Raw genomic sequence first — 115,343 nt, 5'->3', positions numbered from 1 at the left:
GGACACCCCGATGTAGACGTTCGCATCGCGTAGCGCATCGCCCAGGGTGCCGCGCACACCGCGTGGGTTGGTCGACATCGCCAGCCGCGGCTTGTGGTCCTTCAGGTCGGTCCGGTAGGGCTCGACGACCCCCGGGTGTCACACACGACGACATCGGGGATGCCCGAACGGCGCAGGATGTCGGTGATCGCCACGCCCGCTGCGCCGGCGCCACCGACCACGACCCGCAGCTTTTTCAGCTCCTGGCCGGTCACCTTGGCTGCGTTGATCAGCGCGGCCAGCGCCACGACGGCGGTGCCGTGCTGATCATCGTGGAAGACCGGGATGTTGAGCCGCTCCTGCAGCTTGCGCTCGATCTCGAAGCAGCGCGGCGCCGAGATGTCCTCCAGGTTGATGCCGCCGTACGTCGGGGCGATCCGGGCGATCGCATCGACCAGTTCCTCGACGGTGCCGCTGTTCATACAGACGGGGACGGCGTCGACGTCGGCGAAGTGTTTGAACAGCACCGCCTTGCCCTCCATGACCGGCATCGCTGCCTCCGGACCGATGTTGCCCAGGCCGAGCACCGCCGTGCCGTCGCTGACCACGGCCACGGTGTTGCTGCGGCTGGTGTAGCGCATCGACAACGTCGCGTCGGCCGCGATCGCCCGGCAGACCTGGGCCACCCCGGGGGTGTAGATGACCGAAAGATCGGCGCTGTCGCGCAGTTGCGTGCGCGCGACGACGCCGAGTTTGCCGCCTTCGTGGGCCACGAAGACCGGGTCGGCCGGGTCGAAATCGAAGGCGGACGCGGGGTCAGCAGGCACCGAAGCCATGACGGGGTAGACCTTCCAACAGAGGGAACTAAACGCAGCGTGGTTCGAGGGTAGGGCCCGGATGGGATCGACTGGGCAGCTACGAGGAAGACAGAGGTGCGGGTGGCCTCCGAGGGCCATACTCAACCACAGCTACCGCTCGGAGGGCACGGCGGGACCGCGATCCGGTCCGGTCTCGAAAGTGACCGACGGCCGGAAGTTGGCCTTGCGAGCCGCCCGGCGCAGCGCAGCCAGCACGGGCACACCGGTCAGCAGGATCAGGGTCACGGTCGTGATGGCCCGGCCCAGGTCCCAGCCGAACGAGGTTGCGAGGTTGAACGCGACGAACCGGGTGAGGTTGTCGGCCAGCGGTGCGCCGGCGACGAAACTGACCGAGGTGTCGCCCCCGGTCGCGAACGGCCAGAACCACATGTTCAGCGCCCACCCGTAGAACAAACTCGACACCACGCCGTACGCCGAGAGCAACGCCAGCTCCAGCCACCCGCGGCACCGCGGCAGCAGGGCGGCCCCCAGGCCGACCCAGCCGGCTCCGAGCATCTGGAAGGGCAGCCACGGGCCGACCCCGGCGGTCAGCAACGCGGAGGCGAACATGCTCGTGGCCCCCAACACGAAGCCGAAGCCCGCACCGAACACCCGACCGGCGAGGATCAGCAGGAAGAACATCACCTCGATGCCCGCCGTACCCGCGCCCAGCGGGCGGATCGCGGCGTCCAGGGCGCTGAGTACGCCGAGCATCGCAATCGCTTTGGCATCGATACCGCCTTCGGAGACCTCCGCGAGGACCACCGCAAGCAGCAACGGCAGGAGCAGCCCGAAAAGGAACGGCGCGTCCCGGGCATGCTGCGCCAGCGCCGAGCCGGGGGCGACGAACAACGGCCACAGGAAGCCGAACGCGCCGACGGCACTGACCAACCCGATCGCAGCCAGGGAGCGTGGCTTGAGTGAGATCGCGGCGGTCATCGCGCATCCTGCACGATGGGCGCGACCTGGTCGAGTGTGAGGACCGGCACCGGCGCCATGATCTTGGCGATCTGCGGCGCGTAGGCCGCCGACGCGAGTACGACCTGCGGGGTGGAACCGTCGGCGATCACCTCACCCTGCGCCATCAGCACCACGCGGTCGGTCGCCGCAGCGACGAACTCCACGTCGTGGCTGGCGATCAGCACGGCCGCGCCCTCGTCGGCGAGCCGCCGGACCGTGCACCGCAGCGCCGCCTTCGCGTCGTAGTCCAGACCTCGGGTGGGTTCATCCAGGAGTACGACAAGTGGCCGGGCCGCGAGTTGAATGGCCAGAACCAGCGAAAGTCGTTGTCCCTCGGACAGATCCCGCGGGTGACGGTCATCGGGAACGCCGGGGGCGAACTGGTCGAGCAATCCGCGCGCAGTGCCATCGGGAGCACCGGCCGTGCTGTCGGCAGCGTGTAGCTCGGCGCCGACGCTGGCCAGGTAGAGCAGGTCCGAGGCGGTCTGCGGGACCAGGCCGATCAGTTCGCGGCGCTCTCCCGCCGACATCGCCCGCGGATCCTCGCCGCCGACCCGCACCGTGCCGTGATCCATCGGACCGCTACCCTGCAACGCCCACAGCAGCGAGGACTTGCCTGATCCGTTGCGGCCCATCAACGCCGTGACGGATCCGGGGAACAACTGCAGGTCTACGCCGCGGACCGCCGGAACGCGACCATGGGTCACTCCGACGCTCAGGGCGATCAGCGACGCGACAGGGCCCGCGGGGCTGGGCCGGCGCGCTGCGACATCCGCGGCGGCCTCCCGCAACTGCGCGGCCCGCCGTCGTGCATCGCGCACGGACAGCGGCAGCGGGGACCACTTCGCGAGCCGGCCGAGTTCGACCAACGGCGGTGCCACATCCGAAACCGCCATGATCGCAGCGGGTTCGCCGATCCGCACCCGACCGTCCGTGCCGACGTGAATGACCCGATCGGCGTACGGGATGACCCGCTCGATGCGGTGCTCGGCGACGACGACGGTCACGGCCAGGTCGTGCACGAGGCGGGTGATCGTGGCCAGCACGTCCTCGGCGGCGTTCGGGTCAAGGGCCGAGGTCGGTTCGTCCAGCAGCAGCACCTGAGGTTGCATCGTCAGGGCTGCACCGATGGCCACCCGTTGTTGTTGGCCGCCGGACAGGTCCGACAGGGGCCGGTCGCGCAACTCCGCGATGCCCAGCACGTCCAGGGTCTCCTCGACCCGTTTGCGCATCACGTCGGGAGCCAGCCCGCGCTGCTCCATCCCGTAGGCCAGCTCCTCCTCGACCGTGTCGGTGATGAAGCTGGCCGCCGGATCCTGACCGACGTAGCCGATGACATCGGCCAGGTCGCGTGGGCGGTGATCGGCGGTGCTGCGGTCGGCCACCGTGATGGTGCCGGCGACGGTGCCGCCGGTGAAGTGCGGCATCAAGCCGTTGATCGCGGTCAGCAAGGTGGACTTGCCCGAGCCCGTACGCCCCACGATCAGAACCAGCTCGGCCGTTTCGACGGCCAGGTTGACGTCAACGAGCGTCGGGGCGTCCGCGCCTTCGTAGGTCAGACTCACCCGATCGAACTGCACAATCTCATTCACGTCGTCACCACCTCACGTCGGGCCGCCATGGGGTCCGGGGTGAAGATCCCCGGCAGCGCCGCGATCAAGAACCCGATCAGCGCCAACAACGGCACCGCGGGCACGCCGAGCGGCTCGGTCGGCATGCTCGCCGCCTCCGGGTGCAGGCTCAGCGCGGCGTACACCAGACCCACGGTCCACAGTCCGCACTCCAGGGTCAACGCTTCAGGCACCCCCACGGGTCGGGCCGGTAGATCGTCACCGGGCTACGACGTCCTGCCAGCGCGATTCCGGCCACGCCAAGGGCCAGGCCGGCGATCAGCAGGCCGAGACTGAGACGAAGGGGAATGTCACCCTGGTCCAACAGACCGAACAGGCCCACGCACACCCCGATCAGGCCGAAGAACGTGACGCCTCCGGTGACCAGCCGGCTGGACCGGGACTGCTCACGCAATGCACCGTAACCGCGCGAATCCATGGCTGCCGCAAGGGCTAACGATCGTTCCAGCGTTTCCTCCATCAGGGGCAGCCCGATCCGCCGGATGCGATGGATGCCGCCTCGCAGATCACCGCGCAACTGTTGGGCACGCGTGACCCGCCCGACTCCGAGCACCAACGTGGGCACCACGCTGACGGCGACGACAACCGCCGTGCCGACGTCCCGGAGCGCTGACGGCAGCAGCCGCAGCAGCCGGCGCGGATTGGCCAGGGCGTTCGCCGCACCGAAGCACAGGAACATGGCCGCCAGCCGCAAACCCTCGCAGGCGGCGACGACCAGCCCCTCGAGACTGATGGGGCCCAGCAACTGGATCCCGGCGGCCCAGCTGGGCATGTCGACGGTCGGCAGGCGCAGCAGGACCGTGTCACCGGTCTTGGCACCGACCAGCACGTAGAGCACGACACGGGTCACGATGACGAACGCGCCCAGGTAGAAGTACCACCGGAAGGCGCGGGCCCACGGCGCGTCGGTCCGGCGGGACAACACCACGAAAACCACCGCGGCCATGGCGATGGCCAGCAGCAACGGGTTGGTGACCTGGCTGACTGCCGCGGCCACGCAGATTGCCCACACCCACCACGCACCAGGATGCAGGGCACGCGAGACGGAGACCGCGTGGAAGGACCGCGCCACCCGATCAGCCGCGACGACGGCGCGCCGCCAGCAGCCCGGCTCCGCCCAGACCCGCGACCGCGACGACACCGGCTCCGACGGCCACGGCCGTGTTGCCCGACCCGGCAGCAGAGTCGGCGGGCTGCCCGGCGGCCACCGCGTCACCGTTGCCAGCCGGCCCGGAGCTGCTTGCTCCGGCGGACGCGGCGGCACTGCTGGTACCCGTGCTGCTCGCGGCGCTGCGCGATGCCGCAGCGGAACTCGTGGCCGACGCTGCCGTGGTGGCTGATCCGGAAGTCGCCGACATGGAACCGGGACTGCTCGTTGCCCCGGCGCTCGGCGCACCCGACGGGACTGAACCCGGCTGCGCTGCGGAGGAGTCCGGGGCTGGCGCAGGTCCAGCCGGAGCCTTGGCCGACGTCGACGGCATCGTGGTCGACGTCGGCTTGGGTGGCGTCGGCTTGGGCGTCGACGGCTTGGGCGCAGGTGTCGAGCTCGTCGGCTTCGGTGTCGGCTTGGACGTGCTGCCGCCGGAGGAGATGGCCGGCGGTTTGATAGCCGGTTGAGCACCGGCCCCGAAACTGAAGCCGACTGCGGTACCGGGCTGTGGACGGTAGCTCGCGACGCCGAGACTGCCGTACCGCCACGATCCACCTGCGGGCCCCACCCAGAACGACCAGTACGCCTTGCTCGACGGTGTCGACTGACACGACCCGGATGGAGCGCCGTTCAGCTGGCACAGAAAACCAGGCTGCGTGACGACCGTCGTGGGTCCGAACCCGGTCGCTGCCAGCGCTGCCCATGCCGACGACGGGGTTCCGGCGGCGCACTTCGTCGTCACTCCGGTACGGCCGTCCACTCCGTTCCAGGAGACGACCACCGTCACGCCGCTGCTCGTCGTGCACCCTGTCGCAGCGGCCGCCGGCGACAGCGTTCCGGCCCCGCCGGCCGCGAGGACGGCGAGCGGGGCCAGTACGAGGGCAGCCGAGCGCGAGAACCGGGTCACCGGTTAGTGCTTCCCGCGGCGACGGGAGACGCGGCGCAGCCCCGCGGCGCCGGTCGCCAGGGCGCCGCCGGCGACAACGGCTCCCACGAGGAGGCCACCGCCCGAACTGTCTTGCGGTCCGTCGGTGATGACCGGTGGGCCGGTCACCGTCGAGGTCGCGGTGGCGGTCGGGGTAACCGTGCCGGTCGGGGTCGCGGTGCCGGTCGGGGTCGCTATGCAGGCGTCGGCCGGAGTAGCCGCGGCCGACCCGGATGCGCTCACCGTGACGTAGCTGGAGCCGACGAGGCCCACGATCCCCTGCGCCGTGGCCGTGTCGTCCGACTGGTCGGGCGCAGCCTTGCTACCCAACTTCTTCTTGTCGGCCAGGCTCTGCGCATTCGCCGCCAGGCCGCCGCGTAGGGCGGCCGGGAAACCGCAGTCGTACTGCAGCGTCTTCAGGTAGGAGCGGGCCTTGGTCGCTCGCACTGTGTCCCCGGCCGCGGTGAACGCCATCGCTGCCAAGCCGGTCGAGTTGGCGACACCCACGGTTCCGACCGCGCCGGCGGAGTTCTGCTGACCGGCCAGATACGTCACGGCCTTGCTCAGCGCATCGCGCTGGCCGCCAACGGCCACCAGCGCCTGGATCACGAAACCGGTCGCGTCGGGGTCACTCACGCACGTTGTGTCGTCCAAGGTGAAGTCGAACCCGCCGTTGCTGCACTGTTGCTTCAGCAGGTAGGAGACGGCGCTCGGCGACACCGTCTGACCAACCCGCTGCAGGCTCAACAAGGCAAGGGACTGACTGATGCTGCTGGAGTAGTCCTGTGCATCCTTCACGCTGGGATCCAGCTTGTCCTGGAACCGCCCCGATGCCGCCAATCGGTCCTGTAGTTGATCGATCAGGTCGACGCCCCCGAAGGTGCGCGGGTTCTGTTCCTCCACGACCGCCAGCAACAGGGCCTTGGCGGTCGCCCCAGCGGAAATGGCCGGACCGCTTCCGGTGTAGGCCGTCACGTTCTTGGCAAACCAGGCGGTGGACTTCGCCGCCTGCGCTTTGCTGGTTCCGGAGGCGGCCAGGCCCATGATGGCGTCGGCCGTGCCGCCGGTGTTGGCATACCGCGGGCCGCCCATGAAGGAGTCGTAGAGCAGGTGATCGTCGCCGGCGGCCAGTTGCTGGGACAGATAGCGGGCGGCAGACGCGCCCGGATCGGTGATCGTCGCGGCCGATGCGGGGGTGCTGATCGCGACGCTGGCGGCGATGACTCCCGCCGGAATCGTAAGAAAGACCGCGCGACGCGCGGCAGTGCTGGATTGCATGAGGCCTTCCTGAAGGTCCTCTGCACGACCTGATCCTGGGCGGAAAGCCTGGAACTCGGCCCGCAGATCTCGACGGGTGTGAGTTACTGCGCGATGGCTGGTATCCCGGCTCGTGATCGTGACGATCACCTACGGTTGCGGACCAGCGCCGGATTCTGACCGGCTTCCCCTTCCACCGTGCCTGCCCCGATCGTCGACCTGGGCAGGTGGCCAGGGTATCGCAACCGTCCGGCCGATCCGGCCCGCGGCCTGCTTGCGCGCTACTCTCGTCACCGTGACCACGACCCTCGTCCTCGCCGGGGTGCACACCCCTGTGAGCCGGTACGCCGAGTCACTGCTCACCGGCGACGGCACCCGGGTGCTGCGCCCGTTGGCAGACGAGGCAGATCCGGCTCTTTCCGACACGATCAGCACCGTCACGGAACCCGCTTTCGCCTCGCCGCCCGAGGGCTGGGTGACCGAAGAATCGAACGACCTGGTGCGCTCGATCCTCTACGCCCGCGGCGCCGTTCTGGTCGACAACCTGGCCGCGTGGGTGGCCGGAAAGATCACCGCGGCGAATGCCTGGGACGCTCCCGAGAAAGCCAACGCCGCCGTCACCGACGCCACGCTCGAACTCGCCGCTCTGCTGTCGGCTCTGCCGTACGACGCGGTGGTCATCAGCCGCGAGCTGGGTCTGATGGTCGCTGCCGGTGCACCGGTCGACCGCACGCTGCAAGACGCCCTGGGCCTGGCGAACACGGTCCTGTCCAACCACCTGAGTCGGGCCGTCCTGCTGATGGGCGGCCGGGCGGTCGACCTTTCCGCGTTCCCGGCACTGCCCTACTGACCTCGCGTCGTCGTCCTCCGTCCTATCCCCGGCGGACCCGGCGGCGGTCGTCGGGCAGCCGCACCGTGGCGCCGGTCGCGTCCAGGTGGGCCAGCAGCGCCAGGACGACGCGCCGGCTCGTTCCGAGCGCCTGCCGGGCCGTGCTCACCGTGAACGGCTGGTCGAGGTCGGCCAAAAGGTCCACGGCGCGCCGGTCGGCACCCGGCAGGAGCACGATGCCGTCGGCGACGCGCAACAGCAGACCGTCGCGGTGCAACCGGCCGATCCGCGACCGGTCAAGGCCCAGCTCGGCCAAGCGCTGCGCCGTCGGTGCCGCGAACGGTGCCGATGCCAACTCCTCCTGCAACTCCTGCACCGCCGGATCCATCTCGACGCGGCGGGCCGTGCCCACCCGGCCCGCCGCCACCGGTAGCCACCCCTCGGCGAGCGCCGCCACGATGACAGGGTCGGGCAGATCGAGCGCCTGCGCTGCCTCCGGGATCGCCAACTGCCCCCGGCCGCGTCGACCGCCGTCCGCAGCCGGTCACGTAGTTCGCTTGCCCGATCGGCTCCGATCAGCCAATCCCCGACCGCCACCGCACCGTCCGGTACCGGGTCCACGGGGGCGCCGATCCGGGCCAGGTCCGATCGGCGTACGACGCCCCGGCGACGCAGCTCGGCCGCCGGGGTCGCGCCGTACTCCCCCAAGGACGTCGCCCGCTCGGCGGCCGAGCCCCGACGCTCCAGCGCCGGCGGGAGCGGGTCGAGGACCTCGAGGCCCCACAGGCGCCGGCTGCCGGGGTCTCGCAGTACCCCGCGGTCCGCTACCCGCAGCGGAAGCGCCGCATCGAGCCGCAGCCGGTAGAAACCGCCTCCCAACCGCCGGGTCCGCACTCCCACCGCAGCCGAACCCAGATGCAGCATCGGCCGCTCGGGAACCCGCTCCGGGCCGATCAGTCGAACGTCGGCCTCCCGGGTCGGCAGGAACGCACCCAGCGTCGTCAGCGCAGTCCCCCGGGTCAGCGAATCCGGCACCGGCGCAGCCAGATTCAGGGCTACCCGGGCAACGCCGGTCGCACTCGGACACGGTCGGCCCAGCGATTCCACGCCGCGCACCCGCACCTGCTGCGAACCGGCCGCGAGTTGCTCCCCTGCCCGGATCGTGCCGGCCGGCAGGGTGCCGGTGACCACGGTTCCTGCCCCCTTGATGTGGAACCGGCGGTCGACCCACAACCGCACGTCCGCCGACGGGTCAGGACCGGGTACGCCGCCCAGCACCCCACCGAGAACCTCGCGGAGCCGGTCCAGGCCGGCACCGGTGTGTCCGCTGGCCACGACGGCCGGCATGTGCGCCAGCCCGGTACCCGCCAGGGCTTCTCGCGCTTGCCCGAGGGCCGGTGCGGGATCGGCCAGGTCGGCCCTGGTGATGACCAGCAGGCCGTGCCGGACGCCGAGAGCCTCCAGCACAGCGAGGTGTTCGCCGGTCTGCGGCATCCAGCCGTCGTCGGCGGCCACCACCAACATCGCGACCGGGACCGGGCCCAGTCCGGCCAGCGCGGTGGCGATGAACCGCTCGTGCCCGGGAACGTCGACGAAAGCGACCTGGCCGACCGGTGGCAGATCGGTCCAGGCGTACCCCAGCTCGATGGTCAGCCCGCGCCGACGCTCCTCGGTCAACCGGTCGGGGTCGGTACCGGTCAGCGCCCGCACGAGCGTGGACTTGCCGTGATCGACGTGACCGGCGGTGGCGACGACCTGCATCAGCCGGCCGCCACGACCCGCACCACCGCCTGCGCCAGCGCCTCGTCGTCCGCCTCGGGCACCGTGAGCAGGTCCAGCTCCAGACGGTCGTCATGTACTCGCCCGACGACCGGTGGCTCACCCAGCCGCAGCGCCCGGGCGTACTGCGGCGGCACCGTGAGCGTCCAACTGGGCAACGGCACCCCCGGTGCGCCTCCCCCGCCGACCCTGCCGGCCGACTTCCGGACGTCGACGTCGCAACCCGGGACCTGCTCGCGCAACCGGGCCGCCAGGGTTTCGGCCCGCTGCCTGAGCTCTTCCGGGCGCCGGGCCAACGCTTGCGCGACCGGGGTGGGCGGACCGCACAGCGTGGCTTCCAGCGCCGCCAGCGTCAGCTTGTCCACCCGCACCGCGCGCGCCATGGGGTGCCGGCGCAACCGGTGCACGAGAGCGGCATCACCCAGCAGGAGCCCGCACTGCGGCCCGCCGAGCAGTTTGTCCCCGGAGGCGGTGACCAGGTCCGCGCCCGCGCGCAGGGTGCTGGCCGCGTCCGGCTCCTCGGGCAGGCGGGGATGCGGTGCGAGCAGGCCGGAACCGATGTCCATGACGACCGGCACCCCGAGCCCGGTGAGGGCGGAGACCGCCACGCTAGAGGTGAAGCCCTCCACGCGGAAGTTGGACGGGTGCACCTTCAGCACGAATCCGGTCCGGTCGTTGACCGCGCTCGCATAGTCCTCCCGCCGGACCCGGTTGGTGGTCCCGACCTCGCGCAGCCGGACGCCGACGGACTCCAACAACTCCGGGATCCGGAACCCGTCGCCGATCTCGACCATCTCGCCGCGCGCGACCACGATCTCACCGTCCGCGGCCAGTGCCCGCGCCGCCAGGACCAGGGCCGCAGCACCGTTGTTGACCACGTGCACGTCGCCCGCCTCCGGTACGGCCGCGCGCAGCGCATCCATCGCCGCGCGTCCACGCGGTCCCCGGCGGGCCGACTCGAGGTCCATCTCGACGTCCGTCGCCCCCGCCGCCACCGCGACCGCTTCGCGCGCGGCGTGCGACAGCGGCGCCCGGCCCAGATTGGTATGCACGATCACTCCGGTCGCGTTGATGACCCGGCGCATCGACGTACCACTGGCCGGCAGGGCGTCCAGTGCCGCGTCCACGACCGACTCAGGGGCGAGTTCGCCACGCCGGCAACGGTCTTGCGCCGCGACGATCGACGCCTTGACCCGGTCCCGGCCGAGCCGGTCGATGGACCGCGCCAGCCGGGGATCGGCCAGCAACGCATCCGTCCGGGGCACCCGGCGGCGAGGGTCCTGCACGGGTCCTCCTGCGGTGACGGGACGAAGTGGCGGAGGCGGACGGGAATCGAACCCGCCTGGCCGGGATACCCGGCCACAACGGTTTTGAAGACCGCGCCCGTCACCAGACGAGGAACGCCTCCGCCGGAAGCCTAACGGGCGAGAACCTCCGAACGGGGTACGGCGTGAACTAGCGTGAGTTCCGACACCGCGAGAAGGAGTTCCGATGGTTGGCACACCGCTGGAATGGCCGGTGCTGCGGCAGTTGCGCAGCGGCGACCGGCTGGGTCGCGGCGCGGCAGTCCAGTCCGCGCGCAGCCGGGATCTGATCGCCCGCACCGAGCAGGCCGACGCCGTCGTCCCGTCCGTGTGCCCGTTCTGCGCGGTGGGCTGCGGGCAGCGGGTCTTCGTCTCGGACGGCAAGGTGACGCAGATCGAGGGTGACCCGGCGAGCCCCATCTCGCGAGGCCGCCTGTGTCCCAAGGGAAGTGCGAGCAAGCAGTTGGTCACCTCGGCCAGCCGCGTCACGAAGGTGCGGTACCGCCGACCGGGCGGCTCGCAATGGGAGGATCTCGATCTCGACACCGCGATGGACATGATCGCCGACCGGGTCATCGCCACCCGCCGGCAGATGTGGCAGTGGCAGGACGAGCAGGGCAAGCGGACCCGGCGCACGCTGGGTATCGCCAGCCTCGGAGGAGCGACCCTCGACAACGAGGAGAACTACCTCATGAAGAAGCTCTACACGGCGCTGGGCGCGATCCAGATCGAGAACCAAGCCCGCATTTGACACTCCTCCACCGTTCCCGGTCTGGGAGCGAGCTTCGGCCGGGGAGGAGCCACATCCTTCCAGCAGGACCTGGCCAACGCCGACTGCATCCTGATCGAGGGCTCCAACATGGCCGAGTGTCACCCGGTGGGTTTCCAGTGGGTGATGGAGGCCAAGAAGCGGGGCGCGATGATCATCCACGTCGACCCGCGATTCACCCGTACTTCTGCGGTCGCTGACCTGCACGTGCCGCTGCGCGCCGGCACCGATGTGATGTTCCTCGGCGCCCTGGTGAACTACGTCCTGCAGAACGAACTGGACTTCCGCGAGTACGTCGTGAACTTCACCAACGCTGCGTCGATCGTCAGCGAGGATTTCGTCGACACCGAGGATCTGGACGGCCTGTTCTCCGGCTGGGATGAGGAGAAGCGGCACTACGACCCCAGCACCTGGCAGTACGAAGGAGCGACCGAGTCCGCGGCCGCCGGTCAGCGCGACCCCGGTCAGCCGGCGGGACCCGACGAATCGAGCGACGCCGAGCAGTCGCACGAGGCCGGTCAGTCCGAGACAGCGGGTTCCGGCGGGCCGTCGGTAGGTGCCAAGCCGGAACGCGACGAGACCCTGCAACACCCGCGCTGCGTCTACCAGATCCTCAAGCGGCACTTCGCCCGCTACACCCCCGAGCTGGTGGAGCAGGTCTGCGGGGTGCCGCCGGAGCAGTTCGAGCAGGTGGCGCGCGCCCTCACCGACAACTCCGGGCGCGAACGCACCAGCGCCTTCTGTTATGCCGTCGGCTGGACGCACCACTCCACCGGTGTGCAGAACATCCGCACCGCATCCATCCTGCAGCTGCTGCTGGGCAACATCGGCCGGCCCGGCGGCGGGATCATGGCGTTGCGCGGCCACGCGAGCATCCAGGGCTCGACCGACATCCCGACGCTCTACAACCTGCTGCCCGGGTACATCCCGATGCCGCATGCGCAGCAGCACGAGGACCTCGACTCGTTCGTCGCGGAGGACGCCGGGAAGACCGGGTACTGGGGCAACATGCGCGATTACGCGGTCAGTCTGCTCAAAGCGTGGTGGGGTGAATCGGCCACTGCTGACAACGATTTCCGGTTCGACTACCTCCCCAGACTGACGGGTCACCACGGCACGTACGACACCGTGGTCAACCAGATCGAGGGGCGCTGCAAGGGTTACTTCGTGATCGGCGAGAACCCGGCGATCGGCTCCGCCAACGGCAAGATGCAGCGCCTGGGTCTGGCCAACCTGGATTGGCTGGTCGTGCGGGACATGGCGATGATCGAGACGGCGACCTTCTGGAAGGACGGCCCCGAGATCGACACCGGGGAGTTGGTCACCGCCGAGATCGGCACCGAGGTCTTCTTCCTGCCGGCTGCCTCCCACGTGGAGAAGAAGGGCACCTTCACCAACACCCAGCGCCTGCTGCAGTGGCGCCACCAGGCGGTGCAACCGCCGGGCGATGCCCGCAGCGACCTGCAGTTCTACTACGAGCTGGGGCAGCGCATCCGGGCCAAGCTGGCCGGATCGACCGACGAGATGGACGCGCCGCTGCTGGACCTCACGTGGGACTACCCGACCGAGGGTCCGTTGCAGGAGCCGGATGCCGAGGCCGTCCTGGCCGAGATCAACGGCTACGACACCTCCGGCGACCACCCAAGCCCGGTGTCGTCGTACACCCAGCTCAAGAGCGACGGGTCGACGTCCTGTGGCTGCTGGATCTACGCCGGGGTCTACGCGGACGGGGTCAACCAGGCGGCCCGTCGCAAGCCGCGCTGGGAGCAGGACGAGGTGGCGCTGGAATGGGGTTGGGCCTGGCCGGCCAATCGCCGCATCCTCTACAACCGGGCGGCGGCCGACCCGCAGGGGCAACCCTGGAGCGAGCGCAAGAAGTACGTCTGGTGGGACGAGCAGGCGGGCACGTGGACGGGCGCGGACGTGCCCGACTTCGTCGCCGATCGTCCGCCGGACTACGTCCCGCCCGAGGGCGCCACCGGCCCGGACGCGATCGGCGGCGGCGATCCGTTCATCATGCAGACCGACGGCAAGGCCTGGCTCTATGCACCCGTGGGACTGGCCGATGGCCCGCTGCCGGCGTTCTACGAGCCGCCCGAGTCACCGGTGAGCAACGCCGTGTACCGCCAGCAGAGCAACCCGGCCCTGGAACCGATCACAACCGGTTCCAACCCGATGAACCCGTCGCTGACGCACGTGTTCCCGTACGTGTTCACCAGCTATCGGTTGACCGAGCATCACACCGCGGGCGGGATGAGCCGGACCCTGCCCTACCTGTCGGAGTTGCAACCGGAGATGTTCTGTGAGGTCTCACCCCGCCTGGCCGCGCAGCGCGGCCTGGAGCACGGCGGGTGGGCCACCATCGTCACCTCCCGCTCGGCGATCGAGGCCCGCGTCGTGGTCACCGAGCGACTGCGCTCGTTGCGCCTTGGCGATCAGTTCGTCGAACAGGTCGGCTTGCCCTACCACTGGGGTGGCAACGGTCTGGTCACCGGCGACGCGGCCAACGACCTGGTGGGCGTGGCCCTCGACCCGAACGTGCATATCCAGGACAAGGTCGGCACCTGCGACATCCGGGCCGGTCGTCGACCCCGTGGTGCCGCGCTACTGGATTTCGTCCAGCAATACCGTGACCGTGCCGCCGATTCGCAGGAGTAGCCGTGAACCATTCGCTGTCCGGACCCCTCGACGACCCGGCGGGTGACGCGGGGTACGACGGGCATCCGCCGCGCAAGGGCTTCTTCACCGATACCTCGATCTGCATCGGGTGCAAGGCGTGTGAGGTGGCGTGCAAGGAGTGGAACGCCGTCCCCGAGGACGGGCTGGCGATGACCGGCATGTCCTACGACAACACCGTGGCACTCGGCGCATCGACCTGGCGGCACGTGGCGTTCGTCGAGCAGACCGAGCCCCCATCGCCGCCTGCAGTGGATCTCGGAATGCCGGTCGTGGGTCCGCCTGAGCCGCAAGGCGATCCGGGCGAAGTGCGCTGGTTGATGTCCTCGGACGTGTGTAAGCACTGCACGCACGCCGCCTGTCTTGACGTGTGCCCGACCGGCGCGCTCTTTCGCACCGAGTTCGGCACCGTGGTGGTTCAGCCGGATGTGTGCAACGGGTGCGGGTACTGCGTTCCGGCGTGCCCCTACGGCGTGATCGACATCCGCCCGGGCGACGGGCGAGCATTCAAATGCACGCTGTGCTACGACCGGCTCAAGGCCGACCGGACGCCGGCCTGCGCCCAGGCCTGCCCCACCCAGTCCATCCAGTTCGGCGATCTGTCCGAACTGCGCGAACGGGCGGCAACGCGGGTGGCGGACCTGCACGCCGAGGGAGTCACGCAGGCGCGTCTGTACGGCGCCGATCCCACCGACGGGGTGGGCGGAGATGGGGCGTTCTTCCTGCTGCTGGACGAACCTGAGGTTTACGGCCTGCCGCCGGACCCGGTCGTGACAACGCGCGATCTGGGCTCCATCTGGCGGCACGTGGGTGCCGCGGCGGCCACCCTGGTCGGCGTCGGCGTCGCCTCCTTCGTGGGGCGCCGATGAAGGAACAAGCAATGGTCCCGGGAGCCGAATTCGACTCCTACTACGGCCGCCCCATCATCAAGCAACCCACGTGGAAGACACCCGACGTACCGCTCTACCTGTTCGTCGGCGGGCTCGCCGGTGCCTCCGCCGTCCTGGCCGAAGGGGCGGCGCTGACCGGGCGCCCTGCCCTCGCCCGAGTCGCGCGGCTGGCGGCCGCCTCGGGCGCCGGGGTGGGCACCATCGCGCTGATCCACGACCTGGGCCGGCCGGAGCGCTTCCTGAACATGTTGCGGGTCTTCAAGCCCACCTCGCCGCTATCGGTGGGCTCGTTCATCCTCGCGCCGTTCGCGACGCTGTCCTCGGCCGCTGCAGCCTGCCAGGTGACGGGATGGCTGCCGGGTGTCGAACGCCTGAGCGGCGTGGGCGCAGCGGTCTTCGGTCCCGCGCTGGCTACCTACACCGGCGCCCTGATCTGCAACACGGCAGTACCGGCGTGGCACGAGGCCTACCGCGAGATGCCCTTCATCTTCGGCGGCTCGGGGGCAACCGCGGCCGGTGGCCTGGCGATGGTCTTCACCCCGGTCGCGCAGGCCGCACCGGCCCGACGCATGTTGATCGCCGGAGCTGCCGTGGAGATCGCCGCCGCCGAGAGCCTGGTCCGCCGGCTCGGCATGGTGGCCGAGCCCTACCAACAGGGGCGACCCGGGTTCTTCATGAAGACGGCGCGGGCCACCACCGCTGTCGCTGCCGGTGCCACGTTGTTGCTGGGGCGTCGTTCCCGGGTCGCCTCGGCGATCGCCGGCGGCGCATGCGTGGCGGCGTCACTGCTGACCCGGTTCGGCATCTTCGAAGCGGGCATGGCCTCGGCGAACGACCCCAAGTACACCGTGGTGCCGCAACGCGAACGGGTGCGCGCACGGCAAGCGGCCCAGGCCGCCGTCGCACAATAAGCCGGTGACCACTACCGACCCTTCACGATTGACCCAGTACGCCGCCGGCGGCGGTTGCGCCTGCAAGGTCCCGCCCGGAGAACTCGAGCGGGTGCTCGGCGCCCTCGTCCCGCCGGCCGGAGACGATCTCCTGGTGGGGGTCGAGCATGGTGACGACGCTGCGGTGGTGCGGCTGGACGACCGGCGGGCGCTGGTGGTGACGACCGACTTCTTCACCCCGGTGGTCGACGATCCGTACGACTGGGGCCGGATCGCGGCGGCGAACGCGCTGTCGGATGTCTACGCGATGGGCGGCGAACCGCTGGCAGCGGTCAACCTGCTGGCCTGGCCGCGCGACAAGATCCCCTTCGACCTGGCTGCCGATGTGCTGCGCGGTGGCGCCGACGTGGCGCGGGAGGCGGGCTGCTACCTGGCCGGCGGGCACAGCATCGACGACCCCGAACCCAAGTACGGTCTGGCCGTGACCGGTATCGCCGACCCGGAACGCCTGTTGCGCAACGATTCCGGCGCTGCCGGTTTGCCGCTGACGCTCACCAAGCCGCTCGGACTCGGTGTCCTCAACAACCGGCACAAAGCCACGGGCGAGGTGTTCCCGGAGGCGATCGAAGTGATGACGACGCTGAACCGGGACGCTTCCCGGGCGGCGCTCGACGCCGGCGCGGTGTGCGCGACCGACGTCACCGGTTTCGGCCTGCTGGGTCACCTGTTCAAACTGTGCCGGGCCAGCGGGGTTTCGGCGGTGATCGAGTCGGACGCCGTGCCCTATCTCGACCCGGTCCGCTCGTCGTACGCCGCCGGCTTCGTCCCCGGGGGCAGCCGGCGCAACCTGGACTGGGTGCGCCCGCACCTTGACTCGCAGGTGGACGAGGACGAGCTGGTGCTGCTGGCCGATGCCCAGACCTCGGGCGGGCTGCTGGTGGCCGGCGAGCTGCCCGGCTACCCGGTGATCGGCCAGCTCGTCCCGGCCGGATCGGCGACGGTCAGCGTGCGCTGAGCGGCGTGGGTGCAGTCCGCGGCTGGACGACTCAACTGATGTGGGTCTGCACGAACGGCGGCTTCACGACCTTCGCCGGCAACGACCTTCCGCGTACGTCGATGCTCACCTCATCGCCCTCGGCCACCCCGCGGTCGAGCAGGGCCAGGGCGATCCCCTGCTTCAGCGTCGGCGACATCGTGCCCGAGGTGACCTCGCCGATCTGCTGGCCGTCGGCGCCCAGCACCGCACAGTGCGCTCGCGGGATACCCCGCCCGGTCGCCAGCAGCCCCCAGGTCAGCCGGTAGTCCTTACGGGCCTTCTGCGCCTCGAGCGCTTCCTTGCCCCAGAAGGCGTCCTTCTTCCAGCCCACGGCCCAGCCGGCGCGCGCCATGTTCGGAGTGATGTCCATCGACAAGTCGTTGCCGTGCAGCGGGTAGCCCATCTCGGTGCGCAACGTGTCCCGGGCGCCGAGCCCGCAGGGAAGCCCGTCGAACGGTGCCATCGCCTCGACGAGCGCATCCCACAGCGCGGGGGTGTCGTCCCAGCGCGGCACCAGCTCGAAGCCCTTCTCCCCGTGTAACCCGACCGCAACACGATGACCTCGCGCCCATCCCATTCGGCACGGGCGAAGGACATGTAGTCCAGGTCGGTCGGCAGCCCGAGCGCGGCAACCACCTCGGCGCTCTTTGGTCCCTGGACCGCGATGATGCCGTAGTCGGTGTGCAGGTTGGTGATCGAAATACCCTCCGGCGCAGCAGCTTTCAGCCGAGAGACCACTTCTGCGGTATTGGCGGCGTTGGGCACCAGGAAGATGTCGTCCTCGGCCTCGAAGTACTGGATCAGGTCGTCCACCACACCGCCACTCGCGTCGTCGCAGCACATCGTGTACTGCGCCTTGGGCGGCGCGACCTTCCGCAGGTCGTTGGTGAAGCACTCGTTCACGAAGTCGGCGGCGCCCTGTCCTGCGACCCGGGCCTTGCCCAGGTGACTGACGTCGAACAGACCGACCCTCTCGCGGACCGCCTGGTGCTCACGCAGGACGCCGCCACCGGGGTACTCGATGGGCATCTCCCACCCGCCGAAGTCGGCCATCTTGGCGCCCAGAGCGACGTGGCGGTCATGCAGGGGAGAAGTCGCGAGAGTCATGCCCGAACGGTATCGAAGCCCGCGGCGTATCTTTACCGGGAGTGCCGCAAACCCGCGCGGCGACCCGAAGCAACCGACGACGCGAAGGAATCGCTTCATGACCTCGATCAGCCTGTCCGATCGCATCCCCGCCCGACCGGCCGTCGCGACCCTGGCAGTCCTGTCCCACAAGCAGGACACGGGTGCGCGCGTCATTCCCGTCGAATGGCTCTCCGCGGATGCCGTGACGTACGTCGATGAGTACCTCAGTGCCGTCGGCGCCTCCGGCGCTGCCGACGAGGTCATCAAGGTCACCGGCGTCCCCGGCACCGACGCCCTCGTGCTGGTGGTCGGTAGCGGACTGAGCTCTGCTCCCGGGGACGAGGACGCCGAATCAGTGCGTCGCGCGGCGGGTTCCGCCTCGCGCGCGCTGGCCGGTACGTCGAACGCTGCCCTGCTCTTCCCGACCGCCACGCCCGCGTTGCTGGCTGCCACCACCGAAGGCGCACTGTTCGGCGCTTACTCGTTCACGACGTACAAGAGCAAGGACGCCAAGGCGCCTGTCGGACGGCTCACGGTGGTCACCGCGGACGCCAAGAGTGCTGCTGCGCGCAAGGTGTTGGCACGGGCCACGGCAGTGGCCGAGCAGGTGAGCTGGGCACGGGATCTGGTCAACACTCCCCCGCTGGACCTCTACCCGGCCTCGTTCGCCGCGGAGGCACGCAAGCACTTCACCGGGACCAAGGTCGCCGTCCGGGTGGCCGACGAGAAGGCGCTGGAGCGGCAGCAGTGCGGTGGCCTGATCGGGGTCGGTCGGGGTTCGGCCCGCCCGCCGCGTCTGGTCACGTTGACCTACAAACCGGCCCGCGCCAAGGCGAGCATCGTCCTGGTCGGGAAGGGGATCACGTTCGACTCCGGCGGTCTGTGCTTGAAGCCGGCCGACGGGATGCTGACGATGAAGAGTGACATGGCCGGTGCGGCCGCGGTCGCCGCCGCGACGGGCGCGATCGCCGCGCTCGGGCTTCCGATCGCCGTGACCACCTACCTGTGTCTCGCCGAGAACATGACCGGCGCCGATGCGCAGCGTCCGAGCGACGTGGTCACGATGCCGAACGGCAAGACCGTCGAAATCATCAACACCGACGCCGAAGGGCGCCTGGTCATGGCCGACGGTCTCGCCATCGGATCTACCGTGAAGCCGGACCTGATGCTGGACGTGGCCACCCTCACCGGTGCGGCGATGGTGGCACTCGGCGGCCGCACCACGGCGGTCATCGGCAACACCGAGGAAATCGTCGACCAGGTCATCGAAGCCGCCAAGACCACCGGCGAGGACATGTGGCCGATGCCGTTGCTGCAGGAGCTGCGGCCGTCGCTGGACTCCCAGATCGCCGACGTCAAGCACACCGGCGAGCGCTGGGGCGGGGCGATCACCGCTGCATTGTTCCTGCAGGAATTCGTCGGCGAGGTGAGCGGTACCCAGATCCCCTGGGCGCACCTGGACATCGCCGGGCCGTCGTTCAACGACAAGTCGCCCTACGGCTACACCCCGGCCGGCGGCACCGGCCACGGCGTACGCACCGTGGTGGCGCTCGCGGAATCACTGGCCCGCTGAGCGGAGGCGCGAAGGCCGGCGAGGTCGAACGCCTCGCCGGCCCGGTGCGCCCGCACCAACGCAACACTCTCGCGCCAGGAGATCTCGATCGCGCCGTACTGCACGGCGTGCTCCCGCCGCGGTTCGGGCAGGTCGAAATGCTCGCCGGGCTCACCGCGGCGTTGCAGCCACCGTTGATCGATGCCCAACCGCTCGGCGAACTGCAGCAACTCCTCGCTGCTGTCCGCGACCAGATGGCACCAGCGTGAGCGGAACCGACGATCGGCGCTGCCCACGGTGGCATCGATGAAGGCGTCGTCGATGTAGACGCTCACCGCGTCGCCGTTCCTTGCACCCCGCGGACGCTGCGGTCAGCCGCCGGACTTCCGGCGGAACATCTGCTGCGCACCGCTGGTCTCTGCGCGGTGCGACCCGTGCACCTTGCTGTCCGAGCCGCCCGCGCTGACGTCACGGCCGCCGTGCGCGTGCTTGCGGTCCAGGGCTTCGCGAAACTTGCGCTTCGCCTCGTCTGCCGGAGACTGCGCAGACTGGTCCGCGTCCTGTGGGGCTTGATCGTCATCGTGCGCGTGAGGGGTCTTTGCCACCTCGATCACCTCCCGGTGGATGGATGCCTTCGGGCCACTCTCGCATGCTCCCTCATGGCCGGACCAGCCATTTGCGCGCCGCCAGTGACACAATCGCGGGAAGCGGACAGCGACGCGACGAGGCGTTCGGACGTACCCGGTCCCGACCCGTACTCGTCGCCAACTGACCACGTCACGGACCCCGCGTGCGCGGGCTGGGAGAGATCGGAGAGACTGGGAAGCATGGCTGAACGCGTGACAATGCCCGCATTGGGAGAGTCGGTCACCGAGGGCACGGTGACCCGTTGGTTGAAGCAGGTGGGCGATCACGTGGCGGTGGACGAACCGCTACTGGAAGTCTCCACCGACAAGGTCGACACCGAGATCCCGTCTCCGGTCGAAGGCACCTTGCAACAGATCCTCGCCGAGGAGGACGAGACCGTACCCGTCGGCGCCGACCTCGCCGTCGTCGGTGACGGCGATGCCGCACCCGCGGACGCTGCACCCGACGAAACCGCCTCGCAGTCAACGGAGTCCGCGCAGGAGCCAGCCGCGGAACCGCAGGCCGAGGCCGAGCCCACCGCCCCGTCGACGGAGCAGGCCGCACCGGCTGAGGCGTCCTCGAGCGGAGAGGTGTCCGGCGGTGAGACGATCACGATGCCGGCTCTCGGCGAGTCGGTCACCGAAGGCACGATCACCCGTTGGCTGAAGGCCGAGGGTGACGACGTCGCGGTGGACGAGCCGCTGCTGGAAGTCTCCACCGACAAGGTCGACACCGAGATCCCCTCGCCCGTCGCGGGCAAGTTGACCAAGATCCTGGTGAGCGAGGACGAGACGGTGCCGGTCGGTGCCGACCTCGCGATCGTCGGAGGCAGCGCCGCCGCGCCCGCCGCGGAGGCACCCGCTCAGGAGACGCCGGAGCCGGCCAAGGAAGCCGAGCCCGCGAAGGAACCGGAGCAAGCCAAGGAGCCCGAGCCCGCGAAGGAACCCGAGCCCGCGAAGGAACCCGAGCCGGCACAGGAGCCCGAGCCCGTCAAGCAGCCGCAGCCTGCGGCCGCCGAACCGGCCAAGGAGCCCGAACCCGTCGGTACGGCCGCCGGCTCGCAGCCCGAGAAGGCCTCCGCTGACGACGCGGCGAGCTACGTGACACCACTGGTGCGCAAGCTGGCCGCCGAGAACGACGTCGATCTGTCGACCATCACCGGATCGGGTGTCGGCGGGCGGATCCGGAAGCAGGACGTCCTGGCCGCGGCGGAAGCCGCGAAGCAGGCTGCTGCCCAACCTGCTGCCCCGGAGCCGGCCCCCGCGGCCGCGCCTGCTGCGCCGGCGGCCCCGAGGATCGCTCCGGTATCGGCCAAGCGCGGCACCACCGAGAAGATGAGCCGGATGCGCAAGCTGATCGCCACGCGCATGGTGGAGTCGCTGCAGACGTCGGCGCAGCTGACTACGGTGGTCGAGGTCGACGTGACCAAGATCGCCCGGTTGCGTGACCGCAGCAAGGCCGAGTTCGAGCGCCGGGAAGGAATCAAACTCAGCTTCCTGCCCTTCTTCGCGCTGGCCACGATCGAGGCGCTGAAGGCCTACCCGGTGCTCAACGCCAGCGTTGAAGACGACTCGATCGTCTACCACGCCAGCGAGAACCTCGGGATCGCGGTCGACACGCCCAAGGGCCTGTTCGTCCCTGTCATCCAGAGCGCCGGCGACCTCAATATCGCCGGCCTGGCCCGACGCATCGCCGATCTGGCCAGCCGGACCCGCGATAACAAGGTCACTCCGGATGAGTTGGGCGGCGGCACATTCACGCTGACCAACACCGGCAGCCGGGGCGCGTTGTTCGACACTCCGATCATCAATCAGCCGCAGGTCGGCATCCTGGGTACCGGCGCGGTGGTCAAGCGTCCGGTCGTGGAAAGCGACGCCGACGGTGGCGAGACCATCGCCATCCGCTCGATGGTCTACCTGGCGCTGTCCTACGACCACCGGATCGTCGACGGAGCGGACGCCGCCCGCTTCCTGACCACGATCAAGGCGCGCCTCGAGGAGGGTGCCTTCGAGGTCTGATCCCCTAGGTTGAGTGCATGACCCAGCGCGTTGCCGTCACCGGATCCTCCGGCCTGATCGGCAGCGCGCTGTGTCATGCGCTGCGCGACCGTGGCGACGAGGTGATCCGGCTGGTACGCCGCCCGGTCCAGCAACCCGATGAAGTCACCTGGGATCCCGGTGCGGGGGACGTGAATTTGGAGGCGCTGCAGGGCATTTCGGCAGTCGTGAATCTCGCGGGTGCGGGTATCGGCGACAAGCGCTGGACCCCGGAGTACAAACAGGTCATTCGTTCATCACGGGTCGACGCCACGAGGACCATTGCGACGGCGGTCGCCGCTCTCGACGGACCGCGCTTTCTGTCCGGATCGGCAAGCGGTTTCTACGGCGATCGCGGCGAACAGCAACTGACCGAGCGCAGCGACTCCGGTGAAGGATTCCTGGCCGGTGTGGTCCGCGACTGGGAGCATGCCGCTGAGCCGGCGGTGGTGGCCGGCGCCCCTACGGCTTTTCTGCGCACGGGCATCGTGCTGTCCCCGGAGGGTGGCGCCGCCAGCCGAATGCTGCCCCTGGCCAAATGGGGCCTCGGGGGCCGCTGGGCTCGGGCCGTCAATGGTTCCCCTGGATCGCCCTGCCCGACCAGGTCGCGGCCCTGCTCTTCCTGCTGGACAACCCGCAGATCACCGGCCCGGTCAACCTGGTCGCTCCGGCACCGGTCCGGCAGAAGGAGTTGGCGCATGCTCTGGGCTCGGCCTACCACCGCCCCGCAGTTTTGCCCGCACCGTCCTTCGCGTTGCACGCCGTCCTCGGTGAGTTCGCCAGCGACGTGCTCACCAGTGCCAAGATCGTGCCGGAAGTGCTGCAGGACAACGGCTTCCAATGGGAGTTCAGCACTATTGATACGGTCGCCCGGTGGTTGGCCCGATCCTCGTAGCAACCGGTACGGCGCCGGTGCTAGATTGCTAGCATGTCGGCTGAATCCCCCGCGGTGATGATCCGCGCCCACGACCTGCACAAGTCGTTCGGCGACTTCGAAGCGGTACGCGGCATCGACGTCGACGTCGTCCGCGGAGAATCGTTCGGTTTCCTCGGACCCAACGGCGCCGGCAAGTCCTCGACGATGCGGATGATCGCCGCGGTCTCGCCCGTGACCAGCGGTGACCTGCGCATCCTCGACATGGACCCGGCCACTCACGGGTCGCAGATACGTGCCCGGCTCGGCGTGTGCCCGCAGGACGACACCCTTGACAACGAACTCACCGTGCGCGAGAACCTGATCGTCTACGGCCGCTACTTCGGGATCGGCCGCAAACAGGTGCGCGCCAAGGCCGATGAGCTGCTGGACTTCGCCCAGTTGACCGAGAAGGCGGACGCCAAGGTCGACGACTTGTCCGGCGGGATGAAGCGGCGGCTGACCATCGCACGATCCTTGGTCAACGATCCTGAACTGCTGCTCCTCGACGAGCCGACGACCGGCCTGGATCCGCAAGCCCGACACGTCCTATGGGACAAGCTGTTTCGACTGAAGCAGCAAGGCGTGACGCTGGTCATCACGACCCACTACATGGACGAGGCGGAGCAGTTGTGCGACCGCTTGGTCGTGATGGATCAGGGTCGCATCGCCGCCGAGGGCACCCCGGCAGCCCTGATCGCGCAGTACGCCAGTCGGGAGGTCGCGGAGGTGCGGTTCGGAGTAGTCGACCACGCGGCGTACGCCGAGCAGGTGGACGGACTCGCCGACCGCATCGAGGTGCTCCCCGACCGGTTGCTGCTCTACACCGACAACGGCGAGAAGGTACTGGCCGCGGTCGCCGAGCGCGGCCTCCTCCCGACGGCCGCACTGGTGCGGCGGGCCTCCCTCGAAGACGTCTTCCTGCGGTTGACCGGCCGCAGCCTCGTGGACTGACCCGCGATGAGCACCGTTCCCGCCCCATCGCATTGGGCGCTGACCACCCGGCTGACCGACTATTGGCTAACCGTGCTGCGGCGCACCTGGCGCGGCAGCATCGTCACCTCGTTCCTCAACCCGCTGCTCTACGTCGCGGCCATGGGCGTGTTCCTCGGCGGATTCATCAAGAGCGATCCGGCCACCCTGGACGGCGCGACCAGTTACCTGAACTTCGTCGTGCCCGGGCTCCTTGCGGCCCAGTCCATGCAGTTGGCGATCGGTGATGCGACCTACCCGGTCATGGGCGCGATCAAGTGGGACAAGACGTACTTCTCGATGCTCGCCTCCCCCGTCGGCATCGGCGAGATCGTCGCGGCGCACTTCGGTTTCATCATGCTGCGGATCGCCATCAGTTCGGCGGTGTTCGTGCTGGTGATGACGCCGTTCGGGGTGATCAGCAGCGTGGTCGGCGGGTTCGCAGCGTTCGCGATCCAGCTGCTGATCGGCTGGGCGTTCGTCGCCCCGATGTACGCCGTGTCCTGCCTGCTGAAGAACGAGAGCGGCTTTTCGCTGATCTTCCGGCTGGTCGTCATGCCGTTGGTGTTGTTCTCCGGCGCCTTCTTCCCGATCCACAACCTGCCCAGTGTGCTGGAACACCTGGCCAGGATCTCGCCGCTGTGGCAGGGGGTCGAACTGACCCGGATGGCCACTCTGGGCACGTGGAACCCGGCCGCTTGGTGGCATGTGCTGTATCTGGCCGTGATCGGCCTGGTGTTCACCGCTTTGTCGGTGCGGTTCCTGCGACGACGGTTGGTGCGCTGATGTCCGTGATCGCTCCTACAGCGGCCCGGGTCACCGGCCGCAAACTGTCCGCGCTCGAAGCAACCGGCACCATCGTCTATCGCAACTTGCTGGTCTACCGGCGCAGCTGGCTGGTGTTCGTCAGCGGGTTCCTCGAGCCGGTCCTCTACCTGTTCTCCATCGGTATCGGCGTCGGCAAACTGATCCCGGGGTTCGAGGTCGACGGTCACCTCATCCGGTACGCCGCCTTCGTGGCTCCCGGCATGCTTGCGGCCTCGGCCATGAACGGCGCCCTTTTCGACGCGACGTTCAACGTGTTCTTCCGGCTGCGCTACGCCAAGCTCTACGACCAGATCCTGGCCACGCCCCGTACCCCCGCCGACATTGCGCGCGGTGAGATCAGTTGGGCGCTGTTGCGCGGCGGAATCTACTCCGCGGCGTTCCTGCTGGTCATGCTGGCGATGGGCCTGATCGACTCGTGGCTGGCGATCCTGGCGCTGCCGGCAGCGTTGCTGATCGGCTTCGCGTTCGCGGCAATCGCGATGGGCCTGACCACGTGGATGCGCTCCTGGCAGGATTTTGAATACATCACCCTCGCCACCTTGCCGATGTTCCTGTTTTCGGCGACCTTCTTCCCCTTGTCGGCGTTCCCCGCTTGGCTGCAATGGATCGTGCAATGCACCCCGCTGTACCGCGGGGTCGTGCTGTGCCGGGAGCTCACGACCGGACACGTCACCTGGGCCAGCGGGGTCTCCGTGGTCTACCTGATGGCGTTGGGCTTGCTCGGTACGGCGATCGTGCGGCGCCGCCTGGCGGCTCTGCTGCTGAAGTAGGCCAGCGGGTCGACTGGTTCCTGGTATCTACGCCTGCGTGCGGGCCGTCGTCACCGGGTCGGACTATTCCTGGTGCCAGGCGCTGACCCGCCAGCCGTCCGGGGTCCTCGTCAGGTCGAAATCCACCGTGTTGGTCTGCGCTGGTATTGCGCGCTCAATGCCCGCCACCAGCAACCGGCAGGCCGACCGGGTGATTACCGAACTCAACCGGGCCGAGGTGGCCGAGCGGTGCGTCACTACCGCACTGCGAACCTCGAACCGGACGTCCTGGTACGACGCCCTGCGCGCTCTCACCGTCGACAGGTCCCTCGAATCCTGTTGCCACGCAGTCGAACCCACAACAAAGGCTCCTGCGAGGCGGGTCGTGTCCAGTGCGTTCCAGGACTCTGCGCGGTTGGCGAGCAGCGACCGCAGAAGCGCAGCCGGGTCCGCGAGGGCGGTTTCGCCGTTAGTCGGCGCAGGCGCCGGCTGCGACGAGGACGTCGGTCCGACGGGTTCCACCGCAGGTTCCGGGGCCGCGACGACGATCCGCGTGCTGGCAGCGACGGCGGGCTGCTGGACGGAGCGGGTCACTGCCGGCACAGCCCGCTGATCCGGGGCTATCAGCCACCACCCGGTCACGACAACCAGGGCGGTCAGGCACCCGGCGATCACGACCCGACGCCGCGATCGCGCCGGTTCCGTCGCGGCATGCCTGCCCCGCCGGGTCGGTGCGCGATTGCGCACATCTGCGGTGCTGCGGTCGGCTGATGCCGCAACCACACCGACGCGGCTGTCGTTCTCCGCGTCGCTGCCGACGTGTCGCGAGAACCACCCGCGCCGGCGCAGCGGTTCCGGCGCGGGCAGCGCCTCGGCGACTGCCCGGGCCCGGATCCGGCGGGTCAGGTCCGCGGCCGGGTCACCGGGCGGGGGCGCAGTACGAGCACCCGCCGACAAGCCCACCGGCGCCGGTTCGGCATCAGCTGCGGCCCAGATCAGTTCGGCCAGCTGGGCGGCACCGGGCCGGGCCGAAGGAGTGTGCGACAGGCAGGAGGTGATGACGTCGCACAACCGCTCGTCGAGCTGGCTCGCGACGTCGACCAGGCGGGGTCGCATGGCCGCCGGCGGCGGCGCCTCGCCGGTCGCGCACGCCCAGGCGATCGCACCCAGCCCATAGCAATCGCTGGCGGCATCTGCCGGGGCCCCACCGAGGACCTCCGGCGCGGACCACAGCTCGGTGGCCCACCTCTCGACACCGTCGGTCTGCGCGGTGAGGTGGGCCGCACCGAGATCGGCGAGCATCGGCCGGCCGTTGGCCGTGAGCAACACGTTGGACGGTTTCACGTCGCCGTGCACCAGCCCGAGCGAGTGCAGCCGATGCACCGCCCGCGCGACGGGGACCAGCACGGTGACCAGTTCGCCGGCGGTGAAGTGACCGCGGGCGCCGATCACGTCGGCCAACGATCCGCCTTCCGCCAGCGGCATCACCAGGGCGGTGACCTCCTGCCCGTCCTGGGACCCGCGGACCACCTCAAGGACCGGCAGCAGATGGTCGTCCGTGACGGTCCGGGCCCACGTCGCCTCGTCGGCCCGGTCCTGCGGCAGGAGCTTGGCCGCCAGGCGCATCCCGTCGTCTCGGCGTACGGCCCACACCGTCCCCGAGCCTCCGGCACCGATCGGCCGCAACACGTCGTACCCGGGAATGGTCGGTGGCGATGTCTCCTGCACGCCTACAGGCTGGCGTGGATCGGTTCCGGTCCGCAGAAGTTATCCACAGGGGGTGGTCAGAAGTGGTTGCGCGCCGTGACCGCGTGCAGGTCAGCGCGCGCCGCGTCCGCAGCCTGGGCTTTACGCATCAGCGGCTCGGTGACCGTGCGGGTGAAGTACTGGATCAACGGTCCGGTGAAGAACGCGGTCACCACGGTGCCGGGCCCGATCTGGCCGTGGAAGATCGCGGCGAGGAGGAGGAAGAACACGTCCTGCGTGCCGCGGACGGCCCGGTACGGCGCCTTCGAATGGTCGACGATCATCGGCGCGACGGCGTCGTACGGCGCGGTCCCCAGCCCCGGCTGCATGTACATCGCGGCGCCGAGGCAGAAGACGGCGATGCCGATCGCGAACAGCAGCGTCTTCAACCACGGCTGCGGAGCGTCCGGGACCAGCGGGTCCAGCAGGGCGGTGAACCACTGCACCATGAACCCGGTCAGCACCATGTTCAGGATCGAACCGATCCCGATGTACTTACGGCCCCAGATGAGCATCGGGATGAACAGCACGATGTTGCTGATCAGTTGGTAGGCACCCAGATCCAGGCCGAGCTTGTGGCTGATACCGATGTTGGCTGCGGTGTAGGGATCGACACCCACCTGTGCGACACGTAACGTCGCCGACCCCAGGCCGATCAGGGCGATGCCGACGAGCACCCAGAAGATCCGGCTGACGAGTGCCCGATCGATAGTCATGTCTCATCAAACCAGAGGTGCGGCGTACGCTGGCGCGATGCACTTCGAGTACCTCCCCGGGTTGGTCCCCTATGAGCAGGGTTGGGCACTACAACGGCAGATCCACGAGCACGTCGCCGACGGGACTCGCGAGGACACCGTCCTGCTGCTGCAGCACGAAGCGGTCTACACCGCGGGCAAGCGCACCGAGGCGCACGAGCGGCCGTTCGACGGCACTCCGGTCATCGACGTGGACCGCGGCGGCAAGATCACCTGGCACGGGCCGGGGCAGCTGGTCGGGTACCCGATCCTGCGGCTGGCCGAACCGCTGGACGTGGTCGGTTACGTCCGGCGGGTCGAGGAAGTGTTGATCAGCAGTTGCCGCGACGTCGGCCTGGACGTCGAGCGCGTTGAAGGGCGCAGCGGTGTGTGGCTTCCGGCGGACGACGGCAAACCGGCACGCAAGCTGGGTCAGATCGGGATCCGGGTCTCCCGTGGCGTGACGATGCACGGGTTCGCTCTCAACTGCGACTGCGACCTGTCGTGGTCGCAGGTGATCGTGCCGTGCGGGATCGCCGACGCCGGGGTCACCTCGATCAGCCAGGAGTTGGGCCGGGACGTCAGCGTCGAGGAGATTCTCCCGTACGTCGAGAAGCACCTGACCGAGATCCTCACCCCTGAGTGGCCCGACGGGAGCACTGGCGACCCGGCGTACAGTATCGGGGTGACCATCGCCCCCGAAGGACGCAAACTGCTTCGTGTCGAGGCGCGCAACGCGCAGAGCCCGATCGAACGCAAACCGGAATGGATCCGGACCACCGCGAAGATGGGTCCGGAATACACCTCGCTGCATTCCCTGGTGAAACGCGAGGGGCTGCACACGGTGTGCCAGGAAGCCGGTTGCCCCAACATTTTCGAATGCTGGGAGGACCGCGAGGCCACGTTCCTCATCGGCGGTGAACAATGCACGCGGCGGTGCGACTTCTGCCAGATCGACACGGGCAAACCGGCGGATCTGGACCGCGATGAGCCGCGCCGGGTAGCCGAATCCGTGCAACAGATGGGTCTGCGCTACGCCACCATCACCGGTGTTGCGCGCGATGACCTGGAGGACGGCGGCGCGTGGCTCTACGCAGAGACGATCCGACAAGTGCACGATCTCAACCCCGGCACCGGTGTCGAGATCCTCATTCCGGATTTCAACGCCGTCCCCGAGCAGGTGGGTGCCGTCATCGACGCCGCGCCGGAGGTCTTCGCGCACAACGTCGAAACCGTGCCGCGGATCTTCAAGCGGATCCGTCCGGCCTTCCGCTACGAACGCTCGCTCGCGGTCATCACGATGGGTCGCGATGCCGGGCTGGTCACCAAGTCCAACCTGATCCTGGGCATGGGCGAGGAGGATCACGAGATCGAGCAGGCGCTGCGCGATCTGCAGGACGCGGGGACCGACCTGATCACCATCACGCAGTACCTTCGGCCGTCCCTTCGTCACCACCCGGTCGACCGGTGGGTCAAGCCGGAAGAATTCGTGCACTGGATGGACGTCGCCAACGATCTGGGCTTCAAGGGCGTGATGAGCGGTCCGCTGGTGCGCTCGTCGTACCGGGCAGGTCGTCTCTACGCGCAAGCGATGGAAGCCTCGGGTCGCGAACTGCCCCCGCAGTTGGCCCACCTCGCTGCTGCGGCTGCCTCCCCTGCTCGCCAGGAAGCGGCATCCGTGGTGTCCCGCAGCCGCGTATCCTGAACTCCATGCCGTCACCGTCGTCGCAGGCCGCCTCGGCCACCGAGAAGAAGTCGCGCTTCTCACGCAAGAAGAAGAACACCTCCGGGGAACCCGGCGCGTCGCGCAGATGAAGCAGCTGTTCACGATGTCGCGGGCGCAGAACCCGTCGATCCCGTGGTGGATGGCGCTGGCGTTCGTGCTCGGATTCGGTGTCTTGCTGATCATCGGCCTTCTGCTGCACCACCCGATCATCTTCGGGTTCTTCGGTGTGCTCATCGGGATCCTGCTAGCCATGATCGTCTTCGGCCGGTTGGCGGAGAAGGCGGCCTATGGCCAACTCGAGGGACAGCCCGGAGCGTCCGCTGCTGCCCTGTCGGCGTTGCGGCGCGGCTGGTACTTCGACAAGGAACCCGTTGCGGCAGAAGCGAACCGGGCCCGTTCAGTAAACGACCTCGCGTCGGCTGCCATGGTGTTCCGCGCGGTCGGCCGCCCCGGGGTGGTGCTGGTGGGCGAAGGACCGGCCACCTCGACCCGCAAGTTGCTGGAGTCGGAGAAGAAGCGGGTCGCGCGAGTCGCCGGGCCTGAGGTGCCGGTCTATCTGCTGCGTGTGGGCCAGGGCACCGACACCGTGCCGGTCGCGGACCTGACCAAGCGGTTGAACAAGATGGACAAGAAGCTGACCGACGCGGAGGTGGCCGCGGTCAACAAGCGACTGCGGGCACTCGGGGCTGCGAAGCCGCCGATCCCCAAGGGGATGGACCCGCGCAACGCGCCGCGGGTGGACCGCCGCGCGGCCCGCGGTCGCTGACGTCGGACATCAGGTAAGCGGTAATCGGCAATCCAGCGGTTGTTTCCAGAGCAAAACAACCGCTGGATCGCTGATCACCGCTGATGTGCAGGGCGATTCCAGACCGCTAGGTGCAGCCCCTGCGCCATTGCTCGCATGACCTGCGCCTGCACGGCGGGCCACTCTTCGATGACCTGCACGTAGCTGACCCGCATGACGTGGTATCCGAGCAACGTCAGTGCTCGGTCGTGTTCGATGTCTTCATCGCGCTGTTTGCCCACGTGGTGGCCACCATCCACTTGGAGTACCAGACGGTCACCGATGAGGAAGTCCACGTGATGGCCCTCGATCCAAATCTGCGCCGCCACGTCGATTCGTAGCTTGTGAAACCGCAGCCGCACGATCGTCTCGAGCCCCGAATCCGCGAACGGCGCCATTGCCGCCAGCACGGTCCGAGCCCGCGGTCGTAGCTTCAACCTGCTCATCGCACTCCGGGCGATCAGGCCCTTGTTCACCGCGGACTCCCAGGCGGCGACCGCATCCTCGAATGGTTGACATTCTGCGATCAGCGCCAGAACGTTCTCGATCGAATCCGTGAGCTGATCTGGCGCCCTTGCGACAACCGGCGCAGTCCAGTGCACGACCGCACCGCCGGCGTTGCGGCTGCCGGAACCGACGTGCGCCGCGACATGCGGTGTCTGGTCGCACCTGGTCCATAGTTCGAGCCGCCGTGCCTGGGTCACGCAGGTCAGCACGACCGACCGCCGTGCTGCCTCAACCATCATCGGGTCAGCCTCGGGCAGGGCAACCCAGCCTTTCCGGACCCTGATGAGTTCGCCGGCTCCGACCGCGGCAGTGATGGCGTGCCGGCTCACTCCCGCCGCAATCAACACGCGCACCGGCAGAACGGAACCGGCCCTATGGGCCACGCGCAGTATCACCCTGTTGTCGGTTGGCATCTGGGCAGTGTGCTCGGCTTCCACCGACTCGTGCCCTACGAAACCCCAACGCCTGTGGAAACGAGTTGTGCAGATCAGCGGCAGACGACGATCCAGCGGTCGTTTTTCGAGCAAAACAACCGCTGGATTGCAGATGACCGCCGGCCGGCCGCGATCAGCGGCTGCGAACGATCACCGTGCCGGCGGCCTTGTCGTGCATGCCTCGGCCGTCGCTGTCCCAGATGACCGCGGGAATCACCAGCGCCAACAGCAGGCTGCGGATGGTGCCGCCGGCGACACCGGGCACCGAGCCGTCCATCCGCTGCACGTGCAGTCCGAGCAAACGGTGACCGACCGTCGTACCTAACAGGCTCACCAGCAGCACGTTCTCCGCGACGAACACCAGCAACGGCGCGAAGGAGGCGGAGTGCCCGCCCCACCGATAGCCGAAGAATGCGGCGGCGATCAGTGAGCAGAGCACCCAGTCGAGGAACAGCGCGCCGACCCGGCGTCCGAGCGGTGCCATGGCACCGGCCCCCGACTGCGGTAGGCCCAGTCGCTGACCGGGCCAATCAGGGCTGTCGGTCTCCGGGACGGTGCCACCCAGCCACGATCCGAGATCTTTGCGGTCCACCACGCACACGAGGGTACGTCGTGGGGGCAGGATGGTCGCGGACGTTCCACCCGCCGTACGCCCCCTGGGGAGCCCGTGACCTGCCGGTTTGTCAGTCCCCCGGGTCGCCCAGCGGGACGTAACACGGGTGAAACGTGCGAGTGATTGCCGAGTAATCGCCCCCGCGTAAGGTCGGGGCACGGTGCGGATGGACTTGTTCGCGCCACATCCAGCCAATGGAGGTTCCATGTTCAAATCAGGCGATGAGGTCCTGAAGTACCTGAAGGACGAAGATGTCGAGTTCGTCGACATCCGCTTCTGCGACCTGCCTGGTCAGATGCAGCACTTCAACGTGCCGGCTGCGGCGTTCACCGAGGATGCCTTCACGGTCGGCAACATGTTCGACGGTTCGTCGGTGCGCGGTTTCCAGGCCATCAACGAGTCGGACATGAAGCTGCTGCCGGATCCCGCGACCGCGTACATCGACCCGTTCCGCGACCGCAAGACGCTGGTCATGAACTTTTCGGTCGTCGACCCGTTCACCGACGAGGCCTACAGCCGCGACCCACGTAACGTGGCGGCGAAAGCGGAGGCGTACCTGACCTCGACCGGGATCGCCGACACTGCCTACTTCGCCCCCGAGGCGGAGTTCTACATCTTCGACGACGTGCGGTTCGAGACCAATCAGCGCTCCGGTTACTACTACATCGACTCCGTCGAGGGCGCATGGAACACCGGTCGTGTCGAGGAAGGCGGTAACCGCGGATACAAGACCCGCTATAAGGGCGGATACTTCCCGGTCCCGCCGTCCGACCATTTCGTGGACCTGCGCGACGAGATGGTCGCAGTCCTGGGCCAGGTCGGCCTCGAGGTCGAGCGCGCGCACCACGAAGTGGGCACCGCGGGCCAGCAGGAGATCAACTACAAGTTCACGACCCTGCAGCACTCCGGCGATGACATCCAGAAGTTCAAGTACATCATCAAGAATGTCGCCTGGGCGGCTGGCAAGACCGTGACCTTCATGCCGAAGCCGATCTTCGGCGACAACGGTTCGGGCATGCACACCCACCAGTCGCTGTGGAAGGGCGGCGAGCCGCTGTTCTACGACGAGAAGGGCTACGGCGGCCTGTCGGACATCGCCCGCTGGTACATCGGCGGTCTGCTCAAGCACGCGCCGTCCTTGCTGGCTTTCACCAACCCGACAGTCAACTCCTACCACCGCCTGGTCCCGGGTTACGAGGCGCCGGTCAACCTGGTCTACTCGGCCCGCAACCGTTCGGCCTGTGTGCGTATCCCGATTGCGGGTACGTCGCCCAAGGCCAAGCGCATCGAGTTCCGGATCCCGGACCCGTCGGCGAACCCCTACCTGTGCTTTGCGGCGCAGTTGATGGCCGGCATCGACGGCATCAAGAACCGCATCGAGCCCCCGGAGCCGGTGGATAAGGACCTGTACGAGTTGCCGCCGGAGGAGCACGCGAACATCGCGCAGGTCCCCGGTTCGCTGCCGGCAGTCCTGGACGCGCTGGAGGACGACCACGAGTTCCTCACCGAGGGCGACGTGTTCACCCCCGACCTGATTGAGACCTGGATCGACCTGAAGCGCACCACCGAGGTCGACCCCATCCGGTTCCGCCCGCACCCGCACGAATTCGAGATGTACTACGACTGCTGAGGAGTGAGGCTGGAGTCGTCGACGAGGCGCTAGCCGAGTCGGCGGCGAAGGCCGAGCCCCGCACAGCAGTCGTCAACGGGTACGACTGCTGAGGAGTGAGGCTGGAGTCGTCGACGAGGCGCTAGCCGAGTCGGCGGCGAAGGCCGAGCCCCGCACAGCAGTCGTCAACGGGCGTCAGATAGTCGGACATCTGCACTGTCTCGGTCGTTTCATCGCGAAACGACCGAGACAGTGTTGTTTTGCCGAGTCAGCGTTTGCGCAACGTGTTGAGTACGCCGATCAACCGGTCGAGCGTGGCCAGGCTGAGTTTGCCGTCGGAGACCGCTGCGATCCGCGCAGCGGCAACTCCTTGATCATGGCAGCCATCATTCCCGAGTTCGGGTCGTCTGCCGGAGCCATCTTGTTGATGGCCTGACCGATCAGCGCACCGTGGATCTTCCGGCCCAGCCAGGTCTGCTGTAGATCGCCGACGGTCGAGTCTTCGTCGAACGGCACCAACGGTCGTGCAGCGGGCACCGGCCTGCCGAGCAGTACCGCGAACTCCTGGTCGTCGGCCACCGGACCGCGCGTGGTGCTCACGGGATGCGAGACATCCGCGCCGTGAATTTCGAGACTGACGGTGCTGCGAATGTCCCTGGAGGACAATCCGATTCGGACTTCGTAGGTCCCCGTCGGAACGACCCACGCTTCGTCCGTGGCGTCGTACGTCGCGAACGAGCGAGCGTCGAGCGGCAGGGTCACCTCGCGCGACTCGCCTGCGGTGAGATGCACCTTGGTGTAACCCTTCAACTCCTGCTCGGGCCGCCCGGAACCAGCCGTCTCGGCGTGCACGTACAACTGCACCACGCAGGCACCGGCACGCTCGCCGATGTTGGTGACCCGGACGCCGACCTGCCGGTCGGGGCTGTGCTCCTCCCCCGACACGATGATCGACGACACGTCGAAATCGGTATAGCTCAATCCGTGCCCGAAACAGAACCGGGGTGCCACCTGCCACGTGTCGTGGAACCGGTACCCGACGTTTGCTGCTTCGCGGTATTGCGCCTGCGTCGGGTGTTCGGCGAAGCTCGCGTTGGCGGGCAGCTCCAGCATCGATACCGGGAAGGACTCAGCCAGCCGGCCACCGGGTTCGACCGCACCGGTGAGTACATCGGCTAGGGCCGTGCCACCGGCCTGACCGCCCAAGTAGGCCTCGAGAATGGCCGCCGGCCGGTCCGCCCACGGCATCTCGACAGGCGCTCCACCCATGAGAATCACTGCCGTGCGGGGGTTTTCGGCGACAACCGCCTCCACCAATGCATCGTGGGCCGGTGGTAGCCGCAGGTCGGTGCGGTCGAATCCCTCTGACTCGTAGCTGGCGGGCAGGCCGACCAGGAGTACGACGACCTCGGCTGTTCGTGCGGCGATCCGTGCCGCCGCGATGTCGTCAGCTGTCGCCTCCCCCGTGGCCGCGTCGTAACCGGCGACGTAGGTCAACCGGTCGCCGTAGATGGCCGTCATCGCGTCGAGGGCGTTGTCGAGCCGGGTCGGATGGACCAGCGAGCTTCCCGCGCCCTGGTAGCGCGGGGTCTGTGCAAACGCGCCGATCAGCGCCACCCGGGCGTCGACCGGGAGGGGAAGCAGACCGTTGTTGGTGAGCAACACGCTGGCCTCGGCCGCGGCTCGCCGAGCCAGCGCGTGATGTGCGTCGAAATCGACCGGTGTCGCCGGTGGCCGCGCCGCCACCTTCTCGGCCAGGGCCACCAGCCGGGTGACGGCAGCCTCGAGATCGGACTCGGCCAGGGCGCCGTCGTCCAGTGCCTGCGCGACGCGAGCATCCCACAGACCGCCACTACCGGGCATCTCGAGGTCGGAGCCGGCGTGCACGCCCCGCGGTCGATCGGCGGTCGCCAACCAGTCGCTCATGACCACTCCGTCGAATCCCCAGGTGCGGCGCAGGATCTCGGTGAGCAGGCGATAAGACTCACCGGTGTGTTCGCCGTTGACCTTGTTGTAGGAATGCATCACGGTCCAGGGTGCAGACTCCTTGACCGCGATCTCGAAGCCGGTCAAATACAGCTCGTGCAATGTGCGCTCATCGATGACGGCATCCACCCTCATGCGGTTGGACTCCTGGTTGTTCGCGGCGAAGTGTTTCAGGCAGGCTCCGACCCCCACCGACTGGATGCCGCGGACCATCGCGGCGGCCGCCTTGCCTGACAGGTAAGGGTCCTCCGAGAAGTACTCGAAATTGCGACCTCCGGCCGGGTGCCGCTTGATGTTGAGCCCAGGGCCCAGCAGCACGCCGACGTCCTGAGCCGCGGCCTCACGCCCCAGGGCGACCCCGATGTCCTGCAGGAGGTCTACGTCCCAGGTGGCGCCGAGCCCCGCGGCGGGCGGGAAGCACGTGGCGGGAACCGAGTCGGCCAACCCCACGTGATCGGCCGACCCGATCTGTTTGCGCAGACCGTGCGGGCCATCGGTGAGCATGAACCCGGGTGCGCCGTCGACTGATTCGGTGTTCCAGAAGTCCTTACCCGACAGCAGACGGATCTTGTCCGCGCGGCTGAGCCGGCCCGCGATCTCCTCGGCGGTGCTCACGGCGCGACCTGCTGCTGCACGCGCTGCTGGTGAGGCGACATGGTGACTCCTCCAAGATCGATGACCGGTTATCGCGACTGTACCCAGCTGGTGCCACGACCGCGGAGCCACGTTACGTATGGTTGCCGCGTGACTGAGACGAACCCGGGCCGCCCACCGGATGAGGACTTGACCGCTCGCATCCTGAGCGCCACGGTTGAGATCATTTTCGAGGTCGGCTATGACCAGTTGCGCATCGAGCATGTGGCCAAGCGGGCCGCGTGCGGCAAAACGGCAATCTACCGCCGCTTCCCGGACAAGGGAGAACTCGTTGCGGCCGCCGCCATCTCGGTCATGCATATGGGTGAGATCCCGGACACCGGTGACATCGTCGGAGATCTCCTGCAACACACCATGATCAACGTGAGGAACCAGAACCTGACCCGCCTGCGCGAAGGCACAACCAATGCGATCGCAGCGGCGCTGGACCCCGCAGTCTTTCCCGTGCTGTGGGACCGGTTCTTCAGTATCCGCCGAGAGAACGGCATCCGCCTGATCGAACGCGCCGTGGAACGCGGTCAGATCGATGCCGACACGGACCCCGACCTGCTGCTGGACATGCTCGCTTCGCTGAGCTTCTACCGCTCGACGGTGCGCGGCATCGGCGTCTCCGACGCTCAGTACAAGTGGCTCGTGCACACCCTGGTGGACAGCCCGCCGTTGAATTCGGCACGCGGCTGACTACCGGGTCACATAGCCATCGCCGACTCCCGGGTAGCCGCCGCCGGGCGCACCCCCAGGACCTGAACCGACCGACGGGCCAGCTCCCGCCGCGCCCCCTCGGACAACAATGCATCGGTCACCAGAACATCGACACGGGACAGCTCGCTGACCGTGGTGAGCAGCGCGGTGCTCCACGCAGCGTGATCGGCGACGACCACGACCCGCCGGGCCGCGTTGATCATGGCTCGCTCGACCTGTGCCTCCTGGAAGTTCGATGTGGTGACGCCGGCGTCGATGTCGATGGCCTCTGCTCCGATGATCGCGACATCCACGTGCGTGCGCTCGAGCATGTCGATCGCGACCGGTCCGGCCAAGCCGCCGTTCGCGGTGCGCGCACCCCGGTGAGCACCACCGTCCGGTCGTCCCGGGTCGGGTCGTAGAGAGCTTGCTCGACCAACGGTGAGTTGGTCACCACGCTCAGGCCCGCAAGGTTGCGCAACTCGGTAGCGACTGAATAGGCAACCGTCCCCGCCGACACCGAGACAGTCGACCCGGCTTCGACCAGGCTCGCCGCAGCGCGACCCAGCACCGAATGGGAGGCATCACGAGGCAGCAAACCCTGGCCGCCCGGTGAGTCGTCATGGACGGCGATCGCGCCGCCGTGCACCTTGGTCACCAGGCCCCTGGCAACGAGCGCATCGATGTCCCTGCGGATCGTCATGTCGCTGACACCGAGTTCACCGACAATGCGCGAAACCCGGATTCCGCCGTTCTGGTTTATCCGTCGCAGGATGAAGTCCTGCCGTTGATGAGCCAACATGTCCAACCTCCTACAAAGCCCCACGCGCCATGGGACGTCTCATCTCGTTTCCCCAAGCAATAGTAACGATACGGTTCGTTTCGTTATTGCATGATCAAGTTACCAAGAGAAAGCGCACCGTCGTCCGCATTTTGTTCATTTTCGAACGACCCGGATCGTCTGCAGGCTCGGATCGGCCGCGTAGGCAATCCGCACCCCGGCGTGCGCTGCAGCATCCAGGGTGGCCATGCTCTGGACGGTGATGCGTTCTCCTGGCGCCAGCACCGGGATACCCGGCGGGTACGGCGCGACCAACTCCGCGCTCACCTCCCCGATCGCTTCTGATAATGGAATGGCCTGGGTGGCAGCGAAATACGCCTGCCGTGGCAGCATCGCCATATCCGGCTGAACCTGGTAGGTCCCCACGCTCGCCGGGTCACGCGCCGGACCCCGGTGGCGCGCGATGGCCGCGACCAGCGCATCGACGTACGCAGAAACAGTTTCCGCCGTGTCCGCCATCGAAAGCACGGCAATGACCACGTCGCGATCGGCAGACTCCACCGGAAACCCCCGGTCGATCAGGTCCCGCTCGACAGCGATACCGTCCGCGCCGGTGCCGGGCAGCAGAACCGTGAGTTTGAGCGGGTCGACGTCGGCCGCGCCGAGAACCACCAGTCCCTCCACCTCGTGCAGCCGCCGGCGCGCAGACGCGACAGCCTCCAGCGCCTGGCCCAACAGTGCTGCACCGTCGCGCGCCAGCAATGCCCGCGCAGCATCCGTGCTGGCCAGAATTGCGCCCGCCGGACTGGTCGTCGCCGTCGCTTCTACCGCGGCGTCCAGCCGGGCCAGGTCTATCCGACCGGCGTTCGCCAGGACCAGTGCCGCCTGACTCCACGCCGGCAGCGTCTTGTGGGCGCTGGTGACGACGACATCCGCCCCCAGGGACAGCGCGTGCGCGGGCAGGTCCGGATGAAACCCGAAATGTGCCGCCCATGCCGCGTCCACCACCAGCGGTACGTCGTGCTCGTGCGCTGCGTTCGCGAGTCCCCGTACGTCCCCGACAGTGCCGACGTAGGACGGGTCGCCGACGAAAACCGCACGTACGTCAGGGTTTCGGGCGAGCGCACGGCGTACCTCATCGGGTCGCACCCCGAGCGGCAGGCCGGTTGCACGGTCGACTTCCGGTCTCACCCACACCGGTTCCAGCCCGGCCAGCACCAGACCCAGCAGCAGGGAACGATGCAGCGAGCGGCTGACCACGACGCGGTCTCCGTCACCGCCGAGGGCCAACGCAACCGACTGGTTGGCGTGGGTCGCGCCATCGGTGGAGAAGCGGCAGAAGTCCGCACCCCACAACCGGCCGGCACGCGACTCGGCATCGGCCAGAACTCCGGCGGACAGCTTCATCGTGTCCAGTCCCGCGTAGAGCGGCACGTCCCCCGCGATGACGTCACCCACCAGATCGGTGCGCTGCTTATGGCCGGGAATGGTGAACGGGGTCGGCGGCTGCTCCTGGAAGCGCAGCCACGCGTCGAGCAACGGCGCATCGCCGCGCAACATTCGCGGATCAGTGGGCATCCCGGCCCCCGGACTGGTCTACCCGTGTCATTGACCCACCGTAGACAGCGGGTGAACAGTGAGGCGATGACCACGCTCTACGACGCGCTCGGCGGCGCGGACACCGTCCGCGACCTGGCCGCGGCGTGGCACCGCCGGGTCCTGGACGATCCGGTCGTCAGCCACGCGTTCCGCCGGTTCAAGGCCGACCACACCCGGCGTCTGGCGGCTTACTGGGCGCAGGCCTGGGGCGGCCCTTCGGCGTACACCTCGAGCTACGGCAGCGAGTCCGACCTGGTGCGCATGCACTCGGGCAACGGCGAGCACGAGGAGATGAACCGCCGCGCCGTGGCCTGCTTCGACGCGGCGATGACCGATGCCGCGATCAACGAGGATGCACTACGCAACGCGCTCCATGACTACTTCGCGTTCATGACGAACGGCCCGATGTACGCGTATCACGACAGCCCCGACCAGGTGCCGGACAACCTGTCGATCACCCGTTGGGGGCTCGGCGGTCGCATCGAGGGCTAAGGCCCATCCGGGCGGGTCAACCGACTCGGCCGCGGCAGGCGAGAATTGCGCGGGTGACCAACCGACAAACCAGCCAGGACAGCACGGCCGATGAGAACGACGACCGCTGGCGTGCGCTGGCGGTCTGCCTGGTTGCCGGATTCATGACCCTGCTGGACGTCTCCATTGTCAACGTCGCCCTCCCGGCCATCGCCAAGGGGATCCACGCCAGCTCCAGCGAGTTGCAATGGATCGTCTCGGGATACGCGCTCACGTTCGGCCTGGTGCTGGTCCCCTCCGGCCGGCTGGGCGACGTGCTCGGACGGCGGACGATGTTCATCATCGGAGTGGTCGTCTTCGGGGTGTCCAGTCTCGTGTGCGGACTAGCACCGAACCCGGCCGTGCTGGTCGCGGCGCGCCTGATCCAAGGCGTCGGCGGTGGCATTCTCAATCCGCAGGTCAGCGGTTTGATCCAGGAGATGTTCTCCGGCAGCGAGCGGGGCCGGGCTTTCGGTCTGCTCGGCGCGACGATCGGGATCTCGACCGCAGTCGGCCCGATCACCGGCGGAGCGATCCTGTCCTGGCTGGGCGACGATGCCGGGTGGCGGTGGATCTTCCTGGTCAACATCCCCATCGTCGTCGCTGCGGTCGTCCTTGCCCGCCTCTGGCTGCCGCCCGCCAAGCACAAACTGCGCGACCTCAGCGCCGACCTGGACCCCGTCGGCGTCCTGCTGCTCGGCGCCACGGTGGTCCTGCTGCTCCTACCGCTGGTGCAGAACGGCCAACAGGGCGGGACTGCGCTGCCTTGGTGGCTGGCCGTGATCGGCGCACTCTTCGGAGCCGGGTTCGTGTGGTGGGAACGCCGCTACCGCGCGGCAGGCGGCGACCCACTGGTGGACCTGAGCCTCTTCTCCGTGCCTGGGTACACTCCGGGCGCGGTGATCGGCACCGTCTATTTCGCCGGTTTCACCGGGATCTTCTTCGTCCTCACCATCCACTTCCAGGTGTCGTTGGGGTATTCGCCATTGATGGCCGGCCTGGCCGTCACCCCGTTCGCCGCGGGATCGGCGATCACCTCGGCCCTGTCGGGTCGCCTGGTCGGACGCTTCGGCCGGTCGATGGTCACCGGCGGGCTGCTGCTGGTCCTGATCGGCCTGATCGCCGTCGACGTCGTGCTGACCACCGTGCACGGGGCCCGGACCGGCTGGGCGCTCGCGGGGCCGCTGCTCGTTGCCGGCCTGGGTAGCGGTCTGGTCATCTCCCCCAACGTGACCCTCACCCTGCAAGACGTTCCGGTACGCCGCGCGGGCACCGCCGGCGGAATGCTGCAGACGGGGCAGCGGATCGGGACCGCTGCCGGCATCGCCCTCGTGGGATCGGTGTTCTTCTCCAGCGGATCAGGCGGGCAGGACGGTGCCTCTGCCGCCATCCGGGTCACCGCGGCGCTCGTCACGGTCGCGCTGATCGCCTCGCTCGTCGATCTGCGCGGCCGCAGACGCCCGCACGGTCGACACGAAGTCTCCCCATCGCTGTGAGGCTCAGCGCCGCCGGGTGACCAGTTCGCCGATGAGCATCGCCTGGGCTGCGGCGTAGGTGCCCAGCACGAAGACCTCGGCCAGGACGCGCGGCACCCGTCCCTCCAGGAGCACCTCCCGGATCAGGATCATCGAGTCCGAGGCCAGGAAGAGCACTCCCCCGCATTGCATCGCCCTGCTCGGCGCCGACCAGGCCATCGTGGTCATGCCCCCCAGCAGCACGCCGTACGTCGTGATGATCGGGTCGGGCGCCGACGCCTCACCGCCCCTCATGTCCAGCACCGAGAGGCACGCCAGCCAGGGAACGACCGCGGCCATCCGACCGGCCTTGGGCCGGACTCCGTTGCGCGCCATCATGGCCATGTAACCGATCTGCTGCACGCCGAACGCAACTGCGCCCGAGCGCAATTGATGCCGCTGCGCTTCGACTGACGGCTTGCCCCTTCGCGGGAGCAGCAGGATGTCGCCAAGCCACCCGGCGCTGCTCGCGGCGTACAGCAACGGGTCGCGGCTGCCCCGGGCGCAGGCGCCGGCCTGCAAGGTCGGGACCAGGACGGACTTGGTCACCGCGTGCACTCGGCGCCGATCGAGTGCTCCGGACAGTGCTGTGACCGTCGCCAGCGGCACGTAGGCGACCAGTTCGGGACGACGCCGCACCGCAGCGACGACAGCGGCTCGAAGGCGGGACCACGACGGCATGCGGCCCAGTATGTAATCTGTGTCACTACATCTGTAAATCGAGCTGGAGGATCCATGGCCGACAAGCCCGCCCCGAACAACCTGCAGGCCGAGATTGAGGTCGACGCACCCCCGGCCGCGGTGTGGGCGCTCGTCTCCGACCTTCCGGCCATGGCGCGCTGGAGCCCGCAGACGTTCCGCACCTTCCTGCGCGGGTCGGGCAAGGGCGCCAAGATGATCAACATCAACAAGGCGGGCTGGCGGATCTGGCCGACCACCTCGATGGTCAAGGACTTCGAGCCCGACAAACGGCTGATGTTCAAGGTCCGCGAGAACAAAGCCCGATGGAGCTACGACCTCGAGCCGCTCGACGGCGGCACCCGCACGAGGATCGTCGAGACCCGCGACGTTGCCGATGGAACCTCGAGCATCTCGCATTTCCTGGTCGATAAGTTCTTCGGCGGCAACACCAACTTCGAGACGGTGCTCAAGGCGGACATGCACAGGACACTTCAGCGGATCAAGGCCGAGGTCGAGGCGTCCTGAGCGGCTGCGTCTTCTGCTCCATCATCGCCGGCGACACACCGGCATTCGTCGTCGCGCGTGACGAGCACGCGATGGCCTTCCTGGACGTCAGACCGGTTTTCAAAGGACATGTCCTCGTCGTTCCGCTCGACCACGTCGTCACCCTCGGCGATCTACCTGCCGAGCTCCTGGCCCCGTATTTCGCTGCGGTGCAACGTATTTCAGTCGCCTTACCTGCGGCGCTCGGCGCGCAGGGGACGTGGGTCGCCGAGAACAACGTGGTCAGCCAGTCGGTGCCGCACCTGCACACCCACGTGGTGCCCCGCACCAAGGGCGACGGCCTTCGGGGCTTCTTCTGGCCGCGCACGAAGTACGCGGAGGGTGAAGCGCAGGAGTACGCCGACCGGATCCGTGCCGCTTTAACCTGAGATCCCCATCTGGTCCAGCAGGAACGCCAGCTCGAAGGCGACATCGCGCAACGCGTCGTAGCGCCCGGACTGCCCGCCGTGACCGGCCGCGGTCTCCGTCTTCAGCAGTACTGGCCTCTTCTGCGGGTCGCTGGTCACTGTTGCGCGCAGCTGCTGCACCCACTTGGCCGGTTCGGTGAAGAAGACCCGGGTGTCGTGAAGACTGGTCGTGGCCAGGATCGAGGGATAGTCCGCCGCTGCGACGTTCTCGTACGGCGTGTAGGACTTCATGTACGCGTAGACCTCCGGGTCGGCCAGCGGGTTGCCCCACTCCTCCCACTCCCCCGTGGTCAGCGGCAGACTCGGGTCCAGGATCGTGGTCAACGCATCGACGAAGGGGACGGCCGCGATGACCGCTCGGAACAGTGACGGGTCCTCGTTGACCGCGGCGCCTATCAACAGACCTCCAGCCGAACCTCCCTCCGCGACAAGGCGATCGGCCGCCACCCAGCCCTCGTCGATCAACGCGTGCCCGACGTCGACGAAGTCGGTGAAGCTGTTCCTCTTGGCCAGCAACCGGCCGCCGTCGTACCACGCGCGGCCCAACTCGCCACCGCCACGCACATGCGCGATAGCGACGACGACGCCGCGTTCGAGCAGCGGCAGCCAGGACACCCGCACGGCCGGATCCGTCGGGTGCTCGTAGGCGCCGTACCCGTACACGTACCCCGGGTTGGCGCGATCCGGACGCACATCGCGGCGATGGATGACCGACACCGGCACCGATGCGCCGTCGCGGGCGGTTACCCATAGCCGCCGCTCGACGTACTGCGAGGAGTCGAAGCCGGGCACCGGTCGTTGCCGCAGGATCTGCACCTGCCCGGTGGCCGGGTCGAATTCGCCGATCGCGCGGGGCCGCAGGAACGAGGTACTGCTGATCTGCAGCACCGAGGTGTCGTACATCGGGTTGGATCCGACGGTGACACTGGTGAGTTCGCTGTCCACCGGCAGGTCGATCGGCGCACCGAAACCGTCGCCCTCCTTCGGCAGCACGCGCACCGCCGGCAGGCCCTCGCGACGCATCGAGACCGCCACGAAGGATGCGAAGGCGTGCGCCGCCGCGATCCGCTCCGTGCCCTCCCCGGTCAGCACGGGCTGCCAGTTCGCCCGGCCCGGGTCAGCCAGCGGGGCAGCGGCCAGGTCGAAGTCCGGCCGGTCGAGGTTGTGCACGATCAGCAACCGGTCGCCATCGATCTCGGGGACGTACTCGACACCCTGGCTGCGCGGCTCGATCAGGATCGGCTCGGCCAGGGGCGAGTTGAGGTCGAGCACCCGGAACTCGGTCGTTGTCTTGGAGCCGGCACCGATCAGCAGCCACTGCTCGTCGCGACTGGTCTCGATCCCCAGATCGAATTTCGGATCATCTTCCTGCAACACCAATACGTCTGTGTCGGTGGGCTTTCCGATCTCGTGGCGCCACACCTGGTTGGTGCGCCATGCCTCGTCGCAGCGGGTGTAGAACACGTACCGGCCATCACGAGACCAGGCCAGACCGTAGACGACACCGCGCACGACATCGTCGAGGACCACGCCGTCGATGATCCGCCGCACCTGCAGGTCGTAGCGCTCGTCGCCGGTGGTGTCGGCCAGGATGGCCAGCAGCTGCTCGTCCGCACTGATCTCGAGACCGCCGACCTCATAGAACTCGTGGGCCCCCGCTTCGGCGTTCAGGTCGAGCAGCACCTGCTCGCCGGGCACGTCACCTTCGGGGTCCGGGCGACCCAGCCCCTCGACGTACGGCGATCGGCAGTGGATCTCGTACTGCTCACCTTCGCGGGTGCGCGAGTAATACCAGTAGTTGTCGGCGCGCACCGGGACGCTGACATCGGTCTCGCGGATGTGCGACTTCAGTTCGGCGAACAGATTGTTCTGAGCCGCTCCCAGGTGGGCGGTGCGGGCGGCGGTGTAGTCGTTCTCGGCGTCGATGTGCGCCAGGACGTCGGGATCTTCACGCTGGTCGAGCCAGGCCCAGGGGTCGAGGAACCGGTCCCCGTGGTGCTCACGGAGGCGATCACGGCGGGGTGCGACGGGCGGCACGGCAGCAGAACTCACCCGAGCAAATCTACGGTCACTCGTTGATCCCGGTTTGCTCCACCCCCGCGACGATCCAGCGCTGCAGCAGCAGGAACATCAGCAACAACGGGAGCATGGAGATCAGGGCAGCCATGAACATGCCGTGCAGATTGACGCTCTGCGCGGTCACGTAGGTCGACAGCGACAACTGCACGGTCCACGAGCTTTGGTCCTGGCCGATGACCAGTGGCCAGAGGAAGGCGTTCCAACTGCCGATGAAGGTGATGGTGCCGACCGCGGCGAGCATCCCGCCGGAGGTGGGCATGACGATCCGCCAGAAGGTCCGCCACGGCCCGGCGCCGTCGATCATCGCCGCCTCCTCCAACTCCCGGGGGTAGCCCAGGAAGTGCTGCCGGAACAGGAAAGTCGCCAATGCCTGGAACAGCCCCGGCACGATCAATCCGCGCAGGGTGGAGACCCAGCCGAGCGTGGACACCATCACGAAGGTCGGCACAAAGGTGACGGCCGCGGGGATCAGCAGCGTGGCCAGGACCAGGTAGAACACCGCGTTGGCGTAAGGCACCCGTGCGCGTGCCAACCCGTAGCCGGCCATCGCGGAGATCACCAGCACGACCACGGTCTGCGTGACGGCGATGATCGCGGAGTTCAACAGACTGTGCGCCAAGGGGACCGATGAGTCGGAGAAGACCTCGGTGATGTTGGACCACTGCGGGTTGCTCGGGAACCAGGTCCAGCCCTCGGGGTTGGTGATCTGCGCATCGGTTGACAGGGCGTTGCGAACCATCAGGTAGAACGGCACCAGGAAGACCAGCGCCAGCGCTACCAGCACGAAGTAGCGTGCGGTCGTCGCCACCCGCGACGAACTGCGATCCAGTCCCACGGCGGCCATCACTGCGCCCTTCTACCCAGGCCGGTGAGCCGGCCCTGCAGCAGCGCGAAGATCGCGATGATCAAGGTCAGGATGACCGCGCCCGCGCTGCCGTTGCCGAAGTCCTGCACGCTGCCCAAAGCAATGTTGTAGAGGTAGACCAGCGGCGGGCGAGCGTAGGGCGGATAGGTGCCGGAGCTGTTGACCATGAGGTTGTAGAACTCATCGAACGCCTGGAACGCGTTGACCAGCAACAGCATCAGCACCGCAGTCGAGGTGGCGCGCAACTGCGGGAAGGTGATGTAGCGGAACGCCTTCCAGCCGACGGCACCATCGAGCGCAGCGGCTTCGTACTGACCGCGCGGGATGCGCTGCAGCGCCGCCAGGAAGAGCACCATGTAGAACCCGACCTGCAACCAGAGGCGGACCGTGGTGATCACCAACCAGTACCAGGGCGGTTGCACCACCGACAGCCACGCGACCGGATCCTGGCCGAACAGGGCGAGCACGCTGTTGACCAGACCCGAGCTGACCCCGGAGAAGAGCGAGTTGCGCCAGATCAGCGCGGCCGCGACATAGGAACAGGCGATCGGCAGGAAGAACACCGACCGGAAGAATGCCTGCGCGAAGCGCACACTGTTGACCAGAACGGCCAACGCAAGGGATAGCGCGAAGGTGGTCGGGACGATGAACACCGCGAACACCACGAAGGTCAGCAGGCTGGAGCGGAACGCCGGATCCGACAGCATCCGGGCGTAGTTCCCCAACCCCACGAACTGCGTCGGGGTGACGGTGTTGCGGGCTTCGAAGAACGACAGGTAGATCGACCAGATGATCGGGATGACGGTGAAGACCAACAGCCCGGCGAGGAACGGCCCGGTGAAGATCCAGAACCACAGGTGCGGGCTAGTGGAAAAGCGACGACGAGCGGGTACGGCGGGCGGCCGCCCGGGGTACCCGCTGCGTCGGCGGACGTCGTACTCATCTACGGGTTACGCGAACCGTTTCAACTCGGTGCTGACGGTGCTCTCCACGGCAGCGAGGGTACTGGCCGGGTTTGCGCCGGAGCGGATGATCTTGTCGACGGCGTCACTGAACGCGGCGGAACTGGTCGGCGTCCACAGCAACGGGGTCTGCGCGTGGCCGTAGCTGTTGACGAACCCGGCCGCTTGCGCCGCGACTCCCGACTTCAGCTTGTCCGCCTTCGCGATCAGACTGGTGCGGGCCGGGATGTGGAAGCCATACGACTGCGCCCACTCGAGTTGTTTGTCGGTCTGGTCGACCCAGAGCCATTTCACGAACGCCTTCGCTGCATCGACGTGGCCGGATTTGGCGCTGACGGCGGACGCGTAGGCGCCGAACGGGACCGACTGCCGGCCGGCCGATCCGATGGCCGGGAACGGAAGCACTCCGAGGTCGTCCCCGAGGGTCTTGAGCAGTTGGGGCAGAGCCCACAGTCCCGTCCACTGCATCGCGGTAAGCCCTTGGGCGATCGCGTTGGGCTCGGACCAATCCGCCGGGGCGCCGAGCAGGAGGTGCCCGGAACCGAAGAGGGTGTGCAGCTTGGCCAGCGCCCCTTGCACCTCGGCATTGTTGAAGTCCGGCTTGTGGTCACTGGTGAGGTAATCGTGCCCGGACGACCACAGCACGGGGCCGCCCACCACCCCGGCACCGCCGTCGTTGCCGAGGAAGAGCCCCTTGACCTTCCCCTGGGTGAGTTTGCCTGCCGCGTCGATCAATTCGTCAAGGGTCTTGGGTGGTTGCACACCCGCCTGCTGCAGCAGTGACGGACGGTAGACCAGCAGTTGCAGATCGATGACCTGGGGGATCCCGTAGAGCTTGCCCTCGTAGGTCATCCGCTCGAGCATGGCAGGAGTGAAATCGGACTTGGCGTCGCCAAGCAACTCGCTGAGGTCGACCACCTGGTTGCCCGTGATCATGTCGATGGTCGGACCGTTACCCGCCTCGAAGACGTCCGGGCCGGCGTTGGTCAGGAGGAGGCGGCAACCTTCTTGTCGTAGTCACCGGGCACCCAGGTGACGTTGACGGTGGCGTTCGGGTACGCCGCGGCGAACCGCTTGACGGCGGCCTCGGTCCCGTCCTCGCCGTACTGGTGGTACCACTGCGCCAGCGTCGGTTTGCCGCCGGCACTCGAACCGCCGTCGGCCGGCCGGCCGGTATTACCACCGCACGCGGCCAGCGCCAAGCCGGCCAGACCCGCTCCGGCCGCACCCAGCACACTGCGTCGGGTGGCCCCGCTCGCTGCAGATCCCGTCATCGTTGCCGTCCTTTCGACCGCCGCGCATCCATAACGCAAACTGATGCAGACCATAACCCAAACGCGTGGCTTATCGACTGCGGTGGTTCAGCCTGCCACGCAACTGGGTCCCAGCAGCGCCTTCAGGTCACCGAAGAGGGCTGGTGAGGTCGTGACCCGCCACTCGTCGTCCAGCTTCATCGTCACGGTGCGGCCCGGTTGGACCAGACGTAGATGCACCTCGGTCGCACCCGGATGGCCGCCGAGCACCGATCGCAACCGCTGCACCGTGCCCTCATTGGCCAGGGACAGCGGCATGACGAGCGTGACCGGACCCCGAGCGTCGGTGCGCAACTCCGGCAGCTTCAGATCCTGGGCGTGGATCGACACTTCTTCGTCGCGGAACCGCAGCCGGCCCTTGATGACACAGACAGTGTCAGGGGTCAGCATCGTCTGGACCGTCATGTAGGTCTTGGCGAAAAACATCACGTCGATCGATCCCTCGAGGTCTTCGACCGTCGCGATAGCCCAGGTCTCACCCTGCTTGTTGCGTTTGAGCTGCACCGCCGTGATCAGTCCGGCGATGGTCACCATCGAGCCGTCGTCCGGTGCTTCGTCGCCGTGCAACTTGGCGATGGAGACATCGGCATGACTGGCCAGGATGCGCTCGATCCCGAACAACGGATGATCCGAGACGTAGAGACCGAGCATGTCCCGCTCGAATGCCAGCAGCGTCTGCTTGTCCCATTCGATCTCCGGCACCGGCGGCAGCGCCGCTAGCTGGACGCCCTCGTCGTCACCGAACCCGCCGAAGAGCGAGTCCTGCCCGACGGCCTCGTGACGTTTCTCCTCGACCAGGGAGTCGACGTACGTCTCATGGACGTGGACCAGGCCCTGACGCAGGTGCCCGAGATCGTCGAATGCGCCTGCCTTGATGAGGGATTCGACAGTCCGCTTGTTGCAGACCTGGGCCGGCACCTTGCGCAGGAAGTCCTCGAACGAGGTGAACTTGCCCTTCTCCTCCCGGGCGGCGACGATCCCCTCGACCACGCTGGCGCCCACGTTGCGCACGGCCGCCAGACCGAACCGGATGTCCTGGCCCACGGCCGCGAAGTCGGCCATCGACTCGTTGACGTCCGGCGGCAGCACTTTGATGCCGAGCTGCCGGGTGTCGGCCAGGTAGGTGGCCATCTTGGTCTTGTCGTCCTGCACCGAGGTGAGCAGCGCCGCTGCGTACTCCGCCGGATAGTTGGCCTTGAGGTACGCCGTCCAGCACGACACCAACGCGTACCCGGCGGCGTGCGACTTGTTGAAGGCGTAGCCGGCGAACGGCAGCATGACGTCCCACAGCGCCTGCGTTGCCTTCGGCGAGTAACCGTTGGCCGCCATACCGGAGGAGAAGTTGTCGAACTCCTTGGCCAGGATCTCCGGCTTCTTCTTGCCCATCGCGCGGCGCAGCAGGTCCGCACCGCCAAGGGTGTAGCCCGCGAGTTCGCGGGCTATCGCCATGATCTGCTCCTGGTAGATCAGCAGGTGATAGGTCTCACCGAGGATCGGGTCCAGGGCCGCCTTGAGCTCGGGGTGGATGGGCTGGATGGGTTTACGGCCGTTCTTGCGATCGGCGTAGTCGGTGTGTGCGTTGGCGGCCATCGGACCGGGCCGGTAAAGGGCGAGCACGGCGGTGATGTCCGCGAAGCCGGTCGGCGCCATCTGCTTGAGCAGGGTGCGCATCCCGCCGCCGTCGAGCTGGAAGACACCGAGAGTGTCACCGCGACCCAGCAATTGGTAGGTGGTCGGGTCATCCAGCGGGATGTTCTCGGTGGTCAACTGCTCACCGCGGTTGGCCTCGATGTTCTTCAGCGCCTGGTCGATGATGCCCAGGTTGCGCAGGCCCAGGAAGTCCATCTTGACCAGGCCCATCTCCTCGCATTGCGGGTAGGAGAAGCCCGTGATGATGGTGCCGTCCTTGTCCCGGCGGTGCAGCGGGATGAGATCCAGCAGCGGCTCGGCGGACAGGATGACCGCGGCCGCGTGCACGCCGGTGCCGCGGGTCAGACCTTCAAGGCCCATCGCGGTGTCGACGACCTTCTTGACCTCGGGCTCGGCGGAATACAGCGCCCGGAAGTCACCGCCCTCGGCGTAGCGCGGATGCTCGGCGTTGAACAGGTCCTTCAGCGGGACACCCTTGCCCTGCACGTCCGGCGGCATAGCCTTCGTGATCTTGTCACCGAGTGCGAAGGGGAAACCGAGGATCCGGTTGGCGTCCTTGACCGCGGCCTTGGCCTTGATCGTGCTGAAGGTGTTGACCTGCGCCGTGAACTCGGCGCCGTACTTCTCGGTGACGTAACGGACCATCTTGTCGCGCTGGCGGTCATCGAAGTCGAGGTCGACGTCGGGCGGGGAGATGCGCTCGGGGTTGAGGAACCGCTCGAAGAGCAGTCCGTGCTCCAGCGGGTTCAGCTCGATGATCCGGGTCAGGTAGGCAACCAACGATCCGGCGGCGGACCCACGGCCCGGACCAAGCGGCACCCCGTTGTCGCGGGCGTACTTGCAGATGTCCGCGACCACCAGGAAGTAGGAGCTGAAGCCCATCGGCTCGATGACCGCCATCTCGGTCTCGATCCGGTCCCACACCTCTTGCGGTGCGTCGTCGCCGAACCGATCCTTGACGCCGAGAGCGATCTGTTCGCGCAGGTAGGCCGCCTGGGTCTGGCCTTCCGGCACGTCAGGGAACTGCGGCATCCGGTCGACGTAGGTGAACACCTCGTCGTAGTCACCGACCATCTCCGCCACCCGCAGCGTGTTGTCACACGCTTCCGGCAACTCGCGGAAGACCTCGCGCATCTCGGCGGCAGTCTTGATGTAGTAGCCGTCGCCGTTGAACTTGAACCGACGCGGATCGTCTTTGTTGCGACCCACCCCGACACACAGCAGGTCGTCGTGGCTGTCGGCCTGGTCCTTGGTGATGTAGTGGCTGTCGTTGGTCGCCAGCAGCGGCAGGTCCAGACGCCCCGCGATGTCCAGAAGGCCCGAGCGCACCGATCTTTCGATGTCCAGGCCGTGGTCCATCAGCTCCAGGAAGAAATTCTCCTTGCCGAAGATGTCCTGGTAGTCGGCCGCCGCCTGTAGGGCCGCATCGAACTGCCCCAGCCGCAACCGGGTCTGCACTTCACCGGAGGGGCAGCCGGTCGTGGCGATGATCCCCTCGCCGTACTGCGACAGCAGCTCACGGTCCATCCGGGGCTTCATGTAGTAGCCCTCGTAGCTGGCCAGCGAGCTCAACCGGAACAGGTTGCGCAGACCTCGGCTGTCCTTGGCCCACATCGTCATGTGGGTGTAGCGACCGCCGCCGGAGACGTCTTTGCCGCCCTCCGCACTGGCGTCGTCGCCGCGCGCACCGTCGCGCGCCCAGAACTCCTGGGTGCGCGAGTGCCGGCTGCTGGGCGCCAGATAGGCCTCGATGCCCAGGATCGGTTTGACCGGGCCGCCCTTGGCCGCGGTGTAGAGGTCGTAGGCGCCGAACATGTTGCCGTGGTCGGACATCGCGATCGCGGGCATTCCGAGGTTTTCCGCTTCTGCCAGAAGGGGTTTCACCTTCGCAGCGCCATCGAGCATGGAGTACTCGGTGTGGACGTGAAGGTGGACGAAACCCGGATCTGAAGACATCGGGACGATTCTAGATCCGCCCGGCGACAGTCCACGCCACGGTCCGCCGCCGACGTACGTCCATGCAGGTCGGGAGCGTGTCCGGAGTGTCGCTCAGTCGGTGGCGCGCAACACGTCGAGCGCGTGCTGCAGGTCGGCCGGGTACGGGCTGGTGAACGTCATCCACTCCCCTGACCCCGGATGGGCCAGGCCCAGCTCGACCGCGTGCAGCCACTGGCGCTCCAGGCCCAGCTTCTTGGCCAGCCCCGGGTCGGCGCCGTAGAGGGGGTCGCCGACCAGCGGACGGTGCAACGCGCTGAAGTGCACGCGGATCTGGTGGGTACGCCCGGTCTCCAGGTGCACGGTCAGCAGCGATGCGGCTGGGAACGCCTCGAGCAGCTCGTAATGCGTGGTGCTGGAGCGTCCGGAATTCATGACCGCGAATTTGTAGTCGTGGTTCGGGTGCCGCCCGATCGGCGCCTCGATCGTGCCCTCGATCGGGTCGGGCAGTCCCTGCACCAGGGCGTGGTAGGTCTTGTCGACCGTGCGGTCCCGGAAGGCCTGCTTCAAAACGGTATAAGCGCGCTCGCTCTTGGCCACCACCATCAGACCGCTGGTGCCCACGTCGAGCCGCTGCACGATGCCCTGCCGCTCCGGCGCTCCCGAGGTGGAGATCCGATAGCCGGCAGCCGCCAGACCGCTGACCACATCAGGGCCGTCCCAGCCCACGCTGGGATGAGCAGCGACGCCCACCGGTTTATCCACCACCACGATCTCGCTGTCGTCGTAGACGATGCCCAGATCCTCGATGAGCTGCGGGCGAACCGTCGCCTTGCGCGGACCGAAGTCGGCCGGCATGCTCACCTCGAGCCACTGACCGGCGCTGACCCGATCCGATTTGCCGACCGCGCGCTGGTCGAGGGTGACCGCTCCCGCCGCCGCCAGTTCGGCCGCCCGGGTGCGGGAGAAGCCGAGCAACCGGGCGATCGCGGCATCGACGCGCTCGCCTTCCAGACCTTCGGGGATGGGCAGCGCCTTGACCTCACTCACGAGGCGTCATCGGGTACGTCGTGCTGGCGTCGGCCGTCGATCCCGACGCCCCGGAAGGCCAGCAGCGCGATCAGGCAGGCCGCGGTCACGACGCACATGTCCGCCACGTTGAAGACCGGCCAGTGCGGCAACCGCAGGAAATCGATGACGTGCCCCTGGCCACCGCCGGGCGGCCGCGCGAACCGATCGGTGAGGTTTCCCAGTGCCCCGGCCAGCAGTAGGCCAAGCGCCACCGCCCAGGGCCAACTGCGCAAGCGGCGCGCGATGAAGCAGATCACCCCGATGACGACGATCGCGATGATCGTCAGCACCCAGGTCGCATTCGTCGCGAAGGAGAACGCCGCACCCGGATTGCGCACCAGATCCAGTTGCAGCAGATCGCCGACGACCTGCTTGGGCGAGCCGGGTTCCAATGCCCGTACGGCCCAGGCTTTGGTCAGCTGGTCGACGGTGTAGCCGGCGACGGCGACAAGGACCAGCAGCGCGATGGTGCGCCGCCGGGGAGCGGTGGATTCGGTCTCGTGTGCGCCTATCGGCGTTCCTGCTTCTGTTTGCATGCCATGCATAGGGTCGCACGCGGGAAGGCCTGCAGTCGAAGTTTGCCCACCGCCTTGCCGCAACTCTCACAGATCCCGTAGGTCGCATCGGCAATCCGCTCCAGGGCGTGCTGGGATTGTTCGAGCATTGCCCGTGAGTTGTCCGCGAGCGAGAGCTCGTGGTCGCGTTCGACGTTCATGGTGCCCACGTCGGCCTGGTCGTCGCCGGCGCCGTCTCCGCCACCCCGGATCAGATCGGTGAAGTCGTGCTCGAAGTGCGCGACCTCACCTTCGAGACGCTGGACGTCGGCCCGCAACTCGGCGGCCACCTCGGCCAGTTCGCTGGGGGTCCAGGGCGACTCGTCCTCGGCAACGAGCAGGGCCGCGGCGGCCTTGCGAGCCGCCTGGTTGGCAGTGGCCTTCTTGGCCGCCGTGGTGGTCGCCGACGCTGCTTTCCGGGCAGCGGCGGTCTTGCTGGCCGGTGCCTTGTCCGCCGGTGCTTTCGACGCCGCCCGCGTAACCGTTGTGGTCGCCGCGGAAGATCTCGAGCTCGCCTTCTTGCTCGCGGGCGCTTTGTCCGGGGCCGCCTTCTGGACCGGCGCCTTCTTCACGGCCACTGATTTCTTCACCGGCGCAGATTTCTTGACCGGAGCTGACTTTTTCGCAGCCGCGGTTTTCTCGGCCGCGGCGGTCTTCTTGACCGGCGTTGACTTCTTGGGGGCTGACTTCTTGGGGGCTGACTTCTTGGTCACTGATTTCTTGGTCGCTGTTGCTTTGGCGGTGCCGGGTTTGGCCGCAGCCTTAGCCGGCGCCTTCTTGGTCGGTGCCTTCGTGGCCGGCGCCTTCCTCGCGACAGCCTTTTTCTGGGCACCCCCGGCGGCGGTCGCGCTCCCCTTCGCGGCCGCTATGGGCGCGCGGTTGGCGGAACGGCCAGCGGTGCTCGTTGTCGCCGATGCTGGTTTCTTCACTGCCGGGATCCTCATCTCGAAGGACGCGCTGCAGATCGGGCGCGCAATTGGCTCAGAGAGTAGTGCAGAGCCGGCGCGAGAACGGTGACAAACGCGCACACATTAACGCCGATCACCCCGAAGGGTGATCGGCGTCAAGGTGCAGGTCGGAATCAGCTGGTCTGCTGCTGCTCCACTCCGGTGGTCTCCAACTGGTGCAGTTGACCGGTGATGTAGTCCTTGAGCTGCTTGCGGTAGTTGCTCTCGAACGACTTGAGGTCCTCGATGTCACCATTGAGTCGAGCTTTTTCGTTCTCGAGTTCGGTGAGAATGGTCGACTTCTTCTGCTCGGCGTCCTGAACCAGCGCCTGCGACTTCTCGGTGGCGTCGCGCACGAGCTGATCGCGCTTGGCTTCACCCTCACTGACCAACTGGTCGCGCTTCTGGGTGCCCTCGGCGAGCAGCGCCGCGTGCTTGTCCTCGCCTTCCTTGAACAACTGATCGCGGGCCGCCTGGCCTTCGGCAACGTGCTGGTCGTGCAGCTTCTGAGCCAGCGCGATCACGGTTGCCGCGCCCGCCTCGGGAGCGACCGCGGAGGACGCGACCGCCTGCTTGGCGCTCTCGGCCTGCTGCTCGGTGGCCGCGCGCTTGGTGCGCTCGACCTCCTGCTGGGCAGCCGCCAGATCCTGTTGCGCTGCGGAGATCTGCTGGTCGAGCTCCTTTTTACGGGCCTCGGCCTGCTGGAGCTGATCCTGGGTCTGGGTCAACTGGTCCTTGGCGGCCGCCAGTTCGTCCTGCAGCTGCTTGAGCTGCACCTCGTACTCATTGGCCTTTTTGGCGATGGCCGGGTCGGCCTCGGCGGACGCAGCAGCCCCGGTCGGCACCTCGGCGGTGACGTCGGCATCCCTGGCGGCCGATCCGCCCGCGGTAGCCGGTGCGGACTGACCCTTGGAGCGACGGCAATCGTCGAGCTGCGCGCTCAGCTGCTCGTTCTCGCTGTTCAGCCGCCGCAACTCCACCACGATCTCATCGAGGAAGTCGTCGACCTGGATCTCGTCGTACCCCTTGCCACCGCCGAATCCACGTGGCTTGGTGAACTCCTTCTTGACCACGTCTTCAGGCGTCAGCGCCATGTGTTCACCTCAGTGCTATCGGGTTGTCCGCGTCACGGCCGGCTGAGCCGGGGCGTGCGAAGGCAACAATTTGCGAGTAGTCCACTGCACACCATAGAAGATTGAAGCGGCTGCACACACTCGGGTGCTCCAATGAGCAGCCCGCAGCATCCGCACGCAGCGCCCTAGCGCAGTACCGACAGCAGCAGTGAGATGGCCAGGACCAGCACCAGGAACGCCAGGTCCAACCGGACATTTCCCAGGCGCAGCGGCGGGATCAGCCGGCGCAGGAACTTCAGCGGCGGGTCGGTGATGGTGTAGATGCCCTCGGCGACCACCAGCACGGGGCCGCGCGGGCGCCAGTCACGGGCAAAGACCTGTACCCAGTCCAGAACGAGGCGGCCGAGCAGCACGATGAAGAACAGGTACAGCAGGAGCGCGATCACCGATATGACGGTCGACATGGCAGTCATTGTGCGCCATCCGACACCGGGTCACGGCATCGGAGTGACTCAGCTCTGGTTGAACAGACCCCGGTTTGCCGCTGCGGCGTCGGCCTGGGAGGAACTGACCTCCACGCCGGCCGGTGACAGGAGGAACACCTTGGCGGTCACCCGCTCGATGGTGCCGTGCAACCCGAACACGAGACCGGCTGCGAAATCGACCAACCGCTTGGCGTCGGTGTCGTCCATGTCGGAGAGGTTCATGATCACCGGAACGCCCGCGCGGAACGACTCCCCGATGTCCTTGGCCTCGTTGTAGGTGCGGGGGTGGATGGTGTTGATGCGGCTCATTGCGTTGGCCTCGAACCTGGCTTGAGTGGCGACGGCGGTGTTCTTGGTGATCGGCGTGACGGCGGCCGGTGCGGGCGCGGCCTGCTCGTCGGCATAACCGGTGTCACTGTAGTCGTCGTATGCGCCGTATCCGCCGTCGGCGTAGGAATCGTCACCGCCCTGGTGGCCCTGGTCGTAACGGGTATCGGCCTCGGCCAACCCCAGGTAGACCATCGTCTTGTGCAATGCCCCGCTCACTGACTGCTCCCTTGTTCGACCCGGCCGTTCTCGGGTAGGACGCTACCGTCGTGCGGGTCGAACCCCCAGGATTGCGCTTCCGACACGCAGGTGTGTCGCCCCCGCGGCCACCGCTTGTTCCAGATCGCCGCTCATGCCGGCGGATATCAAGGTCGCACCGGGATGGTCCTCGTGCAGGCGCTGGGACAGGACCGCCAGCCGGTCGAACGCGGCAGCGGGGTCGACGTGCAACGGCGCGACAGCCATCAGGCCGACAAGTTCCAGACCCTCCGTCGTCGCCGTCGCGTCGGCGAGCGCAGGCAACTGCGCGGGAAGGACGCCGCCACGTCCCTCGTCGTCCCCGGCGAGATCGACCTGCAAGAACACCGGAAGCACCCGGCCCCGCTCCAGAGCACCGCGCGCGAGCGGCGCCAACACCTTGGCGCGATCCACGGACTGGACCACATCGGCGTACGCCGCGATGTGCCTGGCCTTGTTCGACTGGATCTGCCCGATGAAGTGCACCCGGAGCCGCTCGCGCACGTCCGGCGCCAGTTCGGCCAGTTTGGCGGCGGCTTCCTGGTCCCGGCTCTCGCCGATGTCGACGACCCCCACGTCGGCCAGTCGCTGCACGTCTGCCGCCGGGAAGTACTTGGTCACCACGACCAGATGCGCATCGCCGGCTGGTCGTCCCGCCGCATCACAGGCGGCGGCGATCCGCTCGCGGACCGCATCCAGGGCGCCGGCGAGTTCCTCGGTGCGCGCATCACTCACGACGCGGCCTCCCGCAACACGATGACGCCCCCGCCCCGCCCGCCGGGGCGGCCCCGACGGTGGGAGAACAGGTTTGGATCCTCCATGGTGCAGCCGGGGACCCACCTGACCTCGACGCCCGCCTCGGCCAACTGCCACACGACACCCGCAGGTACGTCGATCGCCGGAGTGCCGCGCCACGTCACCGACCGGGTGACCGGCCAGCGCCCGGCGACCGACTCCTGCAGGTCGCCCGGCACCTCATAGCAGCGGCCGCAGATGGCCGGACCGACAATCGCGTGGATCTGCTCAGCCCCTGCCCGGCGAAGCACCCGGACCGCCTCACCGACGATTCCGTCGGCCATCCCGACCCGGCCGGCGTGGACGGCTGACACCACACCGGCAATGGCGTCGTAGAGCAGGATCGGCACGCAATCGGCAGCCAGAGCGACCAGCGCCGAACCCGGCGTCGCCGTCACCATGCCGTCGGCAGGTTTCGACGGGGATCGATCGATGACCGGGACGACCGTCGTACTGTGCCGGCTGCTCATCAACAGCAGCCGCGACCGGTCGACACCCAGGGCAGCGGCCAGTTTGCCGCGATTGGTCTCGACGTTTGCCGGGTCGTCCCCGACAGCACCGCTGAGATTGAGCGAACCCAGCTCGCCGGTGCTCACACCGCCCTCGCGATCGGTGAAGTAGCAGTCGATGACCACACCACGCGGACCGGTGATCTGCTCGGACCAGAAGAACACGGCCGTCAGCCAACCGCCGGCGACGGGGTCATTTCAAGAAGTCGGGAACGTCCAGGTCCGGCCGGTCATCGAAAGTGACCTCGTTCGGGGGGACCACACCGGGCGCGCTCTGCGGCGGTGCACTGTCCTGGCCGGCGGGCTCGACCGGGACGACCGGTGGCTGCGCAGCCGCAGCCGGGGGCTCCGCAGCACGCGAGGCACTCTGGATCTGACCGAGGGCGCGGTCGTCAGCGCGTCGCTGCGGTGAACCGCCGTCGAATCCGGCCGCGATCACGGTGACCCGCACCTCGTCGCCCAGCGCATCGTCGATGACCGCTCCGAAGATGATGTTGGCCTCGGGATGGGCGGCCTCTTGCACAAGACGCGCTGCTTCGTTGATCTCGAACAACCCGAGGTCGCTGCCACCCTGCACGGACAACAGGACGCCCTGTGCGCCGTCGATACTGGCTTCGAGCAGCGGGGAGGAGATGGCCAGTTCGGCGGCCTTGATCGCCCGGTCGTCCCCGCGCGCCGATCCGATGCCCATCAGGGCCGACCCGGCCCCCTGCATCACGGACTTGACGTCGGCGAAGTCGAGGTTGATCAGTCCGGGGGTGGTGATCAGGTCGGTGATGCCCTGCACACCCGACAACAGCACCTGGTCGGCGCTGTGGAAGGCATCGAGCATGGAGATGTTGCGGTCGCTGATCGACAACAGCCGGTCGTTGGGGATGACGATGAGGGTGTCGACCTCTTCGCGCAGCGCACTGATGCCGGTGTCGGCCTGGTTGGCGCGGCGCCGGCCCTCGAAGGTGAAGGGGCGGGTGACGACGCCGATGGTGAGGGCACCCAGACCGCGGGCGATCCGGGCCACGACCGGCGCGCCACCGGTGCCGGTGCCGCCGCCTTCGCCTGCGGTCACGAAGACCATGTCCGCACCCTTGAGCACGTCCTCGATGTCCTCGGCGTGGTCCTCGGCGGCCTTCTTGCCCACCTCGGGGTCGGCACCGGCGCCCAGGCCACGGGTGAGTTCGCGACCCACTTCCAGCTTCACATCGGCGTCACACATCAACAGCGCCTGCGCGTCGGTGTTGATCGCAATGAACTCGACGCCCTTGAGACCGACCTCGATCATCCGGTTGATTGCGTTGACGCCGCCACCGCCGATGCCAACGACCTTGATGACGGCGAGGTAGTTCTGCGGATTGGCCACGGCCGGGGTGCCTTTCGGTGGGGCGTCAGTGATGCGAAACGTGCAGTCGTGCGCGTGGTGCAGGTCTATCACGCACGACCCTGGGTCTGAGCATCCGGTCGAACCTCAGACTTCGGGCCGACGCGGCGCTGCAACCATCATGCGAGGTCGAGGGTGACCTTGCCAGACGACACACCGCAGCCGGGAGTTCCTCGGTTTCTCCGGTTGGTTCGCCCGATCTTACGAGGCCCTTCCGCCCTCCGCGACCGTAAGCCTTGAGTCGAGGTCAAGGTCCTTCAGGTCCGTCCAACCAGCCACGGGCCAGCAGAGCGCGCCGCAGACTGGGCCGTGACGCGGACGAGTCGTCCAGCCGGCCGCGGACGTTGGCGAGGTGCGCTTTGAGCGTCGATTCGCTGATGCCCAGCCGGGCCGCGACCTGCCTGCGACTCTCGCGCGGGTAGTCGATCAGATAGGCACGCAGCGCCCGGGCTTCCCCACGGGTCAGTCCCGAGGGCGTTTCCGCAGGCAGCGCCGGCAGCCAGCTCATGCCCAGTCGAACGGTCCTGACCGCATCCACCAGTTGATCGCGCGAGCCGATCCCGGAGACGTAGCCGGCCACGCCACGGCGTACGAGTTCCTGCACGCCGGTCGGATGCAGATAGCCGCCCCACACCACCACCGGGAGCTGCCCGGTGCGGGCGCCGGCCAGGTACGCCTCGAAATCGTCGGTGAGCCGGTCGATCACGATCACGTGGTCTGCTGCGTCCGCCGTCTCCGAGGGGTGGACCACCCGGGCGGGGAAGGCCCGCAGCGCAACGCGCAGGACGTCGCAGTGCAGCGGGATCTGGCTGGCGATGGCCACCGGTCCGCTCACCTCCGGTGGGGCTGCACCAGTCGACATGTGACCATCTCATCACACGGGAGGCGCAGCTATTCTCGGGCGATGTGAGGCAGGAGGAGCACCCGGAGGTGACGCCTGGGTCCGCCCGGCGGGTCGTCATCCTGCACAGCAGCCCGATCGTCGCCGAGGCCCTTCGCGAAAGCCTGGCCTGCCCCGACACCCCGGCGGCCGTCACGGCGATGTACTCCTGGGCAGACTTCGTCCGCACCTGGGACTTCGCCCCCTCGTGGGCGGTTGTGGACGCCTACCTGGACGACCACGTCCCCCTCGCGCTCAAGGTGCGCAGCCTGGTGCGGGAGCGCTCCGGCGTCATCGTGCTGGGCACGGTCTACTCCCCGCCGTGCGCGATCGAGCATTGATCGAAGGCGCGACCGCCTGGCTGGAGCCGGCCGGCACGCTCGAAGCCGTCACCGCAGCGGTCCGCGAATACGCCGCTGAACGTCCGGTTGCCCGACCCTCGACGCCGCGCGTCGGTACCCACCTGACCGACCGCGAGTTGCAGTTGGCCAGCCTGCACGCTTCCCGTCGAGGTCTGACACCCGCCTCGATCGGGCGCTCCCTCGGGTTGGCCCCTACGACCGTGAAGACGCACATCGCCGCCGCCCGGCGCAAATACCGCCACAGCGGGGTTGCGGTGCACACGCGCGAAGAATTGGCCGCCGCCCTCATCGCGGACGGCTACCTCATCGCCGATGAGGATTGGCGCCGCCAGGCGCGCTGGTAAGTGGGCCGCCTCAGACCGGTTCGAGCTGCCCGGTCTCCAAAGAGGCGACGATCCGCGGCACGATCGTGGTGACATAGCCCGATCCGGCCAGCAGCACCAGATCCCCCGGCTCTGCATGCTCCAGGATGGCCTGGATGGTCGCCTCGTCCGTCGGCGCATAGATGGCCCTCGTGCCCACGATGCGATCGGCGATCAGCGCACCGGTGACGCCGGGAATCGGATCCTCCCGCGACGGCGCGACGTCCATGACGATCGCCACGTCGGCCGGCGCCATGGCGTCGGCAAACTGCTGCGCGAAGCGCTGGGTGCGGGTGAACAGGTGGGGTTGGAAGACCGCGATCACCTTGCCGTCGCCCTTGGTAGCGACACCGGTCTGAACCAGCGCAGCGACCTTGTCCGCGTTGTGGGCGTAGTCGTCGATGACCCGGATGCCCCGCGGGGTGCCGCGCAGCTCGAACCGCCTTTTGACACTAGTAAATTCACCGACGGCCCAGACGGCACGATCGCGTGCGACGCCGAGTCCTTCGGACAGAGCGAGCACCACGGACGCAGCGTTCATCAGATTCACCGCCCCGGGAATCTGCACGTGCATACGGTGCTCCTCACCGGTGTCGGCGAAGCGCACGGTCGCCGCCCAATGCTCCGGCCCCAACGACTCCTGCGTCAACTGCAGGTCGGCTTCGGGTCCGTGACCGTAGGTCGCGGTGCGGATCCCGCGCGCTCGGGCGATCCGGGCCAGCCGCGCGGAGCCGGCCTCGTCAGCGCACGCGACCAGCAGGCCACCGTCCTGGATCGTTTCGGCGAAGGCCACGTAGCCGTCGAACATCGTCTCCAGGTCGCCCCAGAAATCCAGGTGGTCCTCCCGGATGCTGGTGACGATGGCCACCTTCGGGTGATAGACGACGAACGAGCCGTCCGACTCGTCCACCTCGGCAACGTAATAATCACCCTGCCCTGCACCGGAACTCGCGCCGATTCCGCCGATGGCCGCACCGGTGATGAACGATGGATCGAGACCGCAGGCCCGCATCGCCACGGTGGCGATGGAGCTCGTCGTGGTCTTGCCGTTGGTGCCGGTAACGGCGATCGCATCACGACCGTCCATGGCCACGACGATCGCCTGGCTGCGATGCAGGATCAGCAACCCGCGCTCCCTGGCCACCTGCAACTCCGGGTTGTCCTCACGGATCGCCGTCGACACCACGACCCAGGCGCTATCGGGCAGCTCCCGTGCCGTCCGGGCGCTCTGGCCGATGGTGACCGTTGCCCCGTGGTCGCGGGCGTCCGAAACCCTCTCGGACTCGGAGCGATCCGAGCCGGTGACGGTGATCGCGGAGCCGTCCGGGCGGCGATAGCCGAGGAACAGTTTGGCGATGCCGACCATGCCGGAGCCGCCGATCGCGATGAAGTGCACATGCGTGGCGTCGGCCAGGTGAGGCAGCGAAGCGGTGAAGTCGAACCGGTCGTTCCTACCGAACACCATGGCTGCGCTCTCCGATCGCTTCATCGATCATGGCCACCAGAGCGGCCGCTGCGTGCTGATGGCCCTGACCGGCCGCGGCGTCGGACATCGCCGCCAGCCGGGCCGAGTCACGTACCAGGTCGGGCAGGTTCGCGCTGATCCAGGCCGCCGTGAACTCCTCGTCGGGGACCAGCACCGCGGCTCCGGCTTCGACGGCGTCGGCCGCGTTCAGTCGCTGCTCGCCGTTGCCGTGCGGCAGCGGCACGAACACCGCTGGCAGGCCGAGGGATCCGACCTCGCAGACCATGTTGCCGCCGGCCCGCGTGACCACCAGGTCAGCCACGGCGTACGCGAGTTCCATGCGATCGGCGTACGGGACGACGACGTAGGCCGGGTCCGCGCCTGCCCCCGCGCCGGGATCGAATTCCTTGCCCCGCCCGGTGATGTGCAGCACCTGGATACCGGCGGCACGCATGCCGCGCACGGCACCGGCGAAAGCATCGTTGATCGACTTGGCACCCAGGGAGCCGCCGGTCACCAGGACGGTCGCGCGGTCGTCGGCCAGGCCGTATCGCGCCAGCGCCTCCGGTCGTAGCGCGGCCCGGTCGACGGAGGTGATCTGTTGCCGTAGCGGCATCCCGGTCCGTGTGGCGTGCGGCAGGTCGGTGGCGTGGAAGGTCGTTGCGACGTGGTCGGTCAGCCGCGCGCCGAGCTTGGTAGCCATCCCCGGCATCGCGTTGCCTTCGTGGACCACGATCGGCACCCCCGCGCGCCGGGCGGCCAGGAACGCCGGCGGACTGACGAATCCGCCGAACCCGACCACCGCGTCCGCGTCCACCTCGTGCAGAAGGTCACGGGTGGTGCGTACGGCGCGGCGCAAGCGGGCCGGGAACCTCACCGCGTCCAGGTCCGGCCGGCGAGGGAACGCCGCCTTGGGGATCAACCGCAGGTCGAAGCCGGCGGCGGGCACGATGCGCTCCTCCAGACCGCCATGGCTGCCGAGCACGGTGATCCGGGCGTCGGGGTGGGCGACCAGCAGTGCCTCGGCGGTGGCGAGCAGCGGCGAGATGTGTCCGGCCGTCCCGCCGCCGGCGAGGACGACCGATGGAGCATCGGTCACGAACGTTTCCCCCGCGCGGGAAGAACGGCCATCGCACTGCGCAGGACGCTGGGCCTCGAACCGAGCATGCGTTTGGCCGCCGGCTCGTTACGGGCGAACGACAGCAACATCCCCAGCGCGACGAGGGTGGTGATCAGCGCGGAGCCACCGGAGGACAGCAGCGGCAGCGGGATACCGATGATCGGCAGCAGCCCGGTCACCGAGCCGATGTTGATGGCGGCCTGGCCGAGGATCCAGACCATTGTCGCGGCGGTGGTGATCCGCACGAAGTTGTCCTTGGACAACACGATCAGGCGGTAGCAGCCGAAGGCGAGGGCCACGTACAGCGCGAGAAGGGCCAACGTGCCGGGCAGGCCGAGTTCCTCGCCGACGATCGCGAAGATGAAGTCGTTGTGGGCCTCCGGCAGCCAGGACCACTTCTCCCGGGATGCCCCCAGGCCCACACCCCACCAGCCGCCGTCGGCCATGGCGTACAGGCCGTGCACCTTCTGCCAGCAGCCGTCCGCGTGGACGTCACTGCAGCTTCCGACCCAGGCACTGATCCGGCTCATCCGGCTGCCCCGGGTGGCGACGCCGACGATGGCCAGCGTGGCCACGATGACGGCGAAGACGCCGAAGACCCGCAGTCGCATCCCGGCGACGAACAGGGCCGTGCCCACGATCAAGCCGAGTATCAGGGTGGTGCCGAGGTCCTGGCCGGCCATCACCAGACCGATCGCGATGATCGCCAGCGGGAACACGTAAGGGATGAGGGCGTGCCGGGCCTGCGCGATGAGCGGGCGTTTGCGGGTCAGCACCGCTCCCCCGACCAGCACCAGCGCCAACTTGGCCAACTCCGAAGGTTGCAGGGTGATCGGTCCGAAAGCCAGCCAGTTCTTGTTGCCGCCGATCTCGACGCCGAACCGCGTGACCGCGGCCAGAAGAACGACGGCCAGGGCGTAGACCGGGAACGCCAGCCGTTTCCACCACCGCAACGTGAGTTGGCTGGCCACGAATGCGCCGAGCGCGCCGAAGCCTGCGAAGACCGCCTGGTTGATGAACGCGGAATACGGGGAGCGGTCTTTGGTCAGCAGTTCCACGCTGGATGCGGACAGCACCATCACCAGACCGAAGACGGTCAGCAACACCGTCGAGCCCAAGATCAGGTAGTAGGGCGCGACGGGCGACTCAAGACGTTCCCAGCCCGCGCGGATCGCCCGTCGTAACCCCCGGCCGGTGCGGCGCTGTCCGCGCCGGTCGATGCGGTCACGCGTCTTCGTCCAGTCCCAGCGCCCGGCGGACCGCGGCGGCGAACGCGTCGCCGCGGGCACCGTAGTTCTCGAACATGTCCAGCGATGCGGCCGCCGGGGACAGCAGCACGGTGTCCCCCGGTCGGGCGGCTTCGATCGCCATAGCCACCGCCTGATCCATGGCACCAGTGTCGGTGTCATCGATGACCAGCCGTGGGACATCCGGTGCGTGTCGCTGCAACGCGGCCACGATCACGTCACGATCCACGCCCAGGACGATCGCCGCCCGCAACCGCGAGGCGGACGCGGCCACCAGATCGTCGATCTCGGCGCCCTTCAGTTGGCCGCCGGCAATCCAGACGATCGGGTCGTACGCCGCGAGAGCGGCACCGGCCGCCTGCGGGTTGGTGGCCTTGGAATCGTCGATGTATCGGACCCCGTCGTGCGTGACCACGTGGGTGGTGCGATGCGGTTGGGGGCGGTAGTCCCGCAGGCCGTCGCGCACGGCCACGGGTGGCACGCCGTACGCCCGGGCCAGTCCCGCCGCGGCCAGCGCGTTGGCGACGTAGTGCGGCGCCGGATCTTCCCCGGCGACGGAAAGGTCTGCGAACCGGGCCAGTTCGGCAGCGTTGTGCCGGCGGTCCTCGACGAACGCCCGATCGGCTAACGCGTCGTCGACGACCCCGAGCATGGACACCGCCGGGATACCCAGGGTGAACCCGATCGCGCGAGCACCCTCGACCACCTCGGCTTGCTCGACCAGCTCGCGGGTCAGCGGGTCCTGCTCGTTGTAGAGGCAGGCCACCTGGGTGCGCTCGTAGACCCGGCCCTTGCAGCGGGCGTACTCCTCGAAAGAGCCGTGCCAGTCGATGTGGTCGGGGGCAACGTTGAGACACACCGACGCCACCGGGGAAATGGAGCGGGACCAGTACAGCTGGAAGCTGGATAACTCGACCGCGATCACGTCGTAGGGCTGCGGGTGCAGCACCGCTTCGAGGATAGGCAGGCCGACGTTGCCGGCCGCCACGGCCCGCAGACCGGCCGCGCGCAGGATCGACTCCAGCATCGTCACCGTCGTGGTCTTGCCGTTGGTGCCGGTGACCGTCAGCCAGGGTGCGGCTCCCTCACGGGCCCGCATCCGCCAGGCGAGTTCGACCTCACCCCAGATGGGGATTCCCGCCGCGTCGGCGGCCACCATCAGCGGGTGCGTCGGGGGCACGACCGGTGAGGTGACCACGAGATTGGTCCCTTGCGGCGGGGTCTGCTGGTGCTCCGGACCGAACAGAACCCGCGCCCCGAGCACGTCCAGGATCTGCGCCCGCTCGGCTTCACGTTGCGTGTGCGAACTGGAAAGGACCGTCACCGCGGCGCCGCGCTCGAGCAGGGCATCCGCCGCAGCGAAACCGCTCACCCCCAGGCCCATGACGGCGACTGACAGCCCGGACCAGTCGGCGTCGCGATGAGTCAGGCCCAACGCACCGTGCAGGGGCTCGTACGCCGGGTCCACCGGCCACAACTCTCCGGATTCAGGAGGCACCGACGACCCACTCCGCGTAGAAGAGACCCAACCCCACCGAGACGCACAGCCCGGCGATGATCCAGAACCGTACCGTCACGGTGATCTCAGCCCACCCCAGTAACTCGAAATGGTGATGGATCGGCGCCATCCGGAACACGCGCTTGCCGCCGCGCAATTTGAACGACCCCACCTGCAGGATCACCGACGCGGCCTCCATGACGAAGAGCCCGGCGATGATCACCAGCAGCAGTTCGGTGCGGGTGGTGATCGCCAGCCCGGCCAGGGCGCCGCCGAGCGCCAACGACCCGGTGTCGCCCATGAAGATCTTGGCCGGCGCGGCGTTCCACCACAGGAACCCGAAACAGGCGGCGGTGATGCAGCCGGCGATCACCGCCAGGTCGTAGGGATCTCGCACGTTGTAGCACTTGGTGGTCTCGACGTACTCGCAGTTCTGGTTGAACTGCCAGATGCAGATCAGCAGGTAGGCCCCGAAGACCATCACGCAGGCACCGGTCGCCAGACCGTCGAGACCGTCGGTGAGGTTGACCCCGTTGGAGGTGCCGGCCACCAGCAGGTTTGCCCAGATGATGAACAGGATCAGCCCGAGGCCCGTACCCGCGAACGCCAGGTTGACCCAGGTGTCACGGACGAAGGAGATGTGCCAGCTGGCCGCGGTGCGCCCGCCTCTGTCCGGGAAATTGACGGCCAGGATGGCGAAGACGGTCGCGATCACCACCTGGCAGGCGAGCTTCTGGTAGGTGTTCAGGCCCAGGGAGCGGTGACGACTGATCTTGGTCCAGTCGTCGGCGAACCCCACGACGCCAAGGCCCACCATCAGCCCGAGGACCAGCAGTCCGGAGACACTGGGCTCGGTCAGCGTAGCCAGGTGCGCCACGACGTACCCGACGAGGGTTGCACCGATGATCACTGCGCCGCCCATGGTCGGCGTGCCCCGCTTGGTGTGGTGGCTGGTGGGTCCGTCGTCGCGGATGAACTGGCCGTAACCCTTCTTCACCAGGAAGCCGATGAACGCCCGGGTGCCGAACAAGCCGATCAACAACGCGGTCAGCGAACCGATGAGGACGGCCTTCACTGCGGCACCACTCCTCCGGCTTCGGCGGTGATGCGATCCCCGAGGTAACGCAAGCCGGAATCCCTACTCGATTTGAACAAGACGACGTCGCCATCTTCCATCATGCCGCTCACCGCCTCGTGCGCGGCATCGACATCCGGGACGAACCGGACCGGGACTCCGAGGGCTTGTGCGGCGGTGCCGATCGGCTCAGCGCCGGGCCCGACCGCTACGAGTACGTCGATCCCCACCTGCGCGGCCAACCGCCCGACCTGCTCGTGCGCGGCGTACGAGATGTCGCCGAGTTCGAGCATCTGGCCCAGCACGGCGATCGTGCGCCGATCCGGCCCGGCAGCCATGGCGGCGACGGCGCGCAGGGCGGCAGCCATCGAGTCGGGGTTGGCGTTGTAGGCATCGTTGACGATGCGCCTGTTCCCCGGTAGGTCGAAGATCTCCATCCGCCACCGGCTGACCGGCCCGGCCGCCTGGAGCGCGGTCAGCGCCTGCTGGGTTTCGACGCCGAGCTCACGGGCGGCAGCGAGTACTGCCAGCGCGTTGCCGACCTGATGGGCACCGGCGAGGCTCAGGGCCATCGGCACCGGCGCGGGGTCATCGGTGAGTCCGTGCAGCAGGAAATGCGGCCGGCCGAGCTCGTCCAGGGTCACGTCACTGGCGCGCAGGTCGGCGTCGCGGCCGGTGCCCACGAGGAGCACGCGGGCATCGGTGACGGCCTGCATGGCGCGCACCCGCTCGTCGTCGGCATTGAGAATGGCTAGTCCGTCCGGCGGCAGAGCGGCGACCAGTTCCGATTTGGTGGAGGCGATGGCTTCGACGCTGCCGAAACCGGCCAGATGGGCCGTTCCGACGTTGAGCACGATGCCGATCCGCGGCGGCGCGATCTTGGTCAGGTAGGCGATGTGGCCGATCCCGTCGGCACCCATCTCGGCGACCAGGTACTTCGTCTGCGCAGTCACCCGGCACACGGTCAGCGGCACACCGACCTCGGAGTTGAAGGATCCGACCGGTGCGACGGTCGGACCCTGGGTTGCCAGCACCTGGGCGAGCAGGTCCTTGGTCGAGGTCTTGCCGGAACTTCCGGTGATCCCGACGATCTGCAGATCCGGGCTCTGGTCGACCACGAAGCGGGCCAACCGGGCGAAGGCATCCTGCACATCGGCGACCACCAGGGTGGGGACGCCGTCGATGGGCCGCAGGCCGAGCACCGCCACCGCTCCAGCAGCGACCGCGGCGGGGGCGAACAGGTGACCGTCGGCGTGTTCGCCGATCCGGGCGACGTACAGCGACCCGGCTTCGGCCAGGCGCGAGTCGATGACCACCGGACCGTCGACGACGACATCGTCGGCGCCCGGACCGGTCAACTCGGCATCGATCGCCCGCGCGATCCGGGTGAGGGAGGAGGGAATCATGCAACCGCGCCGGTCAGTTGTCCGACTCGTTGTCGGTCTTGTGATCCCACGTCGTGGGGAACAGCGTCGGTGTGGCGGTGTCCAGCGGCGTCCCACCGCGGTGCAGCGCGTAACCCATGATCTGGGAGAAGACCGGCGCCGCGATGTCACCACCGAAGATCGACCCGGACTTGGGGTTGTCGACCATGACCGCGACGATGTACTGCGGGTTGTCGACCGGGGCGAAACCGATGAACGAGGCGATGTGCCCCTTGTAGCCGTGGGCGGTCACGCTGTAGCGGTCGGCCGTCCCGGTCTTGCCGGCGACGTTGTAGCCGGCCACCTTGGCGCCGGGCGCCGTACCGTCTTTCTCGTCGACCACGCCCTGCATCATCGTGGTCATTTCCTTCGCGACCTGCTCGGAGATGACCCGGGTCGGGGTCCGGGAGTCTTGCGGCGCGGTCCACGTCTGACCGTCGGTGCTGGTGCCGGCGATCAACGACAGCGGAGTGCGGGTGCCCTTGTTGGCGATGGTCTGCGCCACCGACGCCTGCTGGAGCAGCGTGGTGGACAGGCCCTGGCCGTAGAGCACCGTGTAGCGCTGGGTGCCGTTCCAGTCGGCGGGGTCGGCCAGCAGGCCACCGCTCTCCCCGGGAACCCGATCCCGGTGGGAGCGCCGTACCCGAACTTCTTCATCGAGGAGTAGAGGATGGACGGATCGAGTTGCTCGCCGGCCAGCACGGTCCCGATATTCGAGGACTCGGCGACGATTCCGGCCGCGGTCAGCGACAACGTGGGGTGGTTGTGGGAGTCCTGCAGGCTCTTGCCGGCCCGAAGCAGCCGGTTGGGCACCGTGAACTGTGACGCCGGAGTGACCTTGCCGGCCTGCAGCAGCGTCGAGAACGTCACCATCTTGCTGGTCGAGCCGGGCTCGTAGGCCAACGTGAACGGCAACGAGTTGAGGTTGCCGGTTGCTGAGCCGATGTTGTTGTTGTCGAAGCTGGGGTACGACGCCGCCGCCTTGATGTGTCCGTTCAGATCGAGGACGACCACCGAGCCGTCGTCGGCGTTGTACTTCTTCACCTCGGCGGCGATCGCGTTGGAGGCGTACCACTGCAGGTCGTTGTCGATCGTCAGCTTGACGGATTCGCCCGGTTTGGCCGGGGTGTCCTTGGACTCACCGGTCGCGATCGGCTGGCCGTAGGCGTCGCGCTCGAAGACGTGCACTCCGGGGGTGCCGTTGAGCAGTTTGTTCTCCATCACTTCCACACCGCCGGCGCCCTCGCCATCGGAGTTCACCCACCCGACCAGGGGCGCCACGCTGGTGCCTTGCGGATATTCCCGCTTCATGACCTTCTCGGAGTAGATCCCGGGGATGCCGAGCGCGTTGATCTGCTTCCACTGCGCCGGCGAGATGTCCTTGACCAGGTAGACGAACTGCTTGTTCGCGGCGTTGGCCTTGGCCAGGGTCGCGTAGACGGCGTCGGGGTCGGCCTGCACGATCGGGGCGATCCGCTGGGCGGCCTTCTGGAGCGCCCCATCCGTGCGCACGCCGTTGTCGTTGCCGTACTGCGCGGTCGCCGTTGCGTCGGCGGTCACGTTGCGTCGCTCGACCGTCACGGCCAGCGGGGTGCCGTCATCACTGACGATGCTGCCGCGCGCCGCCGGGGTGGTCACCCTCGCAATCCGGGACTCGTAGGCCTGTTGCGACACGGTGGCCGCGTCGATGCCCTGGATGCGGAACATCTGTGCCGCGAGCAGACTGAAGATGAACAGCACTCCGACCATCAGGAACCGGGCCCGGCGTCGCGGGTGGCCCATCCCCAGCCGGACCGGCTTGGGACTCCTGGGCTGCCGTGGCGGGGCGGCCGCCGCACGCGCCGGGCGTGCACTGCCCTTCGCGCCGCCGGACGTCGCGCGCGGCGCCTTGGCACCGGGGCCCGCGGGTCGGGTCTTGCTACGCGGCGGCTGGGACGACGGAGTCACGGATCACCTTCTGCTGGGAAGCATGTTGCGTGGCCTCACCACGCTCACTTGGTGGGTGCGGCCGTGGGCTTGGCCGAGGCGCTCGGGGTGGACTTGTTGCTGGACTTGGCGGTGGGAGTGGCGGAAGTCTTCGGGGCGGCTTTCGGGGTAGCGGACGGCGTGCTCGGCAGCGCCGGCGGGACCGTGGCCAGTTTCGTGACCGGCGGCGCAGCCGGCAGTTGCACTCCCGAACTGGCGACGCTGGCGGCCAATACGGCTACCTTCGAGGCCGGGGTGCTCGGGAGCGTTCCCACCGTAAAGGGGTTCGCGGAGGCGCTTCCCTTCGCCACGCCGACGGTCTTGCCATTGCCGTCCACGAACCGGACGGAGCTGGCGGGGACCATGCCCTGCGCCTGGGCCTGCAGCGCCAGCTGCTGCGGTGCGGAGACCGCGTCCAGCTGACTGTCGAGCGACTCCTGGGTTGCTGCCAGCGAGGCGGACTTCGCCTGCAACCGGTCGAGCGCGAACGATTGCTCCGCGCGCTGGGTGTTCAGGAGCAGCAACGCCACGAGGCCGCCGACCATGGCCAGCAGGCAGACGGTCACGAAGCCGACACCGACCGCACGCGTCTGCGGCGGGGCCACGACCGGCGCGGTGCGGCGAGCGCCCTTCGCGGCGGGCTTGGACCCGGCACGTGCGCTCGGTGCGGTACGCCGGGGGCCGGTAGCGCCGTACGCGCCGGGGCTCCTGCCCGGCGGGCGGCGGGGGCCAGGCTCAACTGACTCATGCGGACGTCCTTTCGGTGGTGCGGATACGCGCCGCGGCGCGCAGCCGGGCCGAGGCGGCCCGCGGGTTCTGTGCGATTTCCGTGTCGTCGGGCGTCTCGGCGCCCCTGGTCAGCAGGCGCAGGTACGGCGCTTGCTCGGGTAGTTCGATCGGGATCCCGGGCGGGGCGGTGCTCTTGGCCCCGGCGGCGAGGACCTGCTTGGTGATGCGGTCCTCGAGTGAGTGGTAGGACAACACCGCGATCCGGCCATCGACCCGCAGGTGGTCGATGGCGGCCGGTAGCGCGGCCCGCCAGACGTCGAGTTCGGAATTGACCTCGATGCGCAGCGCCTGGAAGGTCCGCTTGCCCGGATGGCCACCGGTGCGTTGTGAGGCTGCCGGGATCGCCGACCGCAGCACCTCGACCAGCCGGGCCGAGGTGGTGAACGGGGCCTGCTGGCGCTCGCGCACGATGGCCACGGCGACCCGCCGGGCGAAGCGTTCCTCGCCGTACTCGCGCAGGATGCGCTCCAGATCGGCTCCGCTGTAGGTGTTGAGCACATCGGCAGCCGTGACGCCCGTGGTCTGGTCCATCCGCATGTCCAGGGGTGCATCGTGGGCGTAGGCGAACCCGCGATCCGCCTCGTCGAGTTGCAGCGATGAGACCCCGAGGTCGAAGAGCACCCCGTCCACCTCGTCGACCCCGAGATCGGCCAGCGCCGTGAACGTCTGGTCATAGACAGCGTGTACGCCGATGAACCGCTCTCCGAAGGACGCCAGCCGGGCGCCGGCCAGGTCCAGGGCCTGCGGGTCCCGGTCCACGCCGTACGCCGTGACGTGTGGCAGCCGTTGCAGGATCGCCTCGGTGTGCCCGCCCATGCCGAGTGTGCCGTCGACGAACACCGCACCCGGTCGATCGAGAGCAGGGGCCAGCAGGTCGACGATGCGGTCGCGCATGACCGGCACGTGCCGGTCGGCGGTATTGCGCGAACTGTTCATCGAGCCTGCTCCTTTCGGGGGTCGGAAGGGTGTGCGCCGCGCTGGTCGCTGGTCCCCAGCCGCCGGGTCCGTCGCTCCGGCATCGGGGAAGTGATGCCGGAACGTTCCGGACGGCTGGAGGCCACCGGTCAGCGCGGTCGATCAGAAGAGGCCTCCGGGGATCACCTCCTCCGAGCGCGCGGCGAAGTCCTCTTCGGCGCCGGTCACGAACTGCTCCCAGCGCTGGGTGTCCCATAGCTCGACGCGGTCACCCACCCCGATGACCGTGCAGTCGCGGTCCAGGCCGGCGTACTGGCGCAGCAGGGCCGGCACGGTGACCCGGCCCTGCTTGTCGGGAATGTCATCGGTCGCACCCGAGAGCATCACCCGCTGGAAGGAGCGGGCCTCGGCGTTGGTGATCGGACTGGACTGCAATCCCGCGGTGAAGTCGGCGAATTTGTCCGTCGTGAAGATGTAGATGCACCGCTCCTGGCCGCGGGTCATGACCAGGCCTCCGGCGAGCTTGTCGCGGAATTTCGCGGGGAGGAACAGCCGGCCCTTCTCGTCGAGGCGCGGGTGGTGGGTACCGAGGAACATCGTCGGTCCACCTCCTGCTTTCCGCCTGGGTGGCCACATTTCGAGCCCACCGTCCACCAACTCACTCCCGCACGCTCCACTTTACTCCACTCTGCTCCTCCTTGTCTGCCTCCTACCCCTGAAAAGCCCCGACAATTTGGCCGTTTTTGCAGGTCAGAACCGGTTGGTGCAGGGTGGAGGAAGCACGGCTCCGGTCACCCTGGAGAACGGCGCAGGCGGCCTGCGTTCGACGCATCGACCGCGTCAAGGGCACCCCTGAGGTGCTGGTGGAGCACGGTGGAGGGCACGAGCGGGGGTGGGAATGGCAGGATTCGGGTATGTCAGCCAGCCCCACCCAGCACGGCTCGATCGACACCGACCCCCACCCGGGTCGCGATTCCTACGCGGCGACGATGTCGCTGCCGGAGGTGCAAGCCCTCAGCGCAACGCTGCACGCTGCCATCAGTCAGGTCATCGAGGGCAAGCCCGAGGCGATCCGCACCGCCCTGATCGTGTTGCTCGCGCGCGGTCATCTCCTGGTCGAGGACGTGCCCGGTGTGGGGAAGACGATGCTGGCCAAATCGCTGGCGAAGGCCATCGACTGCCCGATGCGTCGTATCCAGTTCACTCCCGACCTGCTGCCCAGCGACGTGACCGGGGTCAGCGTCTTCAACCAGGACAGCCACGAGTTCGAGTTCCGACCCGGTGCGATCTTCGCCAACGTGGTGGTCGGCGACGAGATCAACCGGGCCTCCCCAAGACCCAGTCCGCGTTGCTGGAATGCATGGAGGAGGAGCAGGTCACCGTCGATGGCCGCACCTACCGCCTGCAGCGGCCCTTCATGGTGCTGGCGACCCAGAACCCCATCGAGATGGAAGGCACCTTCCCGCTGCCGGAGGCGCAGCGGGACCGGTTCATGGCCCGGATCTCCATGGGCTACCCGACGGCAGCCGCTGAAGCCACGATGCTGGACCTGCACGGTGAGCACGATCCGCTGGGCGACCTGCAGCCGGTCACCGACGGCGCAACGGTGGCCCGAGCGATCGACCGCGTCGCGAAGGTGCACGCCAGTCCCGCTCTGCGGCAGTACGTCGTCGACCTGGTGACCGCGACCCGCAGCACGCCCGCCCTGCGGTTGGGGGCCTCCCCCGCGGTTCGCTGCACCTGCTGCGGTCCGCCCGGGCGGCTGCCGCGCTGGACGGTCGCGACTACGTGATCCCCGAGGACGTCCAGGCGCTGTTCGTTCCCGTACTCGCCCACCGCGTGATGTTGTCCAGCGACAACCAGCATCTGCACCGCGGGACCTCCGACGTACTCCACGAGATCAGCCGGCGCGTCGCGGTGCCGGCCGGCGACCTGCACGCCTGACGGTCATGCTCACCGCCCGTGCCTGGACCCTGCTGGGCGTCGGCATCGCGCTGACCGGGTCCGGCATCCTGCTCGGCTACACCGACATCACCCGCTTGGGGTTGCTGCTGCTGCTCCTGCTGGGCGTCACCGCGGTGTTCGCGCGGCGCGCGTCGGGCGATCTGCGGATCACCCGTACTGTGCAGCCGATCTCGATCGGCCGGGGCCAACGCGCGACCGTGACGGTGATCGCCACCAACCCCGCTGCTCGCCGTACCGGTGTTTCGCGGGTCCGGGAGCAGGTGGACAGCCGGCTGGGCGAGTCCCAGGAATTCGTCCTCCCGGCCATCGGAGCACACGATGCCGAGCGGTTGCAGTATGTCGTGCAGGGCACAGTCCGCGGTGCGCATCGACTGGGTCCGGCCTCACGCGTGATCGAGGACCCCTTCGGGCTGACCCGGCGCCGCAGGACCGACGAGCGCGTCGACGAATTGATCGTCCTGCCGACCGTCACGCCGCTGGGTCCGGCGCAGCCGCCGGGAGCGGGGATCGGCAGTGAGGGTGAGATACCACAGATGGTGGCCTTGCACGGCGACGAGGACGTCAGCATCCGGGCGTATCACCAGGGTGACGATCTGCGCAAAGTGCACTGGAAGACCACGGCTCACCGCGGTGAGCTCATGGTCCGCCAGGAAGACCGGCCCAGTAGGCGGTCAGCTCTCGTCCTGCTGGATGGGCGCAGCAACGGCCACCGCGGCCCGTCTGGCCAGGATTCCTTCGAGTGGGCGGTCAGTTGCGCAGCCTCCGTGGTCGTCCGCCTTGCCGAGTTGCACTACTCGGTGCACCTGGCCACGGCGGAGACCCTGGCCGACGCCAGCGTCGACGCACCGGGAGAGCCGGGCGAGCAGCTGCGGCGTCTGGCCACCGCGACGACGTGCGACAGCGAGACCTTCCGCAGGTTGCGCCTGCGCGCCCGCGAAGCTGTGCGAGCCGGTGCCATCGTCGTGGCCATCCTGACCGATGTCGAAGACCGGGTCGACGACATCGCCGCGATGCGCCAACCCGGCGCGTCCGGCCTGGCCTTCATCCTGGACACGGGGACGTTCGTGGATCCCGGGGCCGCCCCGAGTGCGGGCGCCCAACTGCTGCGGGCTGCGCTCGCGGGTGCGGGCTGGCGGGTGTGTGTGGTGCGCTCCACCACCTCGGTGTTGGAGGCGTGGCAGGAAGTCAGCCGTCGGTCGCTGATCCGGGTCGGTGCCCTATGAGGCGTACGGCGAGCGTGCAGGCCTTGCTCGCAGCGGCGGCGACGCTGGTGGCGGCCTGGCCGCTCACGTCGCTGATCGAGACCGGCCCGTGGATCTGGCCGATCGTCGCCATGGTCGTGGGCGTCGCCGGCGTCGGAATGCTGCTGCGCGCGGTGCGGACTCCCTCGGCCCTGGTTCCCGCGGTCCAGGTGCTTCTTGCCGTGGTCGCGATCGCACTCATCTACCTTCCGCACACGCTGTCCCCCGGCGTGCTGCTCGACGCGACCCAGGCGTTGATCGCCGACGGGATCCACACCGGCCAGGTCGCCGCTCCCCCGGCTCCGGCGACCGTCGGACTGCGCTTCCTGATCGCGGTGGCGGTGACCGGGTTCGCCCTCATCACCGATATCTGCGCCGCCACATTGCGGGCCCCCGTGCTGGCCGGGGTGCCGTTGCTCGGTGCGTTCCTGATCTCAGCGGCCAACACCGCCGTCGGTCTCAACCCGGTCTACTTCGTGGTGCTGGCCGTCATCTGGTTGACCATGGTCGCGACCCAGCACGCACAGGACCTGCAGCGAGACGTGACCGTGCGCACCCAGGCGCTGCAGCCGCGCGCCCTGGAGTCCCCACTGTCGGGACACGGCCACGTCGCCCGGCTGATCGCCGTACCCGTCATCCTCCTCGCCGCCCTGCTGCCCATGCTCATCCCGCATGCATCGGCGCACTTCTTCGCCCAAGGACTGGCGCGGGGCGCCGGTGACGGTCCGGTGACCATCGGCTTCGCCACCGACCTGGACCTCGGCGCTGATCTCAACAGCACCAATCCATCACCGGTGTTGACCTACACCACGAGTTCCCTGGTCACCCCGCCACTGCGCGTGACCGTGACCTCCACGTATCGCGACGGGCACTGGGTGCCCGACGAGGGCGTCCCCTCGGCGGTGATCAGCGACAACAACACGGTCCTACCGGTTCCAGCGGCCACCGACGCCGACGCACGGTTCACCACCGGCTCGATGAAAGTGAGCGGCAGCGTTCTGGCCCCCGATCTGTTCGCCGCGCCGTACCCGCTGCGGACCGCAGACCTGAACCGGCCCACCTGGCTCTTCGACGAACGCACCGGCGCCATCCAGCCGAACGGCTCGGTCAAGGACTACTCCCTCACCTATCGCCTGCTGAAGAACGACGAGGAACCCGCGGGCGACGAACGACTCGACCCGGACGTCTCCGAACCCGCCCTGGCCGTGGACCGGGCATCGGAGTCGGCCGTACGGCGCACGCTCGCACCGCTACGGGCCAGCACCCAGTGGGAGACGGCCCGCAACATCCAGAACTACCTGCGCAACGCGGGCGGATTCACCTACTCATTGCAACTGGCCGACACCCGCCGCGACAGTGACGGACAACCGTTGGATCCGCTGAGCAACTTCCTGGCGACCAAGCAGGGGTACTGCACCCAGTTCGCCAGCGCGATGGTGATGATGGCCCGCGCGGACGGTATCCCAGCCCGGCTGGCGGTCGGCTTCCTACCCGGCGACCCGACCGGGACCGCGAACCAGTACGCCGTCCGGCAGTCCGACGCGCACGCGTGGCCGGAGTTGTGGTTCAGCGGCATCGGCTGGACCCGCTTCGAGCCGACGCCGGGGATCCGCGCGACGGAGGCACCGGCGTACACCGCCGACCAGACCGGCGGGGTGAGCCGCAACGCCGAGCCCAGCGAGAACGACTCCGACACCTCGTCCGCGGCAGCGACCAGCGGTGCGGCGCAATCCTCGTCGCCACCGGCCACCGCGGCCGGTTCGTCCACAGGTGACTCGGCGCCGGCGTGGCTGCACTGGGCCGGCTGGTTGCTCGCCGTCCTGGCCATCGGCGGTGCGGGGGCGGTGGTCCTGCCGATCCTGGCCCGCCGCCGTCGTGAGAGCGCTGCCAGCGGCCGCCCGACCCCGCAACGCGTCGAAGCGCAGTGGCAGCAGTTGGTGTGGGACCTGTCCGACCTGGGAGCCAGCGCCCCGCCGCCGGGATCCCCGCGGGCGCTCGAGCGGCACTACCGCAACGAGCTGCACCTCAGCGGCGACGGCCAGCGGGCACTGCGACAGGCCGTGCAGACGTTGGAACGGGCACGTTATGCAGGCGCCGGCGACGACCGGCTGGATCTGCGCCAGGACGCCCAGGAGATCGTGCACGACGTACGCCGATCGGCATCGGCGACGATGCGCCTGCGAGCGGCGCTGTGGCCGCGCAGCGCCTTCTTCGCCCTTCGCGACGCAGTCGCCGGAAAAGCGCGGACACCGGCTCGCTGGTGGGCGGACCGGCATCGCTGAACCGAGTTGGTCAGTCCATACGCACCGGACCGACTCCTCGACCTCGGCCTACGGCCGCCGACTCCGCTACGCTCCGCCGACAACCTCCGCCTCGCTCTTCGTCGTCAGTCCATAAGAACCGGACCAACTCCTCGACCTCGGCCTACGGCCGCCGGCTCCGCTACGCTCCGCCGACAACCTCGGCCTCGCTCTTCGTCGTCAGTCCAAGTAATCGCGGAGAACCTGCGACCGCGACGGGTGGCGCAGCTTGCTCATCGTCTTGGACTCGATCTGACGGATCCGCTCACGAGTGACCCCGTAGACCTTCCCGATCTCGTCCAGCGTCTTCGGTTGGCCGTCGGTGAGCCCGAAACGCATCGACACGACGCCGGCTTCACGCTCGGACAAAGTGTCCAGCACGGAGTGCAACTGCTCCTGCAGCAACGTGAAGCTGACCGCGTCGGCCGGGACAACCGCCTCGGAGTCCTCGATCAGGTCGCCGAATTCGCTGTCACCGTCCTCGCCCAGCGGGGTGTGCAAGGAGATGGGCTCGCGACCGTACTTCTGGACCTCGACGACCTTCTCGGGGGTCATGTCCAGTTCCTTGGCCAACTCCTCCGGAGTCGGCTCGCGACCGAGGTCCTGCAGCATCTGCCGCTGCACCCGGGCCAACTTGTTGATGACCTCGACCATGTGCACCGGGATACGGATGGTGCGCGCCTGGTCGGCCATGGCGCGGGTGATCGCCTGACGGATCCACCACGTGGCGTACGTCGAGAATTTGTAACCCTTGGTGTAGTCGAACTTCTCCACCGCACGAATCAGACCCAGGTTGCCCTCCTGGATCAGGTCGAGGAAGAGCATGCCGCGCCCGGTGTAGCGCTTGGCCAGCGAGACCACCAGACGCAGGTTGGCCTCCAGCAGGTGGTTCTTGGCCTTCTTACCGTCCTGGGCGATCCACCACAGCTCGCGCTTGAGCTTCATCTCGATCTTGTCGCCGGAGTTCAGCTTCTCCTCGGCGAACAGGCCGGCCTCGATGCGCTTTGCGAGCTCGACCTCCTGCTCGGCGTTCAGGAGGGCCACCTTGCCGATCTGCTTCAGGTAGTCCTTGACCGGGTCCGCGGTGGCGCCGGCGGTCACGACCTGCTGGGCCGGAGCGTCATCCTCATCGTCCTGGCGGATGACGAACGCAGCCGACTCGCTCTCCTCGGCGGCGGCCGGCTTCGCCTCCTCATCACCCTCACCGTCGGCGTCGCCGTCCGTGGCGTCGGCGGTTTCGCCGGCCGCGTCGGGGGTCTCGCCGTCGACGGTCTCCTCGACGACGACCTCCTCAGTGAGTTCGAGATCCTCGTCGGGCTCGATGTCCTCGGGTGAGTCCTGCTCGTCGGCAGCCGGGTCAGTCTTTTCGCTGGTCTTCTTGGCGGCGGTCTTGGACGTGGCCTTCTTGGCAGCGGCCTTCTTCGCCGGCGCAGCTGCGGCACCGGCGACCTTGGCCGTCGTCTTCGCGGCGGCGCGCTTGGCCGGAGCCTTCTTGGCGGTCGTCTTCCGGGCAGTCGCCTTCACGGGAGCCTTCCCGTCGGCCTTCGCTGTGCTGGTGTTCTCGGCCGCGTCATCAGGCGCTGTCTGGGTCTTCGACACTGAGGTCACTCGCTACCTTCCAGGACATGCAGAAGCCGTTGCGCTCACCGCGGCGGGGGTCCGCGGCACGACGAACGAGGTCGTTCACATCGATCGCGACGACTTCCGGGTCAGTGTTGGGGAGCATTTCCGGGGCGGGGAAGTCCCCCTTGCGGAATGCGCTGGTCACCATTATAAAACCCATCCGGGGCCAGATCATTCCGCAGGCCGCTCGTAAAAACCTCCGGAGCGCTCGGGACCGCCGGTCAGTCGGACGCTTCCGACGCCTTTTCGGGCCGCAGACCGGGCCGCACGGCAAGCACCGGGCATGCGGCATCCAGCAGGAGCCGCTGGGCCGCCGAGCCGAGGATCAGTTTGCCGACCGGGGTGCGATGCCGCAGTCCGATGACCAGCAAGGCAGCCTGCCGTTGAGCGACAACGCGCAGCACCTCCTCGACCGTGTCCCCGGTCCCGTCGGTCGGCACGACGTTCACCGAATAACCCTGCGCCGCAAGGCGAGTCGTGACATCGGTGAGAGGTTCGGGAGTGCCGCCGAGGTCGACGACGGTCAGAGGCAGCTGCCGACGCAGGCATTCATCCGCGCCGGCGTACAGCGCGGCAACGCCTTCGGCCGAATCTGCGTAGGCGACGACGACCGTCATCCCGATCTCCCTCCCCGAGGGCACCCCGGGCCCCAGACGTTACCTGAACGTGCCACCCAAGGGACGGGTGTCGGCCACGACGTCCGCGGTGATCGCCGCGATTTGGTCGTGCTCGATCAGGAACCCGTCGTGCCCGTGTTCGGAAGCGATCGTGAGCAGCGGTTCCCTGCCGTAGGCGGCGACCATCGTTTCGGACAGGGCGGGCGGGAAGAGGCGGTCACTGTCGACGGCGACGACCCGCAACAACCCGTCGTACCTACCGAGCACGTCGGCCAGGTCGCCACGGTCGCGGGTCACGTCGTGGGTGGCCATAGCCCGCGTGAGGTTGACATAGGACCCGGCATCGAAGCGGCGCACCAGTTTGGCGGCCTGATGATCCAGGTAGCTCTGCACGGCGAACTGGCCGCCGTCGACCGGCCGGTGAGCGGTCTGCGGCGCGAGCCCGAACCGATCGTTCAGCTCGGCCGCCGAACGGTAGGTGGTGTGCGCGATCCGGCGCGCCAGGCCGAGGCCGGCCTCGGGGGTGTCGCCGCTGTCGTAGTAGTCACCGCCGTGCCAGCCCGGATCGCTCTCGATGGCGACCAGTTGGGTATGTCCCCAGGCGACCTGATCGGCGGTGGCCCACGGGGTACTGGCGATGACCAGCGCGGCGCCGGTGCGCTCGGGGTAGCTGCCGACCCATTCGATCGCCCGCATCCCACCCATCGAACCGCCGAGAACCAGTTGCCAGCGATCGATGCCCAGATGGTCGGCGACGATCGCTTCGACGTTGACCTGGTCGCGGATGGTGGTGCGCGGGAAGCGGGAACCCCAGGCCCGGCCGTCGGGCGCCACGGAGTGCGGGCCCGTCGTACCGCGGCACCCGCCGACCGCGTTGACTGCGACGACGAAGCCGGTGTCGGTGTCCAACGGAGCGCCCGGGCCGATGATGCCGGGCCACCAGCCGGGGGTGGGCTGACCGGGGCCGGCCGGGCCGACCACGTGCGCGTCCCCGGTGAGTGCGTGCTCCACCAGGATGGCGTTGTCCGCGGCCGCAGACAACCGGCCCCAGGTCTGGTAGGTGATCACCAGGTCCGGGATGTGCTCACCGGATTCGGTGACGAATGCGGGTACGCCGATCGCGTGCGCCCGGGGATTGGCGCCATCGGGGGTGGGCAGCGTCCGCTGCTGCGTGATACGGGATTGAACGACAGTCATCCTGGCCTCTCCGGACGGGAGGGGCCGGTCGGTCGGCCCCGCGGTTGCCGGACGCGGGATCCGGCCTTGTCCTCACCCGGGGCACCCCACCGCGAGGAGGGTTGCCGTCCAGCTAGCCGGGGCTTGTCACTGGAACTCTTGACCCGTCAAAGATAACGCACCGGCACTGATCGCGGAATGCGACCGGGCCTCTAAGGCCTGCCACCGCTGCGGCCGCGTTGCAGCACCGCCAGCAACTCGGCGTACGGGCCGATCAGGTAGGCCAGGTCACCGGCCGCGAAACTGGTTCCGCGGCGCGGCGGGTGCTCCAGGGATCCGTCGGCCCGGCGGATCGCGACGACGCGGGTGCGGGCCGACAGTTCGTCCATCGTCACCGAATCCAGCCCGCTGCCCACCTCGAACCGGCCCACCATGAAGGATTCACCGTGCACGGAGAACGTGCCCAGGACGTGAAGGCCGAGGGCCGCACCGACGAACCACGGCACGGCGAGTTCGACCGTGGGCAGCACGTTCTGGAAGCCGAACCGCTCGACGACAGCACCGGCCAGATCACGGTCGAAGATGCGCACGACGACCGGGACGCCGTCGTCGTGCGCGGAACCCCAGCGCGGACCCAGCAGGGCGCGCACCGCGATGGCCACCTCGATGTTGGTCAGGTCGCTGCTGGTGACCACGGCCACCGCCCTGGCGCGACCCAGGCCGGCGGATGCCATGGTGTCCGGCAGCGCCGCGTCACCGTAGATCACCGGTACGTCGAGACCGGCGGCGGTCTCGGTGAACCGGGTGTGCTCGGCCCGTTCGACGACCACGACCTGCTCGCCGTGCTCGCGCAGCGCGCCGGCCACCGACATCCCGAACGAGCCCAGCCCCACCACGACGGTGTGCCCGGTCATCCGACGCGCCCGGGTGCGGGCCGCACCGTGCGACAGCCGGCGCGAGATGAGCACGTCGGCGAGGAAGGCCATGACGATGGCAGTGGTGGTGACCCCGGCGAACATCAACAGGATCGACCACAGTCGCAACCACGGCGGTTGGGTGGCGAAGTTGAAGTCGCCGTAGCCCACCGTTGCAATCGTCTCGCTGCTGAAGTACAGCGCGTCGAGGGCGCTCATCCCGGGTTTGCGGTACCCGCGCCACAGCACGATGGTCGAGACCACCAACAAAGTGGCGAGCACGGCGGCCATCCGGAACAGGTTCGGATTGGCGTCACGGGCGAAAGTTTCGGCGGTGTGCAGCAATCGGCGCGGCAGCGGTCGACGGGCCGCATCCGGTGCGGCAGGCAGTGCCGTCGGCAGAATGAGCTGCTGACGGCCGAAATCGTCTCTGGTGCCGAGCATCACGGCCCGCTCGCCGGCACGCACGATGTGGTCCCGGCCCGGGCAGGCCGTCACGTCACCCCCTGCTGCAATGACGGCAACGGGTGCGAGGTCGCCGAATCTGGCCCGCAGACTGGCGTCCTCGGTGACGGGGAACGTCGCCACGACGAAATTCGTCCCCTCGACGTCGATGTCGTGCACGGTCCGCCCCAGGCACGCCTCCATCACCGAGGGGGTGGCCAACGCCGCGACGTCGAGCACGACGTGCCGCCCCGACCCACCCGCCATGGCTGCCCCGACCGTGGCGTTCGACAGTTGCGTCACGATCCGCGCACCGGGCGCCAGTTGATCGGCCAGCAGGGCGATCTCCAGGTTCCATCGCTCGTCGTCCGAAACGCACACCACCGCCTGTGCTCGCTCTACGTCACATTCGGCGAGGGCTCCCGTCGCTCCGAACTGGGCGGTGACCACCTTCAGGTGCCACCGGTTCTGCGCCGCCGACACCCCTGCGTCGCCAGCCGGGACCAGCAGCATCACGTGCTCCCCCGACTCCAGCAACTGTTCGACCAGGCGCAGGGCGAATCCGGAGAAGCCACAGACCACGATGTGCCCAGGCATTCCCCGAACGTAGCGAGCGACGCACCCAGCGCGAGCGCACTTAACCCGATGGTTACACGCTCACGCGGACATCGACTCCGGCGGCCGCGCGGGCACCGCGTTGGTGACCGCCTCCGAGAGCAACTGGGCCATCGGGTAGCCCGGTTCCAGGTGCAGCGCCCGCTCGCAGGCCAGCGTGGCGTCGGCGCCGCCGCCGTGTCCCCAGGAGTTGGCCGCGATCAGCGTGAGCACCGGCGCTTGGTGGTGGCAGGGAATCACCGGCAGGGCATCGATCATCGACCACTGCATCCGCCGAGGCCCCGGCAGCGGCGTCCCGAGCCGCAACTGCCGGTCGATCTGCGCGAAGTGCGGCTGACAGTCGATGTACTGGCTGGAGGCGTGCTCTCGCGGAAAGGCCTCTGGGGCAAGCAGACTCAGGACCACGTCCCGCCATGCGTTGTCGCGCAGCGCCCGCACGGCGATGATCAACTGGTCGTGATCGCACCCACCGCGCAACCACGCCAGCAGCGACGCGGCCACTGTGCCCGGCGCCCGCGGGATCTGCTGCTCCCAGTCCGCCGTTCGCGGTCCGCTGCGCTGCAGCAACTCTCGCAGCGCGTTGCGTCCTGGCAGGGGAACAGCGCCCTCGAGAATCTCCTGCGCGATGGCCGGCACCTGCTCCGGCGAGGGTAAGGGCGACCAGTCCCGAGGGCACGCGCCGCACGAGCACCGCACAGCGCGCCAGTGACCGCTGTCGCTGATCGTCTGGTGTGAAATGGGGACGCCGCAACGGCGCACCACCTCAAGCACCCGGGGCAGGGCCGGCGGCTGCAGCACCGGCCCGTGGACGGCCAGGAGCACCGAATCCGCTCCTACGCTGCGCAGCCCGCGCTCGAGCGCCGGCATCGATGCGCGCAGCGCGTCGTCATCGGCGCCGTCGATGTGCGCCTGAAAAGCGATAGAACCGTCCCGCCAGGCCGCCAGCACCACGGCATTGCGGGGATGGAACCCGAGGAGATACGGCAGGTAGGCCAGGAGTTGATCGATCCCGCGTAGTCGTCGCATGACGGCAACCGTGCTCGCGTGCGGCAGGGAGCGGAAGAGGTTGCCGGCGCAGTGTGGACAACCCGCACCGGGCCGACCGCTATGCACAGGCCGAAACCGCAATCGGTCAGGAACGCTTGCGACCCAACAGTTTTCGCTTGGGCGCTGTCTCGATGAGGGCGCGATCCAGCGGCGGGAACTCGGAGACTGCGTTCTTGGCGATCTGGTTCAGCAGATAGACATCCATCGCCCCGCCGAACGCGCCACCCACCAGCGGCACCGCCCGACCCAGCTGGGTGAACGCCCGGCCGCCGAGCTGGCCGAGCAAGCGGAAGCCGATGGCCTTGTTGATGACCATCACGGCCGGCCCGGGCAACCGTTCGGTCGCCACGCTGCTCAACGGCGTACGCCGGACCCCGGCCTTGGCCAGGATGTCGTCCGCGTCCACGCCGACCAGCGTCAGAAGGACGGCGGTCTGCACCTCCTCGCGCTGGTTGTCGTAGCCGTTCAGCGCGGCGATCGACGCGCTCATGTGTGCCGCGACCAGGTAGAACCCGGCGATATTGGCCGGCACCGCGACGGCGAGGGTGAAGAAACCCCCGACTCCGGTCGCGAAGCCTTCGGCAGCGGCCAGTTTGCGGTGCGCGGCGATGACGGACTTGATCGCGGCGTCCTTGTCACCGTTCGCCTTGGCCAGGGCACGGGCGGCGGTCTCGTGGGCGGAGGGCAGTGGACCGACTCCGGCGACGCCGAGGTGCAGCAGTTTGTTCGCGGCGGCAACGGCTTGCGCACCGCCGACGCCATCGTCGATCGGGCGTGGGTTCGCAGACTTCTTGGCCATGTCTTCATCCTGCCAGTGCGGGGGCTCACCTAAGGTGGGCCGATGACTTCGCCATCGCACGTGCCCGAGCCGGTGCGCGCCGTACTGGCTGAATTCGATGCCTTGGCACCGGCCGACCGGGTGACGTTGCTGATCGAGTACGGCGACGAACTGCCCCCGCTGCCAGCCCGGTACGCCGATCCGCCGACGAGCATGGAACGCGTCACCGAGTGCCAATCACCGGTCTATCTCGCGCTCACCCCGTCTACGCAGCGCCCCGGCGGCGTCGAGCTCTTCGTGAGCGCTCCCCCGCCGCTCCGGTCACCCGGGGATTCGCCGGTCTGCTGCGTGAGTTGACCGATCAACTGGACGCGGCGCAGGTCGCCGCGCTACCGCCGGACCTGGCGCACCACCTCGGACTGGACGCGGCCATCTCGCCGTTGCGGCTGCGGGCCATGAGCGGGCTGCTGGCCCGGGTCACCCGGGCCGCAGCGGCCGTCCACGACTGAGGTCAGTCCCCGGTTTCTTCGCGCAGGAACTCCTCGAGTTCCGCACCGATCTCGTCGGCGCTGGGCAGATCCTCCAACTGGGTGGCCAGCAGGTTCTGGCGCCGGACACCCTCGGTGAAGGCGTCGTACTGCTGCTCCAGACCGGACACCAGCTCACCGACCTCGTCGTTGTCGCGCACCTGGCGCTCGATCTCGGCGCGGTTCAGGCCGGCGGTCGCGCGCAGCGCGGCGTCCGGTAGGACCAGACCGGTGCTGGAGGAGATGGCTTCCAGAGCGGCGACCGCGGCGTCGGCGAAGTCGGTCTGCACCAGGTAGTGCGGCACGTGCATCGCGAAGCCCATGGTGTCGTGGCCTTTCTCGGCCAGGCGCAGGTGCAGCAGGCCTTCGACGCTGCCGGGCAGCTGGATCATGCCGAAGAGCGGGTTGTTCTCGCCGAGCAACCGGCTGTCCGAGGCGTAGCGGGTTATCCCGACCGGGCGCGTGTGCGGCACGCCCATGGGCACACCGTGGGCTCCGACGATCAGGCGGATCCCGAAGCGCTGGACGAGGGTCTCGACGGCTGCGGTGAACCGCTCCCACTGGTAGTCCGGCTCCGGGCCGGCCAGCAACAGGAACGGGGTCCCGGTGGCATCGACCAACCGGTAGAGCACCAGACGAGGGGCCTGGTAGCTCTGGTAGTGGTCGCGGTCAAAGGTCATCACGGGACGACGACCGCGGTAGTCGTACAGCTGGTCGAGATCGAACGAGGCGATGACGCTGTGTTCGAATTCGCCGAGCAGATGCTGGGTCATTAGGTGCTGCACGTTGCCCGCGTCGATCAGGTTGCCCAGCGCCACGACGAGCACGTCGGCCCCGATGGCGTCAGCGGGCAGGTCGACATGGACGTCGTACAACTCGCGTGGGTCTTGCATGCTTCTCACTCCTCACCCGGCCCGGCCGGGTCAGTGGACGGTCTTAGCTGGTCCAACGCCCGAGGGCCGCTGCCGATTCCCGCCGGTCAGACCGGTTCGGCGGGGACCACGTCGCCGGCACCCTGATCCCGCAGAGCCGCGCGCAGTCGTGCCGCGTTGGCGGCCAGGATCTGCTGGTCCTGGCCGTGAGTGACGTCGTGCGGGTCGAAGTCCTCGACCGAGTTGGCCGGCCACACGTGCAGGTGCAGGTGCGGGACGAGGAACCCTTCGATCAGCAGTCCCACCCGAGCGCTGCTCCATGCGGTCTGCTGCGCTTTTCCAATGGTCTGGGCCACCCGGGTCAGGTGGGTGATCAGGCTCTCGTCGGCGTCCAGCCAGCTGTCCACCTCCTGGCGGGGTACGACGATCGTGTGCCCGTCGGTCATCGGATCGATCACCAGGAACGCCACACACGACTCGTCCTGCCAGACGAAGTGAGCGGGGATTTCACCGTCGATGATGCGCGTGAAGAGTGTGGTCATACCTGCGAGCCTATTCAGCGGCTGCCTCGACCGCGTCCATTGCCTTGTAGATGCGCTGCGGGGACACCGGGTACGCCGTGCCCAGCCGGTTGGCGAACAGGCTGACCCGTAGTTCGCGGATCATCGCGTCGACCGCCCGCACGTCGGCGCCCGTACGCCGGTCGGCCGGCAACCGGGCCACCATCAGGTCCCGTTCGGCGACCACCTGCGCGATGGTCGCGGCACGATCCGCGTCGCGGCGCAGGTCGGCCGGGCCCTTGTCCAGGCGCTCCTTCATGGCCAGGACGTAACGCCGGACCTGGGCGAGACCCGGCAGGCCGATCCGGCTGATGAAGCCGGCCGCGATCAGCGCAGCCTGCTCACCGCGGACCTCGGCGACCAGATCCTGCACCGCGGGCTGGGTCATGCGATCCAGCAGCAGTGTGACCTCGCCCGAGGCCTGCAGGATCGGGACCAGCAACTGCACGATCTCCAGCACCGTCGGCACGATGTGCTGACGAACCAGCAGCAGCGCCTGCGCGAACTGCTCCGGGTCGCGCACCTTCCCGTCGGGCATCCGGGTCGCGACGATCGTGTCGACAGCCGCCGCCACGACATCGCTGAGGAGCGCGTCCAGATCGGCGTACGGTCCGGTCGCCAGCGTGAGCCGCTGGGTGTTGCTCAGCGCGCCGAGGATCTGCTTCCAGGGCACGGTGGTGTTCAGCAGGAGCAACCGCCGCAGACCCAACGCAGTGGCCTGGTCGCGTTCCGCCGCGCTAGGCAGCACGCGCAACGAAACGGTGGACCCGTCGTCGACGAGCGCCGGGAACCCTTGCACGCCACGGCCGTTCACCGTTTGCTCGAACTCCTCGGGCAGTTGCCCGAAGGTCCAGGCGGTGAGCCCGGTCTGCTCGATGGACGCGCCGGCCCGCGCGACGACGTCACGCACCGAACCGGCCAGCGAGGCTTTCAACGCTTCCAGATCGTTGCCCTCGTCGACCTTTTCGGTGCGGGGCCGCCCGCGGCGGCGGGGCACCGACCGTTCGATCCGGAAGGTCATCTGCAGATGCGCAGGAATCGCGCCGGTGTCGAAGTCGCCGGATCGAACGTCGACCCCGGTGAGGTCGTGCAACGCGTCGGCCAGGGCCTGCGTGAACGGATACGGGCCGGCTTCGATCATCGACAATGCCCGTTTGGCGAAGTCCGGTGCCGGAACGAAATTGCGCCGCAACGATTTGGGGAGCGACCGCAGCAGCGCTACCGCCAGGTCCTCGCGCAGGCCGGGCACCAGCCAGTCAAAACCTTCCGGCTGCACCTGGTTGAGTTGTTCGAGGCGGATGTGCACGGTGACGCCGTCGGCGTCCGAGCCGGGTGAGAACTGATAGGTCAACGGCAGGTCCAGGTCACCCTGGCGCCAGGTGGTCGGATAGTCGGTGACGTCGACCGGCCCGGCCTCGTCACGGACCAGGAACTCCTCGGTGAAGGTCAGCAGACCCGGATTACGCGAACGCTCGAACTTCCACCACTGGTCGAAATCGGTTCCGGACACGACGGTTTCGGGCACCCGCAGGTCGTAGAAGGCGAAGAGCTCGTCCTCTCCCACCAGCAGGTCGCGGCGTCGGGTGCGATCCTCCAGGGCGGCGACCCGCTCCACCAGCCGGTGGTTGTCCCGCAGGAACTGGTGCGGACTGTCCCAGTCTCCTTCGACCAGGCCGTGCCGCAGGAACAGCTCGCGCGAGACCTGCGGGTCGATCGCGCCGTACCCGACGCGGCGACCGGCCACCAGCGGGATGCCGTAGAGGGTGACGCGTTCGTCCGCGACTGCGCTGCCGCGCTTGCGGTCCCAGCGCGGATCGGAGTAGCTGCGTTTGATCAGGTGCTGGGCAGCGGCCTCGACCCAGGCGGGATCGGTGGGCGCGTTGACCCGGGCCCACAATCGCGTCGTCTCGACCAGTTCAGCGGACATCACCCAGTCGGGTTGTTTGCGGTAGAGCGTGGAACCGGGCTGGATCGAGAAATGCGCACCCCGCGCACCCAGGTAGTCGCGGGTAGTGCGCTCCCGCAAGCCCACATGGGACAGCAGCCCCGGCAGTAGCGACTGGTGGATCTGCAACGGGCTGGCCGGGTGGCCGCGGTGGGTGCGCAGCCCTTGTTGACGGCACGCGTCACGGACCTGGGTGTGCAGGTCCTGCCACTCGCGGATGCGTAGGTAGTGGAGGAACTCCCGACTGCACATGCGGCGAAAAGCGCTGTGCGACAGCGCCTTCTGCTGATCCTTGACGTAGTTCCACAGATTCAGGTAACTGATGAAGTCGGACTGCTCGTCCTTGAATCGGGCGTGCGATTGATCGGCTTGCGCCTGGGCTTCCTGCGGTCGTTCGCGAGGATCCTGGATGGACAGCGCGGACACGATCACCAGTGCTTCGCGCAGAGCACCCTCCTGGTCGGCCGCGATCAGCATCCGGGCCAGGCGCGGATCGACCGGCAAGCGAGCGATGATGCGCCCGGTCTTGGTCAACCGGCCGTCGGCGGCGATGGCCTGCAACTCCTGCAGCAAGCGGCGGCCGTCGGCGATCTGCCGCGAATCGGGTGCCTGCACGAACGGGAACCGTTCGATGTCGCCCAGCCGCAGAGCCGCCATCTGCAGGATGACCGAGGCAAGGTTGGTGCGCAGGATCTCCGGCTCGGTGAACTCCGGCCGGGCGAGGAAGTCCTGCTCGCTGTACAGCCGGATGCATACGCCGTCGGCCAACCGCCCGCACCGGCCGGTGCGCTGCCCGGCCGATGCCCGGGAGATGGGTTCGATGGGCAGGCGTTGCACCTTGGTGCGTTGGCTGTAACGGGAGATCCGCGCGGTGCCCGAGTCCACGACGTACCGGATGCCCGGGACGGTCAGTGACGTCTCGGCGACGTTCGTGGCCACCACGATGCGGCGCTCACCGCTTGGCGCGAAGATCCGTTGCTGCTCGGCGACGGACAGGCGCCCGAAGAGCGGCAGCACGGTGGTTCCGGGCAGCCTGAGACCATCCAGAGCCTCCCGCGTGTCGCGGATCTCGCGCTCGCCGGAGCAGAAGACCAGGATGTCCTGCGGTCCGCCGTCATCGGCCGATTCGGTCCACAGCTCTTCCACCGCGTCGACGATCCCGGTGACCTGATCGATGCCGACCAGCACGGGTGCCGCATCCGCTCCGCGACCGGGCACCTCCCGCACGAGCGGTCGGTAACGCACCTCCACCGGGTAGGTGCGCCCCGAAACCTCGACGATCGGCACCGGGCGTCCGGGCGCGGCGAAGTGCTCGGCGAACCGCTGCGGATCGATGGTGGCCGAGGTGATGATGACCTTCAGGTCGGGACGGCGCGGCAGCAGTTGTTTGAGGTAGCCGAGCAGAAAGTCGATGGTCAGGGAGCGCTCGTGGGCTTCGTCGATGATGATCGTGTCGTAGGCGCGCAAGTCGCGATCGCCCTGCAGCGCGGCCAGCAGGATGCCGTCGGTCATGACCTTGACCAAGGTCTTCGGGCCGGTGTGGTCGGTGAAGCGGACCTGCCAGCCGACCTCCTGCCCCAGCTCGACCCCGAGCTCCTCCGCGAGCCGGGCAGCAACCGAACGCGCCGCGATCCGCCGGGGCTGGGTGTGGCCGATCATTCCCGCGCGCCCGCGCCCCAACTCGAGGCACATCTTGGGGATCTGCGTTGTCTTGCCGGACCCGGTCTCGCCCGCGATCACGACCACCTGATGATCGCGGATGGCGGCCAGCAACTCCGGGCGGGCGGCCGAGACCGGCAGGTCCGGCGGATAGCGCAGCGGCGGCAGTTGCACCGCCTCTCGGGCGACGGCCCGATCCACTGCGTTCGCCACGCAGGCCATCTTCGCAAACCGGGTGGGCTTTCCCCTACTCCTATTCGCCCAGCACCCGGGTGAGGTAGTCGTTGGCGAAGACCCGGTCGGGGTCGAACGTGTCACGCAGTGCGAGGAATTCACCGAACCGGGGGTAGACACCGGCGAAGTAGGCAGCATCCCGGGTGTGCATCTTGCCCCAGTGCGGCCGACCTCCGTGCGCGACCATGATGGCCTCGACATCGTCGAAGTAGTTGTCCGGACGGTCACCGACGTAGCGGTGCACCGCGACGTACCCGCTGGCCCGGCCGGAGGCGGTGGACACCATCAGATCGTCGGCTGCGGCGGCCCGGACCTCGATGGGGAAGCTGACCCGGTAGCCGCGGCGTTCGATCATCGCCCGGACCTCGCGCAGCACGTCCGGGACCGTCTCCAGCGGGATGGCGTACTCCATCTCCCGGAAGCGCACGGTGCGAGAGGAGATCAGCACCTCGTGAGCGGGCGCGACATACCGCCTGGCCGACAGCACCCGGGCCGACACCTGGTTCAGCGCCGGCGTGACCGTCGGCACCCGGGACTGCAGGGCGCACACGGCGCCGAAGAGCCGGTTGGCCAGTAGCTCATCGTCGACCCATCGACGTACGGCGGACGGTCCGGTGTCCGGCTCGTCGGGACTCAGCCGGGTGTTGAACTTGGTCAACGTGATGTCCGTGTGGGGGAACCAGTAGAACTCGTGGTGATCGGTGCCCCCGACGTTGCCGGCGAAGCCGGACACCGACTCCTCGAAGGTGCTCGGCTCCTCGACGGCGCGCAGCTTGAAGGCCGGCACGCAGCGCAAGGTGATCTCGGTGAGCACGCCGAGCGCTCCGAGTCCGAGCGCCGCGCCGGCCAGGCGCGGGTCATCGCCGGTGATGTGTACGTCGTCGCCCGTGCCGTCGATGAACCGCACGCCGGTGATCTGGGTGGCGATGCCACCGAACTCCCTTCCGGTGCCGTGCGTTCCGGTCGAGGTGGCGCCGGCGATGGTCTGTCGATCGACGTCGCCGAGGTTGGTCATGGCCAGCCCGTACGGCGCGAGGAGTGCCGGTATCTCGAACAGATGGGTGCCCGCCTGCAGCGTCACTTCGCCGGTCGAAACGTCCGCAGAGACCAAGCCGCGCATCTTTTCCAGGCTGAGCTGGATGTCCGGTGCGACGGCGATACCGGTGAAGCTGTGTCCGGCGCCGACCGGTTTGACCCGGCGGTGCGTTTCCCGGGCGCGCGTCACGATCTGCGCGAGCTCTTCCGCGGTGGCGGGGCTGACGACTTCCGTCGGGCGCACCTGCTCGGTGCGGCCCCAGTTGCGCCACATCGCCTGTTGATCGACTGTTCTGGAACTCAAAGGAAGCACTTCCCCTCTCCCCGGTAGGTCGGGATCTCACCGACGACGGCATCACCCTCGACGACCAGGACCTGGTTTGCATGCTCAGCGACCTCCCCGGACTTGGTGTGCCGGAACCACACCCGGTCACCGATCTCCAACGCATCAGCGGCCGCGCCGAGCAGCGGTGTCTGTACCTCCCCGGCCGCTTCTCGCGGTGCGTAGTGCAGGCCTACCGGCCACACCGGTAGCGGCAATCGGTCGGCGGCGGGCGGACCCGATGCAATCCAGCCGCCGCCGTGGCAGGTCACGATGCCGGGCCCTGGGCGACGTACGACCTGTAGGCCGAACCCGATCGCCGGTCGCGGCTGGAAATGGGCGTACCCGTCGAACAGGTGACCGCCGAAAAACCCACTGCCGGCTGCAATGTCGGTGATCGATGGATCTTGGGCCGTCACTTCGATGGAGCCGGTCCCGCCACCGTTGACGAACTCCAGGTCGGCGACTTCCCGGATGGCGGCGATGGCCGCCGACCGGCGCGGGATCAACTCGGCCATCGATCGCTGCTGCATCGTGGCGACGGCCGCGTTCTTCAACCGCGCGGTCCGGCCGCCGTCGGGTAGTTGGTTACCGACGCCCGCGACCTGTGCCTCGTAGGACATCACGCCGACCAGACGCAGGCCCGGCCGGGCCGCGATCTGCCGGGCCAGCGCGACGGCAGCATCTGCGGTGTGCACCGGGGACCGCAACACCCCGAGGCGACCGAGGACCGGCAGGTCGAACGAGGCGTCCAGGTCGATCGCCACCCGCACCGGGACGCCGTCCGGCAGGACCCGGGTCAGCAGATCGAGTTGCGCCACGGAATCGACCAGCAGCGTCACACGCTCCCGCGCCACCTCGTCGGCGGCCAGCGCCTCGATGGCGGGGACGTCGGCTGTGGGATACCCCAGCAGGACGTCCTCGACACCGGATTCCGTTGCCAGCCAATGGGCTTCGGCAAGATCGTAAGCCAGGACTCCTGCGATGCCGTCCATCCTGAGGACCTCCTCGAGGCAGGACCGCACGCGCAGTGATTTCGAGGCGACCCGGATCGGGGTGCCGGCCGCTCGGCGTACCAGATCGGCGGCGTTGGCCAGGAACGCCGTCCTGTCGAGGGCGACCACGGCACCACCGTCGCCGTGCGCGCGTACCGCGGCGTCGATGCGCGCCCAGTCCCCCGTCGGCCTGCTCATCGCACACCTCGCACGCGCAGCACACTGAGCCCGCCGAGAATTCCGAAGACCGCTGAGGCGATGTAGAGGGCGGTGAATCCGCCGAACCACGCGACGACGAGGGCCCCGATCAGGGGCCCGACGGCCTGGGGCACGGCCATGGCGATGTTCATGATTCCCAGGTCCTTTCCCGTCGTCGCGGCATCGGGCAGCACCTGGGTGGCCAACGCCTGGTCGACACCCAGGAAGCAGCCAAAGCCGGCGCCGAGGAGTCCGGCGGCGATCGCGGTGCTGGTGAGGGTCGGTTGGATCGCGATGACGATCGCCGCAAACCCCTGCAGCACACCGGCACCGAGCACGAACGGTTTACGCATGCGCCACCGGTCACTGAGACGGCCGCTGACCAGTGCGGCGATCACGACGCACACCGTGTAGACCAGGGTGAGGGTGAGCACCTTGTTGGCCGGATCGGCCACATGCAAACCGAACTGCAGCAGGAAGAAGAGCAGCGACGTGCCGAGCGCGTTGCCGATGTTGACCAGGATCCGGCCGAGCAGTGTCCAACCGAAGTCGCGTTCCCGCAGCGGAGAGATCCACAGCTCGTTCCACACCGCGCGCAGGTTGAACGACGGCAGACCGTGGTCGCCGACGGGCGGATCCTGCAGGTAGAACGCGAACGGCAGCGTGCAGACGATCAGGAGTACGGCGACCAGCAGGTAGGCGGGCACCGGCGACAATCCCAGTATCGACACCAGTGCGACGCCGATCACGACCCCGAGTGCCTGCGGTGCGGAGACCCAGCTCGACACCACGCCGCGTTGGTAGACCGGCACCTGATCGCTGATGAGGGCTGTCAGCGCGGAGGACGCCACGCTGAACCCGGTGATGACCAGCGACCAGCAGATCGCCAGGCCGACCCAGCTGTGTTGAAAACCCATGAGTGCCAGGGCGATTGCGAAGAGCGCGACTCCGCTGAAAATCCACGGCCGGCGCCGGCCCAGGCGGCCGGTGGTGCGGTCCGACAGCGACCCGGCGACTGGGAACGCGATCAGGGCGAAGATCGCCGAGATGCCCGACACGATCCCGAAGCCGATGACGCTGCGATGCCACTGGCTCTGCGCGAGATTGTTGCCGTCCAATCCGAGCAGTTCGTTCACCTGCTCGGGCAGGGTCAGCTGGAAGGGAGTGAGTTGGGCCAGCCAGATGCCGAGCCAGGAGATCGCGAAGAGGGTGATCCAGCGGTTGCCGACCTGGCCGCTCGCGACCTGCGGTCGCTCCGACGTCTGGCTCAACCCAGCACCTCGTCAGCCGGAACGGCCGCATGCATCAGCAAGGTCTGGGCTGCGGACCCGGCGATGAGTTCGGCGATGGCCCGGTCCCGCGTGCTCAAGTAGGCCAGCGTGATGCCGTCCGTCGCGGCGATCACGACGGGCGCGAGGTCCGTGACTTCAGTACGCCACGGAACCCCGGTGAGGTCGGCGGCCGCCTGTAGGGCGTTCGCGGCTAGTTCGTAGTACTTGCGATAGGTCTGCTCGGCGATGGGCCGCAACTCCGCCACGCTGCGCGCATAACCCATCAGCGCCAGCACGGCTTGTTCCCGGTTCGGGTCGGCGATCACCGACTCGACATACGCTGCCAGGCAGTTGTGCACCAACGTCGGCAGGTCGGTTTCCTCCGGCAGCACGCCGATCAGAGCGTCGGCGGTGCGCTCGACGTCATCGTCCAGGGCGTATTGAACGGCGGCAGCCAAGAGCGCGTCGCGACTACGAAAGGCGTAGTGGAAACTTGCCTGCGCCATGCCCGCCTCGCGGCAGATAGCCCGCGTGGTGGCAGCTTGTACTCCGTCGGCGGCAATGATCCGCAGTGTTGCCTGGATCAGCAGTTCGCGGCGTTCGGCCACGGTGTATCTGGTCACGGTCACCCCTCGTCTTGGTCATTCGACCAACTCCCACGGAGGTTAGGTGATCCGGGGCGTCTTGCCAAGACCCAGCGCGGAGCGTTTCGTCGCGGAAGACCTCCCGAAAACCTCGCCGGCTCGCGCAGCGGAATGCCCCATCATTGAGGCGTGACCGAGCCAGAACCTTCCAGCGCCATCCGCCTGACCAGGAAGCCGGATCGAGGATCACGGGACCGAGCAGTTCTGGACGAGCTTCTCGACGAGGTCCTGGTGGGCACGCTGTCGACCGTGCTGGACGGCCGCCCCTGGGTGGTGCCCATGCTGTTCGCCCGGGACGGCGACCGGATCTTGCTGCACGGCTCCACTGGGGCGGGCGCGCTGCGGCAGGTTGCTTCGGGGGCGCCGGCTGCTCTCTGCGTGACCGTCCTCGACGGACTGGTGGTGGCGCATTCCACCTTCGACTCCTCGGCGAACTATCGCTCGGCGGTGATTCAGGGCGCTCTGACCCCGCTGCGGGACGAGGATGCGGCCCGTGCCCTCGACGTCCTCTCCGATCGCCTGCTGCCGGGCCGGGTAGCCGAAGTGCGCCCCCCGACCGCGCGGGAGCGGGCAGCCACCCTGGCGATGGCCCTACCGATCGTGGACGGCGCCTGGATCTACAAGTCCCGAACCGGTGGCCCGGGTGAACCCGATGAACCGACCGACGCCTGGACCGGGGTGGTGCCACTGAGGACCGTCGCCGGCCAGGCGCTGCCGTCCGCGCACGCCACGTCGGCAGGTCTGCCCCAACCGGAGTCGGTCGATCGGCTGTTGCGCAACTGGTCCTGACGGCGGTGTCGAACACCGGCCCGTGGCCCCGGAAATTCGCTGATACCGGGCTGTGTATATCGGTTTTCGGGGTTCGTACACCAGTACACTCGTGGTATGTCCGTGACCGTCACTGAGGACCCCGCAGCGGCTGGTGTTGCGCGCCCTGCGGTGCTGGCGGATGGGATCGCGGATGCGTCGGTGGCGGAGTTGCTGGCGGCGGCGGGTGAGTTGCTAGCGGTCGCCTACCAGCGGGTGCAGGAGGACTTTGCGGGGTTGTCGCTGGAGGTGTTGTTGGATCAGGTGGTGGCCGCGCAGCGGGTGCAGAACAGTGCCTGGGCGGTGCAAACTCACCTGTTGGCCCAAGCCGCGGCAATCGAGTACCGCGACGAACCCAACCCGATTGAGAATGCGTTGCCGAAGCTGGTGACCCGGGTGATCCGCCACGCACCAGGATCGTTCACCGATGAGTGGTTCCCGGTGGAGGTCGCGACCGGTCTGGGTTGGTCCGACCGGCAAACCCACACCCGCCTGACCGATGCGTTGGACACCCTCACCGGGTGCCCGCGGTTGCTGGATCGGGTCGGGGCCGGAGGGTTGGACCCGGCCAAAGCATGCGCGGTAGCCCAGATCAGCACCGACGCCCCCGACCACGTGGCCCAGGCGATCGAGGACAAGATCCTCAGCACAGACCCCGAGGGTTTGACCGCGACGAAGGTGCGGGCGATGGCCCGCCGGGTCCGGGCCCGTCTGGACCCGGTCGGGGCCGACCAGGCATCAACGGCGCGGCGCCGGTCGGCGGTCGGGGTGTGGGTCAGCCCGCACCACGAACCCGGCCTGTCCCAGTTGACGGCGGTGCTACCCACCCTGGAGGCAGCCAAACTGATGGCCGCGATCGATGAACTGGCTAGGGAGTTGCACCAGGTCACCACCACCGACAAAACGTTGCCGCAGTGCCGGGTCGACGCGTTGACCGACCTAGCGCTGCGCGGGGTGGGTGTCGATACCCAGCTGACGTTCCTGATCCCCATCACCCCACCCGTCACCCCGCCCGTCAGCGAGGGACCCGGGCAGATACCGGAATTGTCATTCGAGGAACCGGACTGGTCAGACCTGAACGATGCGTTCGATGAGGCCTGCCTGGACTACCACTGGCACGAAGACGGTCTGGAACCAGTCAACGGGCTCAATGAGTTGGATGCGGAACTACGAGCCCTGATCGCCGGCGAACTAGCCGACCTCAACACCACCGCCCGCGCCGAACACGACTCCACCGCACCACCGGGTAGCCGGCGGCCGCCGGATGAGGTCCCGGCCGGCGGGTCGGCGCCGTGGGAGGTTGCGGTGCAGGCAGGCCGGTTGGAACACGCCGCCAGCACCAGAGCCGGTCACCCTCACTGCGGGATCGGGGACGTGTTGCTGCCGCGGGTGGGGGTCATCCCCGCGGAGGTGATCACCCAGATGACCCACGTGCTCGGGATCAAGCTGACCCGCGCCCTGACCGACGCGACCACCGGCACCGTCATCGAAACCAGTGACCGGTCCTACCGTCCCGGGGCCCGCCTAGCCCGGTTCGTGCGAGCCCGCGACCAGCACTGCCGCTTCCCCGGCTGCACCCGACCCGCCAAACTCACCGACCTGGACCACGTGACCCGCTACCCCGACGGGCCCACCGCCGCCCACAACCTGCAATGCCTATGCCGCCACCACCACCGCGCCAAACACGAAGGCGGCTGGACCGTCACCATGACACCCCACGGCGTGTGCACCTGGACCAGCCCCGCCGGCCACACCTACACCACCCACCCCGGCAGCTGAGGCCTCACCACGCGTGCGCGGCGACCTCCCCGAAGAGTTCGTCGCCATCCACCGCGAGGCCTTTGCCGGCGAACCAGGTGGCGACGTTACGGCAGTCGCGGTGCAGGAAGTCCATACCGTGCGGGTTGCCGATCACATCGACGGTCTGCGGTACGTCGATGATCACCAGCCGCGAGCCGGCCACCAGCAGGTTGTACGCCGACAGGTCACCATGCGCGACGCCGAGGCCCGCCATGGTGATCAGCGCCGTACGGGCCTGATCGAACAGATCCTCCAGTTGCTCGCGCGATATTGCGCGCAGTGCCGCCAACCGCGGGGCCGGCGACCCGTCGGGGTGGGTGATCAACTCCATCAGGATCTCGGTGCCGTCGATCTGCACCGGGTACGGCACCGGTAACCCGGCCTCCCACAGTCTCACCAGGGACTCCCACTCGGCCATCGCCCAGCGACCGGCGGCCAGGTGCTTACCGAAGGATGTCTTCTTCGCCAGAGCCCGGCGCTCCCGGTGACCCTTCTTCGGGATCCCCCGGCCCTCGGTGTAGTCAGCCGTCCGGGTGAATGACGTGCGCTGCACGTCGCGGTACCGCTTGGCCGCCAGCCGGGTCGTGCGCGGCTGGCCCGACACACTTGCGCGCTCGAGCAGGAAGACGTCGGCTTCCTTTCCCGTCTTGAGGATGCCCAGCTCGGTCTCGACCGACTCGTCGTCGGAGACCAGCCACTCGGGCCACGGCGCCGGGCCGCGGGACAGGGCTGGAATCTGCCGCCAGCTCGACCATCGCTGACCGGGTTCCAGTTCGTGGACCTCGAAGCGGGCAAGGAAGGGAAGAATCGACGCTTCAGTTGCGTCGGAAGGGTTCTGGTTCAACGGTATTCCGATCATCAGGAAGTAGGTGGCGGACGCACGTGAACACGGCCATGGCACGACCTCCCTCATCTCGATCGGATACGACAACACCCACCGTGTCAGAGACGCGGTGGGTGTTGCGAATGGTTTTTCGGCCGGATCAGGCCTTCGCGGCGCGGAAGCCCTGGTCCAGGTCGGCAATGATGTCGTCGATGTGCTCCAGACCGACCGCAAGACGCACCAGACCCGGTGTCACACCCGCGGCCAGACGGTCCTCGTCGCTGCCCTGACTGTGCGTCGTCGAGGCCGGGTGGATCGCCAGCGACCGGACATCGCCGATGTTAGCCACCAGCGAGAACAGCTCCAGGGAGTCCACGAACTTCTTCCCCGCGTCGACGCCGCCCTCGATCTCGAAGGACAGCACCGCACCTGAGCCGAGCGGCGTGTACTTCTGCGCAAGGTCGTAGTAGGGGCTGCCCGGCAGCGAGGCCCACAGGACCTCCTTGACCTGCTCCTGCGTCTGCAGCCACTCGGCGACCTTGCGAGCGTTCTCCAGGTGCCGCTCGATGCGCAGGCTCAGGGTCTCGATACCCTGCGCAATCAGGAAGGCGTTGAACGGCGACAGCGGCGCACCGAGATCGCGCTGCAACTGCACCCGCGCCTTGAGGATGAAGGCCAGATTGGCCCCCAGCGGACTTCCGACGCCGAGGTCACGGGCGTAGACCAGGCCGTGGTAGCTCTCCTCCGGCGTGTTGTAGTTCGGGAACTTCTCCGGATCCTTGCCGAAGTCGAAGTTGCCGCTGTCGACGATCACACCGGCGATCGACGTGCCATGTCCGCCCAGGTACTTGGTCGCCGAGTGCACCACGATGTCGGCGCCGTGCTCGATCGGGCGCAGCACGTACGGCGTGGCCACTGTGTTGTCGACGACCAGCGGGACCCCGGCCTCGTGCGCCACCGAGGCAACACCCTCGATGTCGAGGATCTCCTGCTTGGGGTTGGCGATGGTCTCGCCGTAGAACAGCTTGGTGTTCGGGCGGATCGCCGCGCGCCACTGCTCCAGGTCGGTCGCGTCCTGCACGAACGTGGTCTCGATGCCCAACTTCTTCAGCGTGTACTTCAACAGGTTGAAGGTGCCGCCGTAGAGCGCCGGGCTGGCCACGATGTGGTCGCCCGCCTCCGCGATGTTCAGGATGGCGAGGGTCTCGGCGGCCTGGCCGGAAGCGGTGAGCAACGCGCCGACGCCGCCCTCGAGGCTGGCGATCCGCTGCTCGACCACGTCGTTGGTCGGGTTCATCAACCGGGTGTAGATGTTCCCGAACTCGCTGAGGCCGAAGAGGTTCGCGGCCTGGGTGGTGTCGTTGAAGACGTAGGAGGTGGTCTGGTAGATCGGCAGTGCTCGGGCCTGCGTCGTGGGATCGACGCTCTGACCGGCATGGATCTGCCGGGTCTCGAAGGACCAGTTAGGGGTGTCGCTCATGACGAACCTTTCGGGTGTCCGGTATCTGACTGGTGCGGACGCTCACGGGTCGTCCGCGCTTGCCCGGTCACTCGGCGTACGTCGAGTGGCTGGGCCAGGTCCTCACCCGGGGCACCCCACCGCGGAGGAGGGTTGCCGGCCAGCGAGCCGGGGCTTGGCGCTGGCACTCATGACCTGCCGAGAAACTACACCCAGCCGCTTGGAAATGTATAACCGTCTCTTATACCGAGCCGATGGTGAGCCGCTCAGAGGAACTGCGACACGGTGTAGATCAACAGACCCACCAGACCGCCGACCACGGTGCCGTTGATCCGGATGAACTGCAGGTCGCGCCCGACGTGCAGCTCGATCCGCTCGGAAGCCTCCTTGCCGTCCCAGCGCTGGATGGTCTGGGAGATGACGCTGGACAGCTCGCGGCCGTACGTCGACACCAGGTGACCGGCCACCTCGCTGATCCGCCGGTCCACCGCTGCCTGCAACTCCGGATCGGTCACCAGTCGCTGCCCGGTGTCACCGATCAAGCGGGCGAGCCGCACCCGCAGGTCGCCGTCGGGATCGTTCAGCGCGTCGACGAGCACGGTCTGGCCCGACCGCCACAGGGACAGCAAGGAGGTGGAAACGTTCGGGTGCGAGAGGAGACGGACCTTCAGCGCCTCGGTCTGCTGCATCGTGTCGGGGTCGTGCTGCAGCTGGTCGGCCAGTTGCCGCAACACGTTGTCGAGCGCACCGCGGACCGGGTGGTTCGGGTTGTCGCGGATGTCCTCCAGCCACTTCACGATCTCGGTGTGCAACCGGGTCGAGACCGTGTCGTCCAGCCACTTGGGCGACCACGACGGCGCGCGCTCGGAAATGATGGAGGTCACGCTGCTGCGGTTGTCACGGACCCAGGCGTGCAACTCACGTGCGGTCAGATCGACCAGACCGTGGTGCGATCCGTCGTCGACGATGCCCTCCAACAGCGTGCCGAGCAGTTCGGACACCGGTTCGCGGGCCACCCGGGGCAGCAGCACCCGGTCGAGCAGACCCTTGACGTCCTCGTCCTTGATGTTGCCAACTGCGCGAGCCAGTGCCGGTGCCGACTGGTCGACCACGCGCCGGGCATTGACGGGTTCGGCGAGCCACTCCCCGATCCGGCGGGCGACCTGCGCCCCGGCCAGCCGCTCCTGGACGTTGTCGGCCGTGAGGAAGTTCTCCGTGACGAACTCCTCCAGGTTCTCCCCGATGGAATCCTTGCGCTCAGGGATGATCGCCGTGTGCGGGATCGGCAATCCGAGCGGATGCCGGAAGAGCGCGGTGACCGCGAACCAGTCGGCGACCGCGCCGACCATCGCCGCTTCGGACGCGGCGTTCACGTAACCCCAGACGCCGCCGTGACCGTGAGTGGCGACGAAGACGATGGCGGCGAGAACGAGCAGACCGGTGGCCACGAAACGCATCCGGCGCAGGGCCGAGCGCCGACGGGCATCTCCCGCCGAGTCCAGCATCGGGCCGGATGGTGCGCTGCGCGCCGGTGCGGTTTCCGCTGTGCTCATCGCTGCCTCAGCCCTTGACCGCCCAGACCTCACGGTCCAGTACGGCGCCGTCCTTGCCGAATTCGCGGCTGCCCTCGGCCACCGGTATCCCTTGGTGTGCCGCGGTATTCGTGATCGCTGTCGCCAGCCGGTCCCACACCTGACCGCCCTGCGGGAAGCCCATCTCCCAGTTGAACGACTCCACGCCGATCACCGTGCGATCCGGCAGCAGATGGGCGCGCACCACCGGGTACGAACCGTCGATCTCGATGACCAGGGCCTTGGCGTCCGGACGCACGTCGGTCACCCGGGCGTCCGCCATCGCCGTACTCGCAATCAGGTTGCCGGTGCGCTCGGGCTCGGCCGCAAGCGTCAGCGTGCGGCCCATCATCGCCAGATGCTTGGTGGCCGGTCCTGCCGTCATGGCCCGACCGAAACCGCCCTCCAGGGCTCGGTCGCGCACCTGTTCGTGGGTGCGCGTCACCTTGCCTTTCATGAAGTACCACCCGAAACCGATGATCAGCACCACAGCCAGAAAGAGGATCACCTTCACGCGCTAAGTATGCGACACCGAGCCCACCCAGCCAGTACGGCGTGTGATCGGCGTTACACTCCACTACACCTGTCGTAAAACGAGCCCCCCGGGAGCCCGCACGTGAGCACACGACCGATGAACTTCGCCCAGGTCGACTTCCCCACCCACCCCGGCGCCGACCGGTCATCGGCGACTTCGGCACCATGATCCGGCGGCACCGGGGGCGCCCGGTCCAGCGCGCCGTGGAGATCCTGGCCGACTTCACCGATCCGATCGTCGAGATCAAACTCTTCGACACCAAGCTCGTCCTGGTCCGCAGCGGCCTGGTCGGTGCCGAGCTGTGCGATGAGTCCCGGTTCGAAAAGCGGCTTGCACCGGGGCTGATCACGTTGCGGCAGTTGGCCGGCGACGGGCTGTTCACCGCGTTCAACGACGAACCCAACTGGCAACTGGCGCACGACCTGTTGCGCCCGGCGTTCACCCGGCCGGCGATGCAGACCTACCACGCCACGATGCTGGAGGTCTGTCGCGAACTCACCGACACCTGGGACACCATCGAGGGGCCCGTCGACGTCTCCCCCTGGTTGACCAAGATGACCCTGGAGACGATCGGTCGTACGTCGTTCAGCACCGACTTCGGATCGTTCAGCAGTGAGCAGATCCACCCGTTCGTGAGCTCGATGGTGGATGCGCTGGCCGCGGCGCAACGTCGCGGGTTCCTGACCAGCGCACCCCTGGCGAAGTTCTTCCTGCGCCGCAACCAGGAGACGCTCGACCGTAATCGCGAGTACCTGGACAGCGTCCTGGACGACATCATCAATGCCCGCGTGGCCTCCGGGGACCGTTCGGAGAAGGATCTGCTGGGGCTCATGCTCAACGCCGAGCACGAGGCCAGCGGGGAGAAGTTGGATCTACGCAACGTGCGTCACCAGATCCTCACCTTCCTGATCGCCGGGCACGAAACCACCTCCGGCGCCTTGTCATTCGCCCTCTATTACCTGGCGACCGATCCGCAGGTGCGGGCCCGGGCACAGGAGGAGGCCGACCAGATCCTGGGAGCCGACCCGGACGCCGAACCGACGTTCGAGCAGATTGCCAAGTTCCGCTACATCCGCCGCGTACTGGATGAGGCGCTGCGGTTGTGGCCGACCGCGCCGGGCTTCGTCCGCGGCGCGCGCGAGGACACACTCCTGGCCGGGCGGTGGCCGATGACGACCAAGGACCAGTGCATGGTGTTGGCCGCCGCGATCCACCGCGACCCGCAGATCTGGCCGCAGCCCTCGCGGTTCGACCCCGACCGTTTCACCCCGGCTGCGGTGAAGGCCCGTCCCGCGCACACCTACTTCCCCTTCGGCACCGGCGAACGCGCCTGTATCGGAAGGCAGTTCGCGTTGCACGAAGCCGTGCTGGTGCTCGCGCGGCTACTGCACCGCTACGAGTTCAGCGCCGATCCGGCTTACCGGTTGAAGGTCGCGGAGCGACTCACCCTCATGCCCCAGGACTTCCACCTGGTCCTCACCCGGCGTACGCCGAGCGGCGGCTCCCGGCCCGAGGCGGGCAGCCAACCGGATCAGGCAGCCGTCCCGACCGACCAGCGGTGCCCGGTCCACGCGGGCTGAGCCGACTCAGCCGTCGATGATCGCCAAGCGGATGGTCTCCGGCATGGCCAGCAACTCCTGCACGGCGGCCCGCGGCAACTCGGCGACATCGGTGACGCCGTAGCCGATCTCGCCGGCGGTGTTCAGTGCCTGGCCTTCGATGTTGACCTCGTGCTTGGCCAGCAGGCTGTTGACCTTGCCCAGGACACCGGGAACGTTCTGGTGCAGGTGCAGGATCCGTTTGCCGCCGAAACGCGGCGGCAGGGACAGACCGGGCAGGTTCACGTTGAGCGTGGTGGTGCCGCGCTGCATGTAGTCGCGCAACTTGCCCGCGACGAACCGGCCGATGTCCTCCTGCGCTTCTTCGGTGGAACCGCCGACGTGCGGGGTGAGCACCACGTTGGGGATGCCCTGCAGCGGAGAGGTGAAGGCGTCGCCACGCTTCTTGGGTTCCTTGGGAAAGACGTCCACCGCAGCACCGGCGATGTGACCCGAGCGGAGGTTCTGCGCCAACGCGTCGTAGTCCACGACGAAGCCGCGGGAGAGGTTCAGGAACAGCGAGCGCGGCCGCATCTTGGCGAACTGCTCTGCGCCGAAGAACCCGGCGTTGCCCTTGCGGTCGTCCACGTGCAGGGTCACGACCTCGGCGACCTCGAGCAGTTCGTCCAGGCTGCCGCACCGCGTGGCGTTGCCCAACGCGAGCTTGTCGTCGCTGTCGTAGAAGTAGACCTTCAGACCGAGCATCTCGGCGACCACGGACAACTGGCTGCCGATGTTGCCGTAACCGACAATGCCCAGGGTCCGGCCGCGGATCTCGTGCGCACCCGTGGCGTCCTTGTTCCAGACCCCCTCGTGCAGGGCCTTGTCCTTCTCCGTGAGGCGCCGCGCCATCACGATGATCTCGGCGATCGCCAACTCCACGACACTGCGGGTGTTGGAGAACGGCGCGTTGAAGACGACGATTCCCCGTCCTGCGGCGTGCTTGAGGGCGATCTGGGTCGTACCGATGCAGAAAGCGCCGATCGCGTAGAGGTCCGGCGCGTTGTCCAGGACCCGATCGGTCACCTCGGTCTTGGACCGGATGCCCAGTAGCTGGACACCCTGCAGCGCTTCGATCAACTCATCCTCATCGAGGGCGCCACCACGGGTCTCGACCTCGAATCCGGCCTCCTTGAGGATGTGCTCGGCCAGCGGGTGCACGTTCTCCAACAACAGCGCTTTCACATCCGAGATTGTCCCGTATCGGCGGACCCGCGCCGATACGGGGTCCGCTATCTGACTACGGTGCAGCTATGCCCACCCGCACGATCATCACCGGAGCCAGCTCCGGCCTGGGCGCCGAGATGGCCCGCCAGTTCGCGGCCAAGGGTCATGATCTGGCCCTCACCGCACGTCGTACCGACCGGCTGGAGCACCTGCGCGAGGAAATCCTGGCCGCTCATCCGGGCCGGACGATCCTCGTGCGGGCCCTCGACGTCACCGACAACGACGACGTCTTCACCGCGACCGCCCAACTCACCGAGGGGCTGGGCGGACTCGACCGTTTCATCGTCAACGCCGGCCTGGGCAAGGGTGCCCCCATCGGCACCGGCCGGTTCGATGCCAACCGCGAGACGGCCATGACCAACTTCGTCGCGGCCCTGGCGCAGATGGAGGCGGCGATGCAGGTCTTCCGGGAGCAGAGAACCGGCCACCTGGTCGTGATCTCCTCGGTGTCCGCCCTGCGCGGGATGCGCCGCGCCATGACGACCTACGCCGCGACCAAGGCCGGTGTCGCCGCCCTGGCCGAGGGCATCCGTTCGGAGGTCGTGGGTAGGCCGGAGCTGGCCATCGACGTCTCGACGATCTACCCGGGTTACATCTGCTCGGAGATGAACGAGAAGGTCGAGCAGGAACAGAAGCTGATGGTCGACACCCAGAGCGGTGTGCGGGCCATGGTCGCCGCCATCGAAGCTCGCAAGGCCAAGGCGCTGGTTCCGCCGTGGCCGTGGGTGCCCATCGGTGAAGTGATCAAACACGCGCCACTGTCCGTGGTGCGCCGACTGACCTGAACACCGAAGGAGAAGCTGATGCGCGCCGTACACGTGACCCGTCTCGACGGCCCCGACGCCGTGGAGATCGTCGACCTGCCCCAGCCCACTGCGCCCGAGAACCACGTGCTCATCGAGGTGGCTCGTGCGGGCGTCAGTTTCCCCGACCTACTGCTGACCCGCGGCGAGTACCAGATACGGCCCGACCTGCCGTTCGTCCCGGGCGCGGAGGTGGCCGGGACAGTGGTGTCCGCTCCCCCGGACTCGGACTTCGCCGCCGGTGACCGGGTCGCGGCATTCCCCGGGTTCGGTGGGTTCGCGCAATTCGTCACGGCGCCAGCGGAATACGTGTTCCCGTTGCCTGGGGACATGTCCTTCGACGTGGCCGCGGCGTTGCCGATGAACTACTTGACCTGCTTGTTCGGACTGTTGCAGCGCGGCGCTCTGCAGGCGGGTGAGACCGTGCTGGTGCATGGCGCAGCCGGCGGCATCGGCACGGCCGCCATCCAGGTGGCCAAGGCCAGCGGAGCGCGAGTCATCGCAGTGACCTCGACTGCGCAGAAAGGTGAGGTCGCCCGAGCCGCCGGGGCCGACGACGTGGTCCTGGCGGACGGTTTCCTCGCTGCCGTCAAGGATCTCACCGACGGCCGCGGCGTGGACATCGTCGTCGACCCCGTTGGCGGCGACCGCTTCACCGATTCGCTGCGCTCCCTGGCCACCCTGGGCCGACTGCTGGTGATCGGCTTCACCGAGGGCGCGATTCCCCAGGTGAAGGTCAACCGGCTGCTGCTGAACAACATCTCGGTGGTGGGCGTCGGTTGGGGCGCGTACTGGGCCAGCCGGCCGCACGTCGTACGTGCCCAATGGGATCAACTCATCGAGCTGGCCCGCGGCGGCGCGATCGACCCGCCCATCGATGAGGTGTTGCCGCTCTCTGACGCGGGTACGGCGATCGGGCGGCTGGCCGCCCGATCGGTCACCGGGAAGCTGTTGCTTGACCCCACCCGGTAAGGGCCGGACCGTCAGGTGATGGGGCTCTTCTCATCGAAGGGCCAGCCGTGCGCGAGCAACCGCTCCTGGACGCGCTTGACGTCCTCATCCGAGGGCAGTTCCTCGGTGTAGTGCGTGATCGCCACCTTGGTGTCGATCACGCTGATCGGCTCGTCGGCGTCCGCCAACGCGTTCTGCTCGATGAGCCGGGACACGATCTGGTCGATTTCCCCGTCAGTCAGCGACTCGCTTCGCAACAGCGCCAGGATCGGCGAGTAGTCCTTGGGAGGGACACCCTCGGGGTATCCCTGGCGCAGCCAGTGCAGGACCCGGGCCAGTAGGGCGGGGCGTTCCATGTACTGTCCTCGTCTTCTGTAGAGCTGGGGTGGGGCGAACGTCAGTGGGCGCCGAAGATGTCGATGCCCAAGTAGTGGTGCAGGCTCTTCTGGGTGATCCACAGGATGCCGATCACGATCGCCACGGCAACGATCCCGAACGCAATCCATGCACCGACCCTGGCGACCGGGTTGGGCCGGGTCACCGTGCCGTCGGGCGCGATATCCCCCTCACCGGCGGACTGCAGCCGGATGCCGATCGCGAAGATAGCCGGCAAACCGGCACCGAAGACCAATCCGGCGAGCAGCACCTTGAGCGCTGATTGGAACATCTGCGCGTAGTCCATGGGGGTTCCCTTTCCGGTCTCAGGCCGCGACCTGGGTGTCGGCTGCTTCCTCGTCGGGCAGCCCCTCCCAGTCGTCGTTGACGTTGGAGGCGTCAACCTTCTGCTGCTGGCTGCGGTGGTAGATCAAAGCGGCCGCCGCGATGAGGATCACGAAGACGGCGATCGCACCGGCGACGCCGCCGATCAGGTGGGCAATGAAGTAGGTAGCCGCGCCCACGACGGCGGCGGCGGGGATGGTGGTCAGCCAGGCGGCGACCATACGGCCGGCCACCCCCAGCGGACCGTGGCACCGGGCTTGCCGACTCCGCTGCCGAGGATGGATCCGGTCGCGACCTGGGTGGTCGACAGGGCCATTCCGAAATGGCTGGAGGTGAGGATGATCGCGGCCGAGGAGGCTTCGGCGGCCATCCCCTGCGGGGCTTCGATCTCGACCAGACCCTTACCCAGGGTGCGGATGATCCGCCAGCCGCCGAGGTAGGTCCCGATGGCGATGGCCAGGCCGCAGGAGAAGATGATCCAGACCGGCAGGCCGTTGTTCTCGATCGACTGGGTCGTGAGGCTGCCGTGCGCGATCAGGGCCAGGGCGATGACACCCATGGTCTTCTGCGCATCACCGGTGCCGTGCGCCAGGGAGACCAGCGACGCACTGCCGATCTGCCCGTACCGAAAACCTTTGTCCTTGCGATCTTTTCGGACCACGTTGGTGATCCGATAGATGATCCAGGTGCCGATCGCCGCGACCGCTCCCGCGATGAACGGGGACAGGAACGCCGGGATGATGACCTTCGAGACCAAGCCGTCCCAGTTGATGCCGGACGTGCCGATCGCCGCCAGACCGGAGCCGATGAGGCCGCCGAAGAGCGCATGCGATGAACTGGACGGCAGACCCAGCAGCCAGGTGGTCAGGTTCCACAAAATTCCGCCGACCAAGCCGGCGAAGATGATGATCATCGCCTTCTCCGCGCTGAGCCCCTCGATGAGGGCGCCGCTCTTGGTCTGGATCTTGAGCACGTCCTTGGTGATCGTCGCCGCCACCTCTACGGACAAGAAGGCACCGACAAGGTTCAACACCGCCGAGATAGCCACGGCCACCTTCGGTTTGAGAGCGCCCGTCGCGATGGAGGTCGCCATCGCGTTGCCGGTGTCATGGAAGCCGTTGGTGAAGTCGAACGCCAGGGCCGTCACGACGACCAGCAGGAGAATGAAGAATTCTGCGCTCACGCCGACAAGTGTGCTGCCTGGTCAGTATCCGCGTCCACCTGACGGCGCCGATCCATAGCCCCCTGACCAGCGGTGATGGCACTCCGGGGAATTGTTCACCGATTGTTCATCCGATCGGTTCGAGGTGGTGCTGTGGCGCCCGTCTCATCCATCGGAGCGTGCCGTCCACCGGGCAACATCACTTAGTGTGCGAGCAGGAGGTTCCCCCTGTTGCTGCACTCCCCCACGGCGCGAGCCACCTCGACTGTGACCCCTCGCTCCGTTGCGACGTGCGTGGTCACCCTCGTGCTGGGTGCCGTGCTATTACACCTTTCACTGACCAGTGAGCCCGGTCGAGGTGGCTTCTACCCCGCATCGCTCGCGCTCGCCGTGACCTGGGCGGGCGGCGCGTTCCTGGTCGGTGGGGTGCCTCTGGACCGATCGACGTACGACGATCGGCCGGCCTGGGTGCCCGGCCTGGCCCTCGGCGCCGTCCTGGTGGCGTTCTTCACCGTCGGCGGCCTCGTCGTCGGTCTGATCCCTGCTGTCAATCGTGCGATCCACAGTGTGCTTGAGTATTCGACCCGCGGGTCGTTCACTGTGGTCCTTGTCATCGCCATCGTCACGGGGGCCTGCGAGGAGTTGTTCTTCCGCGGAGCGCTGTTCTCTTTGTTCGAGGGTCGCCACCCGGTCATTGCGACGACGGCGATCTACACGCTGGTCACCTGCGCCACGGGCAATGTGATGTTGGTCTTCGCGGCCGCGCTGCTCGGCGCCCTGACCGCCCGCCAACGCCAGGTCACCGGCACGGTGCTGACGCCCATCCTGACCCACGGCCTGTGGTCGTTGGGAATGATCCTGATCCTGCCCCACGTCCTTGAGGTGACATCGTGAATGAATCCGACACTGGTCTACGCGTCCTGGTGACCGGGGTGACCGGGTACCTCGGCTCCCGGTTGGTGGTGCCGTTATTGGCAGCCGGCCACCGCGTGCGCGTGCTGACCCGCGACGCGGACAAACTCGAGGGCCTGCCGTGGGCCGGCGACGTCGAGGTGTCCGAGGGAGACGCCACCGACCCCGACGCTTGCGCTGCGGCACTGGCAGATATCGACGTCGCCTACTACTTGCTGCACTCCATGGACGGCGGCGGAGATCTGTCGGAACGTGATCATGAGATGGCGCAGACGTTCGCCGACGCTGCGGACAAGGCCCAGGTGAGGCGGATCATCTATCTCGGCGGATTGCACCCCGACGACGAGGAGTTGTCCGAGCATCTGGCCTCGCGGGTGGACGTCGGCAACGTCTTCCTGGACTCCCCGTGCCGGCCGCCGTGCTGCAGGCAGCGATCCTGATCGGTGCGGCGTCCGCGTCCTTCGAGATGATGCGACACCTGACAGACCGGCTTCCGGCGATGATCACTCCGCGCTGGGTGAACAGCCGGATCCAGCCCATCGGCATCGACGACGCGTTGTACTACCTGGTGGGCGCGGCGACACTGCCGGCGGAGGTCAACCGCACCTTCGATATCGGCGGGCCGGACGTGTTGACCTACCTGCAGATGATGCAGCAGTACGCGAAGGTGTCCGGTCATCACCAGCGGCTCATCTTCGTCGTGCCGTTCCTCACCCCGGGGCTGGCCAGCCACTGGATCGGACTCGTGACGCCGGTTCCGACGGGGGTCGCCAAACCGCTGATCGGTAGCCTGGTGCACGACGTGGTATGTCAGGAGACCGACCTGCTGGACCGTCTCGGTCCCCCGCCGGGCGGCCCCATGCCGTACCGCGAAGCAGTACGGCGCGCCATCACTCCGGCTCCCCCGGACCAATCGCCTCCGCCGGCCGCGAGCCTGTGGTCCAGCGATCCGGACTGGGCCGGCTGAGCCGCGCTTCCGGCGCACGAAGAACGGGCCCCGCAGCGACTGTTCGCCACGAGGCCCGCCCTTGCTCGGGTGGTGCAGCCTCAGCTGCAGCCGGAGGTGCTGCCGCAGCCTTCGCAGACGTAGCAGGAGCCGGCGGGGCGCATCTTGGTCCCGCAGGTCATGCAGATCGGCGCGTCGGCGGCCTTGCCCTGGAACTTCTCCATGAGTTCGGCCGATGAGTGCACCTCGACGTCCGCCGGGCGCACATCCGCCGCGCCGGAACCGGAAGTGATCTGGGTAGCAGCCACCTCGTCGCCGGCGGGTGCCTTCTCCTCCGCCTTGTCGTCGACCTTGGCCGGAGCCTGCGCCGGGGACTGGGAGTAGGACTCCAACTCCTCGGCGACGTCGTCGTCCTGCTCGGCGTAGGAGCCGGTCTCCAACTGCCGGGCCCGCTCGGCCGCGGTGTGGATGCCCATGAAGGACCGGGTGTCGAAGTCCAGGTGATCCAGGGCCAGGCGCCGGAACACGTAGTCCATGATCGACTGCGCCATCCGCACGTCCGGGTCGTCGGTCATCCCGGCCGGCTCGAAGCGCAGGTTGGTGAACTTCTCCACGTAGGTCTCCAACGGCACGCCGTACTGCAGACCGATGGACACCGCGATCGAGAAGGCGTCCATCACACCGGCCAGCGTCGAACCCTGCTTGCCGAACTTCAGGAAGATCTCACCGAGCTGGCCGTCGTCGTACGCGCTGGCGGTGAGGTATCCTCGGCGCCGCCGACCGCGAAGGACGTGGTCTGCGACGGGCGGCGCTTGGGCAGACGGCGACGCACCGGGCGGTACTCGATGACCTTCTCGACGGCCTTCTCCGGCTCGGCCGCCTCCGTGGTCGTGTCGTTGTCCTTGGCCTTGGCGTCGGACAGCGGCTGGCCGACCTTGCAGTTGTCGCGGTAGACCGCGAGCGCCTTGAGTCCGAGCTTCCAACCCTGCAGGTGCACCTGCGCGATGTCCTCGACCGTGGCGGTCTCGGGCAGGTTCACCGTCTTGGAGATCGCACCGGACAGGAACGGCTGGCAGGCCGCCATCATTCGCACGTGACCCAACGGGCTGATCGAGCGGGCGCCCATCGCGGTGTCGAAGATCTCGTAGTGCTCCGGCTTCAGACCGGGGGCATCGATGACGTGGCCCTTCTCGGCGATGTGCGCGACGATCGCTTCGATCTGCTCGTCCTGGTAACCCAGCTTCTTCAACGCCCGCGGGATCGTCTGGTTGACGATCTGCATCGAGCCGCCGCCGACCAGCTTCTTGAACTTGACCAGCGAGAAATCCGGCTCGATACCGGTGGTGTCGCAATCCATCATGAAGCCGATGGTCCCGGTCGGTGCGAGCACCGAGGCCTGCGCGTTGCGGTAGCCGTTCTTGGCACCGACCTCCACGACGTCCTTCCACGCCTTGGTGGCGTAGCGGTGGATCTCGGTGTCCATGGTGTCGAGGGTGCGCACCTCGTCGTTGGCGGCCTGGTGCTTGCGCATCACCCGCTGGTGGGCCTCGGCGTTACGGGCGTACCCGTTGTACGGCCCGACGATGCCGGCCAGCTCCGCGGAGCGCTTGTAGGCGGCACCGGTGAGCAGCGAGGTGATCGCGGCAGCCAGTGCGCGGCCCCCGTCGGAGTCGTAACCGTGACCGGTGGCCATCAGCAACGCGCCCAGGTTGGCGTAGCCGATTCCCAGCTGGCGGTAGTCCCGGGTCGTCTGACCGATCGCCTCGGTCGGGAAGTCGGCGAAGCAGATGGAGATGTCCATCGCGGTGATCACCAGCTCGGCGACCTTCTGGAAGGAGGCGACGTCGAAGGTGTCGTCGTCACGCAGGAACTTCAGCAGGTTCAGGGACGCCAGGTTGCACGAGGAGTTGTCCAGCGACATGTACTCGGAGCACGGGTTGGACGCAGTGATGCGGCCGCTTTCGGGGTTGGTGTGCCAGGCGTTGATGGTGTCGTCGTACTGGACGCCGGGGTCGGCGCACTCCCACGCCGCCTTGTTGATCTTGTCGAACAACTCACGGGCGTCGACCTCTTCGATGATTTCGCCGGTACTGCGGGCGCGCAGCCCGAACGGCTTGCCCTCCTCGACGGCGCGCATGAACTCGTCGCTGACCCGGACACTGTTGTTGGCGTTCTGGTACTGGACCGAGGTGATGTCCTTGCCGCCGAGGTCCATGTCGAATCCGGCGTCGCGCAGCGCGCGGATCTTGTCCTCCTCGCGCGCCTTGGTCTCGATGAACTCCTCGATGTCGGGGTGGTCGATGTCGAGGACGACCATCTTGGCCGCACGCCGGGTGGCACCGCCGGACTTGATGGTTCCGGCGGAGGCGTCGGCGCCGCGCATGAAGGACACCGGACCGCTGGCGGTGCCGCCGCTGGAGAGCAACTCCTTGGAGGAGCGGATCCGTGACAGGTTCAGACCGGCACCGGAACCGCCCTTGAAGATGAACCCTTCCTCGCGGTACCAGTTCAGGATCGAGTCCATCGAGTCGTCGACGGACAGGATGAAGCAGGCCGAGACCTGTTGCGGCGCTTTGGTTCCCACGTTGAACCACACCGGCGAGTTGAAGCTGAACACCTGGTGCAGCAAGCTCCAGGTCAGCTCGTGCTCGAAGATCTCCGCGTCCTCGTCGGTGGCGAAGTAGCCGTTGTCTTTGCCGGCCTTGGCGTAGGTGAGCACGACACGGTCGATCAGCTGCTTGAGGCTCGACTCACGCTCCGGGGTGCCCAGAGCACCGCGGAAGTACTTGGTGGTGACGATGGTCGAGGCGTTGACCGACCAGAAGTCCGGGAACTCCACGCCGCGCTGCTCGAAGATCGTCTCTCCGCTCTTCCAGTTGGTCTGGACGACATCACGCCGCTCCCACGTCACCTCGTCATAGGGGTGCACACCGGGGCTGGTGTAGATGCGCTCAATGGTCAGGCCGGCGTTCTTGCGGCGCTGACCGGAGCGGGCGTTGGTGGTCTGTGACATGGACCTGTCCTCCGTGGGTGGCTGAGCTGGACAAAACGGGTGCTGCGGATGGTGCGGACGTCTGGTGGTTCATCGAGCTGGCAGGGTGGGGTTCGCGGGGCTGCTGTCAGCCTCTCGCGAAGCACCGACAGCCTCCGTCGCTGCGGAATGAGCCGCCTGTTCGCGTTCGGCTCGCAAAAGCACGATGGCGTCCTCGAAGTCCTGCAGGTCTTCGAACGCCTGGTACACAGAGGCGAACCGCAGGTAGGCGACCTCGTCGAGCGAACGCAGCGGCGCCAGGATCTCCAGGCCCACGTCGTGCGCATCGATCTCGGCCAGGCCCCGCGAGCGGATACCTTCCTCGACCTGCTGGGCCAGCAGAGCCAGCTGGTCCTCGGTGACCGGGCGGCCCTGGCAGGCCTTCCTGACGCCCGAGGTCACCTTGTCCCGGCTGAAGGGTTCACTGGCACCGGAACGCTTGATCACCGTGAGACTGGCGGTCTCCAGTGTGCTGAACCGACGACCGCAGTCCGGGCACTGACGACGACGCCTGATCGAGGTGCCGTCGTCGCTCGTGCGGCTGTCCACGACACGGGAATCGTCGTGCCGGCAGAACGGACAATGCATGGTTGCTCGACGACTCCTTTCCTGGTCGCGCTCACACGTTGTTCAACACCGGGCGGAGCCCCGGCATGCCCGCCGTTGTGGATATCTCTGTGGATCCTCGGTGGGTAACCGGTGGACTAGTCACCGCGGGGTGTGAACTACATGTGGATGAATGACAACGGTGTAACTACTAGATGTAGGGATCGTACGACGACTGCGCCGAGCGCGCAATACCTGACCCGCCCTGCGCCGGGCCGCCCCGGGGACCGGTCCCTGAACAGCGCGAATGCCCTGCTCCGGGCGGGTCGGCCCGGGCGTGGGAGCGGAATCGGCGGCTCGCGGACCAGTCGGTAACCTAGGGGCAGCACGGGGCCAGCCATCAACGCACCACACGAGGTGAAATCCATGTCCGAACGAGTGAACGTCGACGGTCTGCAGATCGAGACGGTGCTCTACGACTTCATCAACGACGAGGCTCTGCCCGGCACCGGCGTCGCGCCGGATGCGTTCTGGTCCGGCGCCGCGAAGGTCATCACCGACCTGGCCCCGCGAAACCGTGAACTCCTGGGCACCCGCGACACCATGCAGCAGCAGATCGACGAGTACCACCGCCAGAATCCCGACTTGGACGCCGAGGATTACCGGCAGTTCCTGACCCGGATCGGCTACCTCGTGCCGCCGCCCGGGGCCTTCCAGGTCACCACGGCCGGCGTCGACTCCGAGATCGCCGACACCGCCGGGCCCCAGCTGGTGGTGCCGGTCCTCAACGCTCGTTTCGCGATCAACGCCGCCAACGCCCGCTGGGGGTCGCTGTACGACGCCCTGTACGGCACCGACGCCATACCCGAGACCGAGGGAGCCGAGAAGGGGTCCTCCTACAACACGGTTCGTGGCGCGAAGGTG

General features: G+C 68.0%; 103 protein-coding genes, 1 tRNA gene, 9 pseudogenes and 3 riboswitches (2 of these 116 cut by a window edge). Of the genes and pseudogenes, 39 read left to right on the top strand and 74 right to left on the bottom strand.

Annotated features, from left to right (window positions below; genetic code table 11):
- The 7 genes from ACFQBT_RS06610 to ACFQBT_RS06580 form a co-directional block, all read right to left on the bottom strand.
- Positions 1-78: the beginning of a malic enzyme-like NAD(P)-binding protein gene (locus ACFQBT_RS06610; protein ID WP_377821336.1), read on the bottom strand. The gene continues 354 nt to the left of window position 1, outside the view; 78 of the gene's 432 nt are visible here — the first part of the coding sequence; it begins with the start codon at positions 76-78; the stop codon falls past the left edge of the window.
- Between the two features lie 23 nt (positions 79-101).
- Positions 102-815, bottom strand: a complete 714-nt coding sequence (locus ACFQBT_RS06605) for an NAD(P)-dependent malic enzyme (RefSeq protein ID WP_377821334.1) — start codon at positions 813-815, stop codon at positions 102-104.
- Positions 816-947: 132 nt separating this feature from the next.
- Positions 948-1,775 carry an ECF transporter S component gene (locus ACFQBT_RS06600; RefSeq protein ID WP_377821333.1) on the bottom strand — a complete coding sequence of 276 codons (828 nt, stop codon included), beginning with the start codon at positions 1,773-1,775 and terminating at the stop codon, positions 948-950.
- The gene (locus ACFQBT_RS06595; protein WP_377821329.1) at positions 1,772-3,388 is read right to left on the bottom strand and encodes an ABC transporter ATP-binding protein; all 1,617 of its coding nucleotides are present in this window, start codon (positions 3,386-3,388) and stop codon (positions 1,772-1,774) included. The genes ACFQBT_RS06600 and ACFQBT_RS06595 overlap by 4 nt, the downstream gene beginning before the upstream one ends.
- Positions 3,385-3,606: a hypothetical protein gene (locus ACFQBT_RS06590; RefSeq protein WP_377821327.1), complete on the bottom strand. Its 222-nt coding sequence runs from the start codon at positions 3,604-3,606 to the stop codon at positions 3,385-3,387. The genes ACFQBT_RS06595 and ACFQBT_RS06590 overlap by 4 nt, the downstream gene beginning before the upstream one ends.
- Positions 3,585-4,499 carry a CbiQ family ECF transporter T component gene (locus ACFQBT_RS06585; RefSeq protein ID WP_377821326.1) on the bottom strand — a complete coding sequence of 305 codons (915 nt, stop codon included), beginning with the start codon at positions 4,497-4,499 and terminating at the stop codon, positions 3,585-3,587. Before ACFQBT_RS06585 ends, ACFQBT_RS06590 begins: the two co-directional genes overlap by 22 nt.
- 4 nt (positions 4,500-4,503) lie before the next feature.
- Positions 4,504-4,635: a hypothetical protein gene (locus ACFQBT_RS06580; RefSeq protein WP_377821324.1), complete on the bottom strand. Its 132-nt coding sequence runs from the start codon at positions 4,633-4,635 to the stop codon at positions 4,504-4,506.
- Positions 4,636-4,645: 10 nt separating this feature from the next.
- Between ACFQBT_RS06580 and ACFQBT_RS06575 the strand changes: the two genes are divergently transcribed.
- Complete coding sequence (locus ACFQBT_RS06575) at positions 4,646-5,044, top strand: hypothetical protein (protein WP_377821323.1); 399 nt, start codon at positions 4,646-4,648, stop codon at positions 5,042-5,044.
- A gap of 189 nt (positions 5,045-5,233) precedes the next feature.
- The gene (locus ACFQBT_RS06570) at positions 5,234-5,491 is read left to right on the top strand and encodes a hypothetical protein (RefSeq protein ID WP_377821321.1); all 258 of its coding nucleotides are present in this window, start codon (positions 5,234-5,236) and stop codon (positions 5,489-5,491) included.
- Here ACFQBT_RS06570 and ACFQBT_RS06565 read toward each other — a convergent pair.
- On the bottom strand, positions 5,488-6,780 hold the full coding sequence (locus ACFQBT_RS06565) for a prenyltransferase/squalene oxidase repeat-containing protein (protein ID WP_377821319.1): 1,293 nt from the start codon (positions 6,778-6,780) through the stop codon (positions 5,488-5,490). The genes ACFQBT_RS06570 and ACFQBT_RS06565 overlap by 4 nt on opposite strands.
- A gap of 78 nt (positions 6,781-6,858) precedes the next feature.
- Positions 6,859-6,990: riboswitch (cobalamin riboswitch) on the bottom strand.
- 64 nt (positions 6,991-7,054) lie between these two features.
- Here ACFQBT_RS06565 and ACFQBT_RS06560 point away from each other — a divergent pair.
- A complete protein-coding gene (locus ACFQBT_RS06560; RefSeq protein WP_377821317.1) occupies positions 7,055-7,609 on the top strand; it encodes a bifunctional adenosylcobinamide kinase/adenosylcobinamide-phosphate guanylyltransferase in 555 nt (184 codons plus the stop codon).
- A gap of 22 nt (positions 7,610-7,631) precedes the next feature.
- Here ACFQBT_RS06560 and ACFQBT_RS06555 read toward each other — a convergent pair whose 3' ends face one another.
- The 4 genes from ACFQBT_RS06555 to ACFQBT_RS06540 form a co-directional block, all read right to left on the bottom strand.
- Entirely contained in the window at positions 7,632-7,757 is a 126-nt protein-coding gene (locus ACFQBT_RS06555; protein WP_377821315.1) for a SelB domain-containing protein, read from the bottom strand.
- The gene (gene selB / locus ACFQBT_RS06550) at positions 7,754-9,349 is read right to left on the bottom strand and encodes a selenocysteine-specific translation elongation factor (protein ID WP_377821313.1); all 1,596 of its coding nucleotides are present in this window, start codon (positions 9,347-9,349) and stop codon (positions 7,754-7,756) included. Before selB ends, ACFQBT_RS06555 begins: the two co-directional genes overlap by 4 nt.
- A complete protein-coding gene (gene selA / locus ACFQBT_RS06545) occupies positions 9,349-10,653 on the bottom strand; it encodes an L-seryl-tRNA(Sec) selenium transferase (protein WP_377821311.1) in 1,305 nt (434 codons plus the stop codon). Before selA ends, selB begins: the two co-directional genes overlap by 1 nt.
- A gap of 27 nt (positions 10,654-10,680) precedes the next feature.
- A tRNA-Sec gene (locus ACFQBT_RS06540) sits at positions 10,681-10,775 on the bottom strand.
- 83 nt (positions 10,776-10,858) lie between these two features.
- Between ACFQBT_RS06540 and fdh the strand changes: the two genes are divergently transcribed.
- The 4 genes from fdh to selD are packed head-to-tail and all read left to right on the top strand — an operon-like array spanning position 10,859 to position 16,911.
- Positions 10,859-14,098 (top strand): formate dehydrogenase, encoded by a 3,240-nt coding sequence (gene fdh / locus ACFQBT_RS06535; protein WP_377821309.1) that lies wholly within the window; start codon positions 10,859-10,861, stop codon positions 14,096-14,098.
- Positions 14,099-14,100: 2 nt separating this feature from the next.
- Positions 14,101-14,985: a 4Fe-4S dicluster domain-containing protein gene (locus ACFQBT_RS06530; RefSeq protein WP_377821307.1), complete on the top strand. Its 885-nt coding sequence runs from the start codon at positions 14,101-14,103 to the stop codon at positions 14,983-14,985.
- An 11-nt stretch (positions 14,986-14,996) separates the two neighbouring features.
- The gene (gene nrfD / locus ACFQBT_RS06525; protein WP_377821305.1) at positions 14,997-15,917 is read left to right on the top strand and encodes an NrfD/PsrC family molybdoenzyme membrane anchor subunit; all 921 of its coding nucleotides are present in this window, start codon (positions 14,997-14,999) and stop codon (positions 15,915-15,917) included.
- Positions 15,918-15,921: 4 nt separating this feature from the next.
- Positions 15,922-16,911, top strand: coding sequence for a selenide, water dikinase SelD (selD, locus tag ACFQBT_RS06520; RefSeq protein WP_377821303.1), 990 nt, complete (start codon positions 15,922-15,924; stop codon positions 16,909-16,911).
- A 31-nt stretch (positions 16,912-16,942) separates the two neighbouring features.
- Here the strand turns inward: selD and ACFQBT_RS19920 are convergent, their stop codons facing one another.
- The gene (locus ACFQBT_RS19920; RefSeq protein ID WP_465252297.1) at positions 16,943-17,284 is read right to left on the bottom strand and encodes a glycine cleavage T C-terminal barrel domain-containing protein; all 342 of its coding nucleotides are present in this window, start codon (positions 17,282-17,284) and stop codon (positions 16,943-16,945) included.
- A gap of 24 nt (positions 17,285-17,308) precedes the next feature.
- Positions 17,309-17,961: pseudogene (locus tag ACFQBT_RS19915) on the bottom strand (aminomethyltransferase family protein); the annotation flags it as partial.
- A 175-nt stretch (positions 17,962-18,136) separates the two neighbouring features.
- Here ACFQBT_RS19915 and ACFQBT_RS06510 point away from each other — a divergent pair.
- On the top strand, positions 18,137-19,633 hold the full coding sequence (locus ACFQBT_RS06510) for a leucyl aminopeptidase (RefSeq protein WP_377821301.1): 1,497 nt from the start codon (positions 18,137-18,139) through the stop codon (positions 19,631-19,633).
- Here the strand turns inward: ACFQBT_RS06510 and ACFQBT_RS06505 are convergent.
- Together ACFQBT_RS06505 and ACFQBT_RS06500 are read right to left on the bottom strand one after the other, a co-directional pair.
- Positions 19,561-19,947: a DUF4031 domain-containing protein gene (locus tag ACFQBT_RS06505; RefSeq protein ID WP_377821299.1), complete on the bottom strand. Its 387-nt coding sequence runs from the start codon at positions 19,945-19,947 to the stop codon at positions 19,561-19,563. The genes ACFQBT_RS06510 and ACFQBT_RS06505 overlap by 73 nt on opposite strands.
- Before the next feature lie 36 nt (positions 19,948-19,983).
- A complete protein-coding gene (locus tag ACFQBT_RS06500) occupies positions 19,984-20,217 on the bottom strand; it encodes a DUF5302 domain-containing protein (RefSeq protein WP_377821297.1) in 234 nt (77 codons plus the stop codon).
- A 222-nt stretch (positions 20,218-20,439) separates the two neighbouring features.
- Here ACFQBT_RS06500 and sucB point away from each other — a divergent pair, with 222 nt between their 5' ends.
- The 6 genes and pseudogenes from sucB (at position 20,440) to ACFQBT_RS06470 (ending at position 25,758) form a co-directional block, all read left to right on the top strand.
- Positions 20,440-22,257, top strand: a complete 1,818-nt coding sequence (sucB, locus tag ACFQBT_RS06495) for a 2-oxoglutarate dehydrogenase, E2 component, dihydrolipoamide succinyltransferase (RefSeq protein WP_377821295.1) — start codon at positions 20,440-20,442, stop codon at positions 22,255-22,257.
- 17 nt (positions 22,258-22,274) lie between these two features.
- Positions 22,275-22,601 (top strand): annotated as a pseudogene (locus ACFQBT_RS06490) (NAD-dependent epimerase/dehydratase family protein); the annotation flags it as partial.
- A 212-nt stretch (positions 22,602-22,813) separates the two neighbouring features.
- Positions 22,814-23,170, top strand: a complete 357-nt coding sequence (locus tag ACFQBT_RS06485; protein ID WP_377821293.1) for a DUF1731 domain-containing protein — start codon at positions 22,814-22,816, stop codon at positions 23,168-23,170.
- Positions 23,171-23,203: 33 nt separating this feature from the next.
- Entirely contained in the window at positions 23,204-24,142 is a 939-nt protein-coding gene (locus ACFQBT_RS06480) for an ABC transporter ATP-binding protein (protein ID WP_377821291.1), read from the top strand.
- Positions 24,143-24,148: 6 nt separating this feature from the next.
- A complete protein-coding gene (locus ACFQBT_RS06475) occupies positions 24,149-24,946 on the top strand; it encodes an ABC transporter permease (RefSeq protein ID WP_377821289.1) in 798 nt (265 codons plus the stop codon).
- Positions 24,946-25,758 (top strand): ABC transporter permease, encoded by an 813-nt coding sequence (locus tag ACFQBT_RS06470; protein ID WP_377821288.1) that lies wholly within the window; start codon positions 24,946-24,948, stop codon positions 25,756-25,758. The genes ACFQBT_RS06475 and ACFQBT_RS06470 overlap by 1 nt, the downstream gene beginning before the upstream one ends.
- 63 nt (positions 25,759-25,821) lie before the next feature.
- Here the strand turns inward: ACFQBT_RS06470 and ACFQBT_RS06465 are convergent, their stop codons facing one another.
- Both ACFQBT_RS06465 and ACFQBT_RS06460 read right to left on the bottom strand, forming a co-directional pair.
- Positions 25,822-27,465 (bottom strand): serine/threonine protein kinase, encoded by a 1,644-nt coding sequence (locus tag ACFQBT_RS06465; RefSeq protein WP_377821286.1) that lies wholly within the window; start codon positions 27,463-27,465, stop codon positions 25,822-25,824.
- A gap of 56 nt (positions 27,466-27,521) precedes the next feature.
- Positions 27,522-28,199, bottom strand: coding sequence for a YczE/YyaS/YitT family protein (locus ACFQBT_RS06460; RefSeq protein WP_377821284.1), 678 nt, complete (start codon positions 28,197-28,199; stop codon positions 27,522-27,524).
- Between ACFQBT_RS06460 and lipB the strand changes: the two are divergent.
- The 3 genes and pseudogenes from lipB to ACFQBT_RS06445 all read left to right on the top strand — a co-directional run.
- A pseudogene (gene lipB / locus ACFQBT_RS06455) lies at positions 28,147-28,839 on the top strand (lipoyl(octanoyl) transferase LipB); the annotation flags it as partial. The gene ACFQBT_RS06460 and the pseudogene lipB overlap by 53 nt on opposite strands.
- A gap of 63 nt (positions 28,840-28,902) precedes the next feature.
- Positions 28,903-29,922: a lipoyl synthase gene (lipA, locus tag ACFQBT_RS06450; RefSeq protein ID WP_377825387.1), complete on the top strand. Its 1,020-nt coding sequence runs from the start codon at positions 28,903-28,905 to the stop codon at positions 29,920-29,922.
- A 106-nt stretch (positions 29,923-30,028) separates the two neighbouring features.
- A complete protein-coding gene (locus ACFQBT_RS06445; protein ID WP_377821282.1) occupies positions 30,029-30,709 on the top strand; it encodes a DUF4191 domain-containing protein in 681 nt (226 codons plus the stop codon).
- 74 nt (positions 30,710-30,783) lie between these two features.
- Here ACFQBT_RS06445 and ACFQBT_RS06440 read toward each other — a convergent pair whose 3' ends face one another.
- Positions 30,784-31,587: an endonuclease domain-containing protein gene (locus ACFQBT_RS06440; RefSeq protein ID WP_377821280.1), complete on the bottom strand. Its 804-nt coding sequence runs from the start codon at positions 31,585-31,587 to the stop codon at positions 30,784-30,786.
- A gap of 214 nt (positions 31,588-31,801) precedes the next feature.
- Positions 31,802-32,263, bottom strand: coding sequence for an RDD family protein (locus ACFQBT_RS06435; protein WP_377821278.1), 462 nt, complete (start codon positions 32,261-32,263; stop codon positions 31,802-31,804).
- Positions 32,264-32,486: 223 nt separating this feature from the next.
- On the opposite strand from ACFQBT_RS06435, the gene glnA reads away from it, so the two are divergent.
- Positions 32,487-33,911 carry a type I glutamate--ammonia ligase gene (gene glnA, locus ACFQBT_RS06430; protein WP_377821276.1) on the top strand — a complete coding sequence of 475 codons (1,425 nt, stop codon included), beginning with the start codon at positions 32,487-32,489 and terminating at the stop codon, positions 33,909-33,911.
- Between the two features lie 279 nt (positions 33,912-34,190).
- On the opposite strand, the gene ACFQBT_RS06425 is transcribed toward glnA, so the two are convergent.
- The gene (locus ACFQBT_RS06425; RefSeq protein WP_377821273.1) at positions 34,191-36,491 is read right to left on the bottom strand and encodes a glycoside hydrolase family 3 C-terminal domain-containing protein; all 2,301 of its coding nucleotides are present in this window, start codon (positions 36,489-36,491) and stop codon (positions 34,191-34,193) included.
- A 129-nt stretch (positions 36,492-36,620) separates the two neighbouring features.
- Here ACFQBT_RS06425 and ACFQBT_RS06420 point away from each other — a divergent pair, with 129 nt between their 5' ends.
- Complete coding sequence (locus ACFQBT_RS06420) at positions 36,621-37,211, top strand: TetR/AcrR family transcriptional regulator (protein WP_377821271.1); 591 nt, start codon at positions 36,621-36,623, stop codon at positions 37,209-37,211.
- Positions 37,212-37,219: 8 nt separating this feature from the next.
- Here the strand turns inward: ACFQBT_RS06420 and ACFQBT_RS06415 are convergent.
- Positions 37,220-38,013: pseudogene (locus ACFQBT_RS06415) on the bottom strand (DeoR/GlpR family DNA-binding transcription regulator).
- A gap of 135 nt (positions 38,014-38,148) precedes the next feature.
- Positions 38,149-39,570, bottom strand: coding sequence for an aminotransferase class I/II-fold pyridoxal phosphate-dependent enzyme (locus ACFQBT_RS06410; protein ID WP_377821269.1), 1,422 nt, complete (start codon positions 39,568-39,570; stop codon positions 38,149-38,151).
- 66 nt (positions 39,571-39,636) lie between these two features.
- Between ACFQBT_RS06410 and ACFQBT_RS06405 the strand changes: the two genes are divergently transcribed.
- Entirely contained in the window at positions 39,637-40,083 is a 447-nt protein-coding gene (locus tag ACFQBT_RS06405; RefSeq protein WP_377821267.1) for a globin domain-containing protein, read from the top strand.
- A 53-nt stretch (positions 40,084-40,136) separates the two neighbouring features.
- Positions 40,137-41,597, top strand: coding sequence for an MFS transporter (locus ACFQBT_RS06400; RefSeq protein ID WP_377821265.1), 1,461 nt, complete (start codon positions 40,137-40,139; stop codon positions 41,595-41,597).
- 3 nt (positions 41,598-41,600) lie between these two features.
- Here ACFQBT_RS06400 and ACFQBT_RS06395 read toward each other — a convergent pair whose 3' ends face one another.
- On the bottom strand, positions 41,601-42,296 hold the full coding sequence (locus ACFQBT_RS06395) for a lysoplasmalogenase family protein (protein WP_377821263.1): 696 nt from the start codon (positions 42,294-42,296) through the stop codon (positions 41,601-41,603).
- Between the two features lie 54 nt (positions 42,297-42,350).
- On the opposite strand from ACFQBT_RS06395, the gene ACFQBT_RS06390 reads away from it, so the two are divergent.
- Together ACFQBT_RS06390 and ACFQBT_RS06385 are read left to right on the top strand one after the other, a co-directional pair.
- Positions 42,351-42,821, top strand: coding sequence for an SRPBCC family protein (locus ACFQBT_RS06390; protein ID WP_377821262.1), 471 nt, complete (start codon positions 42,351-42,353; stop codon positions 42,819-42,821).
- Positions 42,818-43,228: an HIT family protein gene (locus tag ACFQBT_RS06385; RefSeq protein ID WP_377825385.1), complete on the top strand. Its 411-nt coding sequence runs from the start codon at positions 42,818-42,820 to the stop codon at positions 43,226-43,228. Before ACFQBT_RS06390 ends, ACFQBT_RS06385 begins: the two co-directional genes overlap by 4 nt.
- Here ACFQBT_RS06385 and ACFQBT_RS06380 read toward each other — a convergent pair.
- The 16 genes from ACFQBT_RS06380 to ACFQBT_RS06305 form a co-directional block, all read right to left on the bottom strand.
- Positions 43,220-45,319 carry a S9 family peptidase gene (locus ACFQBT_RS06380; RefSeq protein WP_377821260.1) on the bottom strand — a complete coding sequence of 700 codons (2,100 nt, stop codon included), beginning with the start codon at positions 45,317-45,319 and terminating at the stop codon, positions 43,220-43,222. The two genes, ACFQBT_RS06385 and ACFQBT_RS06380, sit on opposite strands and share 9 nt — an antisense overlap.
- 16 nt (positions 45,320-45,335) lie before the next feature.
- Positions 45,336-46,190, bottom strand: coding sequence for a carbohydrate ABC transporter permease (locus tag ACFQBT_RS06375; protein ID WP_377825383.1), 855 nt, complete (start codon positions 46,188-46,190; stop codon positions 45,336-45,338).
- On the bottom strand, positions 46,190-47,026 hold the full coding sequence (locus ACFQBT_RS06370) for a carbohydrate ABC transporter permease (protein ID WP_377821257.1): 837 nt from the start codon (positions 47,024-47,026) through the stop codon (positions 46,190-46,192). The genes ACFQBT_RS06375 and ACFQBT_RS06370 overlap by 1 nt, the downstream gene beginning before the upstream one ends.
- 135 nt (positions 47,027-47,161) lie before the next feature.
- The gene (locus ACFQBT_RS06365; protein ID WP_377821255.1) at positions 47,162-48,109 is read right to left on the bottom strand and encodes an ABC transporter substrate-binding protein; all 948 of its coding nucleotides are present in this window, start codon (positions 48,107-48,109) and stop codon (positions 47,162-47,164) included.
- 50 nt (positions 48,110-48,159) lie between these two features.
- Complete coding sequence (locus ACFQBT_RS06360; protein WP_377821253.1) at positions 48,160-48,447, bottom strand: hypothetical protein; 288 nt, start codon at positions 48,445-48,447, stop codon at positions 48,160-48,162.
- Positions 48,448-48,534: 87 nt separating this feature from the next.
- Positions 48,535-52,092 (bottom strand): DNA polymerase III subunit alpha, encoded by a 3,558-nt coding sequence (dnaE, locus tag ACFQBT_RS06355; RefSeq protein WP_377821252.1) that lies wholly within the window; start codon positions 52,090-52,092, stop codon positions 48,535-48,537.
- Positions 52,093-52,185: 93 nt separating this feature from the next.
- Positions 52,186-53,121, bottom strand: coding sequence for an RluA family pseudouridine synthase (locus ACFQBT_RS06350; protein WP_377821250.1), 936 nt, complete (start codon positions 53,119-53,121; stop codon positions 52,186-52,188).
- The gene (lspA, locus tag ACFQBT_RS06345) at positions 53,118-53,678 is read right to left on the bottom strand and encodes a signal peptidase II (RefSeq protein ID WP_377821248.1); all 561 of its coding nucleotides are present in this window, start codon (positions 53,676-53,678) and stop codon (positions 53,118-53,120) included. The genes ACFQBT_RS06350 and lspA overlap by 4 nt, the downstream gene beginning before the upstream one ends.
- The gene (locus ACFQBT_RS06340; RefSeq protein WP_377821247.1) at positions 53,651-54,625 is read right to left on the bottom strand and encodes a TraR/DksA family transcriptional regulator; all 975 of its coding nucleotides are present in this window, start codon (positions 54,623-54,625) and stop codon (positions 53,651-53,653) included. Before ACFQBT_RS06340 ends, lspA begins: the two co-directional genes overlap by 28 nt.
- 152 nt (positions 54,626-54,777) lie before the next feature.
- Entirely contained in the window at positions 54,778-55,737 is a 960-nt protein-coding gene (locus tag ACFQBT_RS06335) for a DivIVA domain-containing protein (protein ID WP_377821245.1), read from the bottom strand.
- 164 nt (positions 55,738-55,901) lie between these two features.
- Positions 55,902-56,180, bottom strand: coding sequence for a YggT family protein (locus ACFQBT_RS06330; protein WP_377821244.1), 279 nt, complete (start codon positions 56,178-56,180; stop codon positions 55,902-55,904).
- Positions 56,181-56,228: 48 nt separating this feature from the next.
- The gene (locus ACFQBT_RS06325) at positions 56,229-56,747 is read right to left on the bottom strand and encodes a cell division protein SepF (RefSeq protein WP_377821243.1); all 519 of its coding nucleotides are present in this window, start codon (positions 56,745-56,747) and stop codon (positions 56,229-56,231) included.
- Between the two features lie 42 nt (positions 56,748-56,789).
- Positions 56,790-57,500, bottom strand: a complete 711-nt coding sequence (locus tag ACFQBT_RS06320) for a YggS family pyridoxal phosphate-dependent enzyme (protein WP_377821242.1) — start codon at positions 57,498-57,500, stop codon at positions 56,790-56,792.
- Positions 57,497-58,234: a purine nucleoside phosphorylase YfiH/LACC1 family protein gene (locus tag ACFQBT_RS06315; RefSeq protein WP_377821241.1), complete on the bottom strand. Its 738-nt coding sequence runs from the start codon at positions 58,232-58,234 to the stop codon at positions 57,497-57,499. The genes ACFQBT_RS06320 and ACFQBT_RS06315 overlap by 4 nt, the downstream gene beginning before the upstream one ends.
- Before the next feature lie 28 nt (positions 58,235-58,262).
- On the bottom strand, positions 58,263-59,426 hold the full coding sequence (gene ftsZ, locus ACFQBT_RS06310; protein WP_377821239.1) for a cell division protein FtsZ: 1,164 nt from the start codon (positions 59,424-59,426) through the stop codon (positions 58,263-58,265).
- 265 nt (positions 59,427-59,691) lie between these two features.
- Positions 59,692-60,306: a helix-turn-helix transcriptional regulator gene (locus ACFQBT_RS06305; protein WP_377821238.1), complete on the bottom strand. Its 615-nt coding sequence runs from the start codon at positions 60,304-60,306 to the stop codon at positions 59,692-59,694.
- Positions 60,307-60,350: 44 nt separating this feature from the next.
- Between ACFQBT_RS06305 and ACFQBT_RS06300 the strand changes: the two genes are divergently transcribed.
- Together ACFQBT_RS06300 and ACFQBT_RS06295 are read left to right on the top strand one after the other, a co-directional pair.
- Positions 60,351-60,665 (top strand): hypothetical protein, encoded by a 315-nt coding sequence (locus ACFQBT_RS06300; RefSeq protein ID WP_377821236.1) that lies wholly within the window; start codon positions 60,351-60,353, stop codon positions 60,663-60,665.
- A complete protein-coding gene (locus ACFQBT_RS06295) occupies positions 60,647-61,030 on the top strand; it encodes a LuxR C-terminal-related transcriptional regulator (RefSeq protein ID WP_377821234.1) in 384 nt (127 codons plus the stop codon). Before ACFQBT_RS06300 ends, ACFQBT_RS06295 begins: the two co-directional genes overlap by 19 nt.
- Positions 61,031-61,040: 10 nt before the next feature.
- On the opposite strand, the gene murC is transcribed toward ACFQBT_RS06295, so the two are convergent.
- From murC to mraZ, 10 genes and pseudogenes are all read right to left on the bottom strand, one after another.
- Positions 61,041-62,513, bottom strand: coding sequence for a UDP-N-acetylmuramate--L-alanine ligase (murC, locus tag ACFQBT_RS06290; protein WP_377821232.1), 1,473 nt, complete (start codon positions 62,511-62,513; stop codon positions 61,041-61,043).
- Positions 62,500-63,612: a UDP-N-acetylglucosamine--N-acetylmuramyl-(pentapeptide) pyrophosphoryl-undecaprenol N-acetylglucosamine transferase gene (locus ACFQBT_RS06285; RefSeq protein ID WP_377821230.1), complete on the bottom strand. Its 1,113-nt coding sequence runs from the start codon at positions 63,610-63,612 to the stop codon at positions 62,500-62,502. The genes murC and ACFQBT_RS06285 overlap by 14 nt, the downstream gene beginning before the upstream one ends.
- Positions 63,609-64,922: a putative lipid II flippase FtsW gene (gene ftsW / locus ACFQBT_RS06280; protein WP_377821228.1), complete on the bottom strand. Its 1,314-nt coding sequence runs from the start codon at positions 64,920-64,922 to the stop codon at positions 63,609-63,611. Before ftsW ends, ACFQBT_RS06285 begins: the two co-directional genes overlap by 4 nt.
- Positions 64,858-66,378: a UDP-N-acetylmuramoyl-L-alanine--D-glutamate ligase gene (murD, locus tag ACFQBT_RS06275; RefSeq protein WP_377821226.1), complete on the bottom strand. Its 1,521-nt coding sequence runs from the start codon at positions 66,376-66,378 to the stop codon at positions 64,858-64,860. The genes ftsW and murD overlap by 65 nt, the downstream gene beginning before the upstream one ends.
- The gene (mraY, locus tag ACFQBT_RS06270; protein WP_377821224.1) at positions 66,368-67,453 is read right to left on the bottom strand and encodes a phospho-N-acetylmuramoyl-pentapeptide-transferase; all 1,086 of its coding nucleotides are present in this window, start codon (positions 67,451-67,453) and stop codon (positions 66,368-66,370) included. Before mraY ends, murD begins: the two co-directional genes overlap by 11 nt.
- Positions 67,450-68,859, bottom strand: a complete 1,410-nt coding sequence (locus ACFQBT_RS06265; RefSeq protein WP_377821223.1) for a UDP-N-acetylmuramoyl-tripeptide--D-alanyl-D-alanine ligase — start codon at positions 68,857-68,859, stop codon at positions 67,450-67,452. The genes mraY and ACFQBT_RS06265 overlap by 4 nt, the downstream gene beginning before the upstream one ends.
- Before the next feature lie 13 nt (positions 68,860-68,872).
- Positions 68,873-70,584, bottom strand: a pseudogene (locus tag ACFQBT_RS06260) (peptidoglycan D,D-transpeptidase FtsI family protein).
- A gap of 284 nt (positions 70,585-70,868) precedes the next feature.
- Positions 70,869-71,447 (bottom strand): cell division protein FtsL, encoded by a 579-nt coding sequence (gene ftsL / locus ACFQBT_RS06255; RefSeq protein WP_377821221.1) that lies wholly within the window; start codon positions 71,445-71,447, stop codon positions 70,869-70,871.
- A 139-nt stretch (positions 71,448-71,586) separates the two neighbouring features.
- Positions 71,587-72,567: a 16S rRNA (cytosine(1402)-N(4))-methyltransferase RsmH gene (gene rsmH / locus ACFQBT_RS06250; RefSeq protein ID WP_377821220.1), complete on the bottom strand. Its 981-nt coding sequence runs from the start codon at positions 72,565-72,567 to the stop codon at positions 71,587-71,589.
- 141 nt (positions 72,568-72,708) lie between these two features.
- Positions 72,709-73,143: a division/cell wall cluster transcriptional repressor MraZ gene (mraZ, locus tag ACFQBT_RS06245; protein ID WP_377821218.1), complete on the bottom strand. Its 435-nt coding sequence runs from the start codon at positions 73,141-73,143 to the stop codon at positions 72,709-72,711.
- 392 nt (positions 73,144-73,535) lie between these two features.
- Here mraZ and ACFQBT_RS06240 point away from each other — a divergent pair.
- The 3 genes and pseudogenes from ACFQBT_RS06240 to ACFQBT_RS06230 all read left to right on the top strand — a co-directional run bounded on the left by ACFQBT_RS06240 (position 73,536) and on the right by ACFQBT_RS06230 (position 78,034).
- Positions 73,536-74,490, top strand: a pseudogene (locus tag ACFQBT_RS06240) (AAA family ATPase).
- Positions 74,491-74,495: 5 nt separating this feature from the next.
- Entirely contained in the window at positions 74,496-75,734 is a 1,239-nt protein-coding gene (locus ACFQBT_RS06235; RefSeq protein WP_377821216.1) for a DUF58 domain-containing protein, read from the top strand.
- Positions 75,731-78,034, top strand: a complete 2,304-nt coding sequence (locus tag ACFQBT_RS06230; protein ID WP_377821215.1) for a transglutaminase TgpA family protein — start codon at positions 75,731-75,733, stop codon at positions 78,032-78,034. Before ACFQBT_RS06235 ends, ACFQBT_RS06230 begins: the two co-directional genes overlap by 4 nt.
- 198 nt (positions 78,035-78,232) lie before the next feature.
- On the opposite strand, the gene ACFQBT_RS06225 is transcribed toward ACFQBT_RS06230, so the two are convergent.
- From ACFQBT_RS06225 to ACFQBT_RS06195, 7 genes are all read right to left on the bottom strand, one after another.
- Positions 78,233-79,660, bottom strand: coding sequence for an RNA polymerase sigma factor (locus ACFQBT_RS06225; protein ID WP_377821213.1), 1,428 nt, complete (start codon positions 79,658-79,660; stop codon positions 78,233-78,235).
- A complete protein-coding gene (locus ACFQBT_RS06220; RefSeq protein WP_377821211.1) occupies positions 79,626-79,850 on the bottom strand; it encodes a hypothetical protein in 225 nt (74 codons plus the stop codon). The genes ACFQBT_RS06225 and ACFQBT_RS06220 overlap by 35 nt, the downstream gene beginning before the upstream one ends.
- A 46-nt stretch (positions 79,851-79,896) precedes the next feature.
- Entirely contained in the window at positions 79,897-80,292 is a 396-nt protein-coding gene (locus ACFQBT_RS06215) for a universal stress protein (protein ID WP_377821209.1), read from the bottom strand.
- 39 nt (positions 80,293-80,331) lie between these two features.
- The gene (gene metX / locus ACFQBT_RS06210) at positions 80,332-81,489 is read right to left on the bottom strand and encodes a homoserine O-acetyltransferase MetX (protein WP_377821207.1); all 1,158 of its coding nucleotides are present in this window, start codon (positions 81,487-81,489) and stop codon (positions 80,332-80,334) included.
- A 35-nt stretch (positions 81,490-81,524) separates the two neighbouring features.
- Positions 81,525-81,633, bottom strand: a riboswitch (SAM riboswitch).
- Positions 81,634-81,680: 47 nt separating this feature from the next.
- Complete coding sequence (locus tag ACFQBT_RS06205) at positions 81,681-83,423, bottom strand: NAD-binding protein (protein WP_377821204.1); 1,743 nt, start codon at positions 83,421-83,423, stop codon at positions 81,681-81,683.
- Positions 83,424-83,483: 60 nt separating this feature from the next.
- A complete protein-coding gene (locus ACFQBT_RS06200; protein ID WP_377821202.1) occupies positions 83,484-84,467 on the bottom strand; it encodes a DUF4192 family protein in 984 nt (327 codons plus the stop codon).
- A 106-nt stretch (positions 84,468-84,573) separates the two neighbouring features.
- Positions 84,574-85,287, bottom strand: coding sequence for an EcsC family protein (locus ACFQBT_RS06195; RefSeq protein WP_377821200.1), 714 nt, complete (start codon positions 85,285-85,287; stop codon positions 84,574-84,576).
- A gap of 42 nt (positions 85,288-85,329) precedes the next feature.
- On the opposite strand from ACFQBT_RS06195, the gene ACFQBT_RS06190 reads away from it, so the two are divergent.
- Together ACFQBT_RS06190 and ACFQBT_RS06185 are read left to right on the top strand one after the other, a co-directional pair.
- Positions 85,330-85,623, top strand: coding sequence for a SufE family protein (locus ACFQBT_RS06190; protein WP_377821198.1), 294 nt, complete (start codon positions 85,330-85,332; stop codon positions 85,621-85,623).
- A complete protein-coding gene (locus ACFQBT_RS06185) occupies positions 85,620-85,775 on the top strand; it encodes a hypothetical protein (protein ID WP_377821196.1) in 156 nt (51 codons plus the stop codon). Before ACFQBT_RS06190 ends, ACFQBT_RS06185 begins: the two co-directional genes overlap by 4 nt.
- A 2-nt stretch (positions 85,776-85,777) precedes the next feature.
- Here the strand turns inward: ACFQBT_RS06185 and ACFQBT_RS06180 are convergent, their stop codons facing one another.
- From ACFQBT_RS06180 to ACFQBT_RS06150, 7 genes are all read right to left on the bottom strand, one after another.
- Positions 85,778-86,686 (bottom strand): PAC2 family protein, encoded by a 909-nt coding sequence (locus ACFQBT_RS06180; RefSeq protein ID WP_377821194.1) that lies wholly within the window; start codon positions 86,684-86,686, stop codon positions 85,778-85,780.
- A gap of 86 nt (positions 86,687-86,772) precedes the next feature.
- Positions 86,773-87,207, bottom strand: a complete 435-nt coding sequence (locus tag ACFQBT_RS06175; RefSeq protein WP_377821192.1) for an HIT family protein — start codon at positions 87,205-87,207, stop codon at positions 86,773-86,775.
- A gap of 10 nt (positions 87,208-87,217) precedes the next feature.
- Positions 87,218-91,201: an ATP-dependent RNA helicase HrpA gene (gene hrpA, locus ACFQBT_RS06170; RefSeq protein WP_377821190.1), complete on the bottom strand. Its 3,984-nt coding sequence runs from the start codon at positions 91,199-91,201 to the stop codon at positions 87,218-87,220.
- Complete coding sequence (locus ACFQBT_RS06165; RefSeq protein ID WP_417281789.1) at positions 91,083-92,372, bottom strand: D-arabinono-1,4-lactone oxidase; 1,290 nt, start codon at positions 92,370-92,372, stop codon at positions 91,083-91,085. The genes hrpA and ACFQBT_RS06165 overlap by 119 nt, the downstream gene beginning before the upstream one ends.
- A gap of 26 nt (positions 92,373-92,398) precedes the next feature.
- On the bottom strand, positions 92,399-93,613 hold the full coding sequence (locus ACFQBT_RS06160; RefSeq protein WP_377821186.1) for an alanine racemase: 1,215 nt from the start codon (positions 93,611-93,613) through the stop codon (positions 92,399-92,401).
- Positions 93,610-94,884, bottom strand: a complete 1,275-nt coding sequence (locus tag ACFQBT_RS06155) for an MFS transporter (protein WP_377821184.1) — start codon at positions 94,882-94,884, stop codon at positions 93,610-93,612. Before ACFQBT_RS06155 ends, ACFQBT_RS06160 begins: the two co-directional genes overlap by 4 nt.
- Positions 94,881-95,507, bottom strand: a complete 627-nt coding sequence (locus ACFQBT_RS06150; protein ID WP_377821182.1) for a TetR/AcrR family transcriptional regulator — start codon at positions 95,505-95,507, stop codon at positions 94,881-94,883. Before ACFQBT_RS06150 ends, ACFQBT_RS06155 begins: the two co-directional genes overlap by 4 nt.
- Positions 95,508-95,657: 150 nt before the next feature.
- Here ACFQBT_RS06150 and ACFQBT_RS06145 point away from each other — a divergent pair, with 150 nt between their 5' ends.
- Both ACFQBT_RS06145 and ACFQBT_RS06140 read left to right on the top strand, forming a co-directional pair.
- Positions 95,658-96,317 carry a pyridoxamine 5'-phosphate oxidase family protein gene (locus tag ACFQBT_RS06145; protein WP_377821180.1) on the top strand — a complete coding sequence of 220 codons (660 nt, stop codon included), beginning with the start codon at positions 95,658-95,660 and terminating at the stop codon, positions 96,315-96,317.
- 96 nt (positions 96,318-96,413) lie between these two features.
- Positions 96,414-98,114, top strand: coding sequence for an HNH endonuclease signature motif containing protein (locus tag ACFQBT_RS06140; RefSeq protein ID WP_377821178.1), 1,701 nt, complete (start codon positions 96,414-96,416; stop codon positions 98,112-98,114).
- Positions 98,115-98,118: 4 nt separating this feature from the next.
- On the opposite strand, the gene ACFQBT_RS06135 is transcribed toward ACFQBT_RS06140, so the two are convergent.
- The 4 genes from ACFQBT_RS06135 to ACFQBT_RS06120 form a co-directional block, all read right to left on the bottom strand.
- Positions 98,119-99,048, bottom strand: coding sequence for a serine protein kinase RIO (locus ACFQBT_RS06135; RefSeq protein WP_377821176.1), 930 nt, complete (start codon positions 99,046-99,048; stop codon positions 98,119-98,121).
- 70 nt (positions 99,049-99,118) lie between these two features.
- Positions 99,119-100,438, bottom strand: a complete 1,320-nt coding sequence (locus ACFQBT_RS06130) for a bifunctional o-acetylhomoserine/o-acetylserine sulfhydrylase (protein WP_377821174.1) — start codon at positions 100,436-100,438, stop codon at positions 99,119-99,121.
- A gap of 50 nt (positions 100,439-100,488) precedes the next feature.
- A riboswitch (SAM riboswitch) is annotated at positions 100,489-100,613 on the bottom strand.
- A gap of 70 nt (positions 100,614-100,683) precedes the next feature.
- A complete protein-coding gene (locus ACFQBT_RS06125) occupies positions 100,684-101,970 on the bottom strand; it encodes a DUF445 domain-containing protein (protein ID WP_377821172.1) in 1,287 nt (428 codons plus the stop codon).
- Positions 101,971-101,977: 7 nt separating this feature from the next.
- Positions 101,978-102,502 (bottom strand): hypothetical protein, encoded by a 525-nt coding sequence (locus ACFQBT_RS06120; protein ID WP_377821169.1) that lies wholly within the window; start codon positions 102,500-102,502, stop codon positions 101,978-101,980.
- 152 nt (positions 102,503-102,654) lie between these two features.
- On the opposite strand from ACFQBT_RS06120, the pseudogene ACFQBT_RS06115 reads away from it, so the two are divergent.
- Positions 102,655-104,103, top strand: a pseudogene (locus tag ACFQBT_RS06115) (cytochrome P450); the annotation flags it as partial.
- A gap of 6 nt (positions 104,104-104,109) precedes the next feature.
- On the opposite strand, the gene serA reads toward ACFQBT_RS06115, so the two are convergent.
- Complete coding sequence (gene serA / locus ACFQBT_RS06110) at positions 104,110-105,306, bottom strand: phosphoglycerate dehydrogenase (protein WP_377821167.1); 1,197 nt, start codon at positions 105,304-105,306, stop codon at positions 104,110-104,112.
- Between the two features lie 68 nt (positions 105,307-105,374).
- On the opposite strand from serA, the gene ACFQBT_RS06105 reads away from it, so the two are divergent.
- Together ACFQBT_RS06105 and ACFQBT_RS06100 are read left to right on the top strand one after the other, a co-directional pair.
- Positions 105,375-106,133, top strand: coding sequence for an SDR family oxidoreductase (locus tag ACFQBT_RS06105; protein WP_377821166.1), 759 nt, complete (start codon positions 105,375-105,377; stop codon positions 106,131-106,133).
- Positions 106,134-106,151: 18 nt separating this feature from the next.
- Positions 106,152-107,123, top strand: coding sequence for an NADPH:quinone oxidoreductase family protein (locus ACFQBT_RS06100; RefSeq protein WP_377821164.1), 972 nt, complete (start codon positions 106,152-106,154; stop codon positions 107,121-107,123).
- An 11-nt stretch (positions 107,124-107,134) separates the two neighbouring features.
- Here ACFQBT_RS06100 and ACFQBT_RS06095 read toward each other — a convergent pair whose 3' ends face one another.
- From ACFQBT_RS06095 to ACFQBT_RS06085, 3 genes and pseudogenes are all read right to left on the bottom strand, one after another.
- A complete protein-coding gene (locus tag ACFQBT_RS06095) occupies positions 107,135-107,458 on the bottom strand; it encodes a DUF3349 domain-containing protein (protein ID WP_377821163.1) in 324 nt (107 codons plus the stop codon).
- A gap of 41 nt (positions 107,459-107,499) precedes the next feature.
- Positions 107,500-107,784 carry a hypothetical protein gene (locus ACFQBT_RS06090; protein WP_377821160.1) on the bottom strand — a complete coding sequence of 95 codons (285 nt, stop codon included), beginning with the start codon at positions 107,782-107,784 and terminating at the stop codon, positions 107,500-107,502.
- A gap of 19 nt (positions 107,785-107,803) precedes the next feature.
- Positions 107,804-109,005, bottom strand: a pseudogene (locus ACFQBT_RS06085) (inorganic phosphate transporter).
- A 210-nt stretch (positions 109,006-109,215) separates the two neighbouring features.
- Between ACFQBT_RS06085 and ACFQBT_RS06080 the strand changes: the two are divergent.
- Genes ACFQBT_RS06080 through ACFQBT_RS06070 form a run of 3 tightly spaced genes read left to right on the top strand, consistent with a single transcriptional unit; the run spans position 109,216 to position 110,863 of the window.
- Complete coding sequence (locus tag ACFQBT_RS06080; RefSeq protein ID WP_377821158.1) at positions 109,216-109,878, top strand: CPBP family glutamic-type intramembrane protease; 663 nt, start codon at positions 109,216-109,218, stop codon at positions 109,876-109,878.
- Positions 109,875-110,336, top strand: a complete 462-nt coding sequence (locus ACFQBT_RS06075; RefSeq protein ID WP_377821156.1) for an NAD(P)H-binding protein — start codon at positions 109,875-109,877, stop codon at positions 110,334-110,336. The genes ACFQBT_RS06080 and ACFQBT_RS06075 overlap by 4 nt, the downstream gene beginning before the upstream one ends.
- The gene (locus tag ACFQBT_RS06070; RefSeq protein ID WP_377821154.1) at positions 110,303-110,863 is read left to right on the top strand and encodes a Rossmann-fold NAD(P)-binding domain-containing protein; all 561 of its coding nucleotides are present in this window, start codon (positions 110,303-110,305) and stop codon (positions 110,861-110,863) included. Before ACFQBT_RS06075 ends, ACFQBT_RS06070 begins: the two co-directional genes overlap by 34 nt.
- 80 nt (positions 110,864-110,943) lie before the next feature.
- Here the strand turns inward: ACFQBT_RS06070 and ACFQBT_RS06065 are convergent.
- Together ACFQBT_RS06065 and nrdR are read right to left on the bottom strand one after the other, a co-directional pair.
- Positions 110,944-113,855: pseudogene (locus ACFQBT_RS06065) on the bottom strand (vitamin B12-dependent ribonucleotide reductase).
- A 69-nt stretch (positions 113,856-113,924) separates the two neighbouring features.
- Entirely contained in the window at positions 113,925-114,461 is a 537-nt protein-coding gene (nrdR, locus tag ACFQBT_RS06060) for a transcriptional regulator NrdR (protein WP_377821152.1), read from the bottom strand.
- Positions 114,462-114,845: 384 nt separating this feature from the next.
- Between nrdR and ACFQBT_RS06055 the strand changes: the two genes are divergently transcribed.
- Positions 114,846-115,343, top strand: the start of a protein-coding gene (locus ACFQBT_RS06055) for a malate synthase G (protein ID WP_377821149.1). 1,665 nt of this gene lie beyond the right edge of the window; only the first 498 of its 2,163 coding nucleotides appear in the window; the start codon lies at positions 114,846-114,848; its stop codon lies off the right edge, out of view.

Origin of the sequence: Branchiibius cervicis, from assembly GCF_042661605.1 — a bacterium.
GTDB classification, from domain to species: domain Bacteria; phylum Actinomycetota; class Actinomycetes; order Actinomycetales; family Dermatophilaceae; genus Branchiibius; species Branchiibius cervicis.
Note: the sequence above shows the minus strand (reverse complement) of the source record. Positions and strands in the feature narration are given on the sequence as shown.

Coding starts and splice junctions, on each gene's coding strand:
- rsmH (WP_377821220.1), bottom strand. CDS start 72,567: ATGAACAGTTCGCGCAATACCGCCGACCGGCACGTGCCGGTCATGCGC.
- ACFQBT_RS06475 (WP_377821289.1), top strand. CDS start 24,149: ATGAGCACCGTTCCCGCCCCATCGCATTGGGCGCTGACCACCCGGCTG.
- ACFQBT_RS06390 (WP_377821262.1), top strand. CDS start 42,351: ATGGCCGACAAGCCCGCCCCGAACAACCTGCAGGCCGAGATTGAGGTC.
- ACFQBT_RS06365 (WP_377821255.1), bottom strand. CDS start 48,109: ATGATCACGGGCAACCAGGTGGTCGACCTCAGCGAGTTGCTTGGCGAC.
- ACFQBT_RS06165 (WP_417281789.1), bottom strand. CDS start 92,372: ATGTGGCGCAACTGGGGCCGCACCGAGCAGGTGCGCCCGACGGAAGTC.
- ACFQBT_RS06510 (WP_377821301.1), top strand. CDS start 18,137: ATGACCTCGATCAGCCTGTCCGATCGCATCCCCGCCCGACCGGCCGTC.
- ACFQBT_RS06330 (WP_377821244.1), bottom strand. CDS start 56,180: ATGTCGACCGTCATATCGGTGATCGCGCTCCTGCTGTACCTGTTCTTC.
- ACFQBT_RS06195 (WP_377821200.1), bottom strand. CDS start 85,287: ATGGCCAAGAAGTCTGCGAACCCACGCCCGATCGACGATGGCGTCGGC.
- ACFQBT_RS06305 (WP_377821238.1), bottom strand. CDS start 60,306: ATGTCGACTGGTGCAGCCCCACCGGAGGTGAGCGGACCGGTGGCCATC.
- selB (WP_377821313.1), bottom strand. CDS start 9,349: ATGCAGGTCGTCGCCACCGCCGGTCACGTCGATCACGGCAAGTCCACG.
- ACFQBT_RS06175 (WP_377821192.1), bottom strand. CDS start 87,207: ATGACCACACTCTTCACGCGCATCATCGACGGTGAAATCCCCGCTCAC.
- ACFQBT_RS19920 (WP_465252297.1), bottom strand. CDS start 17,284: ATGGCGCGCGCCGGCTGGGCCGTGGGCTGGAAGAAGGACGCCTTCTGG.
- ACFQBT_RS06470 (WP_377821288.1), top strand. CDS start 24,946: ATGTCCGTGATCGCTCCTACAGCGGCCCGGGTCACCGGCCGCAAACTG.
- ACFQBT_RS06265 (WP_377821223.1), bottom strand. CDS start 68,859: ATGATTCCCTCCTCCCTCACCCGGATCGCGCGGGCGATCGATGCCGAG.
- ACFQBT_RS06190 (WP_377821198.1), top strand. CDS start 85,330: ATGACTTCGCCATCGCACGTGCCCGAGCCGGTGCGCGCCGTACTGGCT.
- metX (WP_377821207.1), bottom strand. CDS start 81,489: ATGACTGTCGTTCAATCCCGTATCACGCAGCAGCGGACGCTGCCCACC.
- murC (WP_377821232.1), bottom strand. CDS start 62,513: ATGGTGTTCGGTAGGAACGACCGGTTCGACTTCACCGCTTCGCTGCCT.
- ACFQBT_RS06445 (WP_377821282.1), top strand. CDS start 30,029: ATGAAGCAGCTGTTCACGATGTCGCGGGCGCAGAACCCGTCGATCCCG.
- ACFQBT_RS06215 (WP_377821209.1), bottom strand. CDS start 80,292: ATGACGGTCGTCGTCGCCTACGCAGATTCGGCCGAAGGCGTTGCCGCG.
- ACFQBT_RS06105 (WP_377821166.1), top strand. CDS start 105,375: ATGCCCACCCGCACGATCATCACCGGAGCCAGCTCCGGCCTGGGCGCC.
- ACFQBT_RS06220 (WP_377821211.1), bottom strand. CDS start 79,850: ATGATCTGGCCCCGGATGGGTTTTATAATGGTGACCAGCGCATTCCGC.
- ACFQBT_RS06200 (WP_377821202.1), bottom strand. CDS start 84,467: ATGCGACGACTACGCGGGATCGATCAACTCCTGGCCTACCTGCCGTAT.
- lspA (WP_377821248.1), bottom strand. CDS start 53,678: ATGCAAACAGAAGCAGGAACGCCGATAGGCGCACACGAGACCGAATCC.
- glnA (WP_377821276.1), top strand. CDS start 32,487: ATGTTCAAATCAGGCGATGAGGTCCTGAAGTACCTGAAGGACGAAGAT.
- sucB (WP_377821295.1), top strand. CDS start 20,440: ATGGCTGAACGCGTGACAATGCCCGCATTGGGAGAGTCGGTCACCGAG.
- dnaE (WP_377821252.1), bottom strand. CDS start 52,092: ATGTCTTCAGATCCGGGTTTCGTCCACCTTCACGTCCACACCGAGTAC.
- nrfD (WP_377821305.1), top strand. CDS start 14,997: ATGGTCCCGGGAGCCGAATTCGACTCCTACTACGGCCGCCCCATCATC.
- ACFQBT_RS06140 (WP_377821178.1), top strand. CDS start 96,414: ATGTCCGTGACCGTCACTGAGGACCCCGCAGCGGCTGGTGTTGCGCGC.
- ACFQBT_RS06600 (WP_377821333.1), bottom strand. CDS start 1,775: ATGACCGCCGCGATCTCACTCAAGCCACGCTCCCTGGCTGCGATCGGG.
- ACFQBT_RS06395 (WP_377821263.1), bottom strand. CDS start 42,296: ATGCCGTCGTGGTCCCGCCTTCGAGCCGCTGTCGTCGCTGCGGTGCGG.
- ACFQBT_RS06460 (WP_377821284.1), bottom strand. CDS start 28,199: ATGACTATCGATCGGGCACTCGTCAGCCGGATCTTCTGGGTGCTCGTC.
- ACFQBT_RS06100 (WP_377821164.1), top strand. CDS start 106,152: ATGCGCGCCGTACACGTGACCCGTCTCGACGGCCCCGACGCCGTGGAG.
- ACFQBT_RS06160 (WP_377821186.1), bottom strand. CDS start 93,613: ATGAGCAGGCCGACGGGGGACTGGGCGCGCATCGACGCCGCGGTACGC.
- ACFQBT_RS06130 (WP_377821174.1), bottom strand. CDS start 100,438: ATGAGCGACACCCCTAACTGGTCCTTCGAGACCCGGCAGATCCATGCC.
- ACFQBT_RS06405 (WP_377821267.1), top strand. CDS start 39,637: ATGACCACGCTCTACGACGCGCTCGGCGGCGCGGACACCGTCCGCGAC.
- ACFQBT_RS06095 (WP_377821163.1), bottom strand. CDS start 107,458: ATGGAACGCCCCGCCCTACTGGCCCGGGTCCTGCACTGGCTGCGCCAG.
- mraZ (WP_377821218.1), bottom strand. CDS start 73,143: ATGTTCCTCGGTACCCACCACCCGCGCCTCGACGAGAAGGGCCGGCTG.
- ACFQBT_RS06135 (WP_377821176.1), bottom strand. CDS start 99,048: ATGAGGGAGGTCGTGCCATGGCCGTGTTCACGTGCGTCCGCCACCTAC.
- ACFQBT_RS06180 (WP_377821194.1), bottom strand. CDS start 86,686: ATGCAAGACCCACGCGAGTTGTACGACGTCCATGTCGACCTGCCCGCT.
- ACFQBT_RS06485 (WP_377821293.1), top strand. CDS start 22,814: ATGGGGCCTCGGGGGCCGCTGGGCTCGGGCCGTCAATGGTTCCCCTGG.
- ACFQBT_RS06125 (WP_377821172.1), bottom strand. CDS start 101,970: ATGAGCACAGCGGAAACCGCACCGGCGCGCAGCGCACCATCCGGCCCG.
- ACFQBT_RS06360 (WP_377821253.1), bottom strand. CDS start 48,447: ATGACGGGATCTGCAGCGAGCGGGGCCACCCGACGCAGTGTGCTGGGT.
- ACFQBT_RS06565 (WP_377821319.1), bottom strand. CDS start 6,780: ATGCAATCCAGCACTGCCGCGCGTCGCGCGGTCTTTCTTACGATTCCG.
- nrdR (WP_377821152.1), bottom strand. CDS start 114,461: ATGCATTGTCCGTTCTGCCGGCACGACGATTCCCGTGTCGTGGACAGC.
- ACFQBT_RS06235 (WP_377821216.1), top strand. CDS start 74,496: ATGCTCACCGCCCGTGCCTGGACCCTGCTGGGCGTCGGCATCGCGCTG.
- ACFQBT_RS06605 (WP_377821334.1), bottom strand. CDS start 815: ATGGCTTCGGTGCCTGCTGACCCCGCGTCCGCCTTCGATTTCGACCCG.
- ACFQBT_RS06480 (WP_377821291.1), top strand. CDS start 23,204: ATGTCGGCTGAATCCCCCGCGGTGATGATCCGCGCCCACGACCTGCAC.
- ACFQBT_RS06090 (WP_377821160.1), bottom strand. CDS start 107,784: ATGGACTACGCGCAGATGTTCCAATCAGCGCTCAAGGTGCTGCTCGCC.
- hrpA (WP_377821190.1), bottom strand. CDS start 91,201: ATGCTGCCTACTTCGCCGGTGTCTACCCCCGGTTCGGTGAATTCCTCG.
- ACFQBT_RS06230 (WP_377821215.1), top strand. CDS start 75,731: ATGAGGCGTACGGCGAGCGTGCAGGCCTTGCTCGCAGCGGCGGCGACG.
- ACFQBT_RS06375 (WP_377825383.1), bottom strand. CDS start 46,190: ATGGCCGCCGTGGGACTGGATCGCAGTTCGTCGCGGGTGGCGACGACC.
- ACFQBT_RS06205 (WP_377821204.1), bottom strand. CDS start 83,423: ATGCCTGGGCACATCGTGGTCTGTGGCTTCTCCGGATTCGCCCTGCGC.
- ACFQBT_RS06335 (WP_377821245.1), bottom strand. CDS start 55,737: ATGGCGCTGACGCCTGAAGACGTGGTCAAGAAGGAGTTCACCAAGCCA.
- ACFQBT_RS06410 (WP_377821269.1), bottom strand. CDS start 39,570: ATGCCCACTGATCCGCGAATGTTGCGCGGCGATGCGCCGTTGCTCGAC.